This is a genomic window from Streptomyces sp. GbtcB7 (assembly GCF_019091445.1).
GTDB classification, from domain to species: Bacteria; Actinomycetota; Actinomycetes; order Streptomycetales; family Streptomycetaceae; genus Streptomyces; species Streptomyces mirabilis.
This window is the reverse complement of sequence record NZ_JAGXJM010000018.1, coordinates 114,314-225,393: the sequence shown is the minus strand read 5'-3', so window position 1 is coordinate 225,393 and position 111,080 is coordinate 114,314. Positions and strand designations below refer to the sequence as shown.

The 111,080-nt window shown below is 71.2% G+C and carries 109 protein-coding genes and 3 pseudogenes (1 of these 112 cut by a window edge); 51 read left to right on the top strand and 61 right to left on the bottom strand.

The genetic code is table 11. From position 1 onward, the window contains the following. Window positions 1-90: 90 nt before the first annotated feature. Window positions 91-354: a hypothetical protein gene (locus KVT44_RS28530; protein WP_054233491.1), complete on the bottom strand. Its 264-nt coding sequence runs from the start codon at window positions 352-354 to the stop codon at window positions 91-93. Between the two features lie 127 nt (window positions 355-481). Between KVT44_RS28530 and KVT44_RS28525 the strand changes: the two genes are divergently transcribed. Next, window positions 482-1,519 (top strand): PHP domain-containing protein, encoded by a 1,038-nt coding sequence (locus tag KVT44_RS28525; protein WP_217569672.1) that lies wholly within the window; start codon window positions 482-484, stop codon window positions 1,517-1,519. Between the two features lie 459 nt (window positions 1,520-1,978). Continuing rightward, window positions 1,979-2,938: an SDR family NAD(P)-dependent oxidoreductase gene (locus tag KVT44_RS28520; protein ID WP_217569670.1), complete on the top strand. Its 960-nt coding sequence runs from the start codon at window positions 1,979-1,981 to the stop codon at window positions 2,936-2,938. A gap of 13 nt (window positions 2,939-2,951) precedes the next feature. Here the strand turns inward: KVT44_RS28520 and KVT44_RS28515 are convergent, their stop codons facing one another. Further along, entirely contained in the window at window positions 2,952-3,785 is an 834-nt protein-coding gene (locus KVT44_RS28515; protein ID WP_217569668.1) for an alpha/beta fold hydrolase, read from the bottom strand. A gap of 123 nt (window positions 3,786-3,908) precedes the next feature. Further along, window positions 3,909-4,274: a MerR family transcriptional regulator gene (locus KVT44_RS28510; protein WP_097223736.1), complete on the bottom strand. Its 366-nt coding sequence runs from the start codon at window positions 4,272-4,274 to the stop codon at window positions 3,909-3,911. 91 nt (window positions 4,275-4,365) lie between these two features. On the opposite strand from KVT44_RS28510, the gene KVT44_RS28505 reads away from it, so the two are divergent. Further along, on the top strand, window positions 4,366-4,845 hold the full coding sequence (locus KVT44_RS28505; RefSeq protein ID WP_217569666.1) for a hypothetical protein: 480 nt from the start codon (window positions 4,366-4,368) through the stop codon (window positions 4,843-4,845). Between the two features lie 309 nt (window positions 4,846-5,154). Further along, window positions 5,155-5,706: a DUF3455 domain-containing protein gene (locus KVT44_RS28500; RefSeq protein ID WP_217569664.1), complete on the top strand. Its 552-nt coding sequence runs from the start codon at window positions 5,155-5,157 to the stop codon at window positions 5,704-5,706. A gap of 129 nt (window positions 5,707-5,835) precedes the next feature. Here the strand turns inward: KVT44_RS28500 and KVT44_RS28495 are convergent, their stop codons facing one another. After that, complete coding sequence (locus tag KVT44_RS28495; protein WP_099919115.1) at window positions 5,836-7,218, bottom strand: ROK family transcriptional regulator; 1,383 nt, start codon at window positions 7,216-7,218, stop codon at window positions 5,836-5,838. Between the two features lie 169 nt (window positions 7,219-7,387). Here KVT44_RS28495 and KVT44_RS28490 point away from each other — a divergent pair, with 169 nt between their 5' ends. The 4 genes from KVT44_RS28490 to KVT44_RS28475 are packed head-to-tail and all read left to right on the top strand — an operon-like array spanning window position 7,388 to window position 11,994. After that, window positions 7,388-8,704: a sugar ABC transporter substrate-binding protein gene (locus KVT44_RS28490; protein WP_099919116.1), complete on the top strand. Its 1,317-nt coding sequence runs from the start codon at window positions 7,388-7,390 to the stop codon at window positions 8,702-8,704. A gap of 14 nt (window positions 8,705-8,718) precedes the next feature. Then, on the top strand, window positions 8,719-9,720 hold the full coding sequence (locus KVT44_RS28485) for a carbohydrate ABC transporter permease (protein WP_067362593.1): 1,002 nt from the start codon (window positions 8,719-8,721) through the stop codon (window positions 9,718-9,720). Then, complete coding sequence (locus tag KVT44_RS28480) at window positions 9,713-10,606, top strand: carbohydrate ABC transporter permease (protein WP_099919117.1); 894 nt, start codon at window positions 9,713-9,715, stop codon at window positions 10,604-10,606. The genes KVT44_RS28485 and KVT44_RS28480 overlap by 8 nt, the downstream gene beginning before the upstream one ends. A 29-nt stretch (window positions 10,607-10,635) precedes the next feature. Continuing rightward, the gene (locus KVT44_RS28475; RefSeq protein ID WP_217569662.1) at window positions 10,636-11,994 is read left to right on the top strand and encodes a GH1 family beta-glucosidase; all 1,359 of its coding nucleotides are present in this window, start codon (window positions 10,636-10,638) and stop codon (window positions 11,992-11,994) included. A gap of 78 nt (window positions 11,995-12,072) precedes the next feature. On the opposite strand, the gene KVT44_RS28470 is transcribed toward KVT44_RS28475, so the two are convergent. Then, on the bottom strand, window positions 12,073-13,056 hold the full coding sequence (locus tag KVT44_RS28470) for a phosphotransferase family protein (protein ID WP_217569660.1): 984 nt from the start codon (window positions 13,054-13,056) through the stop codon (window positions 12,073-12,075). A gap of 21 nt (window positions 13,057-13,077) precedes the next feature. Then, a complete protein-coding gene (locus KVT44_RS28465) occupies window positions 13,078-16,257 on the bottom strand; it encodes a cytochrome P450 (RefSeq protein ID WP_217569658.1) in 3,180 nt (1,059 codons plus the stop codon). Window positions 16,258-16,417: 160 nt separating this feature from the next. Here KVT44_RS28465 and KVT44_RS28460 point away from each other — a divergent pair, with 160 nt between their 5' ends. Then, the gene (locus KVT44_RS28460) at window positions 16,418-17,041 is read left to right on the top strand and encodes a helix-turn-helix transcriptional regulator (RefSeq protein ID WP_217569697.1); all 624 of its coding nucleotides are present in this window, start codon (window positions 16,418-16,420) and stop codon (window positions 17,039-17,041) included. Here KVT44_RS28460 and KVT44_RS28455 read toward each other — a convergent pair. Continuing rightward, window positions 16,981-17,874 carry a DUF3626 domain-containing protein gene (locus KVT44_RS28455; protein ID WP_308314133.1) on the bottom strand — a complete coding sequence of 298 codons (894 nt, stop codon included), beginning with the start codon at window positions 17,872-17,874 and terminating at the stop codon, window positions 16,981-16,983. The genes KVT44_RS28460 and KVT44_RS28455 overlap by 61 nt on opposite strands. An 86-nt stretch (window positions 17,875-17,960) precedes the next feature. Beyond that, window positions 17,961-18,959 (bottom strand): zinc-binding alcohol dehydrogenase family protein, encoded by a 999-nt coding sequence (locus tag KVT44_RS28450; protein WP_217569654.1) that lies wholly within the window; start codon window positions 18,957-18,959, stop codon window positions 17,961-17,963. Between the two features lie 134 nt (window positions 18,960-19,093). Here KVT44_RS28450 and KVT44_RS28445 point away from each other — a divergent pair, with 134 nt between their 5' ends. Beyond that, on the top strand, window positions 19,094-19,723 hold the full coding sequence (locus tag KVT44_RS28445) for an ABATE domain-containing protein (protein WP_217569652.1): 630 nt from the start codon (window positions 19,094-19,096) through the stop codon (window positions 19,721-19,723). Here the strand turns inward: KVT44_RS28445 and KVT44_RS28440 are convergent. Then, window positions 19,687-19,878, bottom strand: coding sequence for a hypothetical protein (locus KVT44_RS28440; RefSeq protein ID WP_217569650.1), 192 nt, complete (start codon window positions 19,876-19,878; stop codon window positions 19,687-19,689). The genes KVT44_RS28445 and KVT44_RS28440 overlap by 37 nt on opposite strands. A gap of 206 nt (window positions 19,879-20,084) precedes the next feature. Here KVT44_RS28440 and KVT44_RS28435 point away from each other — a divergent pair, with 206 nt between their 5' ends. The 3 genes from KVT44_RS28435 (at window position 20,085) to KVT44_RS28425 (ending at window position 23,816) form a co-directional block, all read left to right on the top strand. Then, window positions 20,085-21,356, top strand: a complete 1,272-nt coding sequence (locus KVT44_RS28435; RefSeq protein WP_190171027.1) for an aromatic acid exporter family protein — start codon at window positions 20,085-20,087, stop codon at window positions 21,354-21,356. 52 nt (window positions 21,357-21,408) lie between these two features. Next, entirely contained in the window at window positions 21,409-22,449 is a 1,041-nt protein-coding gene (locus KVT44_RS28430; protein ID WP_190171026.1) for a hypothetical protein, read from the top strand. Window positions 22,450-22,586: 137 nt separating this feature from the next. Beyond that, window positions 22,587-23,816, top strand: a complete 1,230-nt coding sequence (locus KVT44_RS28425) for a lactonase family protein (RefSeq protein WP_217569648.1) — start codon at window positions 22,587-22,589, stop codon at window positions 23,814-23,816. Here KVT44_RS28425 and KVT44_RS28420 read toward each other — a convergent pair. Beyond that, complete coding sequence (locus KVT44_RS28420) at window positions 23,784-24,509, bottom strand: DUF2470 domain-containing protein (protein WP_217569695.1); 726 nt, start codon at window positions 24,507-24,509, stop codon at window positions 23,784-23,786. The genes KVT44_RS28425 and KVT44_RS28420 overlap by 33 nt on opposite strands. A 98-nt stretch (window positions 24,510-24,607) precedes the next feature. Further along, the gene (locus KVT44_RS28415) at window positions 24,608-25,225 is read right to left on the bottom strand and encodes a TetR/AcrR family transcriptional regulator (RefSeq protein WP_075028043.1); all 618 of its coding nucleotides are present in this window, start codon (window positions 25,223-25,225) and stop codon (window positions 24,608-24,610) included. Between the two features lie 122 nt (window positions 25,226-25,347). Here KVT44_RS28415 and KVT44_RS28410 point away from each other — a divergent pair, with 122 nt between their 5' ends. Then, entirely contained in the window at window positions 25,348-26,832 is a 1,485-nt protein-coding gene (locus KVT44_RS28410) for a cytochrome P450 (protein ID WP_217569646.1), read from the top strand. On the opposite strand, the gene KVT44_RS28405 is transcribed toward KVT44_RS28410, so the two are convergent. The 10 genes from KVT44_RS28405 to KVT44_RS28360 form a co-directional block, all read right to left on the bottom strand. Beyond that, window positions 26,794-27,642 carry a pentapeptide repeat-containing protein gene (locus KVT44_RS28405; protein WP_217569644.1) on the bottom strand — a complete coding sequence of 283 codons (849 nt, stop codon included), beginning with the start codon at window positions 27,640-27,642 and terminating at the stop codon, window positions 26,794-26,796. The two genes, KVT44_RS28410 and KVT44_RS28405, sit on opposite strands and share 39 nt — an antisense overlap. Before the next feature lie 293 nt (window positions 27,643-27,935). After that, the gene (gene sigJ / locus KVT44_RS28400; protein ID WP_217569642.1) at window positions 27,936-28,823 is read right to left on the bottom strand and encodes an RNA polymerase sigma factor SigJ; all 888 of its coding nucleotides are present in this window, start codon (window positions 28,821-28,823) and stop codon (window positions 27,936-27,938) included. A 31-nt stretch (window positions 28,824-28,854) separates the two neighbouring features. Then, the gene (locus KVT44_RS28395; protein WP_217569640.1) at window positions 28,855-30,156 is read right to left on the bottom strand and encodes an alpha/beta fold hydrolase; all 1,302 of its coding nucleotides are present in this window, start codon (window positions 30,154-30,156) and stop codon (window positions 28,855-28,857) included. Between the two features lie 134 nt (window positions 30,157-30,290). Next, window positions 30,291-31,316 (bottom strand): LacI family DNA-binding transcriptional regulator, encoded by a 1,026-nt coding sequence (locus KVT44_RS28390; protein ID WP_217569638.1) that lies wholly within the window; start codon window positions 31,314-31,316, stop codon window positions 30,291-30,293. A 76-nt stretch (window positions 31,317-31,392) separates the two neighbouring features. Further along, window positions 31,393-32,817 (bottom strand): BNR repeat-containing protein, encoded by a 1,425-nt coding sequence (locus KVT44_RS28385; protein ID WP_217569636.1) that lies wholly within the window; start codon window positions 32,815-32,817, stop codon window positions 31,393-31,395. Between the two features lie 73 nt (window positions 32,818-32,890). Beyond that, window positions 32,891-33,211 carry an L-rhamnose mutarotase gene (locus tag KVT44_RS28380; protein ID WP_217569693.1) on the bottom strand — a complete coding sequence of 107 codons (321 nt, stop codon included), beginning with the start codon at window positions 33,209-33,211 and terminating at the stop codon, window positions 32,891-32,893. Window positions 33,212-33,228: 17 nt separating this feature from the next. Beyond that, on the bottom strand, window positions 33,229-34,311 hold the full coding sequence (gene rhaS, locus KVT44_RS28375) for a rhamnose ABC transporter substrate-binding protein (RefSeq protein WP_099919130.1): 1,083 nt from the start codon (window positions 34,309-34,311) through the stop codon (window positions 33,229-33,231). 123 nt (window positions 34,312-34,434) lie between these two features. Beyond that, window positions 34,435-35,412 carry an ABC transporter permease gene (locus KVT44_RS28370; protein ID WP_190171019.1) on the bottom strand — a complete coding sequence of 326 codons (978 nt, stop codon included), beginning with the start codon at window positions 35,410-35,412 and terminating at the stop codon, window positions 34,435-34,437. Further along, window positions 35,405-36,445, bottom strand: a complete 1,041-nt coding sequence (locus tag KVT44_RS28365; RefSeq protein ID WP_054233461.1) for an ABC transporter permease — start codon at window positions 36,443-36,445, stop codon at window positions 35,405-35,407. The genes KVT44_RS28370 and KVT44_RS28365 overlap by 8 nt, the downstream gene beginning before the upstream one ends. A gap of 256 nt (window positions 36,446-36,701) precedes the next feature. Continuing rightward, window positions 36,702-38,219: a sugar ABC transporter ATP-binding protein gene (locus KVT44_RS28360; RefSeq protein ID WP_217569634.1), complete on the bottom strand. Its 1,518-nt coding sequence runs from the start codon at window positions 38,217-38,219 to the stop codon at window positions 36,702-36,704. 329 nt (window positions 38,220-38,548) lie between these two features. On the opposite strand from KVT44_RS28360, the gene rhaI reads away from it, so the two are divergent. The 7 genes from rhaI (at window position 38,549) to KVT44_RS28325 (ending at window position 47,564) form a co-directional block, all read left to right on the top strand. Further along, window positions 38,549-39,709 carry an L-rhamnose isomerase gene (gene rhaI, locus KVT44_RS28355; protein ID WP_190171017.1) on the top strand — a complete coding sequence of 387 codons (1,161 nt, stop codon included), beginning with the start codon at window positions 38,549-38,551 and terminating at the stop codon, window positions 39,707-39,709. A 147-nt stretch (window positions 39,710-39,856) separates the two neighbouring features. Next, the gene (locus KVT44_RS28350; protein WP_217569632.1) at window positions 39,857-41,896 is read left to right on the top strand and encodes a bifunctional aldolase/short-chain dehydrogenase; all 2,040 of its coding nucleotides are present in this window, start codon (window positions 39,857-39,859) and stop codon (window positions 41,894-41,896) included. After that, window positions 41,893-43,341 (top strand): rhamnulokinase family protein, encoded by a 1,449-nt coding sequence (locus KVT44_RS28345; protein WP_254649966.1) that lies wholly within the window; start codon window positions 41,893-41,895, stop codon window positions 43,339-43,341. Before KVT44_RS28350 ends, KVT44_RS28345 begins: the two co-directional genes overlap by 4 nt. 141 nt (window positions 43,342-43,482) lie before the next feature. Beyond that, on the top strand, window positions 43,483-44,238 hold the full coding sequence (locus KVT44_RS28340) for a (Fe-S)-binding protein (RefSeq protein ID WP_101402486.1): 756 nt from the start codon (window positions 43,483-43,485) through the stop codon (window positions 44,236-44,238). Next, window positions 44,235-45,713 (top strand): LutB/LldF family L-lactate oxidation iron-sulfur protein, encoded by a 1,479-nt coding sequence (locus tag KVT44_RS28335; RefSeq protein ID WP_217569630.1) that lies wholly within the window; start codon window positions 44,235-44,237, stop codon window positions 45,711-45,713. Before KVT44_RS28340 ends, KVT44_RS28335 begins: the two co-directional genes overlap by 4 nt. Then, window positions 45,710-46,357, top strand: coding sequence for a lactate utilization protein C (locus tag KVT44_RS28330; protein WP_217569628.1), 648 nt, complete (start codon window positions 45,710-45,712; stop codon window positions 46,355-46,357). Before KVT44_RS28335 ends, KVT44_RS28330 begins: the two co-directional genes overlap by 4 nt. A 22-nt stretch (window positions 46,358-46,379) precedes the next feature. Continuing rightward, the gene (locus KVT44_RS28325; protein ID WP_217569627.1) at window positions 46,380-47,564 is read left to right on the top strand and encodes an ABC transporter ATP-binding protein; all 1,185 of its coding nucleotides are present in this window, start codon (window positions 46,380-46,382) and stop codon (window positions 47,562-47,564) included. Window positions 47,565-47,698: 134 nt separating this feature from the next. Here KVT44_RS28325 and KVT44_RS28320 read toward each other — a convergent pair whose 3' ends face one another. Next, entirely contained in the window at window positions 47,699-48,097 is a 399-nt protein-coding gene (locus KVT44_RS28320; RefSeq protein ID WP_217569625.1) for a hypothetical protein, read from the bottom strand. After that, window positions 48,094-48,666: a hypothetical protein gene (locus tag KVT44_RS28315; RefSeq protein ID WP_217569623.1), complete on the bottom strand. Its 573-nt coding sequence runs from the start codon at window positions 48,664-48,666 to the stop codon at window positions 48,094-48,096. Before KVT44_RS28315 ends, KVT44_RS28320 begins: the two co-directional genes overlap by 4 nt. A gap of 367 nt (window positions 48,667-49,033) precedes the next feature. Between KVT44_RS28315 and KVT44_RS28310 the strand changes: the two genes are divergently transcribed. Then, window positions 49,034-49,873 (top strand): DUF1206 domain-containing protein, encoded by an 840-nt coding sequence (locus KVT44_RS28310; RefSeq protein ID WP_217569622.1) that lies wholly within the window; start codon window positions 49,034-49,036, stop codon window positions 49,871-49,873. A 25-nt stretch (window positions 49,874-49,898) separates the two neighbouring features. Here KVT44_RS28310 and KVT44_RS28305 read toward each other — a convergent pair whose 3' ends face one another. The 3 genes from KVT44_RS28305 to KVT44_RS28295 are packed head-to-tail and all read right to left on the bottom strand — an operon-like array spanning window position 49,899 to window position 52,179. Continuing rightward, window positions 49,899-50,834, bottom strand: coding sequence for an ABC transporter substrate-binding protein (locus KVT44_RS28305; protein ID WP_217569621.1), 936 nt, complete (start codon window positions 50,832-50,834; stop codon window positions 49,899-49,901). Continuing rightward, window positions 50,831-51,502: an ABC transporter permease gene (locus tag KVT44_RS28300; RefSeq protein ID WP_190171007.1), complete on the bottom strand. Its 672-nt coding sequence runs from the start codon at window positions 51,500-51,502 to the stop codon at window positions 50,831-50,833. The genes KVT44_RS28305 and KVT44_RS28300 overlap by 4 nt, the downstream gene beginning before the upstream one ends. After that, a complete protein-coding gene (locus KVT44_RS28295) occupies window positions 51,499-52,179 on the bottom strand; it encodes an ABC transporter permease (RefSeq protein WP_217569620.1) in 681 nt (226 codons plus the stop codon). The genes KVT44_RS28300 and KVT44_RS28295 overlap by 4 nt, the downstream gene beginning before the upstream one ends. 161 nt (window positions 52,180-52,340) lie before the next feature. Here KVT44_RS28295 and KVT44_RS28290 point away from each other — a divergent pair, with 161 nt between their 5' ends. From KVT44_RS28290 to KVT44_RS28280, 3 genes are all read left to right on the top strand, one after another. After that, window positions 52,341-53,132, top strand: coding sequence for an ABC transporter ATP-binding protein (locus KVT44_RS28290; protein WP_217569619.1), 792 nt, complete (start codon window positions 52,341-52,343; stop codon window positions 53,130-53,132). Between the two features lie 3 nt (window positions 53,133-53,135). After that, window positions 53,136-54,446, top strand: a complete 1,311-nt coding sequence (locus KVT44_RS28285; protein WP_217569618.1) for an FtsX-like permease family protein — start codon at window positions 53,136-53,138, stop codon at window positions 54,444-54,446. Between the two features lie 210 nt (window positions 54,447-54,656). After that, window positions 54,657-54,950 (top strand): ANTAR domain-containing protein, encoded by a 294-nt coding sequence (locus KVT44_RS28280; protein WP_254649995.1) that lies wholly within the window; start codon window positions 54,657-54,659, stop codon window positions 54,948-54,950. Window positions 54,951-55,117: 167 nt separating this feature from the next. On the opposite strand, the gene KVT44_RS28275 is transcribed toward KVT44_RS28280, so the two are convergent. Next, complete coding sequence (locus KVT44_RS28275) at window positions 55,118-55,912, bottom strand: SigB/SigF/SigG family RNA polymerase sigma factor (protein WP_099919148.1); 795 nt, start codon at window positions 55,910-55,912, stop codon at window positions 55,118-55,120. Window positions 55,913-56,768: 856 nt separating this feature from the next. On the opposite strand from KVT44_RS28275, the gene KVT44_RS28270 reads away from it, so the two are divergent. The 4 genes from KVT44_RS28270 (at window position 56,769) to KVT44_RS58400 (ending at window position 59,937) form a co-directional block, all read left to right on the top strand. Beyond that, the gene (locus KVT44_RS28270; protein WP_217569616.1) at window positions 56,769-58,031 is read left to right on the top strand and encodes an aromatic ring-hydroxylating dioxygenase subunit alpha; all 1,263 of its coding nucleotides are present in this window, start codon (window positions 56,769-56,771) and stop codon (window positions 58,029-58,031) included. Window positions 58,032-58,035: 4 nt separating this feature from the next. Continuing rightward, the gene (locus KVT44_RS28265; protein ID WP_217569615.1) at window positions 58,036-58,371 is read left to right on the top strand and encodes a hypothetical protein; all 336 of its coding nucleotides are present in this window, start codon (window positions 58,036-58,038) and stop codon (window positions 58,369-58,371) included. A gap of 91 nt (window positions 58,372-58,462) precedes the next feature. Beyond that, on the top strand, window positions 58,463-59,752 hold the full coding sequence (locus tag KVT44_RS28260) for a cytochrome P450 (protein ID WP_308314132.1): 1,290 nt from the start codon (window positions 58,463-58,465) through the stop codon (window positions 59,750-59,752). Then, complete coding sequence (locus KVT44_RS58400) at window positions 59,749-59,937, top strand: ferredoxin (RefSeq protein WP_190171001.1); 189 nt, start codon at window positions 59,749-59,751, stop codon at window positions 59,935-59,937. Before KVT44_RS28260 ends, KVT44_RS58400 begins: the two co-directional genes overlap by 4 nt. Before the next feature lie 48 nt (window positions 59,938-59,985). On the opposite strand, the gene KVT44_RS28250 is transcribed toward KVT44_RS58400, so the two are convergent. Further along, window positions 59,986-60,297 (bottom strand): DUF1330 domain-containing protein, encoded by a 312-nt coding sequence (locus tag KVT44_RS28250; protein WP_099919152.1) that lies wholly within the window; start codon window positions 60,295-60,297, stop codon window positions 59,986-59,988. 67 nt (window positions 60,298-60,364) lie between these two features. On the opposite strand from KVT44_RS28250, the gene KVT44_RS28245 reads away from it, so the two are divergent. Continuing rightward, window positions 60,365-61,351, top strand: a complete 987-nt coding sequence (locus KVT44_RS28245) for an LLM class flavin-dependent oxidoreductase (RefSeq protein WP_217569611.1) — start codon at window positions 60,365-60,367, stop codon at window positions 61,349-61,351. A gap of 49 nt (window positions 61,352-61,400) precedes the next feature. On the opposite strand, the gene KVT44_RS28240 is transcribed toward KVT44_RS28245, so the two are convergent. Both KVT44_RS28240 and KVT44_RS28235 read right to left on the bottom strand, forming a co-directional pair. Beyond that, the gene (locus KVT44_RS28240) at window positions 61,401-62,237 is read right to left on the bottom strand and encodes an SDR family oxidoreductase (protein WP_217569609.1); all 837 of its coding nucleotides are present in this window, start codon (window positions 62,235-62,237) and stop codon (window positions 61,401-61,403) included. Then, complete coding sequence (locus tag KVT44_RS28235) at window positions 62,234-62,755, bottom strand: VOC family protein (protein ID WP_308314131.1); 522 nt, start codon at window positions 62,753-62,755, stop codon at window positions 62,234-62,236. The genes KVT44_RS28240 and KVT44_RS28235 overlap by 4 nt, the downstream gene beginning before the upstream one ends. 272 nt (window positions 62,756-63,027) lie before the next feature. On the opposite strand from KVT44_RS28235, the gene KVT44_RS28230 reads away from it, so the two are divergent. After that, entirely contained in the window at window positions 63,028-63,822 is a 795-nt protein-coding gene (locus KVT44_RS28230; protein ID WP_217569607.1) for a hypothetical protein, read from the top strand. Window positions 63,823-63,949: 127 nt separating this feature from the next. Here the strand turns inward: KVT44_RS28230 and hypE are convergent, their stop codons facing one another. The 16 genes and pseudogenes from hypE to KVT44_RS58390 all read right to left on the bottom strand — a co-directional run. Then, a complete protein-coding gene (hypE, locus tag KVT44_RS28225; protein WP_302832110.1) occupies window positions 63,950-65,038 on the bottom strand; it encodes a hydrogenase expression/formation protein HypE in 1,089 nt (362 codons plus the stop codon). Next, a complete protein-coding gene (hypD, locus tag KVT44_RS28220; protein ID WP_099919156.1) occupies window positions 65,031-66,155 on the bottom strand; it encodes a hydrogenase formation protein HypD in 1,125 nt (374 codons plus the stop codon). Before hypD ends, hypE begins: the two co-directional genes overlap by 8 nt. After that, the gene (locus tag KVT44_RS28215; RefSeq protein ID WP_054232499.1) at window positions 66,152-66,460 is read right to left on the bottom strand and encodes a HypC/HybG/HupF family hydrogenase formation chaperone; all 309 of its coding nucleotides are present in this window, start codon (window positions 66,458-66,460) and stop codon (window positions 66,152-66,154) included. Before KVT44_RS28215 ends, hypD begins: the two co-directional genes overlap by 4 nt. A 20-nt stretch (window positions 66,461-66,480) precedes the next feature. After that, complete coding sequence (hypF, locus tag KVT44_RS28210) at window positions 66,481-68,961, bottom strand: carbamoyltransferase HypF (RefSeq protein WP_217569605.1); 2,481 nt, start codon at window positions 68,959-68,961, stop codon at window positions 66,481-66,483. After that, window positions 68,958-69,728 (bottom strand): hydrogenase nickel incorporation protein HypB, encoded by a 771-nt coding sequence (hypB, locus tag KVT44_RS28205; protein ID WP_217569603.1) that lies wholly within the window; start codon window positions 69,726-69,728, stop codon window positions 68,958-68,960. The genes hypF and hypB overlap by 4 nt, the downstream gene beginning before the upstream one ends. 3 nt (window positions 69,729-69,731) lie before the next feature. Further along, on the bottom strand, window positions 69,732-70,127 hold the full coding sequence (hypA, locus tag KVT44_RS28200) for a hydrogenase maturation nickel metallochaperone HypA (protein WP_217569601.1): 396 nt from the start codon (window positions 70,125-70,127) through the stop codon (window positions 69,732-69,734). Window positions 70,128-70,414: 287 nt separating this feature from the next. Beyond that, window positions 70,415-70,975, bottom strand: coding sequence for a hydrogenase maturation protease (locus KVT44_RS28195; RefSeq protein ID WP_217569599.1), 561 nt, complete (start codon window positions 70,973-70,975; stop codon window positions 70,415-70,417). Continuing rightward, the gene (locus KVT44_RS28190) at window positions 70,972-72,420 is read right to left on the bottom strand and encodes a hypothetical protein (protein ID WP_217569597.1); all 1,449 of its coding nucleotides are present in this window, start codon (window positions 72,418-72,420) and stop codon (window positions 70,972-70,974) included. The genes KVT44_RS28195 and KVT44_RS28190 overlap by 4 nt, the downstream gene beginning before the upstream one ends. Next, the gene (locus KVT44_RS28185) at window positions 72,417-73,115 is read right to left on the bottom strand and encodes a DUF6084 family protein (RefSeq protein ID WP_217569594.1); all 699 of its coding nucleotides are present in this window, start codon (window positions 73,113-73,115) and stop codon (window positions 72,417-72,419) included. The genes KVT44_RS28190 and KVT44_RS28185 overlap by 4 nt, the downstream gene beginning before the upstream one ends. Continuing rightward, complete coding sequence (locus KVT44_RS28180; RefSeq protein WP_217569592.1) at window positions 73,112-73,768, bottom strand: DUF5947 family protein; 657 nt, start codon at window positions 73,766-73,768, stop codon at window positions 73,112-73,114. Before KVT44_RS28180 ends, KVT44_RS28185 begins: the two co-directional genes overlap by 4 nt. After that, complete coding sequence (locus KVT44_RS28175; protein WP_217569590.1) at window positions 73,765-74,376, bottom strand: hypothetical protein; 612 nt, start codon at window positions 74,374-74,376, stop codon at window positions 73,765-73,767. Before KVT44_RS28175 ends, KVT44_RS28180 begins: the two co-directional genes overlap by 4 nt. Beyond that, window positions 74,373-76,157, bottom strand: coding sequence for a nickel-dependent hydrogenase large subunit (locus KVT44_RS28170; RefSeq protein WP_099919165.1), 1,785 nt, complete (start codon window positions 76,155-76,157; stop codon window positions 74,373-74,375). The genes KVT44_RS28175 and KVT44_RS28170 overlap by 4 nt, the downstream gene beginning before the upstream one ends. Window positions 76,158-76,240: 83 nt before the next feature. Beyond that, window positions 76,241-77,329, bottom strand: a complete 1,089-nt coding sequence (locus KVT44_RS28165; RefSeq protein ID WP_190170991.1) for a hydrogenase expression protein HypE — start codon at window positions 77,327-77,329, stop codon at window positions 76,241-76,243. Window positions 77,330-77,378: 49 nt separating this feature from the next. Further along, the gene (locus KVT44_RS28160; RefSeq protein WP_217569588.1) at window positions 77,379-79,190 is read right to left on the bottom strand and encodes an enoyl-CoA hydratase-related protein; all 1,812 of its coding nucleotides are present in this window, start codon (window positions 79,188-79,190) and stop codon (window positions 77,379-77,381) included. A 399-nt stretch (window positions 79,191-79,589) separates the two neighbouring features. Then, complete coding sequence (locus KVT44_RS58395) at window positions 79,590-79,856, bottom strand: hypothetical protein (RefSeq protein WP_308314134.1); 267 nt, start codon at window positions 79,854-79,856, stop codon at window positions 79,590-79,592. Window positions 79,857-80,010: 154 nt separating this feature from the next. Then, a pseudogene (locus tag KVT44_RS58390) lies at window positions 80,011-80,847 on the bottom strand (family 43 glycosylhydrolase); the annotation flags it as partial. Window positions 80,848-80,971: 124 nt separating this feature from the next. Here KVT44_RS58390 and KVT44_RS28150 point away from each other — a divergent pair. The 3 genes from KVT44_RS28150 (at window position 80,972) to KVT44_RS28140 (ending at window position 82,923) form a co-directional block, all read left to right on the top strand. Next, complete coding sequence (locus tag KVT44_RS28150; protein ID WP_217569586.1) at window positions 80,972-81,862, top strand: LLM class F420-dependent oxidoreductase; 891 nt, start codon at window positions 80,972-80,974, stop codon at window positions 81,860-81,862. 173 nt (window positions 81,863-82,035) lie between these two features. Further along, on the top strand, window positions 82,036-82,434 hold the full coding sequence (locus KVT44_RS28145) for a hypothetical protein (protein WP_217569584.1): 399 nt from the start codon (window positions 82,036-82,038) through the stop codon (window positions 82,432-82,434). Window positions 82,435-82,506: 72 nt separating this feature from the next. After that, window positions 82,507-82,923 carry a hypothetical protein gene (locus KVT44_RS28140; RefSeq protein WP_217569582.1) on the top strand — a complete coding sequence of 139 codons (417 nt, stop codon included), beginning with the start codon at window positions 82,507-82,509 and terminating at the stop codon, window positions 82,921-82,923. Window positions 82,924-82,925: 2 nt separating this feature from the next. Here KVT44_RS28140 and KVT44_RS28135 read toward each other — a convergent pair whose 3' ends face one another. The 3 genes from KVT44_RS28135 to KVT44_RS28125 all read right to left on the bottom strand — a co-directional run bounded on the left by KVT44_RS28135 (window position 82,926) and on the right by KVT44_RS28125 (window position 85,193). Continuing rightward, window positions 82,926-83,798: a trans-aconitate 2-methyltransferase gene (locus KVT44_RS28135; RefSeq protein WP_217569580.1), complete on the bottom strand. Its 873-nt coding sequence runs from the start codon at window positions 83,796-83,798 to the stop codon at window positions 82,926-82,928. Window positions 83,799-83,890: 92 nt separating this feature from the next. Next, entirely contained in the window at window positions 83,891-84,484 is a 594-nt protein-coding gene (locus KVT44_RS28130) for a helix-turn-helix transcriptional regulator (RefSeq protein ID WP_217569578.1), read from the bottom strand. Window positions 84,485-84,614: 130 nt separating this feature from the next. After that, the gene (locus tag KVT44_RS28125) at window positions 84,615-85,193 is read right to left on the bottom strand and encodes a lamin tail domain-containing protein (RefSeq protein WP_308314130.1); all 579 of its coding nucleotides are present in this window, start codon (window positions 85,191-85,193) and stop codon (window positions 84,615-84,617) included. Between the two features lie 421 nt (window positions 85,194-85,614). Between KVT44_RS28125 and KVT44_RS28120 the strand changes: the two genes are divergently transcribed. Further along, a complete protein-coding gene (locus tag KVT44_RS28120; RefSeq protein ID WP_217569574.1) occupies window positions 85,615-86,073 on the top strand; it encodes an ATP-binding protein in 459 nt (152 codons plus the stop codon). Between the two features lie 69 nt (window positions 86,074-86,142). Here the strand turns inward: KVT44_RS28120 and KVT44_RS28115 are convergent, their stop codons facing one another. From KVT44_RS28115 to KVT44_RS28100, 4 genes are all read right to left on the bottom strand, one after another. Further along, entirely contained in the window at window positions 86,143-86,478 is a 336-nt protein-coding gene (locus KVT44_RS28115) for a hypothetical protein (protein ID WP_217569572.1), read from the bottom strand. Window positions 86,479-86,712: 234 nt separating this feature from the next. Further along, on the bottom strand, window positions 86,713-87,081 hold the full coding sequence (locus tag KVT44_RS28110; protein WP_190170982.1) for a hypothetical protein: 369 nt from the start codon (window positions 87,079-87,081) through the stop codon (window positions 86,713-86,715). Between the two features lie 97 nt (window positions 87,082-87,178). Next, complete coding sequence (locus KVT44_RS28105; protein WP_217569570.1) at window positions 87,179-87,613, bottom strand: ATP-binding protein; 435 nt, start codon at window positions 87,611-87,613, stop codon at window positions 87,179-87,181. Between the two features lie 113 nt (window positions 87,614-87,726). Further along, the gene (locus KVT44_RS28100) at window positions 87,727-87,987 is read right to left on the bottom strand and encodes a WhiB family transcriptional regulator (RefSeq protein ID WP_217569569.1); all 261 of its coding nucleotides are present in this window, start codon (window positions 87,985-87,987) and stop codon (window positions 87,727-87,729) included. A 258-nt stretch (window positions 87,988-88,245) separates the two neighbouring features. Between KVT44_RS28100 and KVT44_RS28095 the strand changes: the two genes are divergently transcribed. From KVT44_RS28095 to KVT44_RS28085, 3 genes are all read left to right on the top strand, one after another. Beyond that, entirely contained in the window at window positions 88,246-88,950 is a 705-nt protein-coding gene (locus tag KVT44_RS28095; RefSeq protein WP_217569566.1) for a GAF and ANTAR domain-containing protein, read from the top strand. A gap of 132 nt (window positions 88,951-89,082) precedes the next feature. Next, window positions 89,083-89,349, top strand: a complete 267-nt coding sequence (locus KVT44_RS28090) for a DUF6400 family protein (RefSeq protein WP_217569564.1) — start codon at window positions 89,083-89,085, stop codon at window positions 89,347-89,349. Then, complete coding sequence (locus KVT44_RS28085; protein WP_099919179.1) at window positions 89,336-89,596, top strand: hypothetical protein; 261 nt, start codon at window positions 89,336-89,338, stop codon at window positions 89,594-89,596. The genes KVT44_RS28090 and KVT44_RS28085 overlap by 14 nt, the downstream gene beginning before the upstream one ends. 10 nt (window positions 89,597-89,606) lie before the next feature. Here the strand turns inward: KVT44_RS28085 and KVT44_RS28080 are convergent, their stop codons facing one another. From KVT44_RS28080 to KVT44_RS28070, 3 genes are all read right to left on the bottom strand, one after another. Next, entirely contained in the window at window positions 89,607-90,707 is a 1,101-nt protein-coding gene (locus tag KVT44_RS28080; protein WP_217569562.1) for a PP2C family protein-serine/threonine phosphatase, read from the bottom strand. A 360-nt stretch (window positions 90,708-91,067) separates the two neighbouring features. Further along, complete coding sequence (locus tag KVT44_RS28075) at window positions 91,068-91,658, bottom strand: ester cyclase (RefSeq protein WP_217569560.1); 591 nt, start codon at window positions 91,656-91,658, stop codon at window positions 91,068-91,070. A gap of 96 nt (window positions 91,659-91,754) precedes the next feature. Next, window positions 91,755-92,786: a medium chain dehydrogenase/reductase family protein gene (locus KVT44_RS28070; protein ID WP_217569558.1), complete on the bottom strand. Its 1,032-nt coding sequence runs from the start codon at window positions 92,784-92,786 to the stop codon at window positions 91,755-91,757. A gap of 151 nt (window positions 92,787-92,937) precedes the next feature. Between KVT44_RS28070 and KVT44_RS28065 the strand changes: the two are divergent. Then, window positions 92,938-93,280 (top strand): annotated as a pseudogene (locus KVT44_RS28065) (TetR-like C-terminal domain-containing protein); the annotation flags it as partial. A gap of 18 nt (window positions 93,281-93,298) precedes the next feature. On the opposite strand, the gene KVT44_RS28060 reads toward KVT44_RS28065, so the two are convergent. Then, window positions 93,299-94,945, bottom strand: coding sequence for an APC family permease (locus KVT44_RS28060; protein WP_217569556.1), 1,647 nt, complete (start codon window positions 94,943-94,945; stop codon window positions 93,299-93,301). A gap of 200 nt (window positions 94,946-95,145) precedes the next feature. Here KVT44_RS28060 and KVT44_RS28055 point away from each other — a divergent pair, with 200 nt between their 5' ends. Continuing rightward, window positions 95,146-96,318: a S1 family peptidase gene (locus tag KVT44_RS28055; protein WP_217569554.1), complete on the top strand. Its 1,173-nt coding sequence runs from the start codon at window positions 95,146-95,148 to the stop codon at window positions 96,316-96,318. A 76-nt stretch (window positions 96,319-96,394) separates the two neighbouring features. Here KVT44_RS28055 and paaK read toward each other — a convergent pair whose 3' ends face one another. Together paaK and paaI are read right to left on the bottom strand one after the other, a co-directional pair. Next, a complete protein-coding gene (gene paaK / locus KVT44_RS28050; protein ID WP_190170974.1) occupies window positions 96,395-97,750 on the bottom strand; it encodes a phenylacetate--CoA ligase PaaK in 1,356 nt (451 codons plus the stop codon). After that, complete coding sequence (gene paaI, locus KVT44_RS28045; RefSeq protein ID WP_217569688.1) at window positions 97,747-98,136, bottom strand: hydroxyphenylacetyl-CoA thioesterase PaaI; 390 nt, start codon at window positions 98,134-98,136, stop codon at window positions 97,747-97,749. Before paaI ends, paaK begins: the two co-directional genes overlap by 4 nt. Window positions 98,137-98,283: 147 nt before the next feature. On the opposite strand from paaI, the gene paaN reads away from it, so the two are divergent. From paaN to KVT44_RS27995, 10 genes are all read left to right on the top strand, one after another. Next, window positions 98,284-100,005 carry a phenylacetic acid degradation protein PaaN gene (paaN, locus tag KVT44_RS28040; RefSeq protein WP_217569552.1) on the top strand — a complete coding sequence of 574 codons (1,722 nt, stop codon included), beginning with the start codon at window positions 98,284-98,286 and terminating at the stop codon, window positions 100,003-100,005. Continuing rightward, window positions 99,998-101,221, top strand: a complete 1,224-nt coding sequence (locus KVT44_RS28035) for a thiolase family protein (protein ID WP_217569550.1) — start codon at window positions 99,998-100,000, stop codon at window positions 101,219-101,221. The genes paaN and KVT44_RS28035 overlap by 8 nt, the downstream gene beginning before the upstream one ends. An 80-nt stretch (window positions 101,222-101,301) precedes the next feature. Then, window positions 101,302-102,048, top strand: a complete 747-nt coding sequence (locus tag KVT44_RS28030) for an enoyl-CoA hydratase/isomerase family protein (RefSeq protein ID WP_254649964.1) — start codon at window positions 101,302-101,304, stop codon at window positions 102,046-102,048. Then, window positions 102,045-102,920 carry a 3-hydroxyacyl-CoA dehydrogenase family protein gene (locus KVT44_RS28025; RefSeq protein ID WP_217569546.1) on the top strand — a complete coding sequence of 292 codons (876 nt, stop codon included), beginning with the start codon at window positions 102,045-102,047 and terminating at the stop codon, window positions 102,918-102,920. Before KVT44_RS28030 ends, KVT44_RS28025 begins: the two co-directional genes overlap by 4 nt. A gap of 163 nt (window positions 102,921-103,083) precedes the next feature. Continuing rightward, on the top strand, window positions 103,084-104,082 hold the full coding sequence (gene paaA, locus KVT44_RS28020; protein WP_217569544.1) for a 1,2-phenylacetyl-CoA epoxidase subunit PaaA: 999 nt from the start codon (window positions 103,084-103,086) through the stop codon (window positions 104,080-104,082). Next, window positions 104,079-104,381: a 1,2-phenylacetyl-CoA epoxidase subunit PaaB gene (gene paaB / locus KVT44_RS28015; RefSeq protein WP_067360480.1), complete on the top strand. Its 303-nt coding sequence runs from the start codon at window positions 104,079-104,081 to the stop codon at window positions 104,379-104,381. Before paaA ends, paaB begins: the two co-directional genes overlap by 4 nt. A 10-nt stretch (window positions 104,382-104,391) precedes the next feature. Then, window positions 104,392-105,219 (top strand): 1,2-phenylacetyl-CoA epoxidase subunit PaaC, encoded by an 828-nt coding sequence (paaC, locus tag KVT44_RS28010; protein ID WP_217569542.1) that lies wholly within the window; start codon window positions 104,392-104,394, stop codon window positions 105,217-105,219. Further along, window positions 105,213-105,731 (top strand): 1,2-phenylacetyl-CoA epoxidase subunit PaaD, encoded by a 519-nt coding sequence (gene paaD / locus KVT44_RS28005; protein WP_217569540.1) that lies wholly within the window; start codon window positions 105,213-105,215, stop codon window positions 105,729-105,731. Before paaC ends, paaD begins: the two co-directional genes overlap by 7 nt. Beyond that, window positions 105,731-106,849, top strand: a complete 1,119-nt coding sequence (paaE, locus tag KVT44_RS28000) for a 1,2-phenylacetyl-CoA epoxidase subunit PaaE (protein WP_217569538.1) — start codon at window positions 105,731-105,733, stop codon at window positions 106,847-106,849. The genes paaD and paaE overlap by 1 nt, the downstream gene beginning before the upstream one ends. 455 nt (window positions 106,850-107,304) lie before the next feature. Then, window positions 107,305-108,165, top strand: coding sequence for a CAP domain-containing protein (locus KVT44_RS27995; protein WP_217569536.1), 861 nt, complete (start codon window positions 107,305-107,307; stop codon window positions 108,163-108,165). 413 nt (window positions 108,166-108,578) lie between these two features. On the opposite strand, the pseudogene KVT44_RS27990 reads toward KVT44_RS27995, so the two are convergent. Both KVT44_RS27990 and KVT44_RS27985 read right to left on the bottom strand, forming a co-directional pair. Then, window positions 108,579-109,721: pseudogene (locus KVT44_RS27990) on the bottom strand (PP2C family protein-serine/threonine phosphatase); the annotation flags it as partial. A gap of 98 nt (window positions 109,722-109,819) precedes the next feature. Further along, window positions 109,820-110,578 (bottom strand): IclR family transcriptional regulator, encoded by a 759-nt coding sequence (locus tag KVT44_RS27985; RefSeq protein ID WP_190170965.1) that lies wholly within the window; start codon window positions 110,576-110,578, stop codon window positions 109,820-109,822. Between the two features lie 206 nt (window positions 110,579-110,784). Here KVT44_RS27985 and KVT44_RS27980 point away from each other — a divergent pair, with 206 nt between their 5' ends. Continuing rightward, a protein-coding gene (locus tag KVT44_RS27980; RefSeq protein ID WP_217569534.1) for a SpoIIE family protein phosphatase crosses the window boundary here: on the top strand, window positions 110,785-111,080 show its start. 2,134 nt of this gene lie beyond the right edge of the window; the window shows 296 of its 2,430 coding nt (coding positions 1-296); the start codon lies at window positions 110,785-110,787; its stop codon lies off the right edge, out of view.

Genomic DNA, 111,080 nt, shown 5'->3' with positions numbered 1-111,080 from the left:
CCCTCGTACTGGATGTACTTGGGTCTGTGCCCGGTGCGGCGAGAGTACGTGCATGGCGTCGCGGGGCAGACGGGAATGTGACGACAGGGCCTAGCGCCCTGATCCGCCGGACCGGCCCTGGCGCGGCGCCCAGGTGAACTTGTCGCCGCCCACCCAGCGCACCACGTCCGGGTCGTCGAGATCGTGGATGTGGATCCCTTGGGAGCCGGCGAACGTCAGGACATCGGTGATCGACTTCGCCTCGCCGACCATTTCCCCGTCGATCTCCACGATCCGAAACGGCGGGTCGCACGGCTGCACCCCGAGCACCATGACCCGCGGGTAGGAGATGTGGGGGCTCGAGATTTCGGTCATGCCTAGAGCGTAGATCGATTCCCGCGAGTGGGCCGAGGTGAGTGACACTCCGCCGTGCGGGCCGACGGCGGCTGGGCAAGGCTTGAAGGGCTTGAAACGGGTGGGGAGCTCACGGAAGGTGGTGCCGATGGATCCCGTCGAGGCCCTGGACCGGATCGCGTTCCTGCTGGAGCGCACCCAGGCCCCCACCTATCGCGTACGGGCCTTCCGCACCGCGGAGGCCGTGCTGGCCGCGCTGCCCGCCGGGGAGGTCGACAGGCGCGTCGCCGCCGGAACCCTGGAGTCGCTGAAGGGCATCGGACCGAAGACGGCGCAGGTCGTGCGCGAGGCGGTGGCCGGTCAGCTGCCCGGCTATCTCGAGACGCTGGAACAGCAGGCCGCGGGCCCCCTCGCCGAGGGCGGCGAACACCTGCGGGCGCTGCTGCGCGGCGACTGCCATCTGCACTCCGACTGGTCGGACGGCGGCAGCCCGATCGAGAAGATGGGCAGGACCGCCGCGCGCCTCGGGCACGAGTGGGCGGTGCTCACGGACCACTCGCCGCGGCTGACCGTGGCGCGGGGCCTGTCCCCCGAGCGGCTGCGCGAGCAGTTGGCGGTGGTGGCGGAGCTCAACCGCCGGTGGGCCCCCTTCCGGCTGCTCACCGGCATCGAGTGCGACATCCTCGACGACGGATCGCTCGACCAGGAGCCGGAGTTGCTGGAGTCGCTGGACGTCGTGGTGGTGTCGGTGCACTCCAAGCTGCGCATGGACGCCAGGTCGATGACCCGCCGTATGGTCACCGCCGTACGCAATCCGCTCGCGGACGTGCTCGGGCACTGCACGGGCCGGCTGCTCACCGAGCGGCGGCGGCCCGAGTCGGAGTTCGACGCGGACGCGGTCTTCGCCGCCTGCGCGGAGTCCGGTACCGCCGTGGAGATCAACTGCCGCCCGGAACGGCTCGACCCACCGCGCCCGCTTCTGCGCCGGGCGCTCGACGCGGGCGTGCTCTTCTCGATCGACACCGACGCGCACGCCCCCGGCCAGCTGGACTGGCAGATCCACGGCTGCGCGCGGGCCGAGGAGTGCGGGGTGCCCGCCGAGCGCGTGATCACCACCTGGAGCGAGGACGAGCTGCTGGCCTGGACCCGGTCGCGGACGGCGCCGACCCGTGTCACCAGCACCTGACGGGCGTACGCTGGGCAGCGAGAGCAAATCCGCGCCCGAGCCCCCCGGACGCATGAAGCCGTACGGCGAGCCGAGACGTGAGTCGTACGGCGACCCGAGAACCGTCCGCTCCTCTTGCCCCCTCCGGGTGACGCAGATCACCGCGCCCGCCCTGGTCACGCGGGAACACCCATTGGTAGTTCCCCGTTAAACCAACCGTGGGTGCGGATGGGACAGTGTCCCCGGGCCTCACCTTTTGCCCATAGGGATGATCGTTCGGCTGAAGCCCTGTGGAGCCTCTCGCCGAGAGGTGACCGCCATCCGTGCCCACCACAGACGGCCCCGACCGAGATTCCCCCGTCCGGTCGGGGCCTTTTCATGTCTGGCGCCCCGCCCGGCCCCGCCCTGCGCTGCTGCCCCCCGCCGTGGACGGCTGCCTCCGCTTGACTTCGAGTGCTCTTTAATCCGTAGCGTCGGAACATGACCACTGCACAGCACAAGATCGGCTCGGGGTTCGGCGCCCACAGCACCGCCGACGACGTCCTCCAGGGCGTCGACCTGACCGGGAAGCTCGCGATCGTCACCGGCGGGTACTCGGGGCTCGGCCTGGAGACCACCCGCGCGCTCACCAAGGCGGGCGCCCACGTCGTCGTTCCGGCACGCCGCCCGGACGTGGCCCGGGAGGCGGTGGAGGGCATCGAGGGGGTTGAGGTGGACGAGCTCGACCTCGGCGACCTCGACAGCGTCCGCGCCTTCGCCGAACGCTTCCTCGCCTCCGGCCGCACCATCGACATCGTCATCGACAACGCCGGAATCATGGCCTGCCCGGAGACCCGCGTCGGTCCCGGCTGGGAGGCCCAGTTCGCGACCAACCACCTCGGCCACTTCGCGCTCGTTAACCGTCTGTGGCCCGCGATCGAGCCGGGCGGCGCGCGGGTCGTCTCCGTCTCCTCGGGCGCTCACCACAACTCGGGGATCCGCTGGGACGACGTGCACTGGCGCACCGGCTACGACAAGTGGGAGGCGTACGGGCAGGCGAAGACCGCGAACGTCCTGTTCGCCGTCCACCTCGACCGGCTCGGCCGGGAGTCCGGCGTACGGGCCTTCGCCCTCCACCCCGGCGGCATCCTCACCCCGCTGCAGCGCCACCTCGCCAAGGAGGAGATGGTGGAGCGCGGCTGGATCGACGAGGACGGCAACCCGCTGAACCCGTCCGGCTTCAAGTCGCCCCAGGAGGGTGCGGCGACCCAGGTGTGGGCCGCGACCTCACCCCAGTTGGCCGGCCTGGGCGGGGTGTACTGCGAGGACTGCGACATCGCCGAGGTCGCTCCGGCGGACGGCGAGCGGACCGGCGTACGCGACTACGCGATCGACCCCGAGCAGGCCGCGCGGCTGTGGACGCTGTCGGCGGAGCTGACCGGGGTGAACGCGTTCGCGTGACGCGCCCGGGGCATCAGTCGCGGGCCGTGAACTCCCGCAGATCCGCGACGAGTTGTTCCGCGTGCGTGGCGAAGAGGCCGTGGCCCGCGTTCTCGTAGACCTTGAGAGTGCCGTTGGGGAGCAGTGCGGCCGCCCGGCGGCCGGTCAGGTCCAGCGGCGCCGACGTGTCGTGGGTGCCGTGGACGACCAGTGCGGGCAGGTCGAGCTTGGCCAGTTCGGGGGCGACGTTCAGGGTGGCCGCGAGGTCTCCCAACGCCGCCCCGCCGCGCGCGGTGGCGCCGTGACAGCGGTTGATCATGGACTGCACATAGGCCGGGGAGAGTTCGTTCCCGGGGAGGTCGAGGGCGAAGAACGAGCGGGCCCCGTCCACGAAGAAGGCGGCCCGGTCGCGGCGGAAGACCTCGTTGCCGGCCTCGACGACGCCCGGGTCGATGCCCTCCGGATGGTCCGCGGACCGTACGGCCCCGGGCGCCATGCCCGCGACGAGTGCCACCCTCGCCACCCGCTCGACGCCGTGCCGGGTCAGGCAACGTACGACTTCCGCGGTCCCGATGGAGTGCCCGACCAGTGTCACCCCGGACAGGTCGAGGTGGCGCAGCAGCCCGTCGACGTCGTCAGCCAGAGTGTCGAGGTCGAACCCGCCCCACACGTCGTCGGACCGGCCGTGGCCGCGCCGGTCGAGGCCGACGCACCGATAGCCCTCCGCGGCGAGCGGCAGCATCTGGTACTCCCACATCTCCGTGCCGAAGTAGGCGCTGTTGACGAACACGATGACCTGCCCGGTGGCGGGACCGTAGTCGACGAAGTGCAGTCGGGTGCCATCGACGGGGCTCTCGAAGTACGGCATGGGAAACCTCCCGGAATCCGGTGGCGGGACGAGTGGGTACGTCCTTCATGGTTCCGGAGGGCCGGGGCGGGGTCGATTACCCCCGAGGTCATGCCTGCGCGTGTGCGCCCTCCCGCCTCGTGGTCAGCTCGGTCGGCCGATGGCCCGCAACGGGCACCCGGTGTCGACGCGCGTGGCGAGTTCGGCCCGCAGGGTGGCGAGTTCGGCCATGCGGGCGTCGATGACCTGGATCTTCTGCTCGAACAGCACGGACAGCGCCTCCGCGGAGTCCGGCGCCTCCCGCAACTCCTCGCCGTGCCGCGCGATCTCCGCGAGCGAGAATCCCAGCGTCTGCGCAGTGCGGACGTACTGCAACCAGGGCACCGCCTCGGGCGGGAAGTCGCGATAACCGTTGGCCAGCCGCCGACCCGTGACGAGGCCGACCTTCTCGTAGAACCGAATGGTGTCTCTGCTCATGCCCGCCTGCGCGGCGAGCTCTCCGATACGCATGTCCCTCCATCGGACGGCGGGCTTGACCTTGGACCGTACTCCACTGTTTAGCGTGAGGCGTCGCTGCCCCGAGACCAGTTGGAGCCTCATCGTGATCCGGACCCTCGTCCCCGAACGCCCCGCCTATCTCCGCGCCGTACGGGCAAGCGCCTGGTACGACCTCGTCGTCACCGCGGGCTTCGCGACGCCCTGGACGTACGCGCTGGTGCACGATGCGCTGTCGTCGTCGGGCAACGCGCTCGGGCTGGGTGTCCTGCCCGAACTCGACCCGGTGCAGACCCTGTACGCGAATCTGATGGGCTCGGTCGTGGTGGTCTGGGCCGTCCTGCGCATCGTCCGGCCGCTGCCGGTGCACGGACTGCTCGACGGCGTCGCGCGCACGCTGTTCGCGGCGTGGCAGGCGTACGCGCTGGCCCACGGCGCCATGCGGCTGCTTTGGCTGTTCTTCGGCGTCGAGGTGATGTTCGGCCTCGTCCAGCTGGTGCCGTGGTGGCGAACTCGGAACACGAACCTGTTGAGCACCGAAGCCGGCCCGGCCGTTGGGCATCCACTCCCAGCAGAGGGCCAGTGACACCCGTCTTGAGGCACATGCACCGACGCCCCGAGTACGCGGCGGTGTGCCCGGCCGCGTGCCCCATAGACCCTCGTCGAGCCGAACCCCGTACGGCGATACTCCCTACTCGACATCGCGTCGACGATCCCGGTATTGGCGGGAACGACCCTCGGTGATCCCGCCAAGGACCCCGTGGCTGTCGCCCGGTCCATCACGGCCGAAGAACGCCGAAGAACAGGGCGTAGCCGTGTGCGCACCGACGACAGCCCGCCCAGCCGCCGCGGTGCCACTCGACCTCGTTCAGAAAACGTTCTGGAGACAAACCCGATGAAGCTCGCCAAGCGTCTCATCCTCACCACGACAGCTGTCGTCGCCGTGACCGCCGGCACGCTGTTCAGCGCGACGGTCGGCCAGGCCGCCACCTCGCAGCCCGCCCGCACCGGCGTCGAAGCTCCCGCCGCGCTGAAGGTCCCCGACGGCAACCGGCTCACCGGCGTCTTCTCCGCCGCGGGCGTCCAGACCTACACCTGCGCCGACGGCGCCTGGAAGCTGCTGGAACCCGCCGCCACCCTGTGGGCCAAGAACGACCGCTCCCACCGCCCCGTCGCCCTCCACTCCCGCGGCCCCGTCTGGGTGTCCACGGTGGACGGCAGCGCGGTCAACGCCGCCGCCATCGCCAACTCCCCCAAGACCGGCACCATCCCCGAGCTTCTCCTGCAGTCCACCGCCACTCGCGGCACCGGGGTCTTCGCCGGCGTCTCCTACGTCCAGCGCCTCGACACCCACGGCGGCGTCGCACCCACCACCGCCTGCACCGGTACCGACCAGATCAGCGTCCGTTACTCCGCCACCTACGCCTTCTACAAGCCCGCCAAGTGATGCGGTAAGGAGCGACGGCAGGGGCCCTCCGGACGATCTCAAGGGGCCCCTGCCCTGCTGCGGGCCGGCAGGGCGGCTGTTGTTCCGGACGCGATCACCAGACGGATGTCGTGAACCCCCGGCCGTGGGTCAGTGCGGGGCGCGCTCCTCCAGGGCGGTGCGCCAGGCCGGGGAGGGGCCCTCGCTCACCGGCTCGGCGCGTCGGCCGCCCCGCGCGAAGAAGTCGGCGAGCGGCAGGATCGCGGCGCCGACCGTGACCGCGTCCGGGCCGAGCCGGCCGAGGTCGATGGAGACGCGCTCGGCCGGGTAGCGCAGGGCGTACGAGGCCGCGTACCGGCGGACGGCGGGCAGAAAGCGGGTGCCGAGCTGGAGGCCCGCCCAGCCGCCGATCAGGATCCGCTCGGGCTGGAAGAGGTTGATCAGGTCGGACAGGCCCGCGCCCAGGTACTCGGCGGTCTCCTCCAGGACGGCGAGCGCGACGGGGTCGGGCTCGACGCCCTCCTCGGCCGGGTAGGCCGCGGTGAGCATCGCGGTGAGCGCGGTCTCCTCGTCGGTTCCCTCGGGTGGGCGGCCGCCCTCCTCGCGCCAGCGGTCGAGGAGCGCCTCCGCGCCCGCGTACGCCTCCAGGCAGCCCAGGGCACCGCACCGGCAGCGGCGCCCCCTGACCCGTACCGTCAGGTGGCCCCACTCCACCGAGCGGCCGTGCTCCACGTCCTCGGTGACCAGACAGGCGCCGACGCCCGAGCCGAAGAGGACGACGACCGCGTTGCGCGCGCCGCGTCCGGCGCCGAACCACATCTCGGCCTGGCCCAGGGTCCGGGCGCCGTTGTCCGCGAAGTACGGGACGGTGTCGGGGAGTTGGCAGGCCGAGCGGAGCAGGGACTCCAGCGGGACGGCGTCCCAGCCGATCGTCTGACCGTGCACCACCGCGCCCTCCTCGGGCGTACGGGCGACGATTCCCGGGACGCCGATACCGACCCCGAGCAGCCGCTCGGGAGCGATGCCCGCCTCGTCCAGCACCTCGGCGACGCCGTCCCGGATGTGCCCGACGATGACATCGACGTCGTACTCCCGACGCTTCGACGACGGTCCGCCGCCCAGAGACGGCCCCTCCCCCTGGGCCGCCTCATCGCCCTCCGACGCCCATTCACCCCCGTACCTCTGCCGCTCCAACGGCCTCTCCGTGCGGGCGAGTTCGGTGAGGGTCAGGTCGAAGAGCTCGACACGGACGCGGGTTTCGCCGACGTCGACGCCGATCATGTGGCCGCTGCCGGGTACGACCCGCAGCAACGTGCGCGGGCGGCCGCCGTCGGAGTCGACGCTTCCGGCCTCCTCGACCAGACCGTCCGCGACGAGTTCCGCGACCACGTTGCTGATGGAACCGGAACTCAGGCCGGTGGCCGGGCCCAACTCGAAGCGGCTCATGGGGCCGTCGAAATACAACCGTTGCAGGACGGCGGTGCGATTGCCGCGCCGCAGGTCACGCACTGTTCGCCCGTTCCGCACCGCCATGAGAATCCCTTCCGGCCCGCCCGACCTGCAAGATACCCCTGCGCGATCCCTTGACGCGACTTTCTTCCGGGTCTTAACTCACGTCCTAAATTAAGACATGAGGGTCGTTCGAGAAGTGAACGCGGGCGCCCCTCGTGGCTCTTCCTCCGGGAAAGGGACATACGCAGCCATGCGCAGAATCCGAGCCGCGGCCGCCGGTGCGGTCACCGTCTCCCTGCTGACCGCCGTGACCGCCTGTGGTGGCGGCTCGTCGACGGGCGGTGGGTCCAACGACTCGCCCAAGACGCTCACCTACTGGGCCTCGAACCAGGGCGCCAGCATCGAGGTCGACAAGAAGGTCCTCCAGCCGGAACTCGACAAGTTCGAGAAGCAGTCCGGGATCAAGGTGAAGGTGGAGGTCGTCCCCTGGTCGGACCTGCTGAACCGGATTCTCACGGCGACCACGTCGGGTCAGGGTCCCGACGTCCTGAACATCGGCAACACCTGGAGCGCCTCGTTGCAGGCCACCGGTGCGCTGCTGCCGTGGGACGCGAGCAACTTCGCCAAGATCGGCGGCAAGGACCGCTTCGTCGACTCGGCGCTCGGCTCGACGGGCGCGCAGGGCAAGGACCCGGCCGCGGTCCCGCTGTACTCGATGGCGTACGCGCTCTACTACAACAAGAAGCTGTTCGCCGACGCGGGCATAGCGAAGCCGCCGGCCACCTGGGACGAGCTGATCGCCGACGGCAAGAAGCTGTCCAAGGGCGACAAGTGGGGCCTGGGGGCCGAGGGTTCGAACCCCTCGGAGAACATCCACCACGTCTTCGTCTTCGCCAAGCAGCACGGCGCCGACTTCTTCACCGCCGACGGCAAGCCGGACTTCACCTCGGACGGCACGGTCGCGGCGGTCAAGCAGTACATCGACCTGATGGCGAAGGACAAGATCATCGCGCCCGGCAACGCCGAGTACGCGCAGAACCAGTCCGTGAGCGACTTCGCCAAGGGCAAGAACGCGATGCTGCTGTGGCAGTCGGCGTCCGCCAATCTCAAGTCACAGGGCATGAGTGACGACGCGTACGGCATCGCCCCGGTCCCCGTGCAGTCCGGCACCCCGGGAACCGGCACCAACGTCAACTCGATGGTCGCGGGCATCAACCTGGCCGTCTTCAAGAACAGCCACAACCTCGACGGCGCCACGAAGTTCGTGAAGTTCATGACCAGCGACGCCGAGCAGAAGATCCTCAACACGGCGTACAGCTCGATCCCGCCGGTGAAGACGGCCCAGACGGACGCCACCTTCAACACCCCGGCGAACGCGGTCCTCAAGGACACCCTGGCCAAGAGCGCCGCCGCGCTTCCGCAGGTCGCCGACGAGTCCCAGTTCGAGACGACGGTCGGTACGGCAGTCAAGGCGCTGTTCGCGGACGCGGCCGCCGGACGTGCGGTGACCACGGAGTCGGTGAAGGCGGAGCTCGAGAAGGCCCAGCAGCAGATGCCTGCGAAGTGAGCGCTGACTCCCTCATGACCACCACGACCGCCGCCTCCGCCGATTCCGGCGAACGGGCGGTGCCCAAGGACTCCCCCGGGGCGGCGCGCGGGCCGCGCCGCCCCGGGCGGATCCGGCGCATCGCACTGCCCTATCTGCTGCTCCTGCCCGCCCTGATCCTCGAACTCCTGGTCCACCTGGTGCCGATGGTGATCGGCATCTTCATGAGCTTCAAGGAGCTCACCCAGTTCTACATCCGCGACTGGGGCACCGCGCCCTGGTCCGGCTTCGACAACTACAAGGTGTCGGTGGACTTCAGCGCGCCCGTCGGCAAGGCGCTGCTGCACTCGTTCCTCGTCACCGTCGGCTTCACCCTGCTGTCGGTGGGCCTGTGCTGGCTGATCGGCACGGCGGCCGCGATCTACATGCAGGACACCTTCCGCGGCCGCGGTCTGCTGCGGGCGCTCTTCCTCGTTCCGTACGCGCTGCCCGTGTACGCGGCGGTCATCACCTGGGTGTTCATGTTCCAGCACGACAACGGCCTGGTGAACCACGTCCTGCACGACCAGCTGCACCTCACCGACAAGCCGTCCTTCTGGCTCATCGGCGACAACAGCTTCTACGCCCTGCTCACCGTCTCGGTGTGGAAGGGCTGGCCGTTCGCGTTCCTCATCGTCATGGCAGGCCTCCAGAACATCCCCGGGGAGCTGTACGAGGCCGCCGCCCTCGATGGCGCCGGTCTGTGGCAGCAGCTGCGCCGCATCACCCTGCCGTCACTGCGCCCGGTCAACCAGGTGCTGGTGCTGGTCCTTTTCCTGTGGACGTTCAACGACTTCAACACGCCGTTCGTCCTGTTCGGCAGGACCGCTCCGGAGGCCGCGGACCTCATCTCGGTGCACATCTACCAGGCGTCATTCGTCACCTGGAACTTCGGCACCGGATCCGCCATGTCGGTCCTGCTGCTGCTCTTCCTGCTCGTCGTGACGGGCGTCTACCTGCTGCTGACCTCCCGAGGAAGGAAGACGGCCGATGTCTAGCACCGCGCAGACGGCGTCCCGCGCCTCGAAGGCGCCCCGCTCGCCGATGGCTCCCCCGCGGTCCTTCCTCTGGTCCCGCAGGATCTTCCTCACCCTGCTCACCGGCTTCGTCCTGGTACCGGTCTACGTCATGGTCTCCAGCTCGCTGAAGCCGCTCGCGGACGTCTCGGGGAAGTTCCGCTGGCTGCCGAGCGGGCTGACGATCCGCCCGTACATCGACATCTGGTCGACGGTCCCGCTGGCGAGGTACTTCGTGAACTCGCTGATCGTGGCGGGCGCGGCGACGGTCTGCTCGGTGGTGATCGCGGTCTTCGCGGCGTACGCGGTGAGCCGCTACAGCTTCCGCGGCAAGCGCGTCTTCACGGTGACCGTGCTCTCGACGCAGATGTTCCCCGGCATCCTCTTCCTCCTCCCGCTCTTCCTTCTCTACGTCAACATCGGCAACGCCACGGGCATCGCGCTGTTCGGCTCGCGCGGCGGCCTGATCCTCACGTATCTCACTTTCTCCCTGCCGTTCTCGATCTGGATGCTGATCGGGTACTTCGACTCGGTGCCGCGCGATCTGGACGAGGCGGCGCTGGTGGACGGCTGCGGGCCGCTCGGCGCGCTGCTGCGGGTGGTCGTGCCCGCCGCGATCCCCGGCATCGTCGCCGTCGCCGTCTACGCCTTCATGACCGCCTGGGGCGAGGTGCTGTTCGCGTCGGTGATGACCAACGACGCCACGCGCACGCTCGCCGTCGGGCTCCAGGGCTACTCCACGCTCAACAACGTGTACTGGAACCAGATCATGGCCGCCTCGCTCGTGGTGAGCGTCCCGGTGGTCGCCGGGTTCCTGCTGCTCCAGCGCTACCTCGTCGCCGGCCTGACGGCCGGAGCCGTCAAGTGACCGACTCCTCATCCCCTGAAGGGACTTCCGTGACCATCGACCTTGCCGCACTCCCCGAGGACTTCCTGTGGGGCACGGCCACGTCGGCCTACCAGATCGAGGGAGCCGTCGCCGAGGACGGCCGCTCGCCGTCCATCTGGGACACGTTCTCGCACACCCCGGGCAAGATCGACAACGGCGACCACGGGGACATCGCCTGCGACCACTACCACCGCTGGCGCGAGGACATCGCGCTCATGCGTCAACTGGGCACCAATGCCTACCGGTTGTCCATCGCCTGGCCCCGGGTGGTGCCGGGCGGCGACGGCCCGGTCAACGCGAAGGGGCTCGACTTCTACGACCAGTTGATCGACGCCCTGCTGGAGGCGGGCATCACCCCCTCCGTCACCCTCTACCACTGGGACCTGCCGCAGGTGCTCCAGGACCGCGGCGGGTGGCCCGCACGCGACACGGCACACCACTTCGCCTCGTACGCGGCGGTCGTCGCGGAGCGTCTGGGCGACCGTGTCCAGCACTGGACGACGCTGAACGAGCCGCTGTGCTCGGCCTGGATCGGCCACCTGGAGGGCCGGATGGCTCCCGGCCTCGCGGATCTGGCGGCCGCGGTGCCCGCCTCGTACCACCTGCTCCTGGGCCACGGCCTGGCCGTGCAGGCCATCCGCGCCGCGGCACCGGGCGCCCAGGTGGGCATCGTCAACAACCTCTCCAGCGTCGAGGCCGCCACCGACCGCCCCGAGGACGTCGCGGCGGCCCACCGACTGGACGGACACACCAACCGCTGGTGGCTGGACCCGGTACACGGCCGCGGGTTCCCTGCGGACATGCGTGAGGTCTACGGCGTCGAACTCCCGGAGCTGCCGGGCGACTTGGAGACCATCGCACAGCCCCTGGACTGGCTGGGCCTCAACTACTACTTCCCGTCCACCGTCGCCGACGACCCCTCAGGACCCGCGCCGCGCGTGCGCACGGTGCGCCGCCTGGGCGTTCCCCGCACCGGCATGGACTGGGAGGTCGACGCCTCCGGCATCGAGCGCCTGCTGCTGCGCCTCACCGACGACTACGGCGCCCGCAAGCTGTACGTCACCGAGAACGGCTCCGCCTATCCCGACGTCGTCCGCCCCGACGGCACCGTCGACGACCCCGAGCGCACGCGGTACCTGGAGCAGCACCTCGCCGCCTGTGCCGCGGCGGCCGGCAAGGGCGTCCCCCTCGCCGGATACTTCGCCTGGTCGCTGCTCGACAACTTCGAGTGGGCCTACGGCTACGACAAGCGCTTCGGCCTCGTGCACGTCGACTACGAGACCCAGCGGCGCACGGTGAAGGGGACCGGGCACCGGTACGCGGACATCATCCGGGCCCACGGGGAGCGCAGGCGCAGCGCGGCCTGACGTATGTCCCGGCCTTCGCGCTGGACGCGCGTGTTCTCTCGAACGGAGCTCGCGTCCAGCCGAAGGCGAGGGACGAGGTCACCCCTTCGACCTGCCGGCTCCATGCCGGCCGATGTCGTCCAGGGCCGCCACGAGCTGCGGAGCCACCACCTTCCGGGTCCAGACGGCATCGTCGTCACCCACGGCGCGGGGCACGGTCTCGATGAGCATGATCAGGTAGAGGTAGCTGCGGTAGAGGGCGAGGCGTCGGCGGACCGCGGTATCGAAGTCCGCGCGGCCTCCCGCCTTCCGATAGCCGGTCAGGAAGGCCGTGTCGTCCTCGATGTCGCCGAGGAGGGCGAGGGAGACGAAGTCCGCCAGGGGGTCGCCCCAGAACATGCGCTCGCCGTCGATCAGGCCGCCGATCCGGGGTGTTCCTTCCGGCCGGTCCACGAGGATGTTGCCCGGCCACAGGTCGAAGTGGACCAGGCGCGGGGTGGTGACCTCCTCCAGGGCGTCGTAGGCGGCCCTCGCGGTGCGGGCGACCTCGTCCACGGGCCGGGGCAGCCAGGCCCGATAGCGGCGGGCGTCGTCCAGGACGGCGTCGTACATGGTGGTGAAGGCGGTGCGCCAGTCGGGGGCGAGCGGACCGAGGGCCCCGGACGGGTAGCCGAACCCGGGTCCGGTGACCTGGTGGAGCCGGGCCACCAGGCCGCCCAACTCCGCACGCAGGGCGGTGTGTTCGACAGGAGTGAGCGTGCCGTTCCACGACTGGCCCGGGCAGGCCGTCATGAGGAGGTGACGGTCCCCGGTGGCCACGACGCGCGGCGCCGGTACGTCGACGGTGGCCGCCGAACGGTAGAACTCCGCCTCGGACACCAGGAGTTCGCGCTCATGGCGCATGCCCGGGGCGGTCTGCGGGGGCGGGACCTTCAGCACATGGCGGGTGCCGTCGGTGAGGAGGAGCTCCTCGACGGTGTTGTAGGTGCCGCCGTCGAGCGGGCGGCAGCGGGCGAGGCGCTCCGGCGGCACTCCGGCCGCCGCGAGGATCCGCCGCGCCCGCTCCCAGGAGTCCTCCGTCATGCGCCCCACCCGCCCCTTCGATCACCCGGCCGCGTACACGTCCTCCACGTAACGCCCGTTCGCGATCAGCTCGTTCAGCCACCTCTCGGCGGTCGCCTCGTCCGCGTCCGGCGTACGGTCCCGGTACAGCGTACGGAAGGCCTCGCGGACCCCGGGTGCCATGCGCGAGCCGTCGCCGCAGACGTACACCCGGGCTCCGGCCCGCAGCAGCTCCCAGACCTCGTCCGCCTCGGCGGCGATCCGGTGCTGCACGAAGGTCACACCGTCGACGGGCGCCGCGCTGAAGGCCGGGCACAGGGAGACCGCCCCGGCGGCCTCGGCTGCGTGGAGTTCCTCCGCGTGGAGGTAGTCCGCGTCCGGGGCGTCGCAGCCGAAGTAGCAGATGGCGGGCGGTAGTTCGGCTCCCGAGGTCAGCCGGGCGCGGCGGTCGGCGATGGCGCCGCGGAACGGGGCGAGTCCGGTGCCCGCCGCGACCATCACGACCGGCGCCGAGTCGTCGATCCGGAAGGCCTCCCGGCAGGGCTGGACGCGGGCGAGGACGGTGTCGCCGGGCTTGACCGTGTGCAGATGGCCGGAGCCGACTCCCGTGTACGTGCCCAGGCCGGAGCGGGCCGGGGCCTCCAGCAGGGAGACCATCAGGTCGGCGTGGCCGGGGTCGGTCGCGGGTGAGGACGACACCGAGTAGTGGCGGGGCCGCAGCGGGGTGAGGAGGTCGAGCAGGACCGGCCAGTCCAGCACGCCGCGCAGGGCGGGGTGGGCCTCGAACACCTCGACCAGGGTGCGCGGGTCGTCCACGAGGGCCGAGAGGGCCGTTCGTTCCGGCGGGCACGGGTTGGCCGCGGCGAGCACGGTGAGCTGTTCGGGAGTCGGTCGCTCCTGCAACTCGACGTGGTATGAGAGGAGTTGGCGTACCGTCAGGGGTCGGTCGACCGCGATGCCGTCGCGGCGCGGGCGGGTGGCCCGGATGTCCAGGACCGTGTCCAGGTCGAGGCCGAGCGCGGTGGCGGTCCGCTCGACGAGGGCCGGGTCGTTGACGGGAAGCACCGTGAGGTGGTCACCGGTGCGGTAGGTCGTGCCGTCGGGCAGGGCCAGCCGGACGAAACGCTTCGTGCGCGGGTGCGTCGGCGCGGTGAGGTCGTACGCCTCGGTGACGGTCATGGGGAGCAGCCCGTGCCGCTCGGCGAGGGCGTCCAGGGGGCCGCCGGTCAGCGCCCGGACCTCGTACGCCGCCGTGGGCTCCACCGCGTCGGTGGCGTCCGGGTCGCCGTACCGCTCCAGCAGCACGGTGCGCAGCCGGGCCGTGAAGGTGCGGACGGTGCCGGCCAGGTCGCCCGAGGCGTCGGCCGCGGCGCGCTCCAGGAGCCGGGTGCCGCCCCCTTCCGCGAGGCGCTCGTCGATGCGGGCCGGAACGTGCTGGTAGGTGGCGGCCCAGTTGCGGTCGCCGACGCCCAGGACGCCGTACGTCACACCGGTGGCCCGCGGGGCGGTGTCGAGCCAGGCCGCGAAGGCGGTGGCGTCGTCGGTGGGCTGCCCGTTGTAGGAGGCGGCGGCGATGACGACGGGGCGGTCGGTGGGCAGCCCGTCGGTGTACGCGTCCAGCGGCGCCACCTCCGTGTCGCAGCCGATCCCGGCGGCCTCGTCGGCGAGCGAGGCGGTGAACTCGCGGCAGGTGCCGTAGTTGCTGCCGTGCAGGAAGAGGGCGCGGGTGCCGGGACGCACCCGGGTGGGCAGGGTGGACGCGTCGGCCGAAGCCCGCGCCGGGTGCTGGGCGGCGGCGCCGGGCAGGGGCGCCCGGACGCGGTCGGCGGTCGTGCGCGGGGTGAGCGTGAGGGTGAACCCCTCGGGCTTGAGGGTGAGCGTCTCCTTGACCGTCAGCGCGTAGTCGGCGTGGTCGTGCAGCCGGTAGCGGTGGACGAGCATGGCGAGCAGCATGGTGGCCTCGTGCAGGGCGAACTGCCGCCCGATGCAGGCGCGTTCACCGGTACCGAAGGGCTTGAACGCGTGCGGGGAGCGCGCGGCCTCCGCCTCCGCCGTGAAGCGCGCGGGGTCGAACAGCTCGGGGTTGTCGCCCCACACCGGCTGCCGGTGCAGCATCGGGCCGAGCACGGTGACCGCCTGTCCGGCGCGCAGCGGGATCCGGCCGCCGAGCAGGGTGTCCTCCCGGGCGTGCCGGCTGAACGCGGCGGCGGTCGGCCACAGTCGCAGCGCCTCGTTGAGCACCTGCCGGGTGTAGGTGAGCCGCCCGATCTCCTCGAACGTCGGCTCGGGGTCCGCGGCGCCGCCCCACAGCGCGTCGGCCTCGCGTTGCACGAGCTGGAGCACGGCGGGGTGCTTGGCCAGGTAGTAGAGCGCGAACGACATCGCGCCGGAGGTGGTCTCGTGGCCCGCGATCAGGAAGGTGATCACCTGGTTGCGGATGTTGGCGGTGTCGAGCGTGGTGCCGTCGGCGGGGTGCTCGGCGGTGAGCATCAGTCCGAGGAGGTCCCCGGCGTCGGCCGCGTTCGGTCCGGCGTCCACGCGGGCGGCGATCACCTCGTCCACGACCTGTGCGAGGTGGTCGGCGTCCGCGCGGAAGGCCGCGTCCGCCGCCGAGTGGTCGCTGCCCGGCGTGCGGCTGAGCCGGGTCATGCTCCACTCCAGACAGCGGACCATGGACTCGACGAAGGGGTGGGGTTCGTCGCGTTCGAAGGAGCCGAAGTCGTAGCCGAATCCGGCGAGCCCGATGGTGTCGAGGGTCATGCGGGTCATGTCGTCCGGGATGTTCACGGGCTGTCCGGCGCGGGCGCCGCGATCCCAGGAGTCGATCAGCCGGCGTGCGACGCGCAGCATCACGGGGTGGTAGGTGCGCATGGAGCCCAGCGCGAAGGCGGGCATGAGGATGTCGTGCGCCTTGGCCCAGTTCGGCTCGTCGTTGTAGGCGGTGAACAGTCCGTCGGCGGCGAACGCGCGGACGTTCTCCAGGGCGGGTCCGACGGCCTTGGCGAACCGGGTCTCGTCGGCCAGGTCGGTGACCAGGTCGAGATCGCCGACGAAGAGGGTGTCCCGGCCGTGCAGCCGTCGTACGAGCACGGGGCCGTGCGCGCGCATCAGCTCCATCACCTGCTGGAGCGGGGTTCGGCCGGGTCCGGTGTCGGATATGTCGACGACCGGTATGTCGCGGAGGGAGTGTGTGGGTTGCGGGTGCGGCGCGGTGGGGGACATGGCGCGACAACTGCCTTTCGCGGTACGGAAGTCCTGCCCTCCCAGCTTGATCGTCGGACCCGGCGTGCCCGCACCGCCTCACTACATGATTCTGTAGTCACCGGGGCCGGGTCGCGCTTGCCACGGCCGCGGCGGGATGACAGGAGGCCGGGAGGTGGCGATGGACGCGGTGGTGTGGCGCAACCGGGCCATGACGTTGTTCGACCGCATCCCCATGCCGGTCGCGGTCTGTGATGTGTACGGGGCGATCATCCTGGCCAATCCGGCGATGGCGGCGGAGTGGGGCGCCACGTCGAGCGGGCTGCGGGGGCGCGAGGTCCTGGACCTGTTCCGGCCGCAGGAGCCCTGGCAGATCGAGCGGATCGCCCAGGCGTTGCGGCTGCGCCGTCGCTCGCGCTATCCGGTCTCGGTGCGCTGGGACGCGGCCGACGGGGTGCGGCGCGAGGGCGAGCTGACCGCGGACCCGGTCAGTGACTCCGTCGAGGCGAGCACCGCACTGCTGGTCATGGTCCGCGTGCTCGGCGAGTGCCCGGTCGTGGAGCAGCCGCCCGAGCCGGCGGCCGGCACGGCCGAGATCCGCATTCTGGCGCTGCTCGCCGAGGGCGCGACCACCGCACGGGCCGCCCGGGAGACGGGCCTGACCGTGGACGGCGTCAACTACCACCTGCGGCGCCTGTCCGAGCGCTGGGGCGCTGCCAACCGTACGGAACTGGTCGCGCGCGCCTACGCGCTGGGCGTACTGACTCCCGGAGTGTGGCCGCCCGCGGCCGTGCCCGCCCCCTGAGGGGCGCCGAAGCGCGCGAGGCAGTGCCACACCATCTTCAGGTCCTGGAGTTCATGGCGGCCGGTGCGGGCGGCGTCCCCGATGATCCGGGAGTCGAGCAGGCCGTCCTCGGCGATCCGGGCGCCGAGCGCGACGAACTCCGGGCCACGGAAGTCCGGGTGGCGCCGCAGTTCCTCGACCGGGAGCCGGTAGCCGGGGTGCCACTCCACGGGGCACGGGAGCCGCCGTGCCGCCGCCTCGACGGCCGTGCCGCGGTAGCTCGCGTCCAGGACCAGGGCCTCCATGTCCCTCGCCAGGTCGACGGGGCCGTGCACCTGCGCCTCGATGTAGTCGTTGAGCGCGTCCCGCTCGTCCGCCTCGGCCAGCTCGATCAGGGACATCCCGGCGGCGACCCCGAACGCGGACGGCTCCGCCGCGCTGTCGGGATAGCAGAAGGTGGCCCGCGGCAGGGCCGCACCGGTCAGCCGGAAGTGCGAGGAGCCGAAGCGGGGCGCCGCGCCGACGAGTTGGCGCCGGAAGTTCAGTCCGCCGTACACGGGTCGCTCGTGGGCGGGTTCGGCGTCGTACGCCGCGCCGAAGATCCGGCTCTCCCAGCGCCAACGGTCGCCGCCAGGGTGTGCGGTGAGCCCGCCGTTGCTCGTGCCCGTGACGAACTGCGAGACATACGCGCCGTCCCGGGCCAGTACCTCCAGGATCGGAAGCCCGCCCACCAGCCGGTCGGGGTGGAAGTTCAGGGTGATGCGCAGCGCCGGGTCCACCGCCGCGCCCCGGGAGAGAGCCGCCACATGGCGCAGCGCCCGCTCCTGGGGTGTGCGCCCGCCCCCGAAGTCCACGTGACCCCTCCCCCGCGCTGTTTCCGCACGCCTTCGCCCCACTCCGGGACCTTTAGAGATCACTCGTCGGGCGGGACTTCCGCAACTCATTTCTCCTGAACGGCCAGCACGATCTTGCCCCGGTTGTCGCGCCGCTCCAGACGTTCGTGGGCCGCACGCGCCTGGTCCAGCGGGACCACCGTCTCGACCGGCACGCGGTACGTGCCCGCCGCGACCCGCCGGGCCAGCTCGCGCAGGTCCTCGCGGGGGTCGTAGCCGTGGATCTGCAGATTGGTGAGCTGGAAGCCGAGGACGGCGGCGTTCTTCGGATAGAAGTCGCGGGTGTCGATCGTGCTCGGCTCCAGGGCGACGTTGGCGAGGGCGACCACCCGCCCGCCGTGCCCGACCTCGCGCAGACTCCGTGCGAAGGCGGGGCCGCCGACGGTGTCGAGGACGACGTCCGCACCGCGCCCGCCGGTCAGCCGCAGCACCTCCTCGACCTCCGCGTCGCCCGGGTGCGCGGAGGTGTCAAGGGTGTCGTGGGCGCCGAATCCGGCGGCCCAGGCGGTCTTGTCCGGTGAACCCGCAAGCGCGACGACACGGGCACCGGCCCCGGCGGCGATCTGGACGGCCGCGCTGCCCACCCCGCTCGCGGCGGCCTTCACCACCACGGTGTCGTCCTTGGTCACCTTCGCCAGATGGCGCAGGCAGTACCAGGCGGAGAGCCAGGCCACGGGCAGGGCAGCGGCCTCGGTCAGCTCCAGACCGTCCGGCACGACCGTGACCTGCCGGGCGGGCACGACGGCCAACTCGGCGTAGAAACCGGGTGCGTTCACCCCGTCCAGGGCCATGACCCGCTGTCCGACCTCGATGCCGGTCACCCCCTCCCCCACCGCGGCGACGACACCGGCCGCCTCCACGCCCGGGATCAGCGGTGGCCGTCCGGCCCGGTGGTACCGCCCGGCACGGACCAGCGCGTCCGCCCGGTTCACCCCCGCCGCCACGACCCTCAGCAGCACCTGGCCCGGGCCCGCGACCGGGTCGGGGACCTCCGTCGGCACCAACACCTCGGGCCCGCCGAACTCGTCGATCCGCACCGCACGCATACCGCACCTGCTTCCTGGTGGACGCACCGGAGCACCACGGAACCCGAGGAGACCCACGAGAACAGTGACACCGGTTGAAGTGGTGTCACCATGCGACACCACTTCAACCGGTGTCAAGGCGCTACACTCCGGCCATGCCCTCCGCTCCCGCCGCCGTCCCCGAGCCCGCCTCGCCGTTCCCCTTCATCGGCGGACGCCCCTGCCTGAACTTCGTGGCCACGCTCGGCAAGCGGCACGCCACCCCCCTGGAGCGGCTCCCGGACCCCGACGCCCTCGCCCGCTGGATCGCCGAGGCGGGCCTGAGCGCCGGGGCCGACGACACCCCGGTGCGCGTCACCGAGGGCGATCTCACCCACGCCCGCACCCTGCGCGAGGCCCTCTACCGGCTCGTACGCGCCGCGATGGCCGGGGAGGCACCCGACCCGGCCGATGTCACGCGGGCCAACGAGGCGGCGGCCCGCCCCGACCTCGCCCCCCAGCTCGCCGAGCCGCAGGACGAGGGCGCGGGCCCCCGGCAGCCCCTGCGCTGGACGGCCGAGCGTCCCGGACCCGCGGCCCTCGCGACCGTGGCCCGGGACGCCGTCCTGCTCGTCGGCGGCCCGCTCCTTGCCAAGGTCAAGGAGTGCGAGAACCCCGAGTGCTCGCTGCTCTTCCTGGACGACTCCCAGGCCCGTCGGCGCCGCTGGTGCTCCATGGACCGCTGCGGCAACCTCGCGAAGGTGGCCGGCTACCGGTCCCGCAGCCGCACCGACTCCGGCCGGTGACGGCGGCCACCGGTTGAGAACGCCGCGGTGGTCCCCGCCTCGCGGTCCGCGCGCCAGGACACGGCGGGCGTCCGGTGCGGGTCCCGGCCGAGGAAGGCGAGCAGCACCTCCGCCCGGCCGGCGGCCGCCGGCACCTCGCGGGCAGCGGCGAACACCCCGCACGAGTCGCGCGCAACTGCGCGTAGGCGTCCGCCACACCCCGCAGCGCCTTCTCCAGCACCGTCTGCGCCTCGGCGCGTACGGCGCCGCGATCACCGGCGCCGACTCCGGTACGGGGGCGGCCACCTCACTCACCCTTGCGGACAGTTACGGTCCTCTATCAGCACGTTCGGTACGCCTGCGAAAAGGGAAAAGGCCAAGGATGCGAGACGTACGTGGTGCGTGGGCCGTGGCAGGCGCACAGCTCCGGAAGTGGCACGAGGAACCCGTGGTCGTCCAGTCGGTGCGGTCGGCGGGGGCCGCGACCGTCGCGTACGTGATCGCGCTGCGGCTCAGTCCGGAGCCCGCGCCGCTCACCGCCCCGCTCACCGCGCTCCTGGTCGTTCAGGTCACGCTCTACGCCACCCTCACCACCGGCATCCGCCGGGTGAACTCCGTGGTGGCGGGTGTCGTCGTCGCCATCGCCTTCAGCGTTCTCGTGGGTCTGACATGGTGGAGTCTGGCCCTGCTCATCCTCGCCTCGCTGGCCGTCGGCCATCTCGTCCGGGTCAGCGAGTTCGTGCCCGAGGTGGCGATCAGCGCCATGCTCGTGCTCGGCGTGACCAGGGTCGGGGACACGGCCTGGGCCAGAGTGCTGGAGACACTGATCGGCGCGGTGGTCGGACTCGGCTGCAATCTGCTCTTCGCTCCGCCGGTGTGGGTGGGCGCGGCCGGCGAGTCCATCGAGGATCTGGCACGGCGGGTACGCCAGTTGATGCTGCGCATGGGCGAGGAGGCGGCCGGCCGCACCCCCGTCGAGCACGCCACCGCCCGGCTGCACGAGGCGCGCCGCCTGGACCACGACATCGTCCAGGTGGACGCGGCGCTCCGGCAGGCCGAGGACAGCCTCAAGCTCAATCCGCGCGTACGGGAGGGCCTGCTGCACCGGATCGTGCTGCGCACCGGCCTCGACACGCTGGAGATCTGCACGGTGGTGCTGCGGGTGCTCGCCCGCACCCTCACCGACCTCGCCAAGGAGCGCGATCCCGAGCCGCTGTTCGAGCCCCAGGTGGGGGCGACGCTGGAGCAGCTGTTGTCCGAAGTGGGCGACGCCGTGGTGAGTTTCGCGGTCCTGGTGACCACGGACATCAGTCAGAACGCCGAGTCGGCCGAGGCTCGGCTCGCCGCGGAGCTGTCCACAGCCTCGGCGACCCGCGACAAGCTGGCCCAGCTGCTGCTCGAAGAGGTGCAGCGGGACGCCCGGCAGTGGCAGCTGCACGGCGCCGTCCTCACCGAGATCAACCGCATCCTGGACGAGCTGGACACGGAGCACCGCTCACGGCGGCTCATGGAGGAGCTCGACCGCGGCACCCGCGAAGAGCGCGAGCGCCGTGACCACCTCGTCCGACTGCGGCAGCGCCTTCGGATGCCCCGCGGGCCGCGACAGTCGCGCTCGGACCGGAACCGTCCCCCCGTCTCCGGTCGTTCTCTCTGAGGACAGCCGTTCCGTTTTCGGGGACGGGGGCGACGACGGGGGGAGCGGACGGATGGCCGACGACGCTGTGCGGATCGACGGGAACACACTGCGCCTGCCGGGCGGGGTGCGGGTCCGGTTCATGCGGACGCTGCGCCTGCCCGAGACGGGCACGCACGAACTGCCGCCCGGGCTCGGCGAGTTCCCCGTGCGCCGCGTCGAGGACCACGCGGACACCGTGCCCGCCGAGTGGCGTGCGCGCGGCGGTGTGATGCTGCCGGTGTATCTGCGCGAGGCCATGTGGCTGAGCTTCGCGGGCTCGACGGAGCCGGCCGCGCTCCAGGTCGGCGTGGGCAAGGTGTGCGCGGTCTCGGGCAAACCGTGGAGCTCCCTGCTCGCCCGGGACCCGCAGAACTACGTCGTGCTCCCCCGCCAGCCCTGGCTCGACGGCATCAACGCCGGGAAGGGCACGGTCCGCCAGTTCGTGGCCGTGCCGCTGGGGCTCGGCGCCACGGTCGAGGGCCAGGTCACCGGCGAGGAGGTGTGGGGCGGCCTGCAGCTGCAGTCCTTCCGGCTGAATGACGCGGAGCTCGCGAAGTGGCGTGAGTGGGAGCGCCGCCGGTCCGTGAGCACCAGGTCGGTGAAGAGCGTGTCCGCCTATGGCGCCGCCCCGCCGGCTCCCGGCGCCGCCATGGCCGCCGCGCCCGCCTCGGCGGCCCGCGCGAGGAGCGCCCCGGCCATGGGACTCGGCGTGGGAGGCTCCATGCGCCAGGAGGTCTACGTGGACGAGCGATCGCGCGGCGCCTGGGCCAGGGAGCCCGCCGGCCGGGTGTTCGTGCATCTCGTGACGCCTCCCGAGTGGCGCCGCATCACGGGCGAGGCTCCCCCGCCGTCCCCCGTCGACCGCGCGGCGTACACACGGGCCGGACTGCCCTGGTTCGAGTACTACGACGACGCGGCCCAGGACGTCGCCCCCACCGACACCCTGGGCTCGGTGCGGCCGGTCGGCGAGTGGCTCGGCGACGACCACGAGCCCTGGCAGGAGCCCTCGCCCCACCAGGTGAAACAGCTGGGCGACGCGCCGGGCGAGCCGGTCGAGGACGGTGACTGGTAGGCGGCCCCACCCGGTCGTCGGGCAACCCCGCCCACCGTTGCACAAGGTGCAACACGCGTTGCCGTTCTTGCACTTCTCGGGTGTCGCACGTCAAGGTGGCTGTGACGGCCGAGGCGACCGACACCCGAGGTGCAGGTATGAACAGTGGCGCAGATCCGGCGCGGGACGCGGGCGGCGGCTGGGGCAGGCGCCGGTTCATCGGAGCGCTGGCGGGGATCACCGCCGTGACGACGGTTCCGGCACCGGCCGCGCCGCGCACCCGCCCCGCTGCCACCACGACCCCACCCGCCGAGGGCTCCCCCGCCACCTCGGCTCCCGGGCCGACCTCTTCCTCCCCCACCGTCCGCCGGCTGTTCCTCGGCACGTACACCTCGGTCGAGGGCGGTGGAAAGGGGATCGGCCTGGCCACGTACGACCCGTCGACGGGCGCCGTCACGGCCACCGGCACACTCACCGGTATCGGCGACCCGTCGTACCTCGCCACGCATCCGAAGGGCCACACGCTGTACGCCGTCGACGAGCGGCCGGAGGGCGCCGTGACGGCCGTACGGCTCGCCGACAACCGGGTACTGGGCACCCGGAGCACCGGCGGCGCGGGCCCCTGCCACCTCTCCGTGCATCCGAGCGGACGGTGGCTGCTGAGCGCCAACTACACCTCGGGCAGCGTGGCCGTGCACCCCGTCGACGCCTCGGGCGCACTCGGCGAGCGCACTGACCTGGTCACCCACTCCAGTCCGGCACCGGGCCCCGGCCAGGACGGCCCGCACGCGCACCAGTTCGTGACCAGCCCGGACGGCGGGCACGTCCTCGCCGTCGACCTGGGCACCGACACGGTCTACACCTACCGCCTGGACCAGTCGAAGGGAACGCTCACCGAGGTCTCCCAGGCGCACACCCGGCCGGGCGCGGGACCACGCCATCTCACCTTCCACCCCGACGGCCGTTTCGCCTATCTCGCCAACGAGGTCGACAACACGGTCGTGGTCTGCGCGTACGACCCGGCGAGCGGACGGCTCACCCCGGGCGACCCGCAGTCCACCGGCACGGGCGCGGGCACGAACTACCCGGCGCAGATCCTGGTGACGTCGAACGGGTCGTACGCCTATCTCGCCAACCGCGGCCACAACAGCCTGACGCGGTACGGGGTCGAGGCGGCCGGTGCCCGGTTGAGGCTCCTGGACACCGTGCCGGTCGGCGGCGACTTCCCGCGCCACCTCGCCTTCTCACCGGACGAACGGCTGCTGTTCACGGCGAACCAGCGCTCGAGCACGGTCAGCGTCTTCCACGTCGAGGGCGCGAGCGGTGAACTCCGGCTCGCGGGCAAGCCGTTCGCCTCACCCGTCGCCGTCTGTGCGCTGCCGCTGTAGCGCGCGGGGGCAGTTCGCGGAGCTCGCCTGCGTGAGCAGCACATGCATCCGCTCGGTGAGCTGCGAGACGTCGTCGGCGGGCGAGTGGAAGGACAGGCGTACGTCGCCGTTGCCGCGCACCCGTTCGATCCGCAGCGTCAGTCCGTGCCGGTCGACGGCGAGCGGCTGGACGCGGACCGCGCCGTGCAGGCCCTCGGGCTCGACGAGGCGGGTCAGCCGCTCGACGGCGTCCGGGTGCGCGTCGGCCAGATGGGTGAGCAGGCTCGCCTCGGCCGTCGCGAGCGGGTCGGGGACGGCGTCCGCGAACTCGTCGAGGTCCACCACGAGCGCGCCGGACACCTCGCGCAGCACCACGCGCGAGGGCCGGAACTCCAGGTGACCGTCCGCCAGGACGAACCGGCCGGCCATCCAGAGCCGGGCGCGGATCCGGTTGCGCACCGGCACGGGCGCGACGTCCGCGAACTCCAGGACGGCGGAGGGCTCTCCGCGCGGCGCACAGACCGCCGCGGCCGTCAGCGCGCTGTCGTCCGGCACGTGCAGGAGAACACGGCCGTCCGCGGTGACGGTGTGCGCACCGACGAGTTCCTCCCTGCCGCCCTCCGCGGTCACCGCGCAGGACCATGCCGCGGCAAGCACCGAGCGGGCGCGCTCGGCCGCGGCGGGCGCGGCCGTCCAGGTATGACGGTCACCCATGCGGTCACCCATCCCAACCTCCCTTAGGTAAGCCTTGCCTAACCTATCGGAGATCCGGGTGCACGCCAACCACGCCACACCTGCGTCCCTCGCACGAGTTACGGCGCGATGGCGCCCAGAAGCGCCCGCGCGCACAGATCCCGCAGCTGCTCCCGGGTCAGCTCCGCCCCTCTGAGCCACTCCAGGCACACGGCCGTGGTGAAGGCGAGCCAGCCACGGACGGCGATCCGCAGCTCGGGCCGGTCCTCGATCCCCCCGGGAACGTCGGGGTCCGCGTCGAGCGCCGCCAGGATCTGCTGCTCCTGCGCGGCCAGCGCCCGCTGATAGACCCTGCGCACGGCCTGGTCACCGGCCGCGTCGGCGCGATGGAAGGCGCGGAAGCCGTGCGCGTGGGCCTCGACGTACGCCAGGAAGGTGTCGAGTCCGGCGCTCAGCTGCTCGCGGACGGGAATGCCGGGCACCGCGGCCGTCAGCCGCAGCATCCGCTCGCTCTCGCGCTCCACGACGGCCGCGAAGAAGTCCCGCTTGGTCGGGAAGTAGTGGTACAGGAGCCCGCGCGAGACCCCGGCGATCTCGGCGACCTGCTCGATCCACACCTCGTCGTACGGGCTCTCCGAGAACAGCCGCGCCCCGACGGACAGCAGCTGCTCCCTGCGCTCCTCGGTACTGAGCCGACGGCGTGTCCGCTCTCCTCGCTCCCCTTGTTTGCCCATCATGGCCGCACCTTACTTGACGTCGGTTCAACAACGGGATCACACTGAAAACCGCTATTGAACCCGCGTACAACATGGTCAGGACAGCAGCGTCGACGTGCCACAGGCACAAGGGAGATCGCGTCATGGCGGAGACGACAGGGGCCGTGCTGCCCAAGGGGTTCCGGAGCGCGGAGCTGGGCTGGCCCGAGCTGCACCGCATCCCCCGCCCGCCCTACCGGCTCCCCGCCGTCGGGGATGTGATCGGCGCGAACGTCCGCTCTCCGGTGCAGGACTCGATGCGGTTCGGGCGCAGGCTCGGGCCGATCTTCCGGCGCAAGGGCTTCGGCAAGGAGATCGTCTTCGTGTGGGGCGCCGAGCTCGCGGCCGAGCTGGCGGACGAGACCCGGTTCGCCAAGCACGTCGGCCTCGGGGTCGCCAACCTCCGGCCGGTCGCCGGGGACGGTCTGTTCACGGCGTACAACCACGAGCCGAACTGGCAGCTGGCCCACGACGTCCTCGCCCCGGGCTTCAGCCGTGAGGCGATGGAGGGCTACCACCCGATGATGCTCGCCGTGACCGAGCGGCTGATGGACCGCTGGGACGGGGAGCGCGCGGCGGGCCGGGCGGTGGACGTACCCGGCGACATGACGAAACTGACGCTGGAGACGATCGCCCGCACCGGCTTCGGCCACGACTTCGGCTCCTTCGAGCGCTCCAGGCCGCACCCCTTCGTCACCGCGATGGTCGGCACCCTGACCTACGCGCAGCGCCTCAACGTGCTCCCCGCGCCGCTGGCCCCGGTCCTGCTGCGCGGGGCCACCCGCCGCAACGAGGCGCACATGGCGTATCTGAACCAGACGGTCGACACGGTCGTGGCCGCCCGTCAGCACTCCTCCGGCGAGGGGGACCTGCTCGACCGGATGCTGGAGACCGCCCACCCGGAGACGGGGGAACGGCTGACGCCCGAGAACATTCGCCGCCAGGTGATCACCTTCCTGATCGCCGGCCACGAGACGACCTCGGGCGCGCTCTCCTTCGCCCTGCACTACCTCGCCCAGCACCCGGACGTCGCCGCCCGCGCACGGGCCGAGGTGGACCGGGTCTGGGGCGACACTCCCCTGCCCGCCTACGACCAGGTCGCCAAGTTGCGGTACGTCCGCCGGGTCCTCGACGAGTCGCTACGACTGTGGCCGACCGCGCCCGGCTTCGCGCGCGAGGCCCGCGAGGACACCGTGCTGGGCGGGGTCCACCCGATGCGGACGGGTGCCTGGACCCTGGTCCTGACGACGCTGCTGCAGCGCAACCCGGAGGTGTGGGGCGCGAACGCCGAGGACTTCGACCCGGACCGCTTCGACCCGGGGGCCGTACGGTCCCGGCCCGCCCACACCTTCAAGCCGTTCGGCACCGGGGCGCGGGCCTGCATCGGCCGGCAGTTCGCGCTGCACGAGGCGACGCTCGTCCTGGGCCTGCTGCTGCGCCGCTATGAGCTGCGGCCCGAGCCGGACTACCGGCTGCGGATCGCCGAGCGGCTGACGCTGATGCCGGAGGGGCTGCGGCTGCATCTCAACAGCCGTGTGCCCGCTGCCGATTCACTCGCCGGCCGTCCAGTGGCCCGGGCGGGTGACTGACCGCGGCAGCCTGGTCCCGGCGCTGCCCCTGGCCGCGTTCAGCTGGGGCTGGGTCAGGAAGAACGCGTCGGTCAGATCCGCGTCCGTGAGATCCGTGTCGCGGAAGTCGGCGCCGATCAGGTCCGCGCCGCGCAGATCGGCGCCGGTGAGGTCGGCGGCGATGAGGTAGGCGCCGCGCAGGTTGGCGCCCCGCAGGTCGGCGCCCTTGAGGCGGGCGCCCATGAGGTCGGCGCCGCGCCGCTCCTTCTTCTTGCCGCGGCCGACTCCCGCGCGCACGAGTTCGCTGGTCCGCAGCAGGAGGGTGTTGACCTGCTGCCGGTGCGCGTTCACGTCCAACGCCCCGAGTTCCTCCGCGGATCGGTTCGTCAGGCGCTCCGTCTCGGCGAGGGCTCGGCGGAGGTCGGCGTGGATCGGCCGGGCCGGGGCGAGGGTCAGGGCCTCGTTCAGGTACCAGAGCAGTTCGTGGAGCTGGCGGACGACCGGGAACACGTCGAACATCTGCCGGGCTCGTTCCCGCGGGCCTGTGCGCCAGTCCTGGCCGGCGAAGGTGACCTGGGAGACCTGCTGGCCGGCGCCGAAACAGTCGTACACCGTGCACCCGTTGAACCCCTTCTCCCTCAGCTGCGTGTGGATTCCGCACCGGGAGTCCGTCCGCAGGTTCTGGCAGGGCTTTCCCGCGTCCTTGTCGATCGCGAAGTCCGCCGAGCGGGTGAAGGGCAGGGCGACACAGCACAACCCGAAACACCGACCGCAGTCGGCCCGCAACTCAAGGAGCCGGTCATCGACTGCCGTCACGCTGTCTTCTCGCATGTCACCAGCGTACTGAGGCGGCAGGCGCCCTCCGTGAGGGGTTCTCTCGCCCCCGCCGCCCCTACCCGTCCCATCCCTGGGGGCTGCCGCCCCCAGACCCCCGCTTCGGCCTGAACGGCCTCGTCCTCAAACGCCGGACGGGCTGAAAGATGCGCGCCGGCGCTCTCAAGGGGCGCGGGGAACTGCGCGCCCAGCCCCCACCGGCCCGCAGCCGAAGAACACACCCGGGGGGTCTGGGGGCGGAGCCCCCAGGGATGGGACGGGTAGGGGCGGCGGGGGCGAGGGACCGGGGCTCAGCCCTCCAGGCCGGATAGGCGTTCGGGGTCGGCGAGGATGTACATCTCGACGATGCGGCCGTCGGTGATGGTGACGCCCATGACGGACAGGGGGCGGCCTTCGGGGGCCGTGACGACGCCGACCGCCCCGTTGACCAGCACGAGCCGGGAGAACTCCGCGAACTGGCGGAACATGAGCGCCTGTTGGGCGACGCCGGTCGCACCGTGGACCACCTTGGACGCCGCCGCCCCGCCGACGAGCACACCGGAGTCGACACGGAGCACGACATCGGGATGGAGGACGGACACCAGCGCCTCGAAGTCCCCGGCGCGCGAGGCCGCGAGGAACGCGTCGAGGACCAGTTTCTGCCGGGCGGGATCGAGCTCGGGCTCCGGCGCGGCAGCGCCCCGTACCCGCCGCCGCGCCCGACTCGCCAGCTGCCGCGTCGCGGCCGACGAGCGGCCCACGACGGGCGCGATGTCGTCGAAGGGCATCGCGAACATGTCGTGCAGGACGAAGGCAAGGCGCTCGGCGGGTTCCAGTGTCTCCAGGACCACCAGCAGGGCCAGCCCCACCGAGTCGGCGAGCAGCACCTCCTGCTCGGGGTCGATCCGCTCCAGGGGGCTGACCAGCGGGTCAGGGACATAGGTGTCCAGCGGCTCCTCGCGGCGCGCGGCACGCGTACGCAGCAGGTCCAGACAGACCCGGCCGACCACCGTGGTCAGCCAGCCCGCGAGGTTCCTGATCTCATCGACGTCCGTGCGGCCGAGCTTCAGCCACACCTCCTGGACCGCGTCGTCCGCCTCGCTCAGCGAGCCGAGCATCCGGTACGCCACCGCCCTCAGGCGACCGCGGTGCTCCTGGAACCGATCCGCGAGGTGTTCGAGGAGTTCGTCGTCGTCCATCGCGTTGCCCTCTCCCCCCAACGGCGCCCGGTCAGATCTCGTCGCGCGACAGCGCCAGCAACCGGTCCAGGACGCGCGACCCCCCGGCCCGTACACCGTCGTGCTCGAACTCGTCGGTCACCCAGGTCCGCAGACCACCGATGGCACGGGCCGTGCGCAGGGAGTGCTCCGGGTCGACGTACATGTCGTCGTGGTAGACCGCGGCGGCCACCGGCACCTCGTTGGCGGCGAGGCGGGCGGGGTCGTACAGCGGCCGCCAGTCGGTGCGCGCGGCGAGTTCCTCGGCGGTCTCGCGGAGGGGACGCAGCGCGGGGTCGGTGTCGAACACCCAGGGGTGCACGGACTCGCCGGTGAACAGCAGCGGTCCGTCGTCCGCGAGGGCCTTCGCCGCGTCGAACTGGGGGAACTCGGCGCGCACCCGCTCGGCGGACCAGGCGGTCGGCCGGTCGTCCTGGGCGTAGCAGGCCTCGTGGACGAGCGCGTACAGGGGGTGGCCGGCGTACGAGAGGAGGCCCTGTGCCTCCTCCTTGAAGGCGTCGGAGAGGGCCGGGCCCTGCGGGGTGCGGACGAAGGCCTCCTCCAGGAGGTAGTGCAGACGGTGGCTGCCCTCGCCACTGCCGAGGAGGATGCCGAGGGACTGGAAGGCCTCGACGGTCAGGCGGTAGCCGTTGCTCAGGACGGTCTCGTGGCGGAGGAGATGGTCGGCGATCTGCCGGGCCCGCTCGACGTCCTGGGGGTAACGCGCGTAGTGTGCCGCGACCTTGCGTTCGATACGGGGATACGCGGCCCGGTAGACGTCGTCCGCGTGCGCGTCGAGGGAGGGCAGACCGCCGGTGATGAGGGCCGCGCGCAGTCCTTCGGGGGCGGTCGAGAGGTAGTGCACGAGGCAGAAGCCGCCGAAGCTCTGGCCGAGTACGGTCCAGGGGTCGCCGCCGGTGAGCCGGGGGCGGATGGCCTCGCAGTCGCGGACGATGGAGTCGGCGCGGAAGCGCGCGAGGTAGTCGGCCTGCGCGCCGGGGCCGCCGCGCAGCGGCAGCGTCTGGCGATTGGCGGGCGTGGAGTGGCCGGTGCCGCGCTGGTCGAGCAGCAGCACCCGGAACTCCTTCAGCGCGCGGCCGAGCCAGGCCTGCTTGCCGACGAAGCGGTTGGCGCCGAAGCCGGGGCCGCCTTGGAGGTAGACCATCCAGGGGAGGTCCTGGTGCGCCTTGTCGCTCGCGACGACCTCGCGGGCGAACAGTTCGATGCTCTCCCCCGCCGGGTCGTCGTGGTCGAGGGGCACGGTGAAACGGTGGTCGGTGAGGACGACACCGGGCTGGCGGTAGCTGAAGGTCAACAGGGCTCCCGAGACGTACGGATCCAGGCTGCGTCCCAGTTGAGCACATGATCGCCGACCGGCCGAGACCGGGGATCAAGAAAGTCGTACTGAATGGTCGCTCAGCAGTCCAGGCGCGCGGACCGTGCCGCGCGTCAGCGCGCCGACAGGCTGGAGCGGCGCACGACCAGCTCCGGCTGGAGCACCACGCGCCGGTGTTCGTGCGGTGTGGGTGCCGTCTCGGCCTCCGTCTCCTCCAGCAGCAGTTCCGCGGCGAGGGCGCCCATGGTCATGGCTGGCTGCCGTACGGAGGTGAGTGGGACGGCCGCCGCGGCGGCGAACTCGATGTCGTCGTAGCCGACGATCGCGAGGTCGTCGGGGACGCCGACGCCCGCCGCGTACATGGCCTGCAGGACGCCGAGCGCGAGCAGGTCGTTGGCGCAGAAGACGGCGGTCGGGCGGTCGGCGAGGCCCAGGAGGCGGGCGCCCGCGTCGCGGCCCGCGGCCACGTCGAGGCGCTGGGTGGGCAGCTCCCGCATCGCGGTGGGCGCCAGGCCCGCCTCGGCCAGCGCGTTCAGGGCGCCCACGCGGCGGTCCCTGACCTGGTTGAGGCCGGGCGGCCCACTGACGTACGCGATCGACCGATGGCCCGCGTCGACCAGATGCCGTACGGCCAGCGCGCCGCCCGCCACGTCGTCGACCGAGACCGAGCACTCGGTGGTGCCCTCGGCGACCCGGTCGACCAGCACGAAGGGGATGCCGTTGCGGCGGAACGTCGCGATGTTGCGCCCGGTCGCGTCGGCGGGCGTCAGCAGCACGCCGCGTACCCGCTGCTCGGCGAAGAGCGACAGGTAGTCGGCCTCCTCGCTGGCGCTCTGCGCGCTGTTGCAGACCATCACGCCGAGCCCGGCGTCCCGCGCGGCGCGCTCGGCGCCACGGGCGACGTCCACGAAGAAGGGGTTGCCCATGTCGAGGACGAGCAGGCCCATGATCCGGCTGCGTCCGGCCCGCAGCTGGCGCGCGGACTCGCTGCGGACATAGCCGAGCCGGTCTATCGCCGACTGGACACGGGCCCGGGTCTCGGAGGCGACGCTGTCCGGGCGGTTGATGACGTTCGAGACCGTGCCCACGGAGACTCCGGCGGCGCGGGCGACGTCCTTGATACCCACCGACTGTGCCATCAGGCAGGAACCTCCAGGGGGACGAGAAGCGGCGGGCGGGCCTTCACATTACCCGCGAGTCCGCCGACTTCGCTGGTCATGCGGGCAGCCGGAAGTCGACGACGTGGAGCGCCGAGGGCGTGGTCCCGCTGGACTTCTCCTGGTACATGACCGACAGTGTCCCGTCCTGTGAGACGCGCGTCTCGTCGATCACCACCTCACCGAAGGCGTTGAGGCCGCTGCCGTCGTACAGGAGTGTCCAGTCCGTGTACCCGGAGGACTTCGAGGCGCCCGCGATCCGGCCGAAGGGCATGATCGCGTAGGCGTTGTCGTACTTGTCCAGGATCAGCTTCGTGCGCTGGCTCGAGCCGAGGGCGATCGGGATCTCGGTCTTGGTCCAGCTGCCCGAGGCGTTCTTGCGGAGGTGGAAGGCGCGGCCGTTGTTCGTCCGGTCGGTGACGTAGTTCGTGGTGCACTGGCCGAAGCGCCCGGGCACATAGCTGATGATCGCGTGCGGCAGGCCGGTGGAGTCGGTGGCCTGGCTCTCCTGGTTCATCAGGGAGTGGTCGGGGTTGAGCGCGTCGACGACGAGTCCGGCGTCGGTGACACCCACCGTGTCGGAGCCGCCCGTGGTGCCGACGAGGGTGCCCGCGTTGTTGCGCCAGGTGCGGCCGCGGTCGGTCGAGTAGACGTAGCCGGTGTCGTGGTTGGTGATGCCGCCGCTGTTGCACATCACGGCGCCGTTCTGCTCGCGCCAGGTGAAGAAGGAGTGCAGGCGTCCGTTGACGTCGTAGTCGATGCCGTGCAGGTACATGTTGCGGGCGGTGCTAGAGCCGTGCTCGCTGGTGTACGTGCCGGTCGAGCCGGACCACTCCCCGAGAGCGGTCCAGGACGCGCCGTCGTACTCCGCGAGGGCGTTGCGCCCGTTTCCGGAGATGCCCACCCGGTAGCTCAGCTGGAGCTTGCCGTCGGGCGTGGAGACGAACTGGGGGTAGGTGAACTGCGTGGTGAGCGCGAGGCCGTCCAGCGAGGTCTGTACGGCTCCGAAGACGGCGGAGGTCCAGGCGGTGGAGGCGGGGTTGTCGAGCAGCCCGGCCACCGACTTCACGTAGAAGAAGCCGTCGCTGTGGGAGTCCATGTTGAGGTGCAGCCGGCCGTCGGTCCTCGACACGCCCATGGAGATCACGTTGTGCGAGTCGGAGCTCTTGAGCCGATGGGCGAGGGTGACCGTCGACCAACCGGACGCGCCGAGCGCCCGGCGGGCGACGACCGCGCTGCGGTCGGTGGTGTACCAGACGGCGTACTGGTAGCCCTTGTAGGTCAACAGACCGTTCTTCTGGAACGAGTTGTTGTTGACCAGGCCGTCGTACGACACGAAGAACAGGGCCTGGGCGTCGAGTTGGGTGCTGCCGGTGAGGGAGACCGAGGGGCCGGGGTCGGCCGCGCGAGCCGTACCGGCGCCGATTCCGGGGCCTGCCACACCGGTCAGCAGGGCCGTGGCCAGCAGGGTGCGTCTCTTCATGTCCGGACTCCTGGGTAGGGCTTCGCGCGGGTGCCGGCGGATGCCGGCGGGTGACGGGGGTGCCAGGAAGGTGTCAGGCGAGGTGGAAGACCTCGGTGAGAGGCTTCATGGCCTCGTCGGGTCTGGCGCCGTCCAGCGATTCGAAGAACGGCGCCATCTCCGCCTGCCAACGGGCATTGATGTCGGTGGCTTCCATGCCGGCCTGCGCGGCCGCGAAGTCCTCGGTCTCCAAGTAGCCGACCAGCAGACCGTCCTCGCGCAGGAAGAGCGAGTAGTTGTGCCAGCCGGTGGCCGAGAGCGCGTCGAGCATCTCGGGCCACACGGCGGCATGCCGCTCGCGGTACTCGTCGAGGCGGTCCGCACGGACCTTCAGCAGAAAGCACACACGCCGCATCAAGGGACCCCCGGATCCTAGAAGTTGAACTGGTCGATGTTCTTGGCGTTGAAGACGGTCGGCTTGCCCAGGTTGATCACGCCGTCCTTGCCGATGGTGAACGAGCCCATGTCACCGGCCTTGAAGGTCTCACCCTCGGCTCCGGTGATCTGCCCCGAGGACAGCGCCACGGCCGTACGCGCGGCGAGTTCGCCGAGCTTCGCCGGGTCCCACAGCTCGAAGGCGTCGACGGTGCCGTTCTTGACGTACTTGCGCATGTCGTTGGGGGTGCCGAGGCCGGTCAGCTTGACCTTGCCCTTGTACTTGGAGCCGGAGAGGTACTGGGCCGCGGCCTTGATGCCGACGGTGGTCGGGGAGATGATCCCCTTGAGGTTCGGGTGCTCCTGGAGGAGACCCTGGGTCTGCTGGAAGGACTGCTGGGCGTCGTCGTTGCCGTAGGCGACCTTGACCAGCTTGATGTCCTTGTACTTGGGGTCCTTCAGCTCCTCCTTCATGAAGTCGATCCAGGTGTTCTGGTTCGTCGCGGTCTGCGCGGCGGACAGGATCGCGATCTCGCCCTTGTAGCCGATCTGCTCAGCGAGCAGCTGCACCTCGGTACGGCCCAGGTCCTCGGCGCTGGCCTGCGAGACGAAGGCGTTGCGGCACTCGGGGTTGGTGTCGGAGTCGTAGGTGACGACCTTGATCTTGTTGCTCATGGCCTGCTTGAGCGCGGTGCACAGGGCGCCCGGGTCCTGCGCGGACACGGCCATCGCGTTGACCTGCTGCTGGGTGAGCGTGTTGACATAGCTCACCTGGCCGGAGGTGTCGGTGGCGCTGCTGGGGCCGACCTCCTTGTACTTGGAGCCCAGCTCCGTCAGCGCCTTCTCGCCGCCCTTGTCCGCCGAGGTGAAGTACGGGTTGTTGACCGCCTTGGGCAGGAAGCCGACCGTGAGACCCTTCTTGATGGCCGCGTTCGGGTCGGCCTTGCCGGTCGCGGCGGCCGAGCCGCCCCCACTCTTCACGTCGTTCTTGGTGGTGCCGCCGCAGGCGGTGACGGCCAGGGCGAGCGAGGTGACGGCGGCGAGCGCCGCGCCGGTACGGCGGAGGGATGACTTGCGCATGGCGGGTTCCTTTTGACGGAGGTGAGTGCGGCGCGCCCCTGAAAGGGCACAGGGCTGTATCGGACATGCGGCTCCGCCGCGTGGACGCGAGCGACCACGGACGGCCCGCGGTTCTCGAGCGGTCTATCCAGCGGAGCGTGCCGCCCTCGCTACGGAGATCTGCCGTGCGACCCGGGGGCCGAGCACGGAGATGACGAGCAGAACCCCGGTGACGACGATCTGCGACTGCGCGGAGACGTTCAGGAGACTCATCACGTTCTGCAGCGCGCCGAGCAGGAAGACTCCCGCGATCGCGCCGCCGAGCGTGCCCTTGCCGCCGTCGAAGTCGATGCCGCCGAGCAGGACGGCGGCGACGACGGAGAGTTCGAGGCCGTTGGCGTTGTCGTAACGGGCGCTGGCGTAGTGCAGGGCCCAGAAGATGCCGGTGAGCGAGGCCATGAAGCCGGTGGCGACGAAGAGGATCAGCTTCTGCCGCTTGACGCGGATGCCGGCGAACCGGGCGGCCTCCTCGTTGGCGCCGACCGCGAAGGCCGAGCGACCGAACGGGGTGGCGTGCAGTACCACCACCGCGATCGCGAGGAGTACGAGGAAGGGCAGGAAGGCCTGCGGGATGAAGGTGTTCCCGATGCGTCCGGCCGCGAAGTCCTGGTACTGGGTGGGGAAGTCGGTGACCGCGTCCGAGCCGAGCACGATCTGTGCGATGCCCCGGTAGGCGGCGAGGGTACCGATGGTGACGGCGAGGGACGGCAGCCCGAGCCGGGTCACCAGCAGACCGTTGACCAGTCCGCACACCACTCCGAGGAGCAGGCAGATCGGGATGATCGTCTCGATCGCCATGCCCTGGTTCCACAGGGCGCCCATCACCGAGCCGGACAGACCGGCCGTGGAGGCGACGGAGAGATCGATCTCCCCGGCCACCACGAGCAGGGTCATCGGCAGCGCGATCAGCGCGATCGGCAGGGTGTTGCCGATCAGGAACGACAGGTTGAGCGAGTTGCCGAAGCCGTCGACGAAGCCGAAGGAGAACAGCAGCAGGACGATGAGGAGGGCGCCGACGACCGTGTCCCAGCGGACGGCACGCGCGAGGGACGAGTCAGCCATGGCGGGCGTTCCTCTTCTTCAGTGCGGAGGCCACGCGCAGCGCGACGATCCGGTCGACCGCGATGGCGAGGATGAGCAGGATGCCGTTGATGGCGAGCACCCAGACGGAGCTGACGCCGAGGGCGGGCAGCACACTGTTGATGGAGGTCAGCAGCAGCGCGCCGAGCGCGGCGCCGTAGACGCTGCCGGAGCCGCCGGTGAAGACGACACCGCCAACCACGACCGCGCTGACGACGGTGAGTTCGTAGCCGGTGCTGGTACCCGAGTCGACGTTGCCGAACCGGGCGAGGTAGAGGGCGCCCGCGAGTCCGGCGAGGCCGCCGCACACGACGTACGCGGTGAGGATCCGCTTGCGGACGGGGATGCCGGCGAGCCGGGCGGCCTCCGGGTTGGAGCCCAGCGCGTACAGTTCGCGGCCGCTGCCGAAGTGCTTGAGGTAGTACGCGGTGACCAGCAGGACCGCCAGCGCGATCAGGGCCAGGTACGGGACCGCGGAGATGCCGCCGGAGCCGAAGTCGACGAAGCCGCCGGGGAGGTCGGCCGCGGTGATCTGGCGGGAGCCGACCCAGATGGAGTCGACGCCGCGGATGATGTACAGCGTGCCGAGGGTGACGACCAGCGCGGGCACCTGGCCGAGGCTGACCAGCAGGCCGTTGACCAGTCCGCAGCCGATGCCGAGCAGGACGGCCAGGAAGACCGCGACGACGGGGTTTCCGCCGCCGTGCAGATAAGTGCCGGCCGCGAAGGCGCTGATGCCGAGGGTGGAGCCGACCGACAGGTCGACGTTCCGGGTGATCACGACCAGCGACTGACCGGTGGCGACCAGCACCAGGATCGTCGCGTTCAACAGCAGGTCCTTGATGCCCTGTTCGGACAGGAACTCGCTGTTGCCCATCTGGGTGATGGCGATCATCACCAGGAAGACGACCAGGATGGCGAGTTCACGCATCTTGAAGACACGGTCCACCAGCCGGGTACCACTCGACTTGGGCACCTCGGCGGCGGGCGCGGGATTGGGTGCGGTCACCGTCATACGGCGGCCCTCCGGGGGATGTTCAGGGTCTGGCGGACGACCGTCGAAGTGAGGGGAACGGCCCCCTGGGAAGAAGCGGGTGTGGCGCGGGCGGCCGAACCGGCGGCTCCCAACTCCCCACCGGCGGCCCGCTCAACGTTCTCGGGGGCGAACCGACCGCCCGCACCGACCGCTGCCGGTGCTGCCGGTGCTGCCGGTGCTGCCGGTGCTGCCGGTGCTGCCGGTGCTGCGTCGAGGGTGGCGCGCCTGGTGGCTGTCACGCGGCAGCCCTCCCCGTCGCGGCGGCCATCACGGTCTCCTCGGTGGCTTCGGAGCGGGGTATCTCGGCGGTGAGCCGGCCCTCGTGCATCACCAGCACCCGGTCGGCCATGCCGAGGATCTCGGGCAGGTCGGAGGAGATCATCAGGACGGCCACCCCGTCGGCGGCCAACTCGGAGAGCAGCCGGTGCACTTCGGCCTTCGTGCCCACGTCGATGCCCCGGGTGGGCTCGTCGACGATCAGCACCTTGGGGCCGGTGGCGAGCCACTTGGCGAGGACGACCTTCTGCTGGTTGCCGCCCGAGAGCGTGTTGACGGTGTCGGCGATCCGGGCGTACTTCACCTGGAGCTTGACCGCCCAGTCGAGGGAGCGGCTGCGCTCGGCGCCGCGGTCCACCAGCCCCGCCTTCACCGTCGTACGCAGCCCGGTGAGCCCGATGTTGCGCTCGATGGACATGTCCATCACCAGGCCCTGGGCGCGCCGGTCCTCGGGGACGAGGGCGAGCCCCGCGGCCATGGCCGTGGAGGGCGCTCCGTTCGTCAGCGACTTCCCGTCGACCTCGACCTCTCCGGCGTCCCAGCGGTCGACGCCGAAGACGGCCCGGGCGACCTCCGTACGCCCGGCACCGACGAGTCCGGCGAGACCGACGATCTCGCCGCGCCGTACGTCGAAGGAGACGTCGGTGAAGACGCCCTCACGGGTCAGCCGACGCACGCTCAGGGCGACTTCGCCCGCCTCGACGTCCTGCTTGGGGTAGAGCTCGCCGAGGTCGCGGCCGACCATCCGGCGTACGAGGTCGTCCTCGGTCATGCCGTCGAGGAGCTCGCTGGAGATCCGGGCGCCGTCGCGCAGGGTCGTGACCCGTTGGCAGATCTGGAAGATCTCCTCCAGGCGGTGCGAGATGAACAGCACCGCCGAACCCTGCTCGCGCAGGGTGCGCACGACACCGAAGAGGCGGGCCACCTCGCTGCCGGTCAGGGCGGCGGTCGGCTCGTCCATGATCAGGACGCGGGCGTCGAAGGAGAGCGCCTTGGCGATCTCGACGATCTGCTGGTCGGCGATGGACAGTCCGCGCGCCGGGCGGTCGGGGTCGAGTTCGACACCGAGTCGCTTCATCAGGGCGGCGGTCGCCTCGTGGGTGGCCTTGTGGTCGATACGGCCGAGGGCGCGCCGGGGCTGGCGGCCCATGAAGATGTTCTCCGCGATCGACAGGTCGGGGAAGAGGGTGGGCTCCTGGTAGATCACCGCGATGCCCGCGTCGCGGGCGTCGGCGGGACCGTGGAAGACGGTGGGCTCACCGTCCAGCAGCACCCGACCGGCGTCCGGTCGGTGCACGCCGGCGAGCGTCTTGATGAGGGTCGACTTGCCCGCGCCGTTCTCACCGGCGAGAGCGTGCACCTCGCCGGGGAACAGTTCCAGGGACACGTCCCGCAGGGCGCGTACCGCGCCGAAGGACTTGGAAATGTCCTCCAGCGCCAGTACGGGGGCCGGACCCGCGTCGGACCGGTGGGTCATGTGAGCTCCTCAACGACGCGGGCGGCGAGGCCTCACGACGTCGTGAAAGGTTTCAACTAGGTTGCCGGGACGTTAGGCAGGTAGCCCAGGTCACGTCAATGGGTTCGGGTCGAAATTTTCGATAGCCGATGGTCACAACCGAGTCACGGAGGGCGGCCTTCACCCAGGGGCTTGACACGCCTCCGGAGGGCTCATAGCTTCGGCGTTCTGAATCGTTTCAGATCGTTTCAAGCGGAAGAGCAGTTCCGATCAGGCAGAAGTGCAGTTCGGACCCGACTCCACAAGTCGTTCGAAACCGAAGCCACACCCGAAGTCACAGGAGCCCCGAAGTGACCGAGCTTGCCGCGGTGAAGACCGCCCTCAAGACCCAGGCAGTAGAGACGCCCTCGTGGGCGTACGGGAACTCGGGAACCCGCTTCAAGGTGTTCGCGCAGCCCGGAGTCCCGCGCAATCCGCGCGAGAAACTGGACGACGCCGCCCAGGTGCACGCCTTCACGGGGGCCGCGCCGACCGTCGCGCTGCACATCCCCTGGGACAAGGTCGACGATTACGGGGCGCTGGCGAAGTACGCGCAGGAGCGCGGCCTGAAGCTGGGCGCGATCAACTCCAACACCTTCCAGGACGACGACTACAAGCTCGGCTCCATCTGTCACCCGGACGCCGCCGTCCGCCGGAAGGCTGTCGATCACCTGCTCGAGTGCGTGGACATCATGGACGCGACGGGTTCGAAGGACCTGAAGCTCTGGTTCGCCGACGGTACGAACTATCCCGGTCAGGACGACATCCGTGAGCGCCAGGGCCGGCTGGCCGAGGGCCTGGCCCAGGTCTACGAGCGACTCGGGGACGACCAGCGGATGCTGCTGGAGTACAAGTTCTTCGAGCCCGCCTTCTACATGACGGACGTCCCGGACTGGGGCACCGCGTACGCGCACTGCCTCAAGCTCGGCCCGAAGGCGCAGGTCGTCGTCGACACCGGGCACCACGCGCCCGGCACCAACATCGAGTTCATCGTCGCGACGCTGCTGCGCGAGGGGAAGCTCGGCGCGTTCGACTTCAACTCGCGGTTCTACGCGGACGACGACCTGATGGTCGGCGCGGCCGATCCCTTCCAGCTGTTCCGGATCATGTACGAGGTGATCCGCGGCGGTGGCTTCACGCCGGATGTCGCCTTCATGCTCGACCAGTGCCACAACATCGAGGCGAAGATCCCGGCGATCATCCGTTCCGTGATGAACGTGCAGGAGGCGACGGCGAAGGCGCTGCTCGTGGACGGTGCGGCGCTGGCCGACGCGCAGCGTACCGGGGATGTACTCGCGGCCAACGCGGTGATCATGGACGCGTACAACACCGATGTGCGGCCGTTGCTGGGTGAGGTGCGCGAGGAGCTGGGGCTGGATGCGGATCCCGTCTCGGCGTACCGCCGATCCGGGTGGGGGGAGAAGATCGCGGCGGAGCGGGTGGGTGGGCAGCAGGCGGGGTGGGGGGCCTGAGCGGCTGAATCTCGTCTGCCTGGTTCGGCTCGTCGCAGGCTGCGGGCCGTATGTGGCTGGTCGCGCAGTTCCCCGCGCCCCTTCGGGGCGCTTCACCGCAGGTACATCACATCTCACCCTTCTTTCTTTTCTCTAAGGACTAGGAACATGGCATCCCATCCCGAAGCCGCCGCTCTGCTGGCCCGGTCGCACCGGCTCGGTGCTGATCCTCGTAATACCAACTACGCGGGCGGCAATGCCTCCGCTAAGGGCACCGATACCGACCCTGTGACCGGCGGTGATGTCGAGCTGATGTGGGTGAAGGGGTCGGGTGGGGATCTCGGCACCCTGACCGAGTCGGGGCTCGCCGTGCTGCGGCTGGACCGGCTGCGGGCGATGACGGAGGTCTACCCGGGGGTGGAGCGCGAGGACGAGATGGTCGCCGCTTTCGACTACTGCCTGCACGGCAAGGGCGGCGCGGCCCCGTCCATCGACACGGCGATGCACGGGCTGGTGGACGCGGCCCACGTCGACCATCTGCACCCCGACTCCGGGATCGCGCTGGCCTGCGCGGCGGACGGCGAGAAGCTGACCGCCGAGTGTTTCGGCGACAGTGTGGTGTGGGTGCCGTGGCGCCGGCCCGGCTTCCAGCTGGGTCTGGACATCGCGGCGGTCAAGGAGGCCAACCCGCGGGCGATCGGCTGCGTCCTGGGCGGGCACGGCATCACGGCGTGGGGCGACACGGCTCAGGAGTGCGAGCGGAACTCGCTGCACATCATCCGCACCGCCGAGGCGTTCCTCGTCGAGCGTGGCAAGGCGGAGCCCTTCGGGCCCGTCGTCGAGGGGTACACGGCCCTGGAGGCCGCCCAGCGCCGGGAGCGGGCCGCGGCGCTGGCGCCGTACGTCCGGGCCCTCGCCTCGCAGGACAAGCCGCAGGTCGGCCACTTCACCGACTCCGACGTCGTCCTCGACTTCCTCGCGAGCGCCGAGCACCCGCGCCTCGCCGCGCTCGGCACCTCATGCCCCGACCACTTCCTGCGGACCAAGGTCCGGCCGCTCGTCCTCGATCTGCCGCCGACCGTGGAACTGGACGCGGCGATCGCGCGGCTGAAGGAGCTGCACGGCGAGTACCGCGAGGAGTACGCGGGCTACTACCAGCGGCACGCCGACGCCGACTCCCCCGCGATGCGCGGGGCGGATCCGGCGATCGTGCTGATCCCCGGTGTCGGCATGTTCTCCTTCGGCAAGGACAAGCAGACCGCGCGTGTGGCCGGCGAGTTCTACGTCAACGCGATCAACGTGATGCGGGGCGCCGAGGCGGTCTCGGCGTACGCGCCGATCGAGGAGTCGGAGAAGTTCCGCATCGAGTACTGGGCGCTGGAGGAGGCCAAGCTCCAGCGGATGCCGAAGCCGAAGCCGCTCGCCACCCGGGTGGCGCTGGTGACGGGGGCGGGCAGCGGGATCGGCAAGGCGATCGCCGAGCGGCTCGTCGCCGAGGGCGCGTGCGTGGTGATCGCCGATCTCGACGCGGAGAACGCCGTCGAGGTCGCCGCCTCGCTGGGCGGGCCCGACAAGGCCGTCGCCGTCACCGTCGACGTGACCTCCGAGGAGCAGATCGCCGAAGCCTTCAGGGCGGCGGTGCTCGCCTTCGGCGGCGTCGACCTGGTGGTGAACAACGCCGGTATCTCCATCTCCAAGCCGCTGCTCGAGACCACCGCGAAGGACTGGGACCTCCAGCACGACATCATGGCCCGTGGCTCCTTCCTCGTGTCGAGGGAGGCGGCGCGGGTGATGATCCTGCAGAGGCTGGGCGGGGACATCGTCTACATCGCGTCCAAGAACTCGGTCTTCGCCGGTCCGAACAACATCGCGTACTCCGCCACCAAGGCCGACCAGGCGCATCAAGTACGGCTCCTCGCCGCCGAGTTGGGCGAACACGGCATCCGGGTGAACGGCGTCAACCCCGACGGGGTCGTGCGCGGCTCGGGCATCTTCGCGGGCGGCTGGGGCGCGCAGCGCGCGGCGACGTACGGCATCGAGGAGGAGAAGCTCGGCGAGTTCTACGCCCAGCGGACCATCCTCAAGCGCGAGGTGCTGCCCGAGCACGTGGCGAACGCCGTGTTCGCCCTGACGGGCGGGGATCTGACCCACACCACCGGTCTGCACGTCCCGGTCGACGCGGGTGTCGCGGCGGCCTTCCTGCGATGAGCGAGCACGTGAAGAGCTTCGCCGCGGTCGACCTCGGCGCGTCCAGCGGACGCGTCATGGTCGGCCGCGTCGGCCCCGAGTCCCTGGAGCTGACGGAGGCGCACCGATTCCCGAACCGGCCGGTGCGGGTCCCCGAGGGGCTGCGGTGGGACATCCTCTCGCTGTACGCGGGGGTGCTCGACGGACTGCGGGCGGCCGGGCAGGTCGACTCCGTCGGCATCGACAGCTGGGCCGTGGACTACGGGCTGCTGGACGCCGACGGCGCGCTGCTCGGCAACCCGGTGCACTACCGCGACGCCCGCACCGAGGGGGTCGCGGAGAAGGTGTGGGCCACCGTGCCCGCCGCCGAGCTGTACGCGGCGACCGGCCTCCAGTACGCACCCTTCAACACCCTGTACCAGCTCACGGCGGCCCGCTCGACGGCACAACTCGCCGCCGCCGAACGGCTGTTGCTCGTTCCCGACCTGCTGGCGTACTGGCTCACGGGCGAGGCGGGCACGGAGATCACCAACGCCTCGACCACCCAGCTGATCGACCCGCGCACCCGTGACTGGTCCCACGACCTCGCGGACCGGCTCGGTATCGACCTCAAGCTGTTCGCGCCGCTGCGGCAGCCGGGCGACCCGGCCGGTCTGCTGCTCCCGCGGGTCCTGGAGGAGACCGGGCTGAGGGGCTCGGTCCCGGTGACGACCGTCGGCTCGCACGACACCGCGTCCGCGGTCGCCGCCGTCCCGGCGGCGGGCGAGCGGTTCGCGTACATCTGCACCGGCACCTGGTCCCTCGCGGGCCTGGAGCTGGAGCGGCCGGTCCTCACCGAGGCGAGCCGCGCGGCCAACTTCACCAATGAACTGGGCCTGGACGGCACGGTCCGCTATCTGCGGAACATCATGGGGCTGTGGCTGCTCCAGGAGTGTGTACGGGAATGGGGGCAGCCCGATCTGGGTGAGCTGCTACGGGCCGCCGCGGAGGTGCCCGCGCTGCGGTCCGTGGTGGACGCGGGCGACGCCGCCTTCCTGGCCCCCGGCCGGATGCCGGACCGGATCACCGACGCCTGCCGGGAGTCGGGACAGCCCGTGCCCGAGTCGCGCGCCGAGATCACCCGTTGCATTCTCGACTCCCTCGCGCTCGCCCACCGCAGGGCGATCCGCGAGGCCGAGGCTCTCGCCGACCACCCGGTCGATGTCGTCCACATCGTCGGCGGCGGCACCCGCAACGAGCTCCTGTGCCAACTGACGGCCGACGCCTGCGGACTGCCGGTCGTGGCCGGCCCGGCGGAGGCCGCCGCGCTCGGCAACGTCCTCGTCCAGGCCCGGACCCACGGACTGGTCGGCGACCGTACGTCGATGCGGCGACTCCTCGCCCGTACGCAGCCGTTGCGGCGGTACGGGCCCCGGGGCGACGCGGCGGCCTGGCGCGCCGCCCAGGACCGGCTCACCCGCGGGTGAACGGGAACTCCCGCCCGCCGTGACGGGGGCCTTTCACCCGTCCGCGAGAGGGACTCACCCGTGTCTATGAGCGGGGACTCCCCTGCCGCTCGCCCTCCGCGTACCCTGCACTCATCCGATGATCGATCCCAAGGAGCTGCGATGCGTGTCGCCCTGTTCCTGACCTGTGTCAACGACACGCTCTATCCGGACACCGGCCGCGCCGTGGTGAAACTGCTGACCAGGCTGGGCGTCGAGGTCGACTTCCCGATGGCGCAGACCTGCTGCGGGCAGGCCCACTACAACACCGGGTACCGGCACGAGGCCGAGCCACTGGCCCGGCATTTCTCCGATGTCTTCGGTGAGTACGAGGCGATCGTGACGCCCTCCGGGTCGTGCGGCGCGATGGTGCGGGAGCTGTATCCGCGGATGGGCGAGCGGGCGCGGGCGGAGGGCCGCGGGGACACCCTCGCGGCCACCCTCGCCCCGGTCGTGCCGAAGACGTACGAGCTCACCGAGTTCCTGGTGGACGTGCTCGGCGTGACGGACGTCGGCGCGTACTACCCGCACACCGTCACCTACCACCCCACCTGTCACGGGCTGCGCAGTCTCGGGCTCGGCGACCGGCCACGCCGACTCCTCCAGGCCGTCAAGGGGCTCGAACTGCGCGAGTTGCCGGGCGCGGACGAGTGCTGCGGCTTCGGCGGCACGTTCGCCGTCAAGAACCCCGACGTCTCGGCCGCGATGGGCGCCGACAAGGTGCGCAACGCCGAGTCGACGGGCGCGGAGGTGCTGTGCGCCGCCGACAACTCCTGTCTGATGCACATCGGCGGCACGATGGCCCGACTGGAGACGCGGATGCGGCCCGTGCACATCGCGGAGATCCTGGCCAGTACGGAAGAGGAGCCGAGCGCATGAGTGGCACTTTCGTCGGCATGCCCGCCTTCCCCAAGGCGGCGCACGAGGCCGTCAACAACCCGACCCTGCGCGGCAATCTGCGCCACGCCACCCACACGATCCGCGCCAAGCGGGCGGTCGCCGTCGCCGAACTCGACGACTGGGCCGCGCTGCGCGAGGCCGGCAAGCAGATCAAGGACCACACGCTCCGCCATCTCGACCGCTACCTCGTGCAGTTGGAGGAATCGGTCACCGCGGCCGGGGGCATCGTGCACTGGGCCGCCGACGCCGACGAGGCCAACCGGATCGTCGCCGACCTGGTGAAGATGACCGGGGAGAGCGAGGTCGTCAAGGTCAAGTCGATGGCCACGCAGGAGATCGGCCTCAACGAAGCCCTGGAGGCCGAGGGCATCCACGCCTACGAGACCGACCTCGCCGAACTCATCGTGCAGCTGGGCAAGGACCGGCCCTCCCACATCCTGGTCCCGGCCATCCACCGCAACCGCGGCGAGATCCGCGACATCTTCGCGCGCGAGATGAGCGAGTGGGGCCGCCCGGCGCCGGAAGGCCTCACCGACACGCCCGCCGAACTGGCCGAAGCCGCCCGACTGCACCTGCGCGAGAAGTTCCTGCGCGCCAAGGTCGGCATCTCCGGCGCCAACTTCATGGTCGCCGAGACCGGCACCCTGATGGTCGTGGAGTCCGAGGGCAACGGCCGGATGTGTCTGACCCTCCCCGAGACGCTGATCTCGGTCGTCGGCATCGAGAAGATCGTGCCGACCTGGCAGGACCTGGAGGTCTTCCTCCAGACCCTCCCCCGCTCCTCGACCGCCGAGCGCATGAACCCGTACACCTCGATGTGGACGGGCACCACGGACGAGGACGGCCCCCAGACCTTCCACCTGGTCCTGATCGACAACGGCCGCACCGACACCCTCGCCGACGAGGTCGGCCGCCAGGCCCTGCGCTGCATCCGCTGCTCGGCCTGTCTCAACGTCTGCCCGGTGTACGAGCGCGCGGGCGGCCACGCCTACGGCTCGGTCTACCCCGGCCCGATCGGCGCGATCCTCAGCCCCCAACTCCGGGGCACCGCCAGCGAGATCGACGCCTCGCTCCCGTACGCCTCCTCGCTCTGCGGCGCCTGCTACGAGGTCTGCCCGGTCGCCATCGACATCCCGGAGGTCCTCGTCCACCTGCGCGAACGGATCGCCGAGGGCGGACCGGTGACGCGGGAGGGCAACAAGGTCGTCCTCAAGCCCGCCAAGGGGCACGCCGCCGAGCGGGCGGCGATGCGGGCCGCACGCTGGGCGTTCATCCACCCCGGCGCGCTGCGCACCGGCCAGCGGCTCGCCTCCCGCACACGCCGCTTCCATCCACGCACGCTGCCCGGTCCGGGCAAGGCATGGAGCGACACCCGGGATCTCCCGACAGTGCCCGCGGAGCCGTTCCGCGACTGGTGGCAGCGTACGCACGGCGGAAAGGACACGGACAAGTGAGCAGCAGGGATCTGATCCTGGGGCGGGTGCGGCGCGCGCTCGCCGACGTACCGCGCGACGACACGCCGTACGAGCAGGCCATTGAGCGCGGGTATCTGCGCGAGCACGGGGGGCGGAGCGTCGAGCAGACGGTGGATCTGCTGGCGGCGAACCTCGCCGACTACCGCGCGATCGTGCACCGTACGGACGCGGAGGAACTGCCGTACCTCATCATGCGGCTGCTTGCCGAGCGCGGACCCCAGTATGTGCTCGTTCCCCCGGGGCTCCCGCCGGAGTGGATGTCGGCCGCCGATCCCACCCGCGTGCACGACCGCGCCGTGAGCACGCCGCACGAACTCGACAAGGTCGAGAGCGTGGTCACGGGCTGCGCGCTCGCGATCGCCGAGACCGGCACCCTCGTCCTGGACGGCGGCCCGGACCAGGGGCGCCGTCGCATCACGCTGGTCCCCGATCACCACATCTGTGTCGTCCGCGTCCCCGACCAGGTCGTCTCCTCCGTGCCCCAGGCCCTGGAGCGCCTGGCTCCGACCCGCCCGCTGACCTGGATCTCCGGCCCGTCGGCGACCAGCGACATCGAGCTCGACCGGGTCGAGGGGGTGCACGGTCCGCGCACCCTGGAAGTGGTGCTGGTGAGCGGGGAGTGACCTGCGCGGTTAGCGTGAGGGGATGATCCGGTTCGAACAGGTCACCAAGCGCTATCCGGACGGCACGACGGCCGTGGACGGCCTCTCGTTCGAGGTCGCGGAGGGCGAACTCGTCACGCTCGTCGGCCCGTCGGGCTGCGGCAAGACGACGACCATGATGATGGTGAACCGGCTGATCGAACCGACCTCGGGCCGGATCTTCGTGAACGGCCAGGACATCGCGACGGTCGACCCGGTGCGGCTGCGGAGGCGTATCGGGTACGTCATCCAGCAGGTGGGCCTGTTCCCGCACCGGACGATCCTCGACAACACGGCGACCGTGCCGACGCTCATCGGCTGGAAGAAGGCGAAGGCGCGGACGCGCGCCGCGGAGCTGCTCGATCTGGTGGGCCTGGATCCGAAGACGTACGGCTCGCGCTATCCGGAACAGCTGTCGGGCGGCCAGCGCCAGCGGGTCGGGGTGGCCCGGGCGCTCGCCGCCGATCCACCCGTACTGCTGATGGACGAGCCCTTCGGGGCCGTCGACCCGGTGGTCCGGGAACAGTTGCAGGACGAGTTCCTGCGCATGCAGGAGGCCGTGCGCAAGACGGTGCTGCTGGTCACGCACGACATCGAGGAGGCGGTACGGCTCGGCGACCGCATCGCGGTGTACGGGCAGGGCCGCATCGAGCAGTTCGACACGCCAGGGGCCGTGCTCGGCACCCCGGCCACCCCCTATGTCGCCGAGTTCGTCGGCGCCGACCGCGGGCTGAAGCGGCTGTCGGTCACCGACATCGAGCCCGACGACCTGGAACAGCCGCCCGTCGCCCGCGTGGACGAGCCCGCCGAGACGGCGGTGGCCCGCCTGCACGCGCGGGGCGCGCGATGGGCGGTCGTCCTGGATACGGAGGACGAGCTGCACGGGTGGGTGGGCGTCGACGAGTTGGCGGCGGGCGGGTCCGTCGGGGACCGCGCCCACCGAATGCTGCACTCTCCGGGGGATACCCTCGGGCCCCCGGCATGGGTCCCGGTGGGCGCCCCGCTGAAGCAGGCCTTCAGTGTGATGCTCCAGCACGACGCGGGCTGGGTCGCGGTGCTGGACGGCTCCCGCTTCCTCGGCGTACTCACCCCGGCGAAACTGCACGAGGCACTGCGGCGGTCGGTGGACGCGGATGCGCGGGGGGTGCGGCGGGGGCAGGTGTCGTTCGACTCGATCTCCGATGCGTGAGCGCTCCGCTGGGTTGGGCGGGGGGCGCGGGTGTTCGGCGGTGCGGGTTGTTCGGTGGTGCGGGTTCGTTGTGGCTGGGCGCGCAGTTCCCCGCGCCCCTTTGGGGCGCCTCTTTGGGGCGCCGCCGGCACGTCTCAGGGCAGGGCGTTCTGCAGGTCGACGAGCACGGCGTGTGACAGCTCGGCCGCTCCGGTGCCGGCGCCCGCGGCAGCCCCCGTGGCCGCGCCGGCCGCCACCGATGCGAGTACGGCCCTGATCCGGCCCAGCAGACCGCGCAGGCGTCCCACGTCCGGCTGCGACCGGGCGGCCTCCGCCAGAGCGGCCTCGGCGTCCTGGCGCACGGCGGTCTCGTCCTCGGCGGCCAGGCCGAGGGTCTCCAGCGCCGCGAGCACCGACCGCACGGCCTCGGCGAGCCGGGCGCTCGCCCCCTCGTCGGCCGTCACGTACTGATGCTGGGTGACGTTGTGACCGCCGATCGCGATCTGGCTGCCGTGAATGGGCCCATGGAACTGGGCACCGCCCGAACTCGTCAACGTACGCCTCCTGAAGCGGAGTTCTCTTCCGTCGCGCTACCGAAGACAGCCTCCAGGCGAGCCGCCAGGGCCGACAGACGGGCGGTGAGTGGGGCGCCGCCGAGCTGCCGAGCCAGGCAGGCGAGGATCTGCTCGACGGCCCTGCGGACACGATCCTCATCGATCGGGGGGCGGGCCAGCTCCACCTTGATCACCGCCGCGGCCTGCCGAATGACGTACTGCGAGTAGAGGTCGAGCCCCAGCCGATCGACCTCGACCCGCAGAGCTTCCACCACCTGTACGGGGTCGGCACGCCGCGCCGGCTGGAAGTGCGCCCGGTACAACTGCTCGGGCGGTACGTCGGTCCGATTCTGGGTCACATTCCCTTGGGAGTTGATCGCCACCTGGCTGTCGGTGATCGGGCCGAAGACATAGACCAACGGAGTCGTCGGCTCGTCGGGACGCAGGGGGCTGATCTGCTGGGGACTCGGCTCACGGGCCAGGCGCAGCAAGGAGTCGTAGTCGCGGTAGTCGACGAGCGGGGGCCCGGCGATGCGCAGCGCCTCATACAGACCCTCGGCAGTGCCCAAGGGCTCGATGAACCTGGAGCCCACTTCAGGAGGCACGACCGGCGCCTGTGCCGGCTCAGTCGTCGGCGGTTCAGCGTGCGGCGTCCTTGGCGATGCGTCAGGCACCCCCCGCCCGCTGATCGACTCCCCCACCTCAGGCGGGGTCTCCCTCGCGGGCTGGGACCAAACGCTGGAGTGACGGCGCTCGTTCTCGTACCGGAATCCTCCACTGACCATGTGAACCCCCCGTGGCAACGCCCCTACTTGAAGCGTAGCGAGCCAACGGCCGGGAGGAAGGCCTCATCCGGCATCGGAACACCGCAATCTGGCCACTCCCGCACACGTGTGTCTCTCCGACGCGAGGGCACCCGTTCCGCGGGAGGTCCACATGAACGCAAGTGCGACGGCACGGACCGGACGCATCAAGGCCCGGCGCGCGGCGAAGGGCTCGGGGGTGGAGTACGCCGCCCGGGCGGGTCTGACCGCGCGGGGCGTGATCTACCTGCTGGTCGGTGTGCTGGCGCTGCGGATCGCCTTCGGGGACGGGAAGAAGCAGGCGGACCGCAACGGTGCCGTCGCGGAGATCGCGCAGCAGCCCTTCGGCGCGGTGCTGCTGTGGGCGCTGGCCGTCGGCCTCGTCGGCATGGCGTTGTGGCGGCTGTCCGAGGCGTGCTTCGGTTCCGCCGGGCCGGACGGTCGGGCGGCGAAGAAGCGACTGCTGTCGGCTGGGCGCTTCGTGTTCTACGCGTTCGTCGCCTACTCGGTGCTGTCGTTCGCGGCGGGCTCGGGCAGTGGCGGGAAGGGTTCGAGCGACCAGCAGTCGCGGGATGTGACGGCCAAGGTGCTGGATCTGCCGGCGGGACGGTGGATCGTCGGAGCCGCCGGAGTCGGCATCGTCGTAGTGGGTCTGCTGATCGGTGGGCGGGCCGTGTTGCGCAAGTACCACAAGAAGCTGAAGCTCGGTCAGATGTCGGCGCGCACGCGGCGGCTGGTGGATGTGACCGGCGTGGGCGGTGGCGCGGCGCGCGGGCTGGTGTTCGCCGCGGCGGGGTGCTTCGTCGTGCGCGCGGCGATCGACTACGAACCCGACCGGGCGAAGGGACTGGACGACACGATCCGCTCGTTCGCCCACACCCCGGCGGGACCGTGGCTGCTGGTGTGCGTCGCCGCCGGACTCGTGCTGTTCGGTCTGTTCTCCTTCGCGATGGCGCGCTGGCGCCGGGTCTGAGGGCGTCCGAGGGCATCTGAGGGCGTCACTTCAGCAGACCCTTGCCCTTCAGATAGGCCCGCGCCACGTCCTCGGGCAGCCGTCGCCAGCTGTCCACCTGCTGGTTCATCGATGCCAGGTCCGCGGTGGTGAGTACGTCGTTGAGCTTGCCGAGTGCCTTGGTGACGCCCTCGCTGCCGGCGCGCGAGCGGTTGACGACGGGCACGATGTAGTCTGCGTTCTGCAGATGTTTGTCGTCGGCGAGGAGGACGAGCCCGAACTCGTCGAGCGTCGCGTCCGTCGTCGTGGTCAGGACCATCTGGTCCTGACCACTCTGCACGGCCCGCTTCGCCTGGGTGGTGCCCACACCCTTCGGGTCGACGCCGGTGATGTCGATGCCGTACGTCTTCTTCAACCCCGGCTCGCAGTAGGGCCGTTGGACACACTCGTCGCCCGCCGCGAGCCGTACCGGAAGACGGGACGCGCCGAGGTCGCTGAGAGTCTTCAGGTGATGCTGCCCGGCATACGCCGCCGTCACCGCGAAGGCGTTCTGGTCGACGGCCCTGCCGGGGTCGAGGACGGTGAGGCCGCGCGGTGTGGCGAGCGACCGGAGCGCCTTCATCGTGGTGGCGAGATCGGGTGAGCCCACGGGCGGCGCGTCCGCTCCGTGGGTCTTGGCGTTCAGCCAGTCCGCGAAGGTGGCCGCGTACTCCGGTACGACGTCGATCTGGCCGGATTCCAGGGCGGGTTCGTAGAGTTCGCGGTTGGCGACCGTCAGCATGGAGGTCTTGTATCCGGCCTGGTCGAGCAGCAGCGCGTACATCTGGGCCAGCAGGTCGCTCTCGGTGAACCCTGCCGAGCCGATGGTCAGGTGCTTGCTGTCGCCGGGTGGCGCGGTGACCGCGCCGCGGTTCTCCAGGGACGGGCCGGTGGCGCAGCCGGTCAGCAGGACCAGGCTCAGCAGGGCGCCGCCTCGCCTCATCGGATGCCCCTCGCCCAGCGCGGTGCCAGCCGTTCGGCGATCTCGAAGATCCCCTCGACGATCAGGGCGAACACGGCGACGAGGATCGCGCCGGCGACGACCTGCGGGGTACTCGCCAGGTTGAAGCCCGCGGTGATGATCCGGCCGAGTCCGCCGCCGCCCGCGAGCGCGGCGATCGTGGCGGTCGCGACGAGTTGGACCGCGGCGATCCGTACGCCGTTCATGACCATCGGGAGCGAAAGGGGCAGTTCTACGTGAAACAGCATCTGCCGGCCGGTCATCCCCATGCCTCGCGCCGAGCGCACCACGCTCCGGTCGACCTCGCGCATCCCGACGTAGGCGTTGGTGAGCAGCGGTGGTACGGCGAAGAGGACCAGCGCGACGACGGTCGGGCCCTCGCCCCACTTGCCGAGCGGGGTGAGCAGCAGGAGGACCAGTACGGCGAAGGTGGGGACGGCGCGGCCGATGTTGGAGATGTTGACGGCGAGCGCGCCGCCCTTGCCGAGGTGGCCCAGGACGAGGGCGACGGGCAGCGCGATGAGGCAGCTGATGACGAGACAGACGACGGTCAGGACGAGGTGCTGGGCGAGGCGGTGCCAGACGCCGTCGTCCCCGGACCAGTGCGCGGGGTCGCTGAGCCAGTCCCAGGCCCCGGTCAGGGCGTTCATCCGCGGGCCGCCCGGATCCAGGGGGTGATGAGCCGCTGCACCGCGAGCAGGAGGAGGTCCGTGGCGACGGCGATGACGACGCAGAGTACGGACGCGGTGAGGACCTGCGCCTTGAAGTAGGTGTTCATGCCCGCGTAGATGAGATTGCCGAGTCCCCCGAAGCCGACGATCGCGCCGACCGTCACCAGTGAGACCGCCGAGACGGTGGCGATGCGCAGTCCGGCCATCGAGGCGGGCACCGCGAGTGGCAGTTCCACGGTGAGCAGGAGGCGGATGGGCCCGTATCCCATGCCGCGGGCGGCCTGCCGGGTCTCCTCGGGGACGGCGCGCAGGCCCGCGAGGATGTTGCGGACGAGGAGGGTCAGCGAGTAGAGGACGAGTCCGGAGACGACCAGCGTGGCCGACAGCCCGTACACGGGCAGGAGCAGCGAGAACATCGCGAGGGACGGGATGGTGTAGAGGATCGTGGTCACCGCGAGGACGGGTCCGGCCGCCCAGCCCCAGCGCCGGGCCAGGACGGCCAGCGGCACCGCGATGACGAGTCCGACGAGCACGGAGACCGCCGTGAGCTGGAGGTGCTGGACGACCGCGTCCAGGAGGATCTGCCGGCGCGTGCTCAGATACTCACCGCAGATCCACTCGTTGCGGGCGAGACAGTCGTCCGGGGGCGCGGTCACGCGTCCATTCCACCGGGGGCGGGCGGGAGTCGGCGCGTTCTGGTGACCCGTACGGGGTGTCGCTGAGTACACCCCGCGATACGGGTTCTGCGCCCCATGTGGGTCGAGCGTTCGCTCCGTAGCGTCGTGAGCGAGGCACAGGGCGTGCCGGACGGAGAGTGATGACGATGTTTCGCCGCACCTCGCGACGTACGAGCGAATCGGAACCCGCCCAGGAGGCGCTGCGGCTGGTCAAGGTCGGCAAGACCTACGGCGCCGGGGAGAGCGCCGTGACCGCGCTGGACGGGGTGAGCCTCGGCCTGGCGCGCGGCAGCTTCACCGCGGTCATGGGGCCCTCGGGGTCGGGCAAGTCCACGTTGCTGCGGTGCGCGGCGGGGCTGGAGCGGCCCGACAGCGGCATCGTGCGGGTCGACGGAGTGGAGATGACGGGCGGCGGTGAGGCCGAGCTGACGAGGTTCCGGCGCGGCCGGATCGGTTTCGTCTTCCAGCAGTACAACCTGCTGCCGACGCTGACCGTCGCCCAGAACACGATCCTTCCGCTGAAGCTCGCCGGGCGGCGCGTCGACCGGGCCCGGGCGCGGGAGATCCTGACGGCGGTCGGTCTGGGCGACCGGCTCGGCAGTCTGCCCGACCAGCTTTCCGGCGGGCAGCAGCAGCGCGTGGCGATCGCCCGGGCGTTGGTCGTCGAGCCTCGGGTGATCTTCGCGGACGAGCCCACCGGCGCCCTCGACAGCCGCGGCGCACGGGATGTGCTGCGGCTGCTTCGGGAGGCGGTGCGGGTGCACGGCAGGACGGTCGTCATGGTGACGCACGACCCCCTCGCCGCCTCGTACGCCGACGCGGTCGTGTTCCTCGCGGACGGGCGGATGGCCGGCCAACTGCACGCGCCGACGGCGGACGCCGTGGCCGAGCGCCTGGCGCACCTCGGCGACGACACGAGGGTGGGGGTGTGAGCCGTGTTCGCTCTGGCCCTGTGTTCCCTCCGGCAGCGCCCCGGGCGCGCCACGGCGACCCTGCTGTCCGCCTTCCTCGGCGCGGCGGTCGTCATGACCTTCAACTCCCTGCACGACACGGCCGCGCGGCCGGGCGTGGACTCCGTGAGCGCGGAGTCGCTGTCCACCGCGGCGGGCGTCGTGGGCGGCTACGGCACCCTGCTGGTGTTCTTCGCGATCGCCTCGACCCTGACGGTGAACGTCCGTCAGCGCGGCGCCGAGATGGAGCTGCTCAGGTGCTCCGGGGCGACGCCCGCGCAGATCAGGCGGATGGTCGTGGGTGAGGCGGTGGCGATCGCCCTGGTGGGGGCGGTACTGGCGATCGGTCCGGCGATGCTCGGCGGACGCGCCCTGCTGGGCGTCTTCCAGGACAGCGGCCAGGTCGCCCGGTCCGTCGACCACTCCTTCGGTCCCGTCGCCCTCGGGTCGGGCATCGGCATCACGGTGTCGGCCGCGGCGGGCGCGGCGTTCCTCGCGGTGCGGCGGGTGACGCTCCGCCGTCGCCCCCGGGGTCGGGCACGGACGTTCCTCGCGTACGCGGCTCTGCTCGCCGGTGGTGCGGCGGTCTGTTCCACCTTCGCGTTCTCGGCCGAGGACGCCGCGCTGATGGCGCCTCCCGCGTACGGGGCGATCCTGCTGTCCGTGGGGTGCGCGCTGCTGGCGCCGCGGCTGCTGGAGGGCCTGCTGGACCGGCTGCCCCTGACGGGCCCGAGCGGGTATCTGGCCGTACGGAACCTGCGTCGGCGTGCCGCGGAGATGTCCGGTGTCCTGATGCCGCTGATCCTCTTCACCTGCATGGCGTCGGCGACGCTGACCATGCAGGCGGTCGAGAGCGACGCGATCAAGGCCTCCGGTGTTCCGAAGTCGGTCGACGCGAAGAACCTCGAGACGCTCAACCTCACGGTCGTCGGCGTCATCGTGGTCTTCTGCTGCGTCATGCTGATCAACTCCCTGTACGCGGCGACGACTTACCGCGGCCGGGAGTTCGGGCAGCAGCGGCTGGTGGGTGCGACGCCGAGGCAGGTGCTCGGGGTGGTCGGCGCCGAGGGCCTGATCCTGACGGTGACGGGCGTCTTCCTCGGCACGGTTGCCGGGCTCGCCGGGGTCCTCGCGTTCAGCGCCGTGCGCACGGACTCCCCGTGGCCGGGCCAGGGGCCTGGTATCTGGCTCGCCGTCGTCGCGGTCGCGGCGGCGGTGACCCTGGGGACCATCCTGTTCACGGCCCGCCGCACCCTGCGGACGCCGGCGGTGGCGGCGGTGACCCTGGTCGCGTGAACGGGCGGCGGACCGTGGGGGCGATATATGGGCGCGGTCCGCACTGGCACCTGACCGGCCGAGTGGCCACGATGAACTCCAAGGACGACGGCTTCCGCCGCCAGGATCCAGGCCCCGGAGGGGACGATGACGTCAGACGCCCGTTCGGGAGGCGCCGAACCGTTCGACGCGCCGCAGGAGTCGGCTTCCCCTTCCGACACGGCGGACCGGATGGTCGAACTGCGGGAAGAGGTCGACCAGCTGAAGGAGGCCGTCACCTCGCACGCCACGGTGGACCAGGCCATCGGCATGGTGGTCGCCCTCGGCCGGGTGTCGCCCGACCAGGGCCGGGCCGTGCTCCGGGAAGTCTCGCAGCACACGAACATCAAACTGCGCACCGTCGCGGAAATGATTCTCGTCTGGGGGCGGCAGGGAGATCTGCCGCCCGATATTCGCGCGGCCCTGGAGGACACGCTCGACAAGTACGGGCCCACGCAAATCCCGGACAGTCACCCCGCCCCGTAGGCGCGGAATTTGTTTGGATCTGATCCACCCAGGTAGTTCAGAGAGAGGTGGCCCGCTGGCCAACCGCTCCCGGGAGGGTTCGGCAGTGAGCTCGCCTCCGACCGCCCGGACGGGGCAACCCCCCGGGCGGCCGGGTGTTGTCCACCACCCGCACGCCCGGGCAGGGCCTAGGCCGCATCGGCGAGCACCTGTTCGCGCAGGGTGGCGCAGCAGTCGCTGAGGAGGCGCGAGACGTGCATCTGTGAGATGCCGAGCTGATCGGCGATGCAGCTCTGCGTCATGCCCTGGAAGAAGCGCAGGTAGAGGATGGCCCGTTCGCGCTCGGGGAGCTCGTGCAGGGCCGGTTTCACCGACTCGCGATCGATGACCAGGTCGAATCCGGCGTCGCGCGCGCCCAGCGCGTCGTTGAGCGCGTAGCCGTCGTCCCCGCCGGGCAGTTCGGCGTCCAGGGAGAGGGCGGAGAAGCTGTCCAGGGCCTCGAGACCGGTACGCACCTCGTCCTCGCTCAGGTGCGCGTACGCGGCGATCTCCGCGACGGTGGGCCGTCGGCCCTGCATCGTCTGCGACAGGTCCTTGAGGGCCGCGCGCACCCTGTTGCGCACGTCCTGGACGCGGCGCGGGACGTGCAGGGTCCACATGTGGTCGCGGAAGTGGCGCTTGATCTCCCCGGTGATGGTCGGGACGGCGTAGCTCTCGAAGGCGTTGCCGAGCTCGGGGTCGTAGCGGTCGACGGCCTTGACCAGGCCGAGCGCGGCCACCTGGTTGAGGTCCTCGACCGACTCACCCTTGCCCCGGTAGCGGCCCGCGACACGCTCCGACATGGGCAGCCAGGAGCGGATTATCTCCTCGCGCAGCGCCTGCCGCTCGGACCCGGCGGGCAGGTCGGCGAGGCGGACGAAGGCCGCGGCGGTGTCGGGGGCGTCGTCATGGGGGTGTCTTTTGGTGCCGGACGTCATGCGCATAGTGCTCACAACTCCCTCAGGGGTTGCCGACGGGGCAGTCCCCATGGGAGGGCGCGCACAAAAAACCGGACGGGAGACATCCGGCGATCTGGCGGACCAGCTCCCACGGACGTGCCTCCTGTCCGAAGCACTGCTAGGACAATTCCCCCATATCGGTCACCCAAACAAGCGCGAAACAATCCCGGAGAATCATCCAAGGGGAGTGACACCGGGCGAGGGGACGATTCTGGAGCGTCACGCGTCGTCCGCGAATCCATATCCGTACGCCGTGAATTCACTCCGCAATATCCGCGCGATCTCCGCACCCGCCGCCAAACAATTCACCGCGCGATACGCCGCGCGAACGAGCGATTCGGCGCCGGATTCGCAATGCGGATCCGAGGCAGGGCACGCCGACGCCAAGCTCCGCGACCGATCCGCGCCATCAGGCTCGCCCCGACCCACCACCTTGACCAAAGACATAGGGCCCCCGCGAACCGGTCACCGCGACATCGCGACCCCGGTGGCCGCCTCGAACATCCGCCGCGCCTACGTCGACGACCCTGCGAGACGGGCTTCAGGCCGGACACGCCGGAATAGCGGGGCGTGATGCCGACATACCCAAACCGGATGACCGGCCCAGGCGTTGCCGTCCACGCGACACCGGCGCCCCGGCGACCTGCGCCTCTCACCCCACCGCGACACGGAACACCACGGCCGTACCGCCCCGCACGTGACCCCCCGATTCACCCGGACCCCCGCCGACCGTTGACGGGGCAGCCGCACCGTGGAAATCTAATGCTCAATGAAGAGAATGCAGTTCTCGCCCGCGTGACCGTAACTGCTCAGGCGACGCCCGTATCGGAGGACTGACGCGATGGCCCTTTATCCGAAGCCGGCCGAGGGCAGCTGGACCGAGCACTACCCGGACCTGGGAACGGGAGTGGTGTCCTACGAGGACTGCGTCTCACCCGAGTTCTACGAAGTCGAGCGCGAGGCGGTCTTCAAGCGGGCCTGGCTGAACGTCGGCCGGGTCGAGGACCTGCCGCGCAAGGGGAGTTACTTCACGAAGGAGATCGAGGTCGCCGACACCTCGATCATCGTCGTGCGCGATCTGCGGGGCCGGGTGCGGGCGTTCCACAACATCTGCCGGCACCGGGGCAACAAGCTGATCTGGAACGACTTCCCGCACGAGGAGACCCGGGGGTCCTGCCGGGCGTTCACCTGCAAGTACCACGCATGGCGTTACGACCTCACCGGCAAGCTCACCTTCGTCCAGCAGGAGAGCGAGTTCTTCGACCTGGACAAGGACGACTACGGCCTGCTGCCGGTGCACTGCGAGGTGTGGGCGGGGTTCGTCTTCGTCAATCTGGCGAAGGAACCGGAGCAGACCCTGCCGGAGTTCCTCGGCCCGATGATCACGCCGCTCGACGGTTACCCGTTCGACCGGCTGACCGAGCGCTACGACTTCCGCGCCGACGTCCACTGCAACTGGAAGGTCTTCCTCGACGCCTTCCAGGAGTACTACCACGTGCCCGTGCTGCACTCCCAGGAGGCCACCCCGGCGGCCCGGCCCAAGATGAACGGCTTCGAGGCACCGCACTACCAGCTCGACGGCCCGCATCGCATGGTCACCACCTCGGGCGCACCTCGCCGGCTGTGGCCCGCCGACTACCAGTACCCCATCGAGATCGCCACGCGCAGCGGCCTGTTCGGCCCCTGGGACGAGCCGGACCTGGGCACCGAGCTGGGCGGGACCAACCCGGGCAAGGTCAGGAAGTGGGCCATGGACAACTTCCAGATCTTCCCGAACATGGAGATCCTGATCTGGGCGAGCGGCTGGTACCTCACCTACCGCTACTGGCCGACCTCGTACCACACGCACCTCTTCGAGGGCACGCTGTTCTTCCCGAAGGCCACCACCGCCAGTGAGCGCGCCGCCCAGGAGTGCGCGGTCGTCATGTTCAAGGAGTTCGCGCTCCAGGACGCCGGCACCCTCGTCGGGACCCAGCGGGCGCTGGAGTCACGGGCGGCCCGCGACGACTTCCCTCTCAACGACCAGGAGTTGCTGGTACGGCACTTCCACAGGTCGATCGCCGACTGGGTCGAAGACTACGAGCGCAAGACCGTGGGGGTGTGAACCGGTGTCCGACACCCTCCTGCCCGAGGCGTTCGCGGAGCTGGAACCCTTCGCCGCGACCTGGTGCCTGGCCACCGAGCCCGAGCGCTACGAGCGCCGCCTGGCGAGCGACATGACCGAACTTCAGGCGCTCTACGACGTCGGCTTCCCCCGCATCGAGGAAGCGCTCGCGTACTGCGACAAGTTCCCGCTCGACGCGCTGCCCGAGCAGGCACGCCGTCTCCTCGAACTGGTGCATTCAATCATCATGGTGTCGATGTGCGTCGAAATCTGGCACCAGCCCAGGGTCGTCGACGGCGCCAACGCCGAGATCCACCGCGTCGCCGAACCACTGCCCTGACCCGGCCCGGCGACCGCCCGAGCCCAGCCGACCCACCATTCACGACCACCGGGACCCACACGTTGCGGTGCCGAAGGGAGCGTTGCACACGGTGAACGACTTCGAGGCGATGAACTTCTTCCGGGACGACGGGCTCGTCGCGGACCCCTACCCGTACTTCGAGGCGATGCGCGGGAAGTGTCCCGTACAGCGCGAGAGCCACCACGACGTGGTGATGGTGACGGGGTACGACGAAGCGGTTCACGTGTTCAACGACAGCGAGACGTTCTCGTCGTGCCTCTCGGTGACCGGCCCCTTCCCGGGGTTCCCGGTCCCGCTCGAGGGGGACGACGTGAGCGAACTCATCGAGCTGCACCGCGCCGAACTCCCCTTCAGCGACCAGCTTCCGACCCTCGACCCGCCGACGCACACGGACCACCGCGCGCTGCTGATGCGGCTGATCACACCGCGACGCCTCAAGGAGAACGAGGCGGCGATGTGGCAGCTGGCCGACCGCCGGCTGGACACGTTCCTCGCCCCGGGCGAGGGCGACTTCATCAGCGGGTTCGCGGGCCCGTTCACCCTGCAGGTCATCACCGACCTGCTCGGCGTGCCCGAAGAGGACCGCGAGGAGTTCGTCAGGGGGCTGGAGCACCGGCCGCAGACGGACGGCGGTGTGGGCAGCACGGAACGGGAGATGGAGCACACGCCACTGGAGTATCTGTACGAGCGGTTCGCGTCCTATGTGGAGGAGCGGCGCCGCGAGCCGCGCGACGACGTGCTCTCCGGTCTGGCCTCGGCGACGTTCCCGGACGGCTCGACGCCCGACGTCGCCGATGTGGCCCGGGTGGCGACCAATCTCTTCGCGGCGGGCCAGGAGACCACGGTCCGGCTGCTCAGCTCCGCCCTCAAGCTGCTCGTCGAGCGCCCCGAGCTGCAGCGGCGACTGCGCGAGGAGCGCGCCCTCATCCCCAACTTCATCGAAGAGGCGCTGCGGATGGAGAGCCCGATCAAGGGCGACTTCCGGCTGTCCAGGGTGCCGACCACGGTGGGCGGTGTCGACATACCGGCCGGCACCACCGTGATGGTCCTGAACGGGGCCGCGAACCGCGACCCCCGCCACTTCGAGGAGCCGGACACCTTCGACCCCTCCCGCGCCAACGCCCGCCACCACATCGCGTTCGGACGGGGCATCCACACCTGCCCCGGTGCGCCGCTGGCCCGGGCCGAGGGCCGGGTGGCCATCGAGCGGCTCCTCGACCGCACGGCCGACATCAGGCTCTCGGAGCGCGTGCACGGCCCCGCGGGCGAGCGCCGGTACCACTACATCCCGACGTACATCCTGCGCGGTCTGACCCACCTGAACGTCGAGTTCACCCTCGCCGAGGAGCCGGCGCGGTGAAGGCGAAGGTCGACGAGGACCGCTGCCGGGGACACGGGGTCTGCTGGTCGCTCCGCCCCGAGGTGTTCGACCTGACCGACGACGGCTACGCGGTGGTGCTCACACCGGAAGTACCCGCCGAGTTCGAGGACACCGTGCGTACGGCGATGGGCAGTTGCCCCGAGCGCGCCATCACGCTGGACTGACGATCGCGGCCCGCGCACACCGCGCGGGCCGCGACCGGCAAGACTCCTTCACACGGATCGCGACGGCATCTCGAACCCGGAGACGATCACGACGTTGCAGTCGGCCGCGGCCAGCCGCAGCGGCTTTGCCTCCGCGTACGCGTCCGACTCGTACCAGGCACGCGCCGCTTCCACGGACTCGAATTCGAGGACGACCGTACGGTTGCCGTGCCAGCTGCCCTCCAGGACCTGGGGCCCGGTATCCACCGCCAGGACGGCGGCCCTGCCGTGCGCGATCGATCCCGCGGACGCCCGGCCGTAGGCCTCCATTCCGGCCTCGTCCTTGATGGCCTCGGTGAGGATGACATATCCCTTGGGCACGGGTTCCCCTTTATGTCGATAAGCGCTATTTGATGACGTTCAGTCGAGAATGGGAGGCCCATAAGTCATGCGGGATCTCGAGCTGTCCTGCGGGCTCCCGCCGGGCCCGGACTTCGCGGACCTCGCCGTACTGGCCGAGGAGCTCGGCTACTCCAGGGTGTGGATCTACGACTCGGCGCCGCTGTGGGAGGACCCCTTCGTCCATCTCGCCCTCGCCGCGCGGCGGACGACCCGCATCGGGCTCAGCACGGCCGTCCTCATCCCCGGCCAGCGATCGGTGATGACCATGGCCTCCGGCATCGCCACCGTCGCCCGCGTCTCCGGCGGGCGCTTCCGGGCGTGCTTCGGTACGGGGTTCACCGCCCGGCTCGCGGTGGGCCGGCGCCCGATGACGCTGGACGCCCTCGCCGACTACATGACGGCCCTGCGCCGGCTGCTCGCCGGGGAGACGGCGATCGCGGACGGCAAGCCGGTGCGGATGCTGCACGCGGGCGGCCTCACCGCCTCGCGACCGATCCAGGTCCCGCTCTGGATCAGCGTGTTCGGTCCCCGGGGCTCCGCGCTGGCCGAGAAGGTGGCCGACGGCGTCGTCGGACCTCCGCACCCCGTGCTCCCGACCGCGACCATCATCTCCGGCACCGTGCTCGACCCCGGCGAGGACCGGGACTCGGACCGCGTCCGGGAGGCGATCGGACCGTGGCGGGTCGTCGACTGGCACAACGCGTACGCCAAGGGCGGTGCCGAGGCGGTCGACGCCCTGCCCGGGGGCCGGGCCTGGCGGGCCGCTCTCGAGGAACTCGCTCCCGAGGACGAACGCCATCTGCTCACCTTCGAGGGCCATGTCACGCACCTCCCCGACCGTGACCGCCGACTCCTCGATCACATCGACCTCAAGACGATGGTCGGTGACGCGGCCCGGGTCGGCAGAAGCCTGACGCGGCTCGCCGACCTCGGCTTCCACGAGGTCGTCTACACACCGAGCGGCCCGGATGTGGCCCGCGAGCTGCGCGCCTTCGCCACCGCCCACCGGCAGCGGCCGGCGGCGGACCGCTGAACTCACGGGCACCACGGGGCGTACGGGCCTCACGTGCACGCGTACGGACTCACGTGCGACCGGCTCGGGTCCGGACGGCGGCGCACACACCGCCGTCCACGAGGAGGTCGATCCCGCTGAGGAATCCGGCCTCGGACGACAACAGGAAGGCGACGGCCGCGGCGACGTCCTCGGACCGCCCCAGCCGGCCGAGCGGGGTCTGCCGCAGCAGCAGCTCCATCCCCGGATGGCTCGCGGACTCCTGCCGCCCCTGAGGCGTGTCGATCAGCCCGGGGGACACCGAGCAGACACGGGCACCGAGGGGCCCGATGCGCACCGCCTCGCGCTGGACGAAGCGGTGCACCCCGCGCTTGGCCCACGCGTACGCGATGCCGGTGTCCTCGATGCCCGGCCCGACGGCCTCGTGGACGCGGTCGAGGAACCGCTCGTCGAGCGGGTCGTCCAGCACCGCGTCGACGGCCGGGTCGGGGTCGGTGCCGCCGAGCAGCGGGGCCATCGACGCGAAGCACACCAGGGCCGTGCCCTCGGTGGCGAGCGGGCGGAGCGTCTGCGCCAGCAGCGCGGTCCCGACGAGGTCGACGGTGAAGATACGACGCCAGTCGGCCATGGTGGGCGAGATGCCCGCGGCGTGGGCGACGGCGCGCAGGGTGCCCAGTTCGCCGACGCGTGCGGCGAGCCCGGCCAGGCCCGCGGCATCGGTGATGTCGAGGACGAACGGTTCGACGACGGCCCCCTGCCCGGTGGCGGACAGGTCCTTGGCGGCCGCGGTCACGGTCGCCTCGTCCCGGTCGACGAGGAGCAGCCTGTCCACCTGGTCGGCGAGCCGCCGCGCGCAGGCCAGCCCCATCCCGCGGCCGGCGCCGGTGACGATCCCGACGGTCGTCATGCGCTCATCCCCCAGAACCGTTCCAGGCTCTGCTGCGCCACCCGGCTCACCAGTTCGACGCGGTAGCCGCTGGCCGGGCTGCGCAGGAACGCGAACGGGGCGCCGTCGGCACCCTTGCGTGTCGCCTCCCGGACGAAACCGTGGCGTTCCAGTTCGGCGGCGTCCGTGGCGACGTCGTCGGACCAGTAGCCGACGTGATGGACGGCGCCGCCGGCCGCCGGCTCCCACAGGGTCCCCGGGACGCGCCGGACGATCTCGAGACGGGGTGTCGTCGTCGAGAACACGCACCCGAGCTCGACCACGGCGTCCGCGTCCGGCAGCGTGACCGGGACCGGTCCGCTGATCTCGCCGCACCACTTGTACCCGAACAGGGAAGAGAACTCGGCCAGGGTCGTCTCGAAGTCCTCGACGACGATACCGAGATGGAACTGATCCTGAGCCTTCAGCACCCGGCCGACGGCCGCCCGCCCGTACTCCGTCGCTTCCAACGTGTCTCCCTCGTCGTTGAGTTCAACCACAGCAAAGAATTTCATTCTTCGAAATGAGAACGATATTCTCACGTGCGGTCGAAGAGCGCAATGGAAGGACGGGGGCCGTCGCGAGGTCCGGCGACGACCTTTCTTCGTACCATCGGATGCGTGCCGTTTCCCAACGGATCCGGGGGTCACGGCATGGGTGTTCAGGTTGTGTTCAGGCCCCTCACGGGCCCTGGCAACTCCTGCACCAGAAGCCCCAAAGCAATGGCAAAGACCCCTGTGGCCAGCGCTGTTCTCCATGTCATCGTGCGAGCATGAGCACAGAGCACCTCACCCGCCGTCGTCGCGCCGCCGGCCCCACCCATCTGGCGAGCAAGGTTCCGGAAGTCACCCTCTACTTCTGGGTGATCAAAGTGCTGACCACCGGCATGGGTGAGACCGCCTCGGACCTCCTCGCCAAGAAGCTCGGGCCGATCCCCGCCGTCGGCCTCGGCGGCCTGGCCCTCGTGGTGGCGCTGTGCGTCCAGCTCAAGGCCCGTCGCTACGTCGCCTGGATCTACTGGACGGCGATCGTGATGGTCAGCGTGTTCGGCACCATGGCCGCCGACGTCCTGCACGTCGGCCTGGGCGTCCCGTACACGATCTCCACCCCCTTCTTCATGGTCGCGCTGGCAGCCGTGTTCGCCGTCTGGTACGCCAGCGAGAAGACCCTCTCCATCCACAGCATCCACACCCGCCGCCGCGAGCTCTTCTACTGGGCCACCGTGCTGGCCACCTTCGCGCTCGGCACCGCCGCCGGTGACCTCTCCGCCACGGTCGGCCTCGGCTACCTCGGCTCGGCCGTGCTGTACGCCGTCGCCATCGCCGTCCCTGCCGTCATGCACAAGGGGGGCGCCCTCAACGCGGTGGCCGCCTTCTGGACCGCGTACGTCATCACCCGCCCGCTCGGCGCCTCGGTCGCCGACTGGATGGCCCTGAGCCACGCCCGCGGCGGCCTCGACCTCGGACTGGGACCGGTCACCCTGTCCTGGACCGTCGCCATCATCGGCTTCGTCGGCTACCTGGCCGTGTCCCGCAACGACGTCGGGGACACCGAGCGCCTCGCGTAGGACACCGACCGTGCGGGTGCCTCCGAGGCCGCGCTCGAAGTGGTGGACGACCGCGGACCGACGGGCGCGCGGTCGTCCACGTGGGGTTCACCACCTGACGCCCGCGCCGCCGCCGTCCCGCCACGCCTCAGCAGATCCTCGGCAGCTGTTCCCCGATCGGCAGGTCGACCACCCGGGTGCCGCCCAGCCCGGTGCGGGCCACCACCATGCCCGGATGGGCGTCCACGACCTCGCCGATGATCCTGGACTCCGTGCCCAGCGGGTGCGCCCGCATGGCGTCCAGGACGGCGTCGGCGTGCTCGCGGGGCACGAACGCCACCAGCTTGCCCTCGTTGGCCACGTACATCGGGTCGAGACCCAGCACGGCGCAGGCGTTGGCGACGGCCGGCGGGACCGGGACGTCACGCTCCCGGATGACGACGCCGGTGCCCGAGGCCGACGCGATCTCGTTCAGGGCTGCGGCCAGCCCACCCCGGGTGGGATCGCGCAGCACATGCAGATCCGGGGTGACGGCGAGCATGGCGTCGACCAGACCGCCGAGCGCCGCACAGTCGCTCTCGATCTCCACCCCGAACTCCAGGCCCTCACGCACACTCATGATCGCCACGCCGTGCACGCCGATCGCACCGCTGACCATCACGACATCGCCGGGCACGACCCGCTGCGGGCGCAGGTCGACACCCGCCGGGATGAGCCCGATACCGGCCGTGTTGATGAAGATCCCGTCGCCGTGACCGGCCTCCACCACCTTGGTGTCGCCGGTCGCGACCTCGACGCCCGCGGTCCGCGCCGCCGTGCCGAGTGCCTCGGCCACGCGGGCGACGGTCTCCATCTCGACGCCCTCCTCCAGGATGAAGCCGCAGGAGAGGTAGGCGGCCCGGGCGCCGCTCATGGCGAGGTCGTTGACGGTGCCGTTGACGGCGAGGTCACCGATGCTGCCGCCGGGGAAGAACAGTGGCCGCACCACGAAGGAGTCGGTGGAGAAGGCCATCCGGACACCGCCCAGCGACAGTGCCGCGGCGTCGCCCAGCTGGGCGAGCACGTCACCGCCGAACGCGGGCGCGAAGACGTGCTGGACGAGTTCGGCGGACAGGGCTCCGCCTCCCCCGTGACCCATGACGATCCGCGGCTGGTCGCGCAACGGGGCCGGGCAGGTCCAGGCGGCGGGGTCGAGTACGGGCGTACGGAGTTCGGTGGTGCCGGTGGTCTCAGACAACGGGGGTCGCCTCCCGGGGCGCGGGGGTGAGGTCCAGGCGCCGGTAGAGGTAGTACGCGGCGCAGGCGCCCTCGCTGGAGACCATGGTGGCGCCGAGCGGGGTGCGGGGGGTGCAGAGCGTGCCGAACGCCTCGCACTCGTGCGGCTTGAGCAGGCCCTGCAGGACCTCGCCGCTGCGGCAGGCGGCCGGTTCGCGGGTCTGGATGCCGTCGACCGAGAAACGGTACTCGGCGTCGTACTCCCGGTACTTCGGGGACAGCCGCCAGCCGCTGTCGGGGATCACCCCGATGCCGCGCCAGGCCCGGTCGGTGACCTCGAAGACATCCTCCAGCATGGCCCGCGCCGCCGGGTTCCCTTCCGGACGGACGGCACGGGGGTAGGCGTTGTCGACGGTGTGTTCGCCGCGCTCCAGCTGCGCCACGGTCCGGCGTACGCCTTCGAGGATGTCCAGGGGTTCGAATCCGGTCACGACGATCGGTACCCGGAAGCGCTCCGCCAGTTCCGGGTACTCCCCCACCCCCATCACGCTGCACACGTGCCCGGCCGCCAGGAAGCCCTGGACGCGGCAGGTCGGTGACTGCATGATCGCCTCGATGGCGGGCGGTACGCGGACGTGGGACACCAGCAGGCTGAAGTTCGGAATTCCGAGCTTGCGGGCCTGATACACCGTCATCGCGTTGGGCGGCGCGGTCGTCTCGAAGCCGATGCCGAAGAAGACGACCTCGCGGTCGGGGTTCTGCTGGGCGATCCGCAGGGCGTCGAGCGGCGAGTACACGACCCGTACGTCGCCGCCCGCGCCCCGCACCTGGAACAGGTCCCGTCCCGTGCCGGGCACCCGGAGCATGTCGCCGAAGGAACAGAAGATCACTCCGGGCCGGGAGGCGATCTCCAGCGCCTTGTCGATGACCTCCAACGGGGTCACACACACGGGACACCCCGGCCCGTGGATCAACTCGACCTGGTCCGGAAGGAGTTGGTCGATGCCGTGGCGGATGATGGTGTGCGTCTGTCCGCCGCAGACCTCCATCAGCGCCCATGGCCTGGTCACCGTGGAGTGGATGTCGTCGAGCAGCCGACGTGCCAGGTCGGGGTCCTGGAACTCGTCGATGTACTTCACTTCCGCGCCTCCTCTCCCGCGGACGGCAGGGCCTCGCCCGCCTCCGCGGCCATCTCCCACGGGTCGCCGAACTCCTCCTGCAGCAGGCCGAGGGTGGCGAACAGTTCGAGCGTCTGCTTCGCCGACTCCTCGTCGAGGCGCTGCAGGGCGAATCCGACGTGCACGATGGCGTACTCGCCGACCTGGAGGTCGGGCAGGTACTCCAGGCACACCTCCTTGACCACACCGCCGAAGTCGACGTTGGCCATCCGGGTGCCGTCCCGTTCCTCGATGTCCAGCACTCTGCCGGGTACCGCCAGGCACATGAGCCTCTCCTCGCTGTTGGTCAGTCGTTGGCTCGGGTACGGTCCTCGGCGCGCGCGGCCACCACGATCTGCCCGAGGGCCAGACCGCCGTCGCCCGGCGGGACCAGGCGGTGGCGCAGGACCGTGAAACCGTCCGCGCCCAGGGCCGCCGCGCAGGCGGAGGACAGCAGCGAGTTGGCGAACACCCCACCGGTCAGGGCCACCGTCTCCACCGCGTGCCGTTCACGCGCCAGCACACAGACGCGGTGCACGAGACCGGCGACGGCCCGATGGAAGCGCGCCGCGACGACCGCCGGTCCGGCCCCCGACCGCAGGTCCTCGACGATCGCCGCGAGCACGGGTGCGGGATCCGCGAGGACGGGGCCCTCATCCACACCGCCGCGTGAACCCTGCGCGGGGCGGACGCCGCCGTCCGGCCCCGGGCCGGTGGCCGCCGGTGACGCACGGTCGGTCAGCCCTGCCGGTCGTAGGGCGAACGCATACGCGACGGGGTCCCCGGCGGGCGCCTCCAGCGCTGCGGCCTCCAGCTCCATCGCCGCCTGGGCCTCGTAGCCGGACTCGTGGCAGACGCCCGCGAGGGAGGACACGGCGTCGAAGAGGCGGCCCATGCTGGAGGTGGGGACACAGTTCAGGTCGCGCTCCAACTGCCGCTCCAGCACACGCCGTTCGTCGGGCGGACAGGCGCTCACACAGGCCAGCTCGTCCGACCAGTCGATCCCCGCCGCGCGCAGATGCGCGAGCGCCATCCGGTACGGTCGTCGCACCGCCGCGTCACCGCCGGGCAGCGGCACATAGGCGAGGTGCCCGAACCGGGTGAAGCCGTCGTAGTCGGCGAGCAGGATCTCCCCGCCCCAGACCGCCCCGTCGTCCCCGTAGCCCGTGCCGTCGAAGGCGACCCCGATCACCGGCCGGCCGCCGTCCAGCCCGTGTTCGGCCATCGCGGCGGCGACATGGGCGTGGTGGTGCTGGACGCGTACGACGGGCCGGCCCGACGCGTTCCGGTCGGCCCAGCGCGCCGAACGGTATGCGGGGTGCCGGTCGGCCGCGAGCAGTTCGGGGCGTACGGGGGTGATGGACTCCAGTTGGGCCACGGCGCGTTCGAAGGCGTGCTGGGTGGCGAGGTCGTCCATGTCGCCGATGTGGGCGGACAGCCAGGCCCGGCGGCCCTCGCCGAGGCAGAGCACGTTCTTGAGGTCCCCGCCGACGGCGAGGGCCGGGCGCACCGGGACCGGCAGGGTCAGCGGCAGGGGCGCGTAGCCGCGGGCGCGGCGCAGCGGCAACACCACGCCGTCGCACACGCGCACCACGGAGTCGTCGCACGGCACATGGATCGGCCGGTCGTGGGTGAGCCAGCCGTCGGCCAGCCGCGCCAGCCGCTGCAGCGCCTCCCCGTCGTCGGTGACGATCGGCTCACCGGACACGTTGCCGCTGGTCATGACGAGCAGCGGGGGTCCCTCGGGGTCGCCGGGCAGTCCGAACAGCAGGTGGTGCAGGGGGGTGTACGGCAGCATGACGCCGAGGTCGGGGCTGCCGGGCGCGACGGAGTCGGCGGGCCGTGGTGCCCCCGCCACGGGTACCTCCCTACGGCGGCGCAGCAGCACGATGGGCCGGGTGGCGCCGTCGAGCAGGCTCCGCTCCTCGGCGCAGATCCGTACGAGGTGCCAGAGGTCGTCGAGGCTCCGGGCCATGACGGCGAAGGGTTTGTCCCCTCGGGCCTTGCGGCGGCGCAGCAGGGCGACGGCTTCGGGGTTCGTGGCGTCGCAGGCCAGGTGGTAGCCGCCGAGGCCCTTGACCGCGAGGATCGCGCCGTCCGCCAGGAGCCGGCGGGCCTCGGCGACCGGGTCCGCTCCGGCGACGGGCTCCGGAGGGCCGCTCACGCCCGGTCGGGGGACGAGCAGCCGCAGTCGGGGGCCGCAGGCCGGGCAGGCGACGGGTTGCGCGTGGAAGCGGCGGTCGGCCGGATCGGCGTACTCGTGGGCGCAGTCGGAGCACATCGGGAAGCCGGCCATGGTGGTGTGGGAGCGGTCGTAGGGCAGGCCGGTGACGATGGTGAACCGGGGGCCGCAGTGCGTGCAGTTGATGAAGGGGTGGCGGTGGCGCCGGTCGGCGGGGTCGGCGAGTTCGCGCAGGCAGTCGGCGCAGGTGGCCGTGTCCGGCGGGATCAGGGTGCCCGCCGGGCCGCCCGTGCGGGAGGCGAGGATGGTGAACGCGGCGTCACCGGTGAGGGGTACGTCGTCGTGGTGCACGGAGTCCACGCGGGCCAGCGGCGGTGCCTGGACGGCGATACGGTCGCAGAACCGGGCGACGGCCGAGGGGGCGCCCTCGACCTCCGCGATGACGCCCTCGGGGGTGTTGGTGACATGGCCGGACAGTTCGAGGCCGGTGGCGAGGGTGTAGACGTACGGGCGGAAGCCGACGCCCTGCACCACACCCCGTACGGTGACCCGTCGGCGCAGCGGTGTCCCGTCGGCGACGGCGGCCGGGGAGGGCGGACCGCTCACGAGTGGGAGTGCGCCATGGCGCCGGTGCCGTGCGGGTGCTCGTGGCCGTGATGTTGGTGAGTGTGTGAGGCGCCGTCGGGTCGGCGTGCCATGACGGGCTCATGGAGCGGGACGCCGTCCGCGGCCGCCAGGGCCCGGTCGAGCAGGGCGCCGACGCCCCGGTCCCGGCGGGCCGAGGTCAGCAGCACGTCCACTCCGGGGTTGACCCGCTCGACGTTCGCGAGGAACGCCGCCTCGTCGAACTCGACGGCCTCGGCGATGTCGGTCTTGGTGACCACCACCAGGTGGGCGAGGCCGAAGGCGGTGGGGTACTTGAGCGGCTTGTCCTCGCCCTCGGTCACGGAGGCGAGCACCACTCTCAGGGTCTCCCCGAGGTCGTAGGAGGCCGGACAGACGAGGTTGCCGACGTTCTCGACGAACAGCAGCCGGGTGTCGTCGGGCAGCCAGCCCTCCAGGTGGCGGCCGAGCATCCCGGCCTCCAGGTGGCACAGCCCGTCCGTGAGGACCTGCTTGACCGGGACGCCCGAGCGGGCCAGCCGCTCCGCGTCGTTCTCGGTGGCGAGGTCGGCGGTGAGCGCCGCGACCGGCACGGACCGCTCGCGCGCGAGTCCCAGTTCCCTTTCCAGCAGGGCGGTCTTGCCGCTGCCGGGGCTGGAGAGCAGGTTGACGACCGTGGTCCCGCGGGCCGCGAGGCCGGCGCGCAGGGTGTGCGCGGTCTCGTCGTTCTTGGCCAGGACGGCTTGCTGCAGGTCGACCACACGGCACATGGTTCAGCGCTCCTCGGAGATCGGTTCGCGGGGGTGTGCGTGCGTCGGGCCGTCCTCCCACTGCACGCTGAGGATCTGGAGTTCCCGGCCCGCCAGTAGCTCCGTGGTGGCTCCGCCGCACCGCGGGCAGGTCAGCGTGGGCGGCATGCCGACGGCCCATTCGTGCGCGCAGGGTGCGCAGCGGGCCCGTCCCGGCACGGCTTCGGTGACCAGTTCGGCGCCTTCCAGCACGGTTCCGGCGCAGGCCAGTTCGAAGCAGAAGGAGAGGGCGTCGGGTACGACACCGGCCAACTCGCCCACCTGAAGCCGCACCGAGCGCACGACCGTGACGTCACCGGCCCGCTGCGCCGCCTCTTCCACCTGGCCGATCACCGCCATCGCGAGGGACATCTCGTGCATCGATCGGTCTCCGTCTCGGGCAGGGCGTCCGCCGCCCCTCATTAGAGGGGAGGCGTCCGAGGGCGGCGGACCGGCACGCCGTCGCCGGCCGGCCGCGTACGCCGTTCGCCGCAACGACACGGCGCAGCGCGGCGGAGAACGGCAGAGGGCGTACGAGCGGGCGGTGTCGGCTCACATGCTCCGGATCCGCAGGTAGCGTCTGAGGTCGGGCAGGATCTGCACGAGAACGGCGGCGAAAGCGGCGGCCAGCGCGCCGCCGACGAGGGTCTTGATCATGGCTTCTCTCCTCACTTCGCGGCTTCGCCGACCGTGGCCCGCGGCGCGGACTCTCCCGGTTCGTCGGCCCGCAGCAACTCTTCGATCAGCCGGACGGCCTCCGGCACGGCGGCCGACACCGGCGGGCTGAGCCCGATGCCCTCCTCGACGGAGGCGGGTTCGCATCCCACGACCAGCGTGCGGCGCGGCGGCTGCCCGCCGGTTCCGGCGCAGAGGGTCCCCAGCAGTGCGAGCACCGTGTCGGGGGTCATCCGGTGGCCGTCGAGCGGGACGCCATGCGGCTCGCCCGCGTCGGCGCTGTCGTGTTCGATGACGTACAGGGTGCCGGGGCGCTCGCCGCGCGCGGTGGCGTCCACCAGGATCAGGGTGTCGTAGCCGTCGAGGACCTGGTACGCGAGGTGCACGCCCCGTACGCCGATGTCCACGGCCTCGACGTGCGGGGGCAGTTGCCGCCCGGTGAGCGCGCGCACGGTTTCCACGCCGAAGCCGTCGTCCCCGAGGAAGATGTTCCCGATCCCGGCGACGAGGACCTTGCCGCTCTCCTGACGGGGTGGGTCCGGGGCCAGGCTCATGCCTCGTCCTCCAGTGGTTCGACCTCGTCGGGCTGGAAGTAGAGGAAGCGGCCCTGTTCGCGGCGGATGTCGGCGCCCGGATCGTCCTCGACCGTCACCGCCAGGTGCACTCCGCCGTCCACGTCGTGCAGCACGGCCTCGACCTTCGCCGTACGGCCCGCCAGGAACAGGTCCTGTGCGTCGGTGCGGCGCAGCCCGGGCCGCAGCAGCACCCTGCTTCCCGCGCCAAGCGAACGGCCGTCGACGACGATCCGGTCCTGCCCCGGGTCGAAGCCGGCGTCGCTCGCCGGGTCCCACCACGGGGTGTCGGGACGCGGCACGCCGAACTCGTCGGGGAAGCCGTCCGCGGCCGGAGCGGACGCCGTTCTCGTGCCGTCGCCCGCTCCGGTCACCTCGCGCAGACTGCGCACCGCCCCGTGCAGGCGCTCCAGGACCTCGGGCGGCATGGTGTCCGCCAGGTCGATCACGGCGGCCGCCCGGTCGTCGGTGCCCCGGGCCTCGCGCTTCTCCTCGTCGGTGAGCGCGGCGGTGCGCAGGGCGAGGATCTCGTCGATCTCGGTGGCGTCGTACAAGGCCCCGGGGCTCTCCGGGGCGATCGCCGGGTGGTCCTCCAGGATGATCGGCGAGGACAGCACCACGTCCGCGCGCCCGGGTTCGCCGGCGAGGACCGGCCAGGTGTGCAGATTGCGGCAGGACGCGACCGCGCCCTTCGCCCACTCGGGGGGATCCGTCATCGACAGGAACGACCCCGCGCCGAGCGCCATGAGGAGGTGGGTGGCGACCAGGGAGCGCGGGAGGGCCGCGTCCCGGCCGGCCGCGGTGCCGTCCGGGGGTGTCCAGGTGCTGGCGTTCTCGACGATCGCGGTCAGCCGCAGCACGCGGTAGGGCCCGTCGAGTTCGCTCGCGGACAACCGGAGTACGCCGCTCGTCTCCTCGTAGCGGCGGACCATCCGGCCGACGACGTGCCCGCTCTCGTCGAGGACGGGCTCGGTGTCCTCGCCCGCGGGGCGGTCGAAGGGGACCCTCACTCCGTCGCCCAGGAGTTCGTCGACGGGCACGACCGCCTCGACGCGCTCCTCCGTTCCCTCGTCCCAGGGGACCAGCGTCCGGTCGCCGAGCCGGAGTTCGGGAACCGTCTCGAAGCCGCCGTCCGGGCGCGCCTGCTGGACCGTGCGGCGCCGGGCGCGCAGGAAACGCAGCTCGACCGCGAGGATGGCGTCCGCCTTGGGTTCCATCAGGCATTCGGTGTGCTGGAATTCGTGCTCCTCGCAGTCGGCGCCCCAGGCGGGCGGGACGAGCACGCCGAACTGCCAGCGCAGCCGGTTCTTGGCCGCGGAGGCACGGTACGGGTAGAGCACATAGCCCTCGAAGAGGACGGCGTCGGCCACCTGCCGGGCGACGGCGAGGCGGGCCTCGGTCTCCGGGGCGAACGTGGTCACGCTCACGGAGCGGTCCTTCCGGTGGTGCTGGTGATGCCGGTGAGACTGAATCTTCGGGGTGGTGCGGGAGCCGCTCCGCCGCTCTCGTCGAGCAGGGCCCGCACGGTCGCCTCCCAGGAGGGCAGGGCCCGTCGGGAGCGGAAGGCGAGCAGGGCGTCCATCGTGTCGCGGGGCAGCCGGATCCAGCCGCAGCCGGGGAAGTGCTGTTCGACCATCTCCCGCCAGGTGGCCACCGGCATCCGGAAGACCGCCTCCCGGTCCCACGGGACGGGTTCGACGCGGAAGCCGCCCGCTCCGGTGAACGCCGTGCCGGAGAACAGCATCAGCAGCGGCACCTCACCGGTGGTCAGGGCGTCGAAGTAGCGGGTCGCGGCGATGTCCATGTCGTAGGTGCACGGCACGACGAGGTCCGTCTCGGTCTCCCCGGTGAAGGCGGGGACCATGACGGAGACCTGGGCGAACTGCACCGGCTGGAGGGTGCTGCCCCAGCGCGAGCGCTCGCCGAAGAGGTCGGCGAGCCCCTCGGCCTCCGCGGTCTCGTAGCCGCGCTTGGCGGGCTCGATGCGGATCTGGCAGCGCAGCGCCATGGCGTGGACCGGTTCGTCTCCGGTCGCGGTGATGCGCAGCCGGAAGACCAGGGTCGGTCCGGCGGCGAACCGGTCCGCGCGCACGCCGGTACAGGTGAAGGCGAACTCCGTCACGCCGAGCCCTCCTCGCGTACGGGGCGGGCGCGTCTCCCGACGTGTTCGAAGAAGGTGTCGAGGGCGGCGCGGGCCTCGGCGCCGCCGTCGAAGCCCTGCCACAACAGGCGCATCCGGCCGACCAGTTCGTAGCAGATGTCGACGGGCACGAGATAGCACTCGCAGCGGCCCTCGTGGCGGCGCAGCAGCAGCGCCTCCACATCGGGTTCGAGCAGTTCGGCGAGGCGGCTGTCGCCGAGGACGGCGCTCCACGTCGCCGGATCGAGCTCGCTCTCGGTGGCCCCGGCCGGGCTCGGATAGAGGGCCACCAGCCGGTCGAGCGCGGCGTTGCGGAAGAAGAAGGCGACGCCGACCGGGATCTGCAGCGCCTCCCAGGCACCCTCGTCGAGGTGGTGGTCCGGGTCGGTGAGAAAGCGGTCCGGAACCGCGCGGAATCGGCCGCGTGCGGCGCCCGGTTGTTCCATCAGCAGGGCGCAGGGCGTACAGGCGCAGACGATGGCCCGCTGCTCGATGTCCACCAGGTGACGGTGGCGCGCCTCGTCCACCGCCACCGCGCACAGTCCGCACCGCTCCGGCCGGGGTTCACGTCCGGTCAGGAACCTACGCAGCCCGGAGTCGCGCGTGGCCGGTCGGGGAGCCAGGGGCGCGTTCATGGGGCCTTCGCGGGAGCCGGGGCGGCAGTGGTGGCGGCGCGGGTCCCGGGGCCGGTGCCGATCTGGAGCAGCGTGGGCTCCCCCGAGCGGCCGGCGGCCTGTACCTCGACCGCCGTGACCTCCGGCGCGAAGCAGGCCAGCGCGTCCTCGGCCGCCTGCTGGGCTGTCGTACCGCTCGCCGCGCAGCCGCATCCGCCGCCTCCGGCCGCCCGCAGCCGCAGGGTGCCCGTCTCCTCGTCGAAGTCCACGACGTCCAGTTCGTGGTCGCGGACGCTGTCGAGCGCGCGGGTGATGCGGGTCGTCCGGTCCTCGGGGTGCAGGTCGTGCAGGACGAGGAGGCTCGCGACCAGTTCGTCGCCGAGCAGGGCCGCCAGGGGATCACCGGGGGTTCTGCGGCCCACGGGCGTGGACAGCAGGTGGAGCATGCGGGCCAGGCCCGCACCGTAGAAGTCCATGAGGGCCTGGACGAGTTCCTCGGCCGCCGCGCGGGCGGCCGGGTCACCGGTGGTGGCGAGCCGGTCGAGTACGTCCTCGATCCGCTGCCCGGTGCGCACCGCGTCGACCGCCGGTGCCGCCTTGGTCGTGTCGATGGTCGTGCCCGCGCTCATCCGCCCAGTCCGCTCAGGCCGGTGGGCATGTGCATCTTCTGGACGGTCTTGCCGCCACCGACGTACATGTGCACGCCGCACGGCAGACAGGGGTCGAAGCTGCGGACGGCACGCATGATGTCGATGCCCTTGAAGTTCTCCGGGGAGTTCTCCTCGAAGATGGGCGTGTTCTGCACGGCGTCCTCGTACGGGCCGGGCGTGCCGTAGGTGTCCCGGGTGCTGGCGTTCCACGGGGTCGGCGGGTACGGGTGGTAGTTGGCGATCTTGCCGTCGCGGATCACCATGTGGTGGGAGAGCACACCGCGGACCGCCTCGGTGAAGCCGACGCCGATGCTCTCGTCGGGCACCTCGAACTTCTCCCAGGTCTGGGTGCGTCCGGCGCGGACCTCCTCCAGCGCCTTCTCCGCGAAGTGCAGGGCGACGGCGGCGGTGTAGGCCTGGAAGTAGGTGCGCGCGCGGTTGCGTTCCAGCGCGTTGCTCCAGCGCGGGATCTTCCACTCGAAGGTGGTCTCGGGCTTGGTCATGGTGCGCGGCAGGTTGATGACCACGCTGTGGCCGGTCGCCTTCACATAGCCCGTGTCGACGAGGCCGGACAGGGCGGTGGACCACAGGCGGGCGATGGGGCCGCCGCCGGTGTCGAGGGCGAGGTGGTCCTTGCCGTCGAACCAGCGGGGCGACATGACCCAGCTGTACTTGTCGTCGAAGTTCCGCTTCTGCGGGGCGGGGATGGTGTGCTGGTTCCACGGGTGGCGCGGGTCGACCGGGTTGCCGAGCGGGTCGTGGGTGACGAACTGCTCCTGGCCCTCCCAGTCCTCGTAGTACGAACTGCCCAGCAGGATGCGGATACCGAGGTTGATCTTGGTGAGGTCGTTGGTGACGAGCTTGCCGTCGACGATCACGCCGGGGGTGACGAACATCCGCCGGCCCCAGTCCGTCATGTTGGCGTAGGTGAAGTCACAGTACTCGGGGTCGTTGAGCGCGCCCCAGCAGCCGAGCAGCACCCGTCGGCGTCCCACTTCCTCGTACCCGGGCAGGGCCTCGTAGAAGAAGTCGAACAGGTCGTCGTGGAGGGGGACGACCCGCTTCATGAACTCCACGTAGCGCATCAGACGGCTGAGGTAGTCCGTGAAGAGCTGGACCGAGGCGATGGTGCCGACGCCGCCCGGGTAGAGCGTGGAGGGGTGCACATGGCGGCCCTCCATGAGGCAGAACATCTCCCGGGTGTAGCGGCTCACCTGGAGCGCCTCGCGGTAGAACTCGCCTTCGAGGGGGTTGAGGGACCGCATGATGTCGGCGATCGTGCGGTAGCCGTGCTCGGCGGCGTGCGGCGCCTCGGTGCGCTCGGCGAGTTCGAGGACGCCCGGGTTGGTCTCCTTGACCATCTTCTCGCAGTAGTCGACCCCGACCAGGTTCTCCTGGAAGATGTTGTGGTCGAACATGTACTCCGCGGACTCGCCGAGGTTGATGATCCACTCACCGAGGTGCGGGGGCTTCACGCCGTACGCCATGTTCTGCGTGTAGACGGAACAGGTGGCGTGGTTGTCGCCGCAGATGCCGCAGATGCGGCTGGTGATGAAGTGCGCGTCGCGGGGGTCCTTGCCGCGCATGAAGACGCTGTAGCCGCGGAAGACGGACGAGGTGCTGTAGCACTCCGCGACCCGCTTCTGCTTGAAGTCGATCTTCGTGTGGATCCCCAGGCTGCCCACGATCCTCGTGATCGGGTCCCAGGCCATCTCCATCAGGCCGCTACCGTCGCCGGCCGCCTTCGTCTTCGGTGCCATCGTGTGTGTCGTGCCCTTCTTCGCGGGTGGTCCGGGAGGGTGTAGACGGGGTGGTGGAGCTGCGTCTCAGGTGGGGCGGGGGTTCACCACGGCGGCCGGTATCCGGTGGTGATCTTGTCTCCCGTGTGGCGCCACTTCGGCTCCTTGTCCACGGTGTTGATCGTGAGCGACCTGAGCCTGCGGACCACCGCGCCGTAGGCGCCGCTGGCCTTGGAGGACAACTTCGCGCCCGGAGGTTCGTCCATGAACGGCATGAACTTGTCGGGGAACCCGGGCATCGTGCAGGCGATGCAGATACCGCCGACGTTCGGACAGCCGCCGATGCCGTTCATCCAGCCACGCTTGGGCACGTTGCACTTGACGACCGGGCCCCAACAACCGAGCTTCACCAAGCACTTGGGCGAGTCGTAGGTCGTCGCGAACTCACCCTGCTCGTAGTAGCCCGCGCGGTCGCAGCCCTCGTGCACGGTGGCGCCGAACAGCCAGGACGGGCGCAGCTTGTCGTCGAGCGGGATCATCGGGGCGGAGCCGGCCGCCTGGTAGAGCAGGTACGTCAGCGTCTCGGCGAAGTTGTCGGGCTGGATGGGGCAGCCGGGGACGCACACGATGGGGATGCCCGCGTGCGACTTCCAGTCCCAGCCGAGGTAGTCGGGCACGCCCATCGCGCCGGTCGGGTTGCCCGCCATGGCGTGGATGCCGCCGTACGTGGCACAGGTGCCGATGGCGACGACGGCGAGCGCCTTGGGCGCGAGCCGGTCGATCCACTCGCTGGTCGTCATCGGCTGGCCGGTCTCGGGGTTGTCGCCGAAGCCGCACCAGTAGCCCTCGGGCTTGATCGACTCGTTGGGGACGGATCCCTCGACGACCAGCACGAACGGATCGATCTCGCCCCGCTCCCCCTTGAAGAACCACTCGATGAACGTGTCCGCGCCGCCGACCGGACCGCATTCGAAGTCGATGAGGGGCCAGTGGACGGCGATCTTGGGCAGACCCGGCAGATCGCTGAGCGCGATCTGTTCGATGCTCGGCTGCATGGCCGCCGTCAGCGCGACGGAGTCGCCGTCGCAGCTCAGCCCGGCGTTGATCCAGAGGATGTGGATCGTGGGCGTCTCGTCGGCGGGCGCACCACCGGCGTTCGTCGCGCCGGCCGTACTGGGTGTCGCCGCTGTCATGGGACCGCCTCCTCGGGGAGGTGAGGGACAAAAGCTTATATTTCGACCATCAGCTCTCTTCGTACCAGCCATCCGGCCGACGCGAGAGGTCATCCAGGGCCGTTCCAGTGACACGCGCCCGCGTGGACCGGTCCGCTCCCGCCGCCGTCCTCGTGGCCGTGGTCGCCATGAGGCCGAGGTGCGGCGGGGTGGACTGCGGTCGTCGCTTGTGGACGAACGCGCGGCGCAGTGCGTGGTAAGGGGCGTCCGGGTCGTCGAAGGTGCGGCGCATCCTGGTCAGCTCCCGCTCCCTGAAGGCGGCCAGGGGCTCGCCGCACTCCTGACGTTCCAGTTCGGCCTTCTTCGCGGCGATCCGGGACGGTGATCCCGGCAGCGCCGCCAGCCGGGCCGCGAGGCGGCCGACCTCCGCGGCGAAGTCCCCGGGGCCGCAGTCGACCACCCGGTCGACGAGCCCGAGGTCGCGGGCGCTCGCCGCGCTCATCGGCAGGGCCTCGCCCAGCAGCCGGTCGGCCGTCGCCGCACCCACACGGCGCGGCAGTGTGTACGTCCAGTACTCCGAGCCATACAGACCCATGAGCCGGTAGTGCGGGTTGAGTACGGCGCCCGCGCGGCACCAGACCTCGTCGGCGGCGAGGGCGAGCATCATTCCGCCCGCCGCGGCGTTGCCCGCGACGGCGGAGACCACGAGCCGGTCCGTGGTGGTCAGGACCGCCTCGACGAGGTCGTCGATGGCGTTGATGTTGGCCCAGGACTCGGCGGCGGGGTCCTCGGCGGCCTCGATGACGTTGAGGTGGATTCCGTTGGAGAAGAAGTCCCGCTGCCCGCCCAGCACCAGCACCGAGGTGGGCCGCGCGCACGCCTGCCGGTAGGCGTCGAGCAGGCGTCGGCACTGCGTGGTGCTCATCGCGCCGCCGGGGAACGAGAACGAGAGGACTCCGACGCTCCCCTCCTCCCGGTACCCGATGTCCGTCCAGGTGCGCGGGCGCGGGTCCGCGCAGTCCGGTGCGGCGAGCTCCGGCAGGGACGGCAGGCGGTCGCCGAGGGCCTGTGCGGCGGGCAGTTTGTACGTGGGCGGCTGTCCCGGAGCGCGCCTGCGCCGCAGCTCGGGGATCCACACGGCGCCGTCCGTCGTGGCCCGGCAGATCGCGCCCGCCCGGGTGGCCAGCAACTCCCCCGGGGCACCGCGCAGGCCGCCCTCGGGGTGGCCGCCGTGCAGGTACCACTCGGCGCCGCACAGCACGTCCAGCACGCCGGGCTGCGAGTCCGCCGCGCGCAGCTTGCGCAGGACGGTCTCCGTGGAGTCGGCGTCCCAGTCGATCCGCCGGACGCTCTGGTCGAGGTACGGGCGGATGCGCACCGGGGTGTACTCGGCGTGGGCCGGGCCCTGTGGGCGTGGGGTGTGGGTCCCGGAGGCGAAGCGTTCCACGGCGAGCAGGACGGCCGTGAGCGCGGCGTCGGCGATCTCGCCCCGGTACAGGTCGCTCTTGCCCACCGGCGGGACCACGCAGTCGACGGTCGCCCACACGTCCCCGGCGTCCATCTCCTCGACGGCCTGAAGGACCGTCACCCCCCATCGGTCGGCGCCCCGCTGGATCGCCCAGTCCAGCGAGGACGGCCCCCGGTCCCCGAAGGGCCCCGGGTGGACGATGAAGCACGGGTACGCGGCCCACACCTCGCGGGGGATCGCCGTCTTCAGCATCGGCGCGAGCACGAGGTCCGGCGCGTGCCGTCGGACGGCCTCGGCCAACGGGCGCTCGGGCAGCGCGAGTTCCACCGCGACCGTGTGCCCGTGGTCGCGCAGTTCGACGTGGACGCGCTGGGTGAGGCTGTTGAAGGCGCTGGCCACGAGCAGGATGTGCACGGCGGGCTCCGGCGGCGGACGGTGCGGGCGGCGACGCCCCGGTCGACTGCGATGCTCGGACACGCCGAACCGCCGGGCCCCGACGACAGGCTGAGGGGTCACCCGAAAGCGGACGCCTACCCGCCACCCGGCGGCCCGGTCCTGATCCGAACGACCGGCCCTGGGGCCTGTCCGGCGGATCAGGTCGGAGGGAAGTAGCGGCGCCTCATAAGCGCAGGTGAGCGGGGTCTGGTGCGTCCAGCTGCAAGGCGGAGGAGGGCGTCGACGCGATGGGGGTCCCCCCTGCTCGAAGAGCTTGGGGGAGGGCGTGCCAGACCCCGCGTCTCCGGCATGATCCGCCGGACAGGCCCCAAGTGCGGTACGTCGCCTCGTCGAAGTCGGCCGGCAGCCCGCCCCCGGTCAGGTCCCAGGCCCAGAACCCGACGAACGCGCCGGTGAACCCGAGGGCGCGGATCCGGTCGCCCTCCGTTTCCTCGGCGTGTTCGCGGTCACCCGGCGTGCCACCAGGCTGGGGGCGATGAGGCTCTGCGGGGAGCGGCCGCCACGCAGCCGCAGGTGGGAGGCGCGGTCGGTCAGCGACAGCCAGTCGGGGGCCGGGGCCGGCGCAGTGGGACCACTGGGGTCCCAGCACCGGCCGGTCGAAGCCGTCGGAATCCGCCGGGTCACCCACGTCGTCGTGGTCGTCCGGGCGCGGGTCTGTGCCGTCGACAAGCGGGGCGGGGGCCGGTATCTCCAGGGCGGGCAGGCCGCCGGGGGCGCGCGGCCATCCGTCCGGGGTCCAGGTGACGGGTGCCAGCGCGGTCTCGCGGCCCAGGACGCACGGTCCGTGCCGTGTGTACGGCCGTGCGACGAGGTAGGCGAGGTACGACAGGCCGCCGGGAGTGTCCACCAGGCTGCCGTGCCCGGCCTTCTGGAGGGGCAGGTCCGGGTGGTGGCGGGCGGTGATCAGGGGGCCGGCGGGGTCGCGTTCGTAGGGGCCGGTCAGGGTGCGCGAGCGGGCGACGGTGACCTGGTGGTCGTAGCCCGTGCCGCCGTCCGCGGTCAGCAGGTAGTACCAGGGGCCGCGGCGGTAGAGGTTGGGGCCCTCGATCCAGCCGGCCCCGGGCGGCAGCACGACGGGTTCGGGCTCGCCGACCAGGCGGCGCGTGGCCCGGTCGTAGCGGGTCGCCTCCAGGCCGGCCGAGCCGCCGTGGCCCGGACGCCAGTCGTGGACCAGGTTCACCAGCCGGCTGTCGGCGCCGTCGTGGAAGAGGGAGGCGTCGAAACCGCGCGCGTGCAGCGGCACCGGGTCGGACCAGGGCCCGTCGATCGACTCCGCGGTGACCAGGTGGTTGGGGCTGTCGGTGAAGCCGCCCGCTTACGTCGACACATTGCTGTAGACGAGGTGGAACAAGCCGTCGGCGTGGCTCAGGTTCGGCGCCCACACTCCGCCGGAGTCGGGACACCCGGTCAGGTCCAGCAAGCGGGTGCTGTCCAGGGCGCCGCCCAGGGGCCCCCAGTGCACGAGGTCCCTGGAATGGTGCAGCCGTACCCCCGGACACCACTCGAACGTCGAGGTCGCCAGGTAGAAATCGGCTCCCACGCGGAGGATGGACGGGTCCGGATGCGAGCCGGCCAGGACCGGGTTCCGGACGACCTGCGCGGTCCGCTGCCGCATACGTCTCCTTCGACGGGCGATGATCGAGAGCGGGTGACCGAAGAGGACCGTAGTGTCGAACACGTTCGCAGGCAACGGTGGTCCCGCCGCCGACAGCCCGTACACACCGAAGGGATCGGAATCGATGAACGACGTCACGACCGAGAGCCAGGTCCGCTCGCTCAAGGAGGCCGTCGGGCGGTACGGCATCTGGAGCGGGGGCCTGCGCTCGGAGGATCCGCAGGGGCGTGGCGAGCGCGCCGAGGCCGCCGCCGAGCTGGAGCAACTCGGCTTCGGCGCGGCCTGGTTGGGCGGCAGCGGCACCGCGCGGAACGCGGCGCCGCTCCTCGCGGCGACCAAGCGGCTCATCGTGGGGACCAGCATCCAGAGCATCTGGACACAGGACGCCTTCGCGAGCGCGGCGGGCTTCGCGGAGCTGGAGACGGCCCACCTCGGCCGCTTCGTGCTCGGCCTCGGGGTGAGCCACGCCAAGATGGCGGACCAGTACCGTCGCCCCTACGCGAGCATGGTCGCGTATCTGGACGAGCTGGACGCGAAGGGAGTGCCCGCGGGACGCCGGATGCTCGCCGCGCTCGGCCCGAAGATGCTGGAGCTCTCACGTGACCGCGCCGCCGGGGCGCTCCCCTACCTCGTGACGCCGGAGCACACCGCGCAGGCCCGCGAGATCCTGGGCGAAGTCCCGCTGCTGGCACCGGAGTTCAAGGTCGTCCTGGAGACGGACCCGGACCGCGCCCGCACGCTCGCCCGGGGCGTCCTCGCCTTCTATCTGTCGCTGCCGAACTACACCAACAGCTTTCTGCGGCTGGGCTTCGCCGAGTCCGACTTCGCGGACGGCGGCAGCGACCGCCTCGTGGACGCGATGTTCGCCTGGGGCGACGAGGACCGTATCCGCGCCCGTGTCGAGGCCTTCCACGCGGCGGGCGCCGACCATGTGGCGCTCCAGGTGGTGACCGGACAGACCCCCGACTCCCTCCCGCGCGAGGAGTGGCGCCGACTGGCGGGCATCCTGCTCTGACTCTCCCCCGCGCTTCCAGGTCCTCGCTGGTCCCCTCCGTGGTGACTCACATGGTGTAACGCGCTACACCATCGATCCGGGGGACCGGTCCCTCGTGGCGGCGGGCGGGCGACGGGATCGTTGACGGCAGAGATCGCAACGGACCTGCGCGTCCCCTGCCGAAGGAAAATCCCGTGAAGTCACTGCTCGCCGCCGTGCGGTCGTTCGTCGCCAACCTGCTGCTCTGGTCGTTCTTCGTGGGCGGTCTCGCCGCGAGCTCCACCTCCGGCGCCGTCCTCGACGGCACGCAGAAGGACGTGGCCACGTACGCCGGTATCGCCGTGTCACTGGTGGCCGGCTCGCGCATCGCGAAGAAGCCGAAGATCAAGGCGTTCCTGTCGACGCCGCCGGTGCTGTGGTTCCTGTTCCTGTTCAACGGCGCCGTGGCCGCGGTCTGCTACTTCACCATGGACGGTGTGAAGGGGATCATGGCCGCCGTCGGCATGGGTCTGGTCTCGCTGGGCGCCGCCGGCGGCCTCGTCGCAGGCCGCCGGAAGAAGCCGATCCAGGCGGTCGACCAGCCCTGGTACTGACCGGCCGGCCCACCCCGCTTCCGCTGCCCCCCTCGCCCAGTCACGCCCGAATTCCTCTGAAGGGACCCTCCCATGGCCGCCGACCGCCGACGTGGACGCCGCGTCGCCACCCTCGCCACCACCCTGGCCGCCGTCGCCCTGACCGCCGGGCTCGCCACCGGCTGCGACGGCGTCGACAACTCAGTCGACAACTCACTGGACTGCCTGCAGAACGCCGACACGATCGCCGACAGCCTCAAGGCCATCAACGAGGCCGGCCTGGACGCGGCGAAGGATCCCACCCAGACCGACAAGTCCATCGAGACCATCAACAAGAACCTCGACAGGATCGGCGACAAGACGGGCGACGGCAAGGTCGACAAGGCGGTCGACAAGCTCAACAAGGCCGTCGCCGACTACAACAGAGCCATCCTGAACGGCGACACGAACCCGGACTCCAGCAAGATCAATGACGCGGCCGGCGAGCTGAAGAACGTCTGCACGTCGTAACGTCAGGTGCGGCGTGCGGCCCACACCCTGCGCTCGGTGCGCACACTCAGGTCGAAGCGGCGCAGGATGCTGTGCGGGCTGCCGGTGTCGAGCAACCGGTCGAGAGCGGAGAGGTCCTCGGCCGTCAGGGCGGACGCGACGCTGCCGCGCATGCGGCGCAGACCGCTGAGTGCGTAGCGGCCTGCCGCGTCGGTGCGGGGCGGCCCGATGTCGACGGTGACGGTGCGCTCGCCTTCGACGGTGAAGCCGGCCTTTGTCAGCTTGGTTCCCCAGTCGGCTCCGCGGTGGGGGACCTGCTCGGCGTGATGGTGGTCGAGTGCGGCATGGCAGCGCTCCTCCAGACCGGGAGCGTCCTCCGGGGCGTCTTCGGGCAGGAACCGGGGGAAGCCGGCCAGTTCGACGACGGCGAGCAGCCCGCCCGGTGCCAGCAGGTCGTGGACCTGGCGCAGGGTGCGGTCGGGGTCGGGCATGTGGTGCATGGAGGCCGACGCCCAGACCAACTCCGGCCTGCCGAGTTCGGGCCACGCCGTCGCGTCGAGGTCGGCCCGCACGATGCGCACGCGGTCGGCCACACCGACTGCGGCTGCTTTCTCCCGCAGACGGTGCAGGTGGGCGGCCGACAGGTCGACAGCCGTCAACTCCGCCTCGGGAAAGCGCTCGAGCAGAGCGAGGGTGCCGGCTCCGGTCCCACAGCCCAGATCCACGATGCGGCGGGGGCTGGTCCCGATGGGCAGCCAGTCGGTGATGGACGCGATGTGTTCGGCGAGCACTTCCTCGTCCAGGTCGAGGATCTCCACCTGGTCGCCTGCGTGGTGCTCGTGCTCGTGAACATGGTGCCCGCCTTGGGGCGCTGTGTGCGGGGAGGGGTGGTTCATGCGCCCACGCTAAGCGGGCCCTCCGCGGGTGACCTGGCGGGTTGCTGAATGCGCAAGACGATGGCCTGCTGAACTGCGGAACACGCAAACGGTCACGGTGACGGGCGGTTCGCTTTCCCGACGTCCTCGCCACGCTGGTGGCCGCGGCGGGCATCGCGGTCGAAGATGCCCAGGATCTCGCACGGTCCGCCCTCGGCGCCGATGGCGTGCGGGAGCATCGTGGGGAACTCCGCCGCCTGGTTGGTCTCGATCCGCAAACGCCGATTGCCCAGCAGCAGGCTCGCGGTGCCGGAGAGAACGACGAGCCATTCGCGGCGCGGGTGGGCGCGCAGGCGCGAGGGGTTGTCGGGCGGCGGGTCGGTCATGCGCTGGCGTACGACGGTCATGCCGGGTTCCGCCTTGATGGGCCAGCGCATCAGCCCGTGGGCCGCGTCGATCATCGGGTGGGAGACGACGTCGTCGGCGGCGGTCTCGACCAGTTGGTCGAGGGAGGTGTCCAGGGCGCGGGCGAGGGTGACGAGCTGGTCCAGCGCCAGGCGGCGCCGGCCGTTCTCGATGCGGCTGAGCGTGGACTGACTGACCCGGGCCCGGGCGGCCAGCTCCTCCAGGGACCAGCCCTGGGCGACGCGCAGGGCGCGGATGCGTTTGCGTACCAGGCTGTCCAGCTCGCCATTGTCTTGCGCCATGGGCAACATCGTATGCCGTTGCGGCAAGGTGCGGTCAGCGTACGCGTGGGAGGACCCCGCCACCAGGGCGGGGTCCTCCACCATGCCGGTCGAGCCGCCGTACGGCTACACGGTCAGCGACGGAACAGGATCAACGGCGGCCGTCGTGACGCTCACCGTGGCGCCCGCCGAGGTCGTCGCTGCCACCGACGTCACGACGGCTACCGTGCTCGCCGCGGTACTCGACTCCGCGCTCACCCCAGTAGGCGCCGTCACGGTGCCCGGGGTGACGGGCGCCCCAGGAGAAGGTGTCGACCAGGCGGCCGTGCTCGTCGCGCAGGGCGGCCGTGTCGGAGCGGTCGCCCCACACGGAGGTGCGGCGATCCTGGTAGAGGTCACGGGAGGTGTCGCGGCCCATGCCGGTGTGGACACGGACGACGGAGCGGCCGTCCAGGCGGTAGTGGTGGAAGGTGTACGTGTGGCCGTCGCGGTCCGACAGCGTCCAGCCGCTCAGGTTCACCGCACGGCGGGCGCCGTTGGTGACCTCCACCCACTCGCTGTTGAGCGACCGGTTGGAGCGGACCCCGTCGCCCACGAAGCCGTGCTGCACGTCGGCGATTCTGACGGCAGCCTGGCGATCCGTGCGGTCGGCCGCGGACGCCGGCAGAGTCGCCGCCCCGGCCACCGCCACCACCGTCAACGTGGCGGCGGCGAGACGACGAACGGTCACAGAAGCAGAAGCGGACACAAAGCCCTCCTACTGGGTGCTGGCATCCCGCGGCCGTCCTACGCGGTCCGTTCCGGGGTGCGTGTGCGGGTGTGCGGCCTGCTGGCCGACGCGCACACACTGCTCTCACCCCTCGATGATTCGGGCGATACATGAGCACTGTTACTGATCAGCCACATTTCCGTGACACTCGCATGTAACGTCCATTTATGCCCTGAATGTGCAGATTTACCGTTTCGTCAGGAAGCTTTCCCTTGTCGGAACACGCCTTGGACGGGTCCACGTGACGCCCCGCCCCGCCACGCTCGACCCGGCCATCACTCGAAAGTTGATCACGGCCCCCGGAGGGCGTCCTGCCGCAACGGACAGGTTTGTGCTGAGCTTCCCAGGTCAGGCGTAGTGGTAGAGCGCAGAGGAGAGAGGCATGTGTGCGGAGCACCGGACGAACTCCCTCGACACCACGACCGTTCCCGGTCGGCTGCGTTCACCCGGACCGCGCAGCCCGGCCGAGGTGCGCGAGGCGGTCAGGGACGCACTCGAAGAAGACGTACGACGGTCCGGCGGGCGCGACGGCGCGGGCGATGCCGTCGCCGTCGGCGACGCCCTGCTCGTCGCCTCGGAACTCACCACCAACGCGATGCTGCACGGCGGCGGTGTCACCGAGTTCGAGGTGATGCTGGTCGACCGGGAAGTACGCCTGTCGGTGAGCGACCACAGCCGGGAACTGCCCACACCGGCAGAGCACCCCGACGAGCCGGGATCCATGAGGATCGGAGGCCATGGCTGGCCGATCATCTGCCGCCTCGCCCGCGACATCACCATCGCGGAGCTCCGCGCCGGCGGCAAGCGGATCACGGCCGTTGTACCGCTCTCACCGCACTAGGACTGGGACCACCAGGGCTGGGACGACGACGGTGTCGTACTCCTGTGGTCGGCCGCGGCCGGAACGAGTTCACGCCGTGAGGGCCTGGCGGGGTGTGCCGGTCGCGGAGGGGGCGCCTCGCACGACGGGGCGCACCGGGTACGTGGTCTTCGCCGGATCCACCACCGGGTCGCCCAGCTCGATCCGGCCCGCCGCGTGCAGCGCGTCGCACTCGTCCGTGGGCAGGGCCACGTAACAACCACCGCGCCCGGAACCGGAACTGAAGGGCTGCCAGTACCCGTACCGGCGCCGCCCGTTGGCATGCACGGTGAGGCAGACGGGGACGCGCTGGACGGTGATCAGACGCAGGACCTCGGCACCGCCGGGGCCGAGCGGAGCGGGCGTGCGCGGGAGGGATCGGAGCATCGTCAGCGGTCTCCGTTCAGGGCTCGCGGCACGGCGCGGCGTCGGAGAGCGGGCGTCATGTGCGGGCGGCCTTTCGACGGACGGGTTCGATCGCGTACCGCCGGGAGCGGTGACGTTCTCGCTGCTCAGCATTGTTGCGGAGGGCACTGACAATGCGGTCGGGGCTGCTCCGGGGCACTCCCCCGATCCCGGTCCCGATCCACATCCCGATCCCGGTCCGGTTCCGGGTCCCGTTCACCGCTGGTGCGGCAGTGTCTGTGCGCGACGGGCAACAGGGGCGGGGCCGTCGCGAGCGTCCTGCTCGCCCTGGACGAAGGGGTCGTCGGCGGGGTCGTAGGGTCCCGCGTGGTCCGCGAGCGTCCCGGTGACCCGCTCCCACTCCTCGACCTCCGCCCGTACGACGACCGCGTCCCGGCCGGTGGGCGAACCGCCACGAGCCGCCTTCCGGGCGGTGGCCAGCGCGGACCTCGCCTCGTGGTGGCGCATTCCCGTGGCCGAGCGGCGTACCCGCGCCCAGGCGGCACGCTCTTCGTCGGAGGGCTCCGGCACCTCGTCACCCGTGTCGTCGACGGGACCGGACGCTCGGTGCTGCTCCAGGCTCACTGCTCCACCTCGTTCGGGTGCGGGGGCTGATGTGTCCTTCGGCAGTCCCGTGTGCCCCGGTCGCGCGAACCGACACCTGCCGGCGGCGAAGAAGCGCTCACCAGGGCAGAAAGGCATGCACATCCTTGCCGTCGGGCCGCACCACGACGCTCACCTGGTGGCAGAGCGCGTGGAGGAGGTGCCAGCCGATTCCGCCCGCGCCGTGGGCCGGGTCGACGCGGCGCGGCGCGGGCGGCGTCGTGCTGCTGTCGCGGAGCGTGACATGCACGCCGTCGAAGGTGGGACGGATCCGGAGTTCGAAGGGGCCGGGAGCGTACTGGACCGTGTTGGCCGCCAGCTCCGTCACCACCAGCAGGATGTCGTCCCAGTGCTCGGCCGCTCCGGGCGGTGACGTCCGCGCGAGTGCGCACAGATAGTCGTCCGCCACGAGGCGGGCGTCGGTCACGTTGCGCAGCTGTCCGGGAAAGGTGCTGGTGAGGCCCGGGGGCTCGTCACCCGACACCTTCGCGTCCCCATTCGGGTCGCTTTCCATCGCGCCTCCCCGGTCTCGTCGGCGGGATGTCTTGCTCTTCATCGCCCCACGCGTCTTCGCACAGGGTGTCCTCGCACCGCGCGGACGTCGCCCAGCCTTCGCGACCCGCGTGCCTACGATCCGGTGTCCCGGGACCTGCGGGCGACCGTACGCCGCCTCAGCGCGCGTCGTTCGGTCTCGCTCGTACCGCCCCAGACGCCGATGGTCTGCCCCGTGTCGAGCGCCCAGCTCAGGCACTCCTCACGGACGGGGCAGTGCCGGCAGACGGCCTTCGCCTCCTCGATCTGCGGCAGCGCGGGGCCTGTGCTGCCGATGGGGAAGAACAGATCGGGGTCGACGCTCCGGCAGGCCGCGGACTCGCGCCAGTTGTTCATGGGGGCCTCCTGTGATCGCGATGGTCTTGCGCGATCTGTTGTTCGTGGGACTTCGGTCCCCCTTCGGGTCACCCTTGATCGCACCTGCGAAACAGACGGTTTCGCGAAAACAGCACGGTTTGAACGAGGAACGACGCGGACAACCGTGTGCGAGCACGGCGCCCCCACCCGCCCGTCCGGCGCGGCGGGGGCTCCCGAGTGGCAAGATGGGACCGCGGATGAGCGTCGGCGGCGCTTCGACGAACAAGCAGGTGGCACATGTCGCACGAGCCCGGCGAGGTCTGGGAGCAGTTCGCCGTCGCCCTGGCGGAAATGGCGCGGGATCTGCTGGCCCAGGACACGGTCCAGGGCACACTGGACCGCGTCGTGGAGCATGCGTCGGTTCTGATCAACGGCTGTGACGACGCCGGCATCCTCACCGTGCGGCGGGGCGAGGTGCGTCCTCTGGCGGCGACGAGCGACGTGGTGCGACGTGCGGACCGGATCCAGCAGGATCTGCGGGAAGGCCCGTGCTTCGACGCCGTGACCGACCGTCAGCAGATCTACACCATCGAGGACTTGAGCCGGCCGCATGAGCGCTGGTCCCACTTCGCCCCCGAGCTGAGAAGGCTGGGCATAGGGAGCATGATGGGCTTCCTCCTCTTCACCGAGGACGACGAGCTCGGGGCCCTCAACCTGTACTCCCGCCGGCCGCGCACCTTCGACGAGGCCGCTCAGCGGGCCGGCTGGATCCTCGCCTCGCACGCGGCCGTGGCCTTCTCCGCGGCCCGTACGCATCAGCAGCTCGGTGACGCCCTGGAGACCCGTCACGAGATCGGCGAGGCCATGGGCATCCTCATGGAGCGCTACGCGCTGACCGAGGACTCGGCGTTCAAGCTGCTCAAGAAGGCGTCCCAGGACCACAACATCAAACTGCGCGAGATCGCCCGCCGCATCTGCGAAACCGGCGAAAAGCCCAGCTGACCGCTCCGGTCGCAACGGGCGGCGATCCGGAACGAGCGACCCGGCGGAGACCGTCGAAACCGCCGCCGACCTGCTGTGACTTCGGCCACCCCCTCTTGCCCCGGCAAAGAAGGCATACCTAAGTTTCGTTTCATGGCCGCACATAACCCCCCGCCTCCCGACGGCACCCCCGCGCTGGTCGACTTCTCCGTCGACCTCACCGCGCAGGAGGTGCAACGACAGGCCCAGGTCCTGGCCGCCCTCGGCCCCGACTGGGACCCGCTGGAGGTCATGCGCGGCGAGGAGGCCGCGTACGACCTGCTGTACTCCGGTCTCGACGAAGAGCAGCAACGCCTGTACGACGACCTGGTCGCGGCCGGCGTGCTGCCCCCGCGCGGAGGCGGCCATGCTGCCGCTTGACCCGCAGGCGGACCGCGGGCGACGTGCCTGGGTGAGCTGTCCCAACTGCGACGACAGTCGCGGCTGCGCACCGTGCGAGCAACGGCGCACCTGCTCCGACCACTGGCGCTATCTGCTCTCCAACACCGGCAGTCTGCTCCACCTTCAGTGCCCGTCCTGCACGCACGTGTGGGTCCACGAGAGCGGCTTCGGTGCCACCCGCTCCCTGTGGAAGCGCATCACGAGCGGCCGCCCGGATCCTCGCTGATCGCTCCGGCTCAGGGCGCGTGCGGGTCGGTGGGTGCCCGCGGTGCGTCGGGGATGTAGCAGGCGATGAGTGCGGCCGTGTCGTCGTTGAGACGGTTGTCGCTGTAGGCGAGCAGATCGTGGTGGAGCCGGTCGAGGAGTTCCCGGGGCGGGAGGACGCCCCAGGAGCGGATGCGCTGGACGAGCGGGTAGAAGGCGCCGTCACTGTCGCGTGTCTCGGTGACGCCGTCGGTGTACAGCAGGAGCTGATCGCCCGGCCGAAAGGGATGTTCGTCGGTGCGGAACGGCTCTCCGACGAGCACGCCGAGGTTGAGGGGCGGTGAGGACCGGTCCGTCTCCAGTTCGGTGACTTCGGCGGCGCTGATGAGCAGAGGGGGCGGGTGGCCGCAGTTGACGATCCGCACGACACGGTCGCGGCTCACGATTTCCGCGAAGATCGCCGTGACGAAGCGCTCGGCCATGTCGCTGCTGGCGTAGTCGGCGGCCCGGCGGCTCATGCTGGTCTCCACCCGTTCCGCCAGGGCCGCGAGGTCGGGTTCGTCGTGGGCGGCTTCCCGGAAGGCGCCGAGCAGGGTGGCGGCGGTCTCCACGGCGAACAGACCCTTGCCCCGGACGTCGCCGATCACGAGGCGGAGGCCGTGCGTCGTGGGCACCGCCTCGTAGAGATCGCCTCCGACGCGTGCCTCCGCGTCGGCGGAGAGGTAGAAGCTCTCCACCAGGATGTCACCGACGCGGTGCGGAACGGGCCTGAGCAGGACGCGCTGGGCGATCTCGGCCACGAAGCGCACGGTGGCCAGCGTGCGCTCCCGTCGCATCCGGCTGACGGCCAGGATGGTTCCCAGGGTGCCGATGAGAACGGTGCAGAAGTAGGCGGCCACGTAGTGGCGGTCCCACAGGTAGCCGACGGAACGTCCCGCACAGCACGGGGTACCGGCCAGAACCCCTTCGAGCGCCACGGCGAAGACGGTGACACAGACGACCATCACGGGGCCGTGGGCGAAGGCTGCCACCAACGGGAGAGCGATCAGCAGGAAGCTCACCGGCCACTCCACGGGCGTGATGGGCTCGATCAACAGGACGGCCGCGACGTAGAAGAGGGGGAGCCAGCGCATCCACATGGGGGGTGCCGGCAGCGAGCGGCCCGTGCTGTTCGGGCGCGGTGAGGCGCTCTCCGCCTCCGCGCCACGGCCCCGCCGCCTCACGGTGTCCCGCGACGCTGTGCGAGGGGCGGGAGCTCGGACACCAGCGAGGCAGGGGGGTGCACCGAGAGCGGGCCCGCGAGCGGACGACACGACTGACGGCTCGTTTGATGCAGCCTGTTCACACGGAACTCCTGGCACACGGTTTCGGCAAGACGCCCAGCCTGCTGGGACTCGGCACGGCGTACCGGTCATTGCTCCACTCAACGGCATGTCAGGCACCGGACCGTGCCGACGACACACCCGTGACCGCACCTGCCGCGGGGGTGTGCTTCAGAGTGCCTGGAGCTGGGTGAGCAGCCTCAGGGTGTCGGTGTTGACCCAGTACTCCGCGAACTTGCCGTCCCGCATGCGGAGTGTGTCGGTGCCGGTGAAGGTGACCACGGTCCCCGGCTGGGCCTTGGCGCCGGGGAAGCCGCCGGCGTAGGTGCCGGTGGCGGTCCATCGCACCGATGCGTAGCGGCCGTCGACCAGCGGGGGAACCTCGATGGTGAAGCGCAGGTCGCGGAATGCCGCACGGGTCTGGCCGATCCAGGCCACCAGGCCGTCGACGCCCCGGATGGAGCTGCCGTCACCTCCGTCGAGGAGGGCGGCGTGGACCCGGAAGCCGGGAGAGATGATCCCCGGGGCCTGGGCGAAATCGCCGTTCCAGAGCCGCAGCCACGCGTCGAGCATCGCCTTCGGCTTCTGCTCGGCCGCCCGACGGTCGTGGGCCGTGGCCGTCCGCTCGGCCGCGGTTGTCGGTGAGGTGTCCGCGGTGGCCGTCGTGGCGGTGAAGGCGAGGACGGCGATCGCCGCGGGGACGAGCAGCCGTGCCCGGTGGCGCCTCGGGGTGGCGGTGTGGGTGGTGGGGGTGGCGGTCATGGCGGTTCCTCGCGTTTTGGGTCAGGGAGGGATGGCAGGGGCAAGGTGTGCGATCGGCGGCAAGGTGCGCGCGATCGGCGGCTGCGGAAGAACCTGCTAAGGGTTCAGCACGACCTTCCCGGCGACGGTGCCGGACTCGGCCAGTCGCAGGGCGTCGGCGACGCGGGTGAGGGGCAGTTGGGCGGCGATCTGCGCGGTGACGTCACCGCGCTGGAGGGCCCCGAAGACCTGAGTGAGGTCGGCGCGCAGCTGGGCCCGGAACCGGTTCTTGGCCAGCGCCCGCCCGGCCCAGACGTTGAAGAAGTAGGCGCGGCGGCGGTTGGGCAGCGCGTTCCACAGCCACACCCGGCCGAGCAGCTTGAGCACGGGCCACTGCTTGGAGCCCTCGTCGTCCCGGGTGGAGGCGCTGCCGTACGAGACGAGCGTGCCGCCGGGCGCGAGGAGGTGCCAGGAGTCGACAGCGCTGCGGCCGCCGACGTGGTCGAAGACGGCGTCCACCCCGGCGGGGGCGAGCTCGCGGACCCGTGCGGCCACGTCCTCGGTGCGGTAGTCGACGGGGATGACGCCGCGCTCCCGCAGCGCGTCGTGGTGACGCGCGGACGCCGTGCCGATCACCTTCACGTCCGCGGCCTGGGCGAGCTGGACCAGGACCGAGCCGACGCCGCCGTTGGCACCGTGGACCAGGATGGTCTGCCCCGCGCGGACGCGTGCCTTGCGGTGCAGCATCTGCCAGGCGGTGATGCCGTTGACCACCACGGTCTCCGCCTCCGCCGCGCCGATCCCGTCGGGCACCGGCACCACGTCCGCCGCGTCGACGAGCACGTGGCTCGCCCAGCCGCCGACCTTGACCAGCGCGGCCACCCGGGTGCCGGCCAGAGCGGGCTCGACGCCCTCGCCGGTCGTGAGGATGGCGCCGACCAGGTCGTAGCCGGGCACGAACGGGAACGCCGGCTGGTCGTAGTACCGGCCGCGGCGCATCTGCTGCTCCGCGAAGGAGACCCCGGTCGCCTCCATCCGGATCACGACCTGGCCGGGGCCCGCGGCGGGCACGGCTCCGTGCCGGATCTCCAGCCCTTCCGGCTCCACCTTGCCCGGCAGCACGACCTCGACGAGTCCTTCGGCGTTCATGACGACCTCCACTGCGCTCCGCGTTGGTTACTCACTTTTGCGTCCGTTAGAAGTTATAACTCAACACGAAGGAGAGAGTCAAGAAGTTCAGTAATATCTTCTAACTTTATCTTGAACCTCTATCTTCACGACTGCGGAAAGGTGGCAGGCCATGGTCGACACGGACACGCAGACCCCGCGCGAGCGCTACCGCGCCCACGTACGTGCGGAGATCAGGGAACGCGCATGGGAGCAGATCGCCACCGCGGGGGCGTCCGCGCTCTCCCTCAACGCGATCGCCAAGCAGATGGGCCCTGGACGACCCTCAGCGGTACTTCCTCGTCTACGGCACGCCCGTCCCCGGCTACCACGCGCCCGACGACGTCACCGGGATCGCGTCAGAGATCATGACGACCCTGCTCGACGCCTGCGCCGCGTCTCCCCCGGACGGCCCCGAGGCCCTGCGCCGGGCCCTGACCTTCCGGACCCGGCTGCACGGACTGCTGTCCCTGGAACCGCCCCGCTCCTCGTACTCAGTGAAGCGCGGCCTCCTCCGGAACGACCACCTGGTCGACCATGCGCTGGATCTGTTCCGTGGGGAGGGCAACCGCCATGGCCCAGTAATAGATGGCGAGACTGAGGACCGTGACCGCCGCCATGTCCCACCACAAGGGGAACCACGGATGTGTGAGGGGGCCGAAGTCGCTGGCGTAGACGATGAGACCCATGCCGATCAGGTAGGCGGGGAGCCACTGGGCGGCACGCAGATCGAGTTGGGGAGTCATCGGGTTCATCCTGAACACGCGGTTGGCGATGAGGATGACGTAGCCGATCAGGATCGCGATGCCCAGCTTCCAGTCCGTGGTCCAGCCCGACCACAGGATCAGGAAGTTGGCGACGACGAAGGCCAACGGGGACATCCAGCCGCCGCCGGGCAGCCGGTACGGACGGTCGACGTTCGGGAGGCGGCGGCGGAAGACCCCGAAGGACAGGGGCGCGCCGGCGTACATCAGCACGCTGGCGCTGGTGATCAGCCCCACGAGCGAGCGCCAGCTCGGGAACGGCAGGAAGCACACACAGCCGACCACGAAGGCGGCGATGAGCCCGACCCACGGCACCCCGCTCCGGTTGGTCGCCTCGAAGGCCGACGGCACATAGCCGTTGCGGCTGAGCCCGTAGGAGACCCGCGAGGAGCCGGTGATGTAGATCAGGCCGGTGCCCGCGGGCGAGACCACCGCGTCGAGGTAGAGGACCGTGGCCAGCCAGCCCAGACTGATGAGCGTGGCGACCTGCGCGAACGGACCGGTCAGGGTGTTGAAGGCGGCGGTGGCCCAGGTGCCCTGGATCTGAGAGGCGGGAAGAGCGGCGAGGAACGCGACCTGAAGCAGGATGTAGATGATCGCGCCGATGACGATGGAGCCGATCACCGCACGCGGGATGTCGCGTTTCGGATTGGCGCTCTCACCGGCGAGCTGGTCTGCCTGTTCGAATCCGAGCAGCGCGAAGATGATGCCGCTGGAGGAGACCGCGGACAGGATGCCCTTGGCGCCATAGGGGTTGAACCCGTCGGCGGCGGTGAAGTTGCCGACATGGAACTGGGCGAGGGCGAACACGAAGATCGTCAACAGCGGGATGCCGACCTTCCACCAGGTCGCCGCGCTGTTGGTGCGGGCCAGCAGGCGGATGCTGAGGAAGTTGATGGCGGTGATCACCGCCATCAGCCCGACCGCGACGGCGATCCCGGAAGCGGTCAGGATGTGCTGGCCCCCCTGGGTCTTCAGCCAGCCGTTCGCCCATGAGTAGTGCTGGCCGTACGTGATCATGGCCAGCACCTCGATCGGCGCCACCGTGGCCGCCTGGAGCCAGGAGAACCAGCCGAACGACGCTCCCGCCGCGCCGCCGAACGCGTAGTGCGGGAAGCGGGCCGTACCGCCGGACACCGGATACATGCCTCCGAGTTCGGCGTGCACCAGGGCCAGGATGAGGATCGCGACGCCGCCGATCCCCCAGGAGATGATCGCGGCCGGGCCCGCCGCCGCGAGGGCACCCTGCGCGCCGAACAGCCAGCCGGAGCCGATGATCGACCCCTCCGAGGCCCAGATCAGCCCGATGAATCCGACTTCTCGCCTCAGGCCGGGAGGCCCGGCATGCGTGGCGGGTGCCGCTTCGGTAGTGCCCATGACCCTCACCCCTGCGCCAAAGGGGATGAACATCGCAATACGGCGATATCGATACTTTAACTTCCGAGTGATGCGAGCACGAGAGGCGTGACGAGCCCGTTCCACATCGAGAACCATTGACATGCACGCAACACACTTCCAACACTGAACCCCAAAGGTCCATACCTTCTCCGGCAGTTGAGAATGGAAGGGGTTCACCCATGCGACGTGTTACGCGTCTTCGCTGGGGCCTGTCCGTCCTGTTAGCCCTCGGCACGTGCACTCTGGGGCTGTCGCCCGCCGACACGGCGACGGCACAACCGTCCAGTCCCCGCCCCCTCTCCCCCGGCCTGGTCACCGCCATGCAGCGGGACCTCGGCCTCACCGCGTCGCAGGCCCGCACCAGGGGCGAGCGCGAAACCGGCGCCGCCGAGCTCGCGCCGCGGGCCGAACGGGCGGCGGGGCGGACGTTCGGCGGTTCCTGGTACGACCCGGCGCGCGGCACGCTCGTCGTCGGAGTCACCGACGCGGGCACCGCGGCGGTCGACGCCGTACGAGCCACCGGCGCCACGGTCGTACGGGTCGCGCACAGCGCCCGGACGCTGGACGCGGCCAAGGCCGCCCTCGACGACACCGCCACGTCGGACGGCGCCCCCACAGCCGTCCGCAGTTGGCATGTCGACCCCCGCACCAGCAGCCTGGTGGCCGAGGTCCGAAAGGGCGCGGAACACAGCGCCGCGGTGACGGCGTTCCTGGCGCCCGCGCGCGAGGCGGGTCTGCTCACGGTCCACACCTCCGCCACCGCGCAGAGGCCGCGCACGTTCTCCGCGGGCACCGTCGGCGGCGACCCGTACTACATCAACGGCAACACCCGCTGCTCCATAGGCTTCTCCGTGGTGGGCGGCTTCGTGAGCGCCGGGCACTGCGGCTCGGCCGGCAGCTCGGTGGCCGGCTGGGACGGCTCGGCGATGGGCACCTTCGCCGGATCGTCGTTCCCGGGCAACGACTACTCGTACATCCGGATCGGCAACGGCTGGTGGACCGTACCGGTGGTGCTCGGCTGGGGCACCGTCAGCGACGTACTGGTCCGCGGCTCGGCCGTGGCCCCCGTCGGCTCGTCCATCTGCCGCTCCGGCTCGACCACCCACTGGCACTGCGGCACCGTGCTGACCCAGAACGAGACCGTCAACTACAGCCAGGGATCCGTCTACGGCCTGACCGGCACCAGCGTCTGCGCCGAACCCGGTGACTCCGGCGGCTCGTTCATCACCGGCGACCAGGCCCAGGGCGTGACCTCGGGCGGCTGGGGCAACTGCACGAGCGGCGGCCAGACCTGGTTCCAGCCCGTGAACGAGATCCTCAGTACGTACGGACTCACCCTCGTCACCGCCTGACCGCCAGGGGCCGCGGGCCGAGCGCTCCCCGCTCGGCCCGCGGTCGGGGAGAAACGCTCCCGCGGTCACCGGCAGGTCACTGCTGACGGAGATCCTTCACCCGGCGGAGCTTGCCCAGTGAGCGCTCCAGGGTCTCCGGGTCGACGATCGCCACCTCGACGGTGACACCCACGCCGTCCTTGACGCCCTGGGCGATCGTCTTCGCGGCTGCCTCCCGCTGCTCGGTCCCGGTCCCGGGGCGCGCCTCGACGCGGACGGTCATGTGGTCCATCCGGCCGCGCCGGGTCAGCTGCACCTGGAAGTGCGGGGCGACGCCGGGCGTACGCAGCACGATCTCCTCGATCTGACTGGGGAAGACGTTCACACCACGCAGGATGATCATGTCGTCGGAGCGGCCGGTGATCTTCTCGATGCGGCGGAAGGCGGGCCGGGCGGTGCCGGGCAGCAGCCGGGACAGGTCGCGGGTCCGGTAACGGATGATCGGCAGGGCCTCCTTGGTGAGGGAGGTGAAGACCACCTCGCCCTCCTCGCCCTCGGGCAGCACGGCGCCGGTGAACGGATCGACCACCTCGGGATAGAAGTGGTCCTCCCACACGTGCAGCCCGTCCTTGGTCTCGACGCACTCCTGCGCCACCCCCGGGCCGATCACCTCGGACAAGCCGTAGATGTCGACCGCGTGGATGTCCATGCGCTCCTCGATCTCACGGCGCATCGCCTCCGTCCACGGCTCGGCCCCGAAGATGCCCACCTGGAGGGAGGTCGTGCGCGGGTCGACGCCCTGCCTCTCGAACTCGTCGAGCAGCGTGAGCATGTAGGACGGGGTGACCATGATGATCTCGGGCTCGAAGTCCTGGATGATCTGCACCTGGCGGGCCGTCATGCCGCCGGAGGCGGGGATCACCGTACAGCCGGCGCGCTCGGCGCCGTAGTGCGCGCCCAGGCCGCCGGTGAACAGGCCGTAGCCGTAGGAGATGTGCACCTTGTGCCCGCGCCGGCCGCCGGCCGCACGGATGGAGCGGGCGATCATGTCGGCCCACATGGAGAGGTCGTTCTCGGTGTATCCGACCACCGTGGGGCGGCCCGTGGTGCCGCTGGAGGCGTGGATGCGCCGCACGTCCGCCATCGGGACGGCGAACATGCCGAAGGGGTACGTCTCCCGCAGATCCGCCTTGGTGGTGAAGGGGAACCGCGACAGGTCTTCCAGGGAGCGGCAGTCGTCGGGCTTGATCCCGGCCTCGTCGAACTTCCTGCGGTACAGCTCCACATTGTCGTACGCGTGCCGCAACGTCGCCCGCAGCCGGTCGAGTTGGAGCTCCCTCAGCTGCTCGCGGGTGAGGCGCTCGCCCTCGTCCAGCAGATCCTGGGGAAGCGGCTCTCCCAGGCGGGCCGGGCGGGGTCCCGTGGCCGCGCCGGCCGTCGCTGCGGTGTTCATCGCGACTCCTTCGTCGTCGTGCCTCTGATACTGCGGCTGCGTCCGCGGAACTCCGCGATCACCTCGTCGCCGCGCAGCACGCTCACGTCGTAGATGCCGCTGCGGCCGAACCGGGTGCGCTCCCGTGACGTGGCCACCAGGACATCACCCTCGTACGCCGGGGCGACGAAGTCGATGTCGGCTCCGGCCGCGACGGTCACGGGTCCGTGGCTGTTGCAGGCGCAGGCGAAGGCGGTGTCGGCGAGCAGGAACAGATAGCCGCCGTGGGCGATCCCGTGTCCGTTCACCATCGCCGGCCTCACGGCCATCCGGAGCACGGCGGTCCCTTCACCCTGCTCGAGGAGCTCGATGCCCAGCGCGCGGGACGCCTCGTCCGCGGCGAACATCGCCTCGGCGGGCGTCGCCCCGGCCGATGTCGCCCCTGCGGCCTGCGTCACCTTTTTCACCACCTTGTGTCCCGACCGAACATTCGGTTAGCGTGCGGCACGGCCTAGTAATCCAGCATCACCACTGCCTGTCAAGAGGTGGAACGCATGCCCCAGAACCTCCGGCGTCCGGACTTCTTCGCCCGTCACCGCGCCCTGCTGGAGCAGGCGGTCGCCGCCACCGCGAGCCGCGGCCACTGGACCCCGTATCCGGAGTCGCCCAGCAAGTCGGTGTACGGGGAGGACGCGGCGAAGGCCGGGGAAGCGGCCTTCCATGAGCGGCTGGGCGGTCACTTCGAGCTGCCCGGTCACCCGGCGAGCGGCACGACATCCGCCACGGAGACCTCCCCCTACGGCTTCCCGCTCGGTGTCACCTACCCCCGCCTCGCACCGGACGAGGCCGTGGCCGCCGCGCGGGCCGCCACCGGCCCCTGGCGTGCCGCGGGCCCCGACGCCCGGGCCGGTGTGGCGGCGGAGATCCTGGCCCGGCTGAACGCCGCGAGTTTCGAGATCGCGCACGCCGTGCAGCACACCACCGGCCAGGCCTTCGTGATGGCGTTCCAGGCGGGCGGACCGCACGCTCAGGACCGCGGACTCGAGGCGGTTGCGTACGCCTGGGCGGAGCAGAAGCGCCATCCGGGGGCGGCCCGCTGGAGCAAGCCGCAGCGCAAGGGCGGTCCGCTGCTGATGGAGAAGAAGTTCACGCCGGTCGGACGCGGGGTGGCGCTGTTGATCGCCTGCAACACCTTCCCGACCTGGAACGGCTACCCCGGTCTGTTCGCCAGTCTGGTCACCGGCAACCCGGTCGTCGTCAAGCCGCACCCGGGCGCCGTCCTGCCCCTGGCGATCACCGTACGGATCGCGCGCGAGGTGCTGACCGAGGCAGGCTTCGACCCGAACCTGGTGATCCTCGCGGCGGAGGGCGCCGAGGAACGTAACGCCGCGGCGTACGCCCTCCACCCGGACGTGCGGATCATCGACTTCACCGGCTCCACCGCCTTCGGCGACTGGCTGGAGACCCACGCCCGCCAGGCCGCCGTGTACACGGAGAAGGCGGGCCTGAACACCGTCGTCCTGGATTCGACGGACGACTACCGCGGACTGCTGGGCAACCTGGCCTTCTCGCTGTCCCTCTACAGCGGGCAGATGTGCACCACCCCGCAGAACCTCCTCGTCCCCCGCGAGGGCTTCGCCACCGACCAGGGCGTGAAGACCGCCGACGAGTTCGCCGCCGACCTCGGCGCGGCGTTGGACAAACTGCTCGGCGACCCCGCCCGCGCGGCCGGCACACTCGGGGCGATCGTCAACGACGGGGTGCGGAAGCGACTGGAGGAGGCGGCCGGGCTCGGTCGTACGGTGCGGGCGTCCGCGCCGGTCGAGCACCCCGAGCACCCGGACGCGGTCGTCCGTACTCCGCTGGTGGCCCGGCTGGACGCGGACGCCGACCGGGAGAGCTACACGCGCGAGTGGTTCGGGCCGATCTCCTTCGTGATCGGCACCGACTCCACCGAGCACGGTCTGCGGATCTTCCGGGAGACCGTGCGCGCGCACGGCGCGCTGACCGCCGCCGTCCACTCCACCGACGAGGACGTGCTCGCCGCCACCGAGCTGGCGGCCCTCGACGCGGGAGTGCATCTGTCGGAGAACCTCACCGGCGGCGTCTTCGTGAACCAGTCCGCCGCCTTCAGCGACTTCCACGGCAGCGCCGCCAACCCGGCGGCCAGCGCCACCCTCTCCGACCCCGCCTTCGTCACCGGCCGCTTCGCCACGCTCCAGTCGCGTCGGCCCGCCACCGCCGAGGAACACACCGAGGAGTCCGCAGATGCCTGACGAGGTCTTTCTGATCGACGGCGCCCGCACCCCGCAGGGCCGGTACGGGGGCGCGCTGGCCTCCGTACGGCCGGACGACCTGGCGGCCCTGGTCGTCGGCGAGGCGGTGCGGCGCAGTGGGATCCCTGGCGAGGCCGTGGACGAGGTGATCCTCGGCGCGGCCAACCAGGCCGGTGAGGACAACCGGGACGTGGCCCGCATGGCCGTGCTGCTCGCCGGCCTCCCGCACACCGTGCCCGGTTACACCGTCAACCGGCTGTGCGCGTCCGGGCTGACGGCGGTCGCGAACGCGGCCCAGGCGATCCGGTCCGGGGAGGCCGACCTCGTCGTCGCCGGCGGTGTGGAGTCGATGACCCGCGCGCCCTGGGTGATGGCCAAGCCCGGCACCCCGTGGGCCAAGCCGGGCGAGGTGCACGACACCTCGCTGGGCTGGCGCTTCACCAACCCGCGTTTCACGGCCACCGACCGGGCCGTGCCGGCGGGCGCGGGTCCGGAGACGGCCAAGGTGACCCTGTCGATGGGGGAGACCGCCGAAGAGGTCGCCGCTCTCGACGGCATCACCCGGGCCGACTCCGACGCCTTCGCGCTGCGCAGCCACCAGCGGGCGGTGGCCGCGCAGGAGGCCGGCCGCTTCGACCGCGAGATCGTCCCGGTGCGGGTGAAGGACGGCGAGGTCACCCGCGACGAGGGCCCGCGCCCCGGTACGACCCTGGAGAAGCTCGGCACCCTGCGGACCATCTTCCGGCCGGACGGCATCGTCACGGCCGGTTCCTCCTCGCCGCTGTCCGACGGCGCCGCCGCACTGGTGGTGGCGAGCCCGGCGGCCGTCGAGCGGTACGGGCTCACCCCGCGCGCCCGGATCATCACCGCCGCCTCGGCCGGCGTACAGCCCAACCTGATGGGGCTCGGCCCCGTCCCCGCCACCGAGAAGGCCCTCGCCCGGGCCGGCCTGGAGAGCGGCGACCTGGACGCGGTCGAGCTGAACGAGGCGTTCGCCGCGCAGGCACTCGCGGTGATGCGGCGGTTGAAGCTCGACGAGGAGAAGGTCAACGCCGACGGCGGTGCGATCGCGCTCGGCCATCCCCTCGGCTGCTCCGGCGCCCGCATCCTGCTCACGCTGATCGGCCGGCTGGAGCGCGAGGAGGCCCGCCGGGGCCTGGCCACCCTGTGCGTGGGTGTCGGCCAGGGCGTCGCGATGCTCGTGGAGCGCGTATGAGCGCCGCGGACGAGTCTCCCGCTGGTCGAGGAGCGCGTATGAGCGCCGCGGACGAGTCCCCCGCTGGTCGAGGAGCGCGTATGAGCGGCATGTACGAGACGCTGCTGGTCGAGGAGCGCGACGACCGGGTCGTCGTCACCCTGCACCGCCCCGAGGCGCGCAACGCCATCAGCGGGCTGATGATCCGCGAACTGCACGCCGTGTGCGACCTGCTGGAACGTGACCCGAGGTTCCTGCTGCTGACGGGGCACGGCGGTGTCTTCGCGGGCGGCGCCGATATCGCGGAGTTGCTGCGACGCGGGCGCGACGAGGCCCTTCAGGGCATCAACAGCCGCCTGTTCGAGCGGGTGCGCCGACTGCCCATGCCGACCCTCGCCGCCGTCGACGGCTGGGCGCTGGGCGGCGGCGCCGAACTCTCGTACGCCTGCGATCTGCGCATCGCGGGACCGGACGCGGTGTTCGGCAACCCCGAGCCGGGGCTCGGCATCCTCGCCGCGGCCGGAGCCTGCTGGCGGCTGCCCGAGCTGGTCGGCGAGTCGGTGGCCAAGCAGGTACTGCTCGCCGGACGGAACCTGGACGCGCGGGCGGCGCTGGCGGCCGGGCTGGTCATCGATGTCGTACCGGCCGACAGGCTCCTCGACGAGGCGCACGCGCTGCTGGACCGGATGGCCCGCTCCTCGGCCGCGGCCCTGCGCCTGACCAAGCTCGTGGTCGACTCGCCGGGCGCCCATCCGGTCGCCGACGACCTGGCGCAGGCCGTGCTGTTCGAAGGACAGGACAAGCGGGAGCGGATGACTCGCTTCCTGGAGAAGAGGAGCAGCGCATGAACACCGCCGCGACAGGCACCGCGTCCGCGCCCTCCGTCGTGGGCGTGATCGGCGGCGGCCGGATGGGCGCCGGTATCGCCCAGTCGTTCGCGGCCGCGGGCTCGTCCGTGACCGTCGTGGAGAGCGGCGAGCACGCCGCGGCCGCCGCGCTGGACCGGGTCGCCACCGGGCTGACGCGGGCCGCCGAACGCGGCAGGCTCGACGCGCCCGCCGAGGACGTGCTCGGCCGGGTCTCCGTCGTGGGCTCGGTCGACGAGCTGCCGCGGACGTCCGATCTCGTCGTCGAGGCCGTCCCGGAGGACGCCTCGCTCAAGGCCCGGCTGCTCGCCGCCGCCGAGCGGGCCCTGAGTCCGGCGACCGTCCTGGCCAGCAACACCAGCTCCTTGTCGGTCACCGACCTCGCGTCGGCGCTCTCCCGCCCCGGGCGCTTCCTCGGCATGCACTTCTTCAATCCGGTACCGGCCTCCGAGCTGATCGAGATCGTCGTCGCCCCGGAGACCGAGGACGCGACCGTAGGGCTGGCGCTCGCCTGGACGCACGCCCTCGGCAAGAAGGACGTCGTCGTCAAGGACTCCCCCGGGTTCGCCAGCAGCCGCCTCGGCGTGGCGCTGGGCCTCGAGGCGATCCGCATGGTCGAGGAGGGGGTCGCAGGTCCGGAGGCCATCGACGACGCCATGCGTCTCGGCTACAAGCACCCCATGGGCCCGCTGCGCCTGACCGACCTGGTCGGACTGGACGTACGCCTCGCCATCGCCGAGCACCTGCATGCCACGCTCGGGGACCGCTTCGCGCCGCCGCGGCTGCTGCGTGACAAGGTCGCGCGCGGCGAGCTCGGGCGGAAGACGGGACAGGGTTTCTACACCTGGCCCTGAGCGGCCCCGGCCGCGCCTCGGCCCCGGATCCCGCGCCCTGGTCACGGGTTCTGGTCTCGTGCCCCGGCCCCGGGCCCTGCCCGGCCGGACGAAGGTCTTGCCCGTCCGGAAGAAAACCGTCACACTGGAACCGAACGAATGGTCGGTAGGGAAGCTGGTATCGATGACCACGACACACTCCGCCGCCACCGGCGCCGACGGCGTCGGGCCGGCGGCCGAAGAGCGGCTCCAGGAGCAGTTCGACGCGACCGTCGCGCGTGACCAGCGGGTCGAGCCGCGCGACTGGATGCCCGACGGCTACCGCAAGACGCTGATCCGGCAGATCGCGCAGCACGCGCACTCGGAGATCATCGGCATGCAGCCGGAGGGCGAGTGGATCACCCGCGCGCCGTCGCTGCGCCGCAAGGCCATCCTGTTCGCGAAGGTCCAGGACGAGGCCGGGCACGGGCTGTATCTGTACTCGGCGGCCGAGACCCTGGGCGCGGACCGCGCCGACCTCACCGAGCGGCTCATCGAGGGCCGGCAGAAGTACTCGTCGATCTTCAACTACCCCACTCTGAGCTTCGCCGACGTCGGCGTGATCGGCTGGTTCGTCGACGGCGCCGCGATCTGCAACCAGGTGCCGCTGTGCAGGAGTTCCTACGGCCCCTACGCGCGCTCCATGGTGCGGATCTGCAAGGAGGAGTCGTTCCACCAGCGCCAGGGGTACGAGCTGCTGCTGACCATGATGCGCGGCACCGACGCCCAGCGGGCGATGGTGCAGGACGCGGTGGACCGCTGGTGGTGGCCGTCGCTGATGATGTTCGGGCCGCCCGACGACAACTCCCCCAACTCAGCCCAGTCCATGGCCTGGAAGATCAAGCGGCACAGCAACGACGAACTGCGCCAACGCTTCGTGGACATGACCGTCCCGCAGGCCGAGAAGCTGGGCGTCGTCCTGCCCGACCCCGAGCTGCGCTGGAACGAGGAGCGCGGACGCCACGACTTCGGCACCCCGGACTGGGACGAGCTGATGCGGGTCATCAAGGGCGACGGACCGTGCAACGCCGAGCGGATCTCCCGGCGGCGCACGGCCCACGAGGAGGGCGCCTGGGTCCGTGAGGCGGCCACCGCCCACGCGGCCAAGCAGAGCGAGCGAGCCCGGAAGGAAGCGGCGGCATGAACGACATCGACGGCAAGAAGGACGGCTGGCCGCTGTACGAGGTGTTCGTACGGGGCAAGCGCGGACTGAACCACGTACACGTCGGCTCGCTGCACGCCGCCGACGACGCGATGGCCCTGACCCACGCCCGTGACCTGTACACGCGTCGCAACGAGGGCGTGAGCATCTGGGTGGTGCGCTCGGAGCACATCGCCGCCTCCACCCGCGACGAGAAGGACCCGTTCTTCGCGCCGAGCGCCGACAAGGTCTACCGCCATCCGACCTTCTACGACATCCCCGACGACGTCCCGCACATCTGAGGAGCAGGGCATGAGTGACGACCACGTCTACCTGACCCTCGCCGAGGGACACGAGGACGACACCCGCTGGGCGTACGGCACCGGCTTCGAGGACCCCCTGCACGGGGTCGACACCACCGTGCCGGACGGGCTCGACGCCGCGGAGCTGGCGGCCTCCTGCGTCGAGCTCGCCGACGACGCGCTCGTGTGCGCCCAGCGACTGGCCGAGTGGACCACCCGTGCCCCCGAGCTGGAGGAGGAGGTGGCGCTCGCCAACATCGGCCTCGACCTGCTCGGCCAGGCCCGCCTGCTCTACGCGCGCGCCGGCCAGGTGGACGGCACGGGCCGCGACGAGGACGCCTACGCCTACTTCCGCGACGCCGACGACTTCCGCAACGTACGCCTGGCCGAACTCCCCAACGGGGACTTCGCGTTCTCCGTCGTGCGGCTCCTGGCGCTGTCCAGCTGGCGGCTCGCACACTTCGAGCGGCTCGCCGCGCACCCCGACCCGGTGCTCTCCGCCATCGCCGCGAAGGGCGTCAAGGAACTGGCCTACCACCGCCAGTACGCGGCCGAGTGGGCCGTGCGACTCGACGACGGTACGGCGGAGTCCCACCGCAGGATGCGTACGGCGCTGGAGCGGGTCGCCCCGTACCTGGGCGAGTTGTTCACGGCCTACGACGTACGGGACGAGGTCGTCGCCGTGCTGCGTCAGGTGACCGAGGCGGGCGGACTGCCCATGCCCGTGTACCGGCCGCTGCCCGGCTCCGGACGCGCGGGCGAGCACACCGAGCATCTGGCGCCACTGCTCGCCGAGTTGCAGAGTGTGGCCCGCGCCCACCCGGAGGCGACATGGTGAGCGTACTGACCGAGGTGCGACGGGCCCGGCACATCGCCGAACAGGTGCCCGACCCCGAGCTGCCCATGCTCACCCTCGCCGACCTGGGCGTGCTGCGCGAGGTGTCGCTCTCCCCCGACGGCACGGTCGTCGCGAGCCTCACGCCGACCTACTCGGGCTGCCCGGCGATGGCGGAGATGCGCGCCGACGTGGCCGCGCGGCTTGCCGCCGCCGGGTACGAGCGCGTCGAGATCCGTACCGTCCTCGACCCGCCGTGGACCACCGACTGGATCACCCCGGCGGGCCGCCGCAAGCTCACCGAACACGGGATCGCCCCGCCCGGCGCCGCGCCTCGGCGCCCGGCCGGTCCGGTGCCGCTCGTGCTGACCACCACCCGGCGGGCCGCCGTGCCCTGCCCGCGCTGCGGCTCGGCGGACACGGAGGAGACGTCCCGCTTCGCCGCCACGTCCTGCAAGGCGCTCTGGCGCTGCCGCGCCTGCCTGGAACCGTTCGAGTACGTCAAGGAGATCTGATGGACGACCTGATGGAGTCGGCCGCCCCCGCCCCGGCGGTACGCCCGCGTACCCGCCGTCGGCCGGCCTTCCACTCCCTGCGGGTCGCCGCCGTGCAGCCCCTCTGCGAGGACGCGGCCGCGGTCAGCTTCGACATCCCGGCGGAGCTGGCCGAGGAGTTCGCCTTCGCCCCCGGGCAGTCGCTCACCCTGCGGCGCGAGATCGACGGCCGTGACGAGCGCCGCTCGTACTCCATCTGCTCTCCGGCCGGATCGGTGCCGCGCATCGGGGTGCGGGTGGTGCCGGGCGGCCTGTTCTCCGCCTGGCTGGTGCGGGAGGTGCGCCCCGGAGACATGGTCGAGGTCATGGCCCCGACCGGCGCTTTCACGCCCGACCTCGCCACCCCCGGCCATCATGTGCTCATCGCCGCGGGCTCCGGCATCACCCCCATGCTGTCCATCGCCGAGTCGGTGCTGGCCGCGGACTCCCGCTCGACGGTCACCCTCTTCTACGGCAACCGGCGCACCGACACCGTGATGTTCGCCGACGAGCTGGCCGACCTGAAGGACCTCTACCCGGCCCGTTTCCAGCTCGCCCACGTCCTCTCCCGCGAGCCCCGCGAGGCCGAGGTGCTCTCCGGCCGACTGGACGCCGAGCGGCTGTCGGCGCTCGTCGGTTCGCTGGTCGACGTGGCGGGCGCGGACCACTGGTGGCTGTGCGGCCCGCACGGCATGGTCCGCGACGCCCAGCGGGTGCTGGCCGGGCTCGACGTGCCGGCCGACCAAATCCACCAGGAGCTGTTCTACGCCGACGACGAGCCCGTGCGGGAGGTGCACCACCAGGACACGGCCACCGTGGGCCCGGTCAGCGAGGTCACCATCACGCTCGACGGCCGCTCCACGACCGCCGCCCTGCCCCGCGGTCGGAGCATCCTCGACGGCGCCCAGAAGACCCGCCCCGACCTGCCCTTCGCCTGCAAGGGCGGCGTGTGCGGCACCTGCCGGGCCCTGGTCACCGACGGCAAGGCCGACATGCGCCGCAACTTCGCCCTGGAACCCGCCGAGGTCGACGCGGGGTATGTCCTTACCTGCCAGTCGTTCCCGGTCACGGAGACGCTCGCCGTCGACTACGACAGCTGACGCGGTCGTCCATCGCCATCACGATCACCATCGTCGGGAATGGTTGTGGCAGCTCGGCGTGACATCCGTCACGCCGACTTCCCGTATCAACGTGGCGCGGTAGTACATGACGCCCGGGCGATATAGCCAGACTTGCCACCCGCAATCCGACATACGTGCGCATGTTCCTCCGGCGTATGCCAAACGCGGTCGCGTCACGCCGCCCGCCAGGCACATGAAGCCTCCTGACGGAACGTCAGACCATGCCGCGCTCCGGTCAGCCGGGTCTGCACACCCATGCGCCCGATTCAAGGACGTTCGGGTCTACGAGGCCGGGTAGTAGTAGCGCTCGTTGCCGCTTACTCACGCAGGTTTTAACAATGGCGGCCCCTAAGGGCGTCACCACAGCTCAGGCACGGTGTCCGTGCGGAGCCGGCCCACCGGTGGCGCCCCCGCGACGACCGAGCGAGGCCCGCATGAGCAAGCACCGCAGGAAGACGCGCCACCGGCAGATCACCATCGCTGCCGTCGTGCTCAGCGCGCTGGCAGTACCGACCGCCGCCATGGCGTGCATGAACGACCAGAGCGCCGCGGGCGCCGCGTCCTCCAGTCACTGGCAGGGCTGGAAGCACTGGCAGAACTGGCAGAACGCGTCCCTGCAGGAGCGCGCGTCCCTGAAGGAGCGGTGGAAGGGCGGCGGGTGGACCGCTCAGACCCAGGAGCCGACTTCGCAGACCACCACCGCGCCCACCGCCCCCGCCGCGCCTGAAGCGCCGGCCGCGACGGAGCCCGCCGCGCCCGAGGCACCCGAGGCACCCGCCTCCACGACTCCTGCCGCACCGGAGGCGCCCGCTTCGACGGCACCCTCCCAGCCCGAGGCCCCTGCCTCGTCGGCACCCGCCACACCCGAGGCCACCGCCAGCGCGTCCCCGAGCACCGCGGGCACGACGGCCCCGGCATCCGCCGCCGTGGCTCGTGTCCTGACCCTGGTCAACAGTGAGCGCGGCAAGGTCGGCTGCTCCCCGCTGACCCTGAACGCGAAGCTCTCGAAGGCCGCCCAGGATCACAGCGCGGACATGGCGAGCCACCAGAACATGTCGCACACGGGCTCCGACGGTTCGGACCCCGGTCAACGAATCACGACCGCCGGCTACACCTGGAGTGCGTACGGCGAGAACGTCGCGTTCGGATACTCCACCCCCGAGGAGGTCATGGCGGGCTGGATGTCCAGTCCCGGCCACAAGCGCAACATCCTGGACTGCGGCTTCAAGGAGATCGGCGTAGGTCTCGCACAGCCCGGCAGCTACTGGACGCAGGACTTCGGCACGGCCCGTTGACCTACGCCTCGCGGCGGCCTTCGTCAGCCTCCTCCGTTGCGGCCGCACGGCGTGAAGGAGCCGAGCGGAACACCCGGGTCCACCGGTTCGCCGACCCGCTCGGCGAACCGGATTCGGCTGCCCCGGGACGGGACGGAGCCGGGGCAGCCGTCGCGACCGGCCTCGGCCGCCGGTTCGGGAACGGCCGAGTATGGAACGCCCGGGTAAGGAAGGGCCGGGTCGGCGACTGCCGGATCGGCAACCGCCAGGCCGCGAACCGCCGGATCGTGCACCGCCGGATCGGCAACCGCCAGGCCGCGAACCGCCGGATCGTGCACCACCGGATCGGCAACCGCCAGGTCGGGAACTGCCAGGTCGGGAACTGCCGGGTCCTGAACCGCCGGGTCTTGGACCGCCTTATCGCCAACCGCCGGGTCGGCAACCGCCGGCTTGTGGAGCAGGAGCAGCGCCGCGTCGTCGTGCAGTCGGCCGCCCACATGCGCCAGCAGTTCGTCGTGCAGCGCGGTGAGCGTGCGCGCCGGCTCGTCGCACAGGTGGCGCGCCAGCCCCTCGGCCAGCGGGTAGAACTCACGGTGGTGGTTGCGGGCCTCGGTGACCCCGTCGGTGTAGAGCAGCAACTGATCCCCGTCGGCGAAGGGCAGCACCTGGAGGCTGGGAGTCTCGCCCGTGAGAGCGCTCAGCCCGAGCGGCGGCGCGGGATGGGTGGGATCCACCGGCACGACACCCCCGGACGCACGCACCAGCAGCGGCGGCGCGTGTCCGCAGTTCACCACCTCCAGATGCCCTGCCTGCGGGTATCCGGCCACAACGGCGGTGACGAAGTCGTCGGTACCGAGGTTGCGCGCCAGGCTCCGCTCGATCCTGGCGACGACGGCGAGGAGGTCGGGCTCGTCATAGGCGGCCTCCTGGAAGACACCCAGGACCAGTGCGGCGGTACTCACGGCCGGCAGCCCCTTGCCGCGCACATCCCCGACGATCAGCCTGACGCCGTACGGAGTGGGCAGCAGCGCGTAGAGATCCCCGCCGATACGGGCCTCCGCCGCCGCCGCGCTGTAGCGGACCGCCACCTGAAACGGCCCGACCGTCGCCGGTACCGGCCTGAGCAGCGCGTGCTGGGCGGCCTCCGCGACCGAGCGGACCGCCTCGAGCACCCGCTCACGACGCCCCCGCAGCGCGCCGGACAGGCCACTCGCGAGAGTGACGGCCGCCAGCGCGGTCAGCACGGCCACCACTTCGCGGCCCGGCACACCGTCCCGGATCCCGAGCGCGGCACCCAGCACCGCGGCGAGGAGACCGACGCACAGGACGCCGCGCGGCCCGCTGGTGGTGGCGGCCAGCGCGGGCCCGGCCACGAGCAGGGAGAGCCAGATCACGCCTGCTCCGCCGACGAGGCCGACGAGCACGACACCGAGGACGATCAGCACGGACAGTACCGGCGTACCCGAAGCCAGGTGTGCGGCGGCGCGTGTCCGGGCCGACGCCCCGGGACCGGCCACGCGGTTCCTGATCGGCCCTATCGGCCAGTGGTCGCCACCATGGTCTCGGACCTGACTCATGTTTCGTCCGCAGTCCTCACCGTGCGTCGCCCGCACTCCGGAAATGTCTGTTTCATCCAGGAAACGGGTTCGGCTCGGGCGCGGCAAGGACAGGGATTTCAGATAGTGAGCGACAGGCTCCTGGTCACGCGGTTCGCGGTCGGCGCCAACCGCTCCAGAACCTCCTCGAGCCGGGAGAGCCGGTTCACCGGCAGCGAGATGCCGAGCGAGCCGAGCGTCTCCCCGCTGTACACCGGCACCGCGACACACACCGTCCCCAGCGCGTACTCCTCCAGATCCGTGACGGCCGGAGCCATCGGCGAGGAGTCCAGCCGCCGCAACAGCTCCGACGGACTCGTGATCGTCCGCGGCGTGAGATCCGCCAGGGAATGCCGCGAGAGGTAGTCCTCGCGCGACTCGTCGTCCAGCTCCCGCAGCACACACTTGCCCAGCGCGGTCGCGTGCCCCGCGTCCTCCATCCCCACCCACAGATCCACCCGCGGCGCCCGGGGACTGTCGACGATCTCCGCGACCCGGATCTCACCGTCCTCGTAGAAGGTGAGATACGCGGCAGCCGCGATCTCGTCCCGCAACGCCGCCAGCGTGGGACGCACCCGCCCCAGCAACGCCTGCCCGCGCCCCGAAGTGTGCAGCGACTGCACCTTGTCCCCCAGCACGAACCCGCCGTCGTCCAGCTTCCGCACATAGCCGTCGTGCACCATCGTCCGCAGCAGGTGGTACGCCGTGGCCAGGGGCAGCCCGGTCTCCCGTGCGAGATGCTTCGCCGGCACACCGTTCTCGTGCGCGCCCACCGCCTCCAGCAGACGGAACGCCCGCTGCACGGACGTGATCAGCGTGGGGCCGTCACGAACACCCATACGACCAGCCTGCGCCGGACACGCCGCACGAGCAAGGCGGCAACCGCTTCACCCGACTCCGCGCACGAATCCGGCATACGGCCGATGCCCTGGCTTGAGGGCGGAACGGCGCCGCGGGAGGCTGGAGACGACGCCCGCGATGTGCGCCTGGTGTCCTCCGGGCGCTCCTCAGGGCTCCGCCGAGGCGAGGACGAAGGTAAGAACCCATGGATAGCGAGCACGTCGCATCCGGAGGAAAGGTGCCGACGCCCGTACCGGAGGACACCGCGGTCGTGGTCGACGCGCGGGGGTCGGTCATGGTGTGGAGCGCCGGAGCCACCCAGCTGCTCGGCTACGCACCCGAAGAGATCGTGGGCCGCCACGCCACCGACCTGCTCGCCGCCGACCTGCCCGCCTCCGCGCGGCGCCACATCGCCGACGGACGCCAGTGGGCCACCGAGGTGGCCCTTCGGCACCGGGAGGGGGGACGTGTCGTGGTGCGGCTGCGGGGAGCGCCGCTGGT

What these genes read in the sequence shown, in the direction of transcription:
- KVT44_RS28105 (WP_217569570.1), bottom strand. Translation starts at nt 87,613, where the DNA reads ATGGAAAGCGACCCGAATGGGGACGCGAAGGTGTCGGGTGACGAGCCC.
- KVT44_RS28240 (WP_217569609.1), bottom strand. Translation starts at nt 62,237, where the DNA reads ATGACGACCGTCGGGATCGTCACCGGCGCCGGCCGCGGGATGGGGCTG.
- KVT44_RS28280 (WP_254649995.1), top strand. Translation starts at nt 54,657, where the DNA reads ATGGTCGAACTGCGGGAAGAGGTCGACCAGCTGAAGGAGGCCGTCACC.
- KVT44_RS28345 (WP_254649966.1), top strand. Translation starts at nt 41,893, where the DNA reads ATGAGCGAGCACGTGAAGAGCTTCGCCGCGGTCGACCTCGGCGCGTCC.
- KVT44_RS28170 (WP_099919165.1), bottom strand. Translation starts at nt 76,157, where the DNA reads ATGGCACCGAAGACGAAGGCGGCCGGCGACGGTAGCGGCCTGATGGAG.
- KVT44_RS28120 (WP_217569574.1), top strand. Translation starts at nt 85,615, where the DNA reads ATGTGTGCGGAGCACCGGACGAACTCCCTCGACACCACGACCGTTCCC.
- KVT44_RS28030 (WP_254649964.1), top strand. Translation starts at nt 101,302, where the DNA reads ATGAGCGGCATGTACGAGACGCTGCTGGTCGAGGAGCGCGACGACCGG.
- KVT44_RS28510 (WP_097223736.1), bottom strand. Translation starts at nt 4,274, where the DNA reads ATGCGTATCGGAGAGCTCGCCGCGCAGGCGGGCATGAGCAGAGACACC.
- KVT44_RS28310 (WP_217569622.1), top strand. Translation starts at nt 49,034, where the DNA reads ATGAACGCAAGTGCGACGGCACGGACCGGACGCATCAAGGCCCGGCGC.
- KVT44_RS28405 (WP_217569644.1), bottom strand. Translation starts at nt 27,642, where the DNA reads ATGCGAGAAGACAGCGTGACGGCAGTCGATGACCGGCTCCTTGAGTTG.
- KVT44_RS28060 (WP_217569556.1), bottom strand. Translation starts at nt 94,945, where the DNA reads ATGGGCACTACCGAAGCGGCACCCGCCACGCATGCCGGGCCTCCCGGC.
- KVT44_RS28075 (WP_217569560.1), bottom strand. Translation starts at nt 91,658, where the DNA reads ATGACCGCCACCCCCACCACCCACACCGCCACCCCGAGGCGCCACCGG.
- KVT44_RS28465 (WP_217569658.1), bottom strand. Translation starts at nt 16,257, where the DNA reads ATGTCCCCCACCGCGCCGCACCCGCAACCCACACACTCCCTCCGCGAC.
- KVT44_RS28085 (WP_099919179.1), top strand. Translation starts at nt 89,336, where the DNA reads ATGCTGCCGCTTGACCCGCAGGCGGACCGCGGGCGACGTGCCTGGGTG.
- KVT44_RS28245 (WP_217569611.1), top strand. Translation starts at nt 60,365, where the DNA reads ATGCGGGATCTCGAGCTGTCCTGCGGGCTCCCGCCGGGCCCGGACTTC.
- KVT44_RS28035 (WP_217569550.1), top strand. Translation starts at nt 99,998, where the DNA reads ATGCCTGACGAGGTCTTTCTGATCGACGGCGCCCGCACCCCGCAGGGC.
- KVT44_RS28350 (WP_217569632.1), top strand. Translation starts at nt 39,857, where the DNA reads ATGGCATCCCATCCCGAAGCCGCCGCTCTGCTGGCCCGGTCGCACCGG.
- paaA (WP_217569544.1), top strand. Translation starts at nt 103,084, where the DNA reads ATGACCACGACACACTCCGCCGCCACCGGCGCCGACGGCGTCGGGCCG.
- KVT44_RS28365 (WP_054233461.1), bottom strand. Translation starts at nt 36,445, where the DNA reads ATGACGGTGACCGCACCCAATCCCGCGCCCGCCGCCGAGGTGCCCAAG.
- KVT44_RS28340 (WP_101402486.1), top strand. Translation starts at nt 43,483, where the DNA reads ATGCGTGTCGCCCTGTTCCTGACCTGTGTCAACGACACGCTCTATCCG.
- KVT44_RS27995 (WP_217569536.1), top strand. Translation starts at nt 107,305, where the DNA reads ATGAGCAAGCACCGCAGGAAGACGCGCCACCGGCAGATCACCATCGCT.
- KVT44_RS28300 (WP_190171007.1), bottom strand. Translation starts at nt 51,502, where the DNA reads ATGAACGCCCTGACCGGGGCCTGGGACTGGCTCAGCGACCCCGCGCAC.
- KVT44_RS28180 (WP_217569592.1), bottom strand. Translation starts at nt 73,768, where the DNA reads ATGAACGCGCCCCTGGCTCCCCGACCGGCCACGCGCGACTCCGGGCTG.
- KVT44_RS28275 (WP_099919148.1), bottom strand. Translation starts at nt 55,912, where the DNA reads ATGCGCATGACGTCCGGCACCAAAAGACACCCCCATGACGACGCCCCC.
- KVT44_RS28150 (WP_217569586.1), top strand. Translation starts at nt 80,972, where the DNA reads ATGAACGACGTCACGACCGAGAGCCAGGTCCGCTCGCTCAAGGAGGCC.
- sigJ (WP_217569642.1), bottom strand. Translation starts at nt 28,823, where the DNA reads ATGGACGACGACGAACTCCTCGAACACCTCGCGGATCGGTTCCAGGAG.
- KVT44_RS28490 (WP_099919116.1), top strand. Translation starts at nt 7,388, where the DNA reads ATGCGCAGAATCCGAGCCGCGGCCGCCGGTGCGGTCACCGTCTCCCTG.
- KVT44_RS28335 (WP_217569630.1), top strand. Translation starts at nt 44,235, where the DNA reads ATGAGTGGCACTTTCGTCGGCATGCCCGCCTTCCCCAAGGCGGCGCAC.
- KVT44_RS28430 (WP_190171026.1), top strand. Translation starts at nt 21,409, where the DNA reads ATGGCCGACGACGCTGTGCGGATCGACGGGAACACACTGCGCCTGCCG.
- paaB (WP_067360480.1), top strand. Translation starts at nt 104,079, where the DNA reads ATGAACGACATCGACGGCAAGAAGGACGGCTGGCCGCTGTACGAGGTG.
- hypA (WP_217569601.1), bottom strand. Translation starts at nt 70,127, where the DNA reads ATGCACGAGATGTCCCTCGCGATGGCGGTGATCGGCCAGGTGGAAGAG.
- KVT44_RS28460 (WP_217569697.1), top strand. Translation starts at nt 16,418, where the DNA reads ATGGACGCGGTGGTGTGGCGCAACCGGGCCATGACGTTGTTCGACCGC.
- KVT44_RS28165 (WP_190170991.1), bottom strand. Translation starts at nt 77,329, where the DNA reads ATGACAGCGGCGACACCCAGTACGGCCGGCGCGACGAACGCCGGTGGT.
- KVT44_RS28360 (WP_217569634.1), bottom strand. Translation starts at nt 38,219, where the DNA reads ATGACCCACCGGTCCGACGCGGGTCCGGCCCCCGTACTGGCGCTGGAG.
- paaE (WP_217569538.1), top strand. Translation starts at nt 105,731, where the DNA reads ATGGACGACCTGATGGAGTCGGCCGCCCCCGCCCCGGCGGTACGCCCG.
- KVT44_RS28100 (WP_217569569.1), bottom strand. Translation starts at nt 87,987, where the DNA reads ATGAACAACTGGCGCGAGTCCGCGGCCTGCCGGAGCGTCGACCCCGAT.
- KVT44_RS28380 (WP_217569693.1), bottom strand. Translation starts at nt 33,211, where the DNA reads ATGCGGCGTGTGTGCTTTCTGCTGAAGGTCCGTGCGGACCGCCTCGAC.
- KVT44_RS28500 (WP_217569664.1), top strand. Translation starts at nt 5,155, where the DNA reads ATGAAGCTCGCCAAGCGTCTCATCCTCACCACGACAGCTGTCGTCGCC.
- paaD (WP_217569540.1), top strand. Translation starts at nt 105,213, where the DNA reads ATGGTGAGCGTACTGACCGAGGTGCGACGGGCCCGGCACATCGCCGAA.
- KVT44_RS28520 (WP_217569670.1), top strand. Translation starts at nt 1,979, where the DNA reads ATGACCACTGCACAGCACAAGATCGGCTCGGGGTTCGGCGCCCACAGC.
- paaI (WP_217569688.1), bottom strand. Translation starts at nt 98,136, where the DNA reads ATGTTCGCCGCGGACGAGGCGTCCCGCGCGCTGGGCATCGAGCTCCTC.
- KVT44_RS28410 (WP_217569646.1), top strand. Translation starts at nt 25,348, where the DNA reads ATGGCGGAGACGACAGGGGCCGTGCTGCCCAAGGGGTTCCGGAGCGCG.
- KVT44_RS28270 (WP_217569616.1), top strand. Translation starts at nt 56,769, where the DNA reads ATGGCCCTTTATCCGAAGCCGGCCGAGGGCAGCTGGACCGAGCACTAC.
- KVT44_RS28525 (WP_217569672.1), top strand. Translation starts at nt 482, where the DNA reads ATGGATCCCGTCGAGGCCCTGGACCGGATCGCGTTCCTGCTGGAGCGC.
- KVT44_RS28425 (WP_217569648.1), top strand. Translation starts at nt 22,587, where the DNA reads ATGAACAGTGGCGCAGATCCGGCGCGGGACGCGGGCGGCGGCTGGGGC.
- KVT44_RS28025 (WP_217569546.1), top strand. Translation starts at nt 102,045, where the DNA reads ATGAACACCGCCGCGACAGGCACCGCGTCCGCGCCCTCCGTCGTGGGC.
- paaC (WP_217569542.1), top strand. Translation starts at nt 104,392, where the DNA reads ATGAGTGACGACCACGTCTACCTGACCCTCGCCGAGGGACACGAGGAC.
- KVT44_RS28195 (WP_217569599.1), bottom strand. Translation starts at nt 70,975, where the DNA reads ATGAGCCTGGCCCCGGACCCACCCCGTCAGGAGAGCGGCAAGGTCCTC.
- KVT44_RS28215 (WP_054232499.1), bottom strand. Translation starts at nt 66,460, where the DNA reads ATGTGCCTGGCGGTACCCGGCAGAGTGCTGGACATCGAGGAACGGGAC.
- KVT44_RS28115 (WP_217569572.1), bottom strand. Translation starts at nt 86,478, where the DNA reads ATGCTCCGATCCCTCCCGCGCACGCCCGCTCCGCTCGGCCCCGGCGGT.
- KVT44_RS28485 (WP_067362593.1), top strand. Translation starts at nt 8,719, where the DNA reads ATGACCACCACGACCGCCGCCTCCGCCGATTCCGGCGAACGGGCGGTG.
- KVT44_RS28435 (WP_190171027.1), top strand. Translation starts at nt 20,085, where the DNA reads ATGCGAGACGTACGTGGTGCGTGGGCCGTGGCAGGCGCACAGCTCCGG.
- KVT44_RS28230 (WP_217569607.1), top strand. Translation starts at nt 63,028, where the DNA reads ATGAGCACAGAGCACCTCACCCGCCGTCGTCGCGCCGCCGGCCCCACC.
- KVT44_RS27985 (WP_190170965.1), bottom strand. Translation starts at nt 110,578, where the DNA reads ATGGGTGTTCGTGACGGCCCCACGCTGATCACGTCCGTGCAGCGGGCG.
- KVT44_RS28515 (WP_217569668.1), bottom strand. Translation starts at nt 3,785, where the DNA reads ATGCCGTACTTCGAGAGCCCCGTCGATGGCACCCGACTGCACTTCGTC.
- KVT44_RS28140 (WP_217569582.1), top strand. Translation starts at nt 82,507, where the DNA reads ATGGCCGCCGACCGCCGACGTGGACGCCGCGTCGCCACCCTCGCCACC.
- KVT44_RS28450 (WP_217569654.1), bottom strand. Translation starts at nt 18,959, where the DNA reads ATGCGTGCGGTGCGGATCGACGAGTTCGGCGGGCCCGAGGTGTTGGTG.
- KVT44_RS28420 (WP_217569695.1), bottom strand. Translation starts at nt 24,509, where the DNA reads ATGGGTGACCGTCATACCTGGACGGCCGCGCCCGCCGCGGCCGAGCGC.
- KVT44_RS28415 (WP_075028043.1), bottom strand. Translation starts at nt 25,225, where the DNA reads ATGATGGGCAAACAAGGGGAGCGAGGAGAGCGGACACGCCGTCGGCTC.
- KVT44_RS28370 (WP_190171019.1), bottom strand. Translation starts at nt 35,412, where the DNA reads ATGGCTGACTCGTCCCTCGCGCGTGCCGTCCGCTGGGACACGGTCGTC.
- KVT44_RS28495 (WP_099919115.1), bottom strand. Translation starts at nt 7,218, where the DNA reads ATGGCGGTGCGGAACGGGCGAACAGTGCGTGACCTGCGGCGCGGCAAT.
- KVT44_RS28070 (WP_217569558.1), bottom strand. Translation starts at nt 92,786, where the DNA reads ATGAACGCCGAAGGACTCGTCGAGGTCGTGCTGCCGGGCAAGGTGGAG.
- KVT44_RS28385 (WP_217569636.1), bottom strand. Translation starts at nt 32,817, where the DNA reads ATGAAGAGACGCACCCTGCTGGCCACGGCCCTGCTGACCGGTGTGGCA.
- KVT44_RS28130 (WP_217569578.1), bottom strand. Translation starts at nt 84,484, where the DNA reads ATGGCGCAAGACAATGGCGAGCTGGACAGCCTGGTACGCAAACGCATC.
- KVT44_RS28470 (WP_217569660.1), bottom strand. Translation starts at nt 13,056, where the DNA reads ATGACGGAGGACTCCTGGGAGCGGGCGCGGCGGATCCTCGCGGCGGCC.
- KVT44_RS28445 (WP_217569652.1), top strand. Translation starts at nt 19,094, where the DNA reads ATGCCCTCCGCTCCCGCCGCCGTCCCCGAGCCCGCCTCGCCGTTCCCC.
- KVT44_RS28390 (WP_217569638.1), bottom strand. Translation starts at nt 31,316, where the DNA reads ATGGCACAGTCGGTGGGTATCAAGGACGTCGCCCGCGCCGCCGGAGTC.
- KVT44_RS28090 (WP_217569564.1), top strand. Translation starts at nt 89,083, where the DNA reads ATGGCCGCACATAACCCCCCGCCTCCCGACGGCACCCCCGCGCTGGTC.
- paaN (WP_217569552.1), top strand. Translation starts at nt 98,284, where the DNA reads ATGCCCCAGAACCTCCGGCGTCCGGACTTCTTCGCCCGTCACCGCGCC.
- KVT44_RS28055 (WP_217569554.1), top strand. Translation starts at nt 95,146, where the DNA reads ATGCGACGTGTTACGCGTCTTCGCTGGGGCCTGTCCGTCCTGTTAGCC.
- KVT44_RS28175 (WP_217569590.1), bottom strand. Translation starts at nt 74,376, where the DNA reads ATGAGCGCGGGCACGACCATCGACACGACCAAGGCGGCACCGGCGGTC.
- KVT44_RS28530 (WP_054233491.1), bottom strand. Translation starts at nt 354, where the DNA reads ATGACCGAAATCTCGAGCCCCCACATCTCCTACCCGCGGGTCATGGTG.
- paaK (WP_190170974.1), bottom strand. Translation starts at nt 97,750, where the DNA reads ATGAACACCGCAGCGACGGCCGGCGCGGCCACGGGACCCCGCCCGGCC.
- KVT44_RS28305 (WP_217569621.1), bottom strand. Translation starts at nt 50,834, where the DNA reads ATGAGGCGAGGCGGCGCCCTGCTGAGCCTGGTCCTGCTGACCGGCTGC.
- KVT44_RS28095 (WP_217569566.1), top strand. Translation starts at nt 88,246, where the DNA reads ATGTCGCACGAGCCCGGCGAGGTCTGGGAGCAGTTCGCCGTCGCCCTG.
- KVT44_RS28290 (WP_217569619.1), top strand. Translation starts at nt 52,341, where the DNA reads ATGACGATGTTTCGCCGCACCTCGCGACGTACGAGCGAATCGGAACCC.
- KVT44_RS28080 (WP_217569562.1), bottom strand. Translation starts at nt 90,707, where the DNA reads ATGCGCTGGCTCCCCCTCTTCTACGTCGCGGCCGTCCTGTTGATCGAG.
- KVT44_RS28135 (WP_217569580.1), bottom strand. Translation starts at nt 83,798, where the DNA reads ATGAACCACCCCTCCCCGCACACAGCGCCCCAAGGCGGGCACCATGTT.
- hypB (WP_217569603.1), bottom strand. Translation starts at nt 69,728, where the DNA reads ATGTGCCGTGTGGTCGACCTGCAGCAAGCCGTCCTGGCCAAGAACGAC.
- KVT44_RS28325 (WP_217569627.1), top strand. Translation starts at nt 46,380, where the DNA reads ATGATCCGGTTCGAACAGGTCACCAAGCGCTATCCGGACGGCACGACG.
- KVT44_RS28480 (WP_099919117.1), top strand. Translation starts at nt 9,713, where the DNA reads ATGTCTAGCACCGCGCAGACGGCGTCCCGCGCCTCGAAGGCGCCCCGC.
- rhaS (WP_099919130.1), bottom strand. Translation starts at nt 34,311, where the DNA reads ATGCGCAAGTCATCCCTCCGCCGTACCGGCGCGGCGCTCGCCGCCGTC.